At 44.6% G+C, this 115,343-nt stretch carries 93 protein-coding genes, 3 pseudogenes and 1 riboswitch (2 of these 97 only partly in view); of the genes and pseudogenes, 50 read left to right on the forward strand and 46 right to left on the reverse strand.

Translation table 11 applies throughout. The annotated features are described in order from the left end of the window. The 4 genes from glgB to VTAP4600_RS20220 form a co-directional block, all read left to right on the forward strand. Nucleotides 1-1,644 carry the 3' portion of a 1,4-alpha-glucan branching protein GlgB gene (gene glgB, locus VTAP4600_RS20205; protein ID WP_231897980.1) on the forward strand. 534 nt of this gene lie to the left of the window's left edge, so the window shows 1,644 of its 2,178 coding nt (coding positions 535-2,178); the start codon falls outside the window, past its left edge; it ends in the stop codon at nt 1,642-1,644. Between the two features lie 165 nt (nt 1,645-1,809). Next, nucleotides 1,810-5,658 (forward strand): DUF6701 domain-containing protein, encoded by a 3,849-nt coding sequence (locus VTAP4600_RS20210; RefSeq protein ID WP_102524577.1) that lies wholly within the window; start codon nt 1,810-1,812, stop codon nt 5,656-5,658. Nucleotides 5,659-5,813: 155 nt separating this feature from the next. Next, nucleotides 5,814-9,698, forward strand: a complete 3,885-nt coding sequence (locus VTAP4600_RS20215; protein ID WP_102524578.1) for a DUF6701 domain-containing protein — start codon at nt 5,814-5,816, stop codon at nt 9,696-9,698. A gap of 107 nt (nt 9,699-9,805) precedes the next feature. Next, entirely contained in the window at nt 9,806-10,234 is a 429-nt protein-coding gene (locus tag VTAP4600_RS20220) for a VOC family protein (RefSeq protein ID WP_102524579.1), read from the forward strand. Between the two features lie 121 nt (nt 10,235-10,355). Here VTAP4600_RS20220 and VTAP4600_RS20225 read toward each other — a convergent pair whose 3' ends face one another. Then, the gene (locus tag VTAP4600_RS20225; protein WP_102524580.1) at nt 10,356-11,099 is read right to left on the reverse strand and encodes a phosphatase PAP2 family protein; all 744 of its coding nucleotides are present in this window, start codon (nt 11,097-11,099) and stop codon (nt 10,356-10,358) included. A 542-nt stretch (nt 11,100-11,641) separates the two neighbouring features. Between VTAP4600_RS20225 and VTAP4600_RS20230 the strand changes: the two genes are divergently transcribed. Continuing rightward, complete coding sequence (locus VTAP4600_RS20230) at nt 11,642-12,406, forward strand: Mobile element protein (RefSeq protein ID WP_102524581.1); 765 nt, start codon at nt 11,642-11,644, stop codon at nt 12,404-12,406. A gap of 267 nt (nt 12,407-12,673) precedes the next feature. Here VTAP4600_RS20230 and VTAP4600_RS20235 read toward each other — a convergent pair whose 3' ends face one another. The 4 genes from VTAP4600_RS20235 to phnW form a co-directional block, all read right to left on the reverse strand. Then, nucleotides 12,674-13,378, reverse strand: coding sequence for a DUF445 domain-containing protein (locus VTAP4600_RS20235; RefSeq protein WP_102525460.1), 705 nt, complete (start codon nt 13,376-13,378; stop codon nt 12,674-12,676). 117 nt (nt 13,379-13,495) lie between these two features. Further along, a complete protein-coding gene (gene phnX, locus VTAP4600_RS20240) occupies nt 13,496-14,320 on the reverse strand; it encodes a phosphonoacetaldehyde hydrolase (protein WP_102524582.1) in 825 nt (274 codons plus the stop codon). After that, entirely contained in the window at nt 14,313-15,677 is a 1,365-nt protein-coding gene (locus tag VTAP4600_RS20245; protein WP_102524583.1) for an aspartate aminotransferase family protein, read from the reverse strand. Before VTAP4600_RS20245 ends, phnX begins: the two co-directional genes overlap by 8 nt. Further along, nucleotides 15,677-16,783: a 2-aminoethylphosphonate--pyruvate transaminase gene (phnW, locus tag VTAP4600_RS20250; protein WP_102524584.1), complete on the reverse strand. Its 1,107-nt coding sequence runs from the start codon at nt 16,781-16,783 to the stop codon at nt 15,677-15,679. Before phnW ends, VTAP4600_RS20245 begins: the two co-directional genes overlap by 1 nt. A 236-nt stretch (nt 16,784-17,019) precedes the next feature. Here phnW and VTAP4600_RS20255 point away from each other — a divergent pair, with 236 nt between their 5' ends. From VTAP4600_RS20255 to VTAP4600_RS20290, 8 genes are all read left to right on the forward strand, one after another. After that, nucleotides 17,020-18,030, forward strand: a complete 1,011-nt coding sequence (locus VTAP4600_RS20255) for a putative 2-aminoethylphosphonate ABC transporter substrate-binding protein (RefSeq protein ID WP_102525461.1) — start codon at nt 17,020-17,022, stop codon at nt 18,028-18,030. A 166-nt stretch (nt 18,031-18,196) separates the two neighbouring features. Next, complete coding sequence (locus tag VTAP4600_RS20260) at nt 18,197-19,288, forward strand: putative 2-aminoethylphosphonate ABC transporter ATP-binding protein (RefSeq protein WP_102524585.1); 1,092 nt, start codon at nt 18,197-18,199, stop codon at nt 19,286-19,288. A gap of 21 nt (nt 19,289-19,309) precedes the next feature. After that, the gene (locus VTAP4600_RS20265; RefSeq protein ID WP_415239703.1) at nt 19,310-21,013 is read left to right on the forward strand and encodes a putative 2-aminoethylphosphonate ABC transporter permease subunit; all 1,704 of its coding nucleotides are present in this window, start codon (nt 19,310-19,312) and stop codon (nt 21,011-21,013) included. Nucleotides 21,014-21,023: 10 nt separating this feature from the next. Continuing rightward, nucleotides 21,024-21,728, forward strand: coding sequence for a phosphonate utilization transcriptional regulator PhnR (gene phnR / locus VTAP4600_RS20270; RefSeq protein ID WP_102524587.1), 705 nt, complete (start codon nt 21,024-21,026; stop codon nt 21,726-21,728). Between the two features lie 74 nt (nt 21,729-21,802). Next, complete coding sequence (locus VTAP4600_RS20275; protein ID WP_102524588.1) at nt 21,803-22,705, forward strand: EamA family transporter; 903 nt, start codon at nt 21,803-21,805, stop codon at nt 22,703-22,705. A gap of 289 nt (nt 22,706-22,994) precedes the next feature. Continuing rightward, nucleotides 22,995-24,398: an FAD-dependent oxidoreductase gene (locus tag VTAP4600_RS20280; protein ID WP_102524589.1), complete on the forward strand. Its 1,404-nt coding sequence runs from the start codon at nt 22,995-22,997 to the stop codon at nt 24,396-24,398. A 299-nt stretch (nt 24,399-24,697) separates the two neighbouring features. Then, the gene (locus VTAP4600_RS20285; RefSeq protein WP_102524590.1) at nt 24,698-25,099 is read left to right on the forward strand and encodes a hypothetical protein; all 402 of its coding nucleotides are present in this window, start codon (nt 24,698-24,700) and stop codon (nt 25,097-25,099) included. A 217-nt stretch (nt 25,100-25,316) separates the two neighbouring features. Further along, the gene (locus VTAP4600_RS20290; protein ID WP_102524591.1) at nt 25,317-26,207 is read left to right on the forward strand and encodes a LysR substrate-binding domain-containing protein; all 891 of its coding nucleotides are present in this window, start codon (nt 25,317-25,319) and stop codon (nt 26,205-26,207) included. A gap of 100 nt (nt 26,208-26,307) precedes the next feature. Here VTAP4600_RS20290 and VTAP4600_RS20295 read toward each other — a convergent pair whose 3' ends face one another. From VTAP4600_RS20295 to tnpA, 8 genes are all read right to left on the reverse strand, one after another. Continuing rightward, nucleotides 26,308-27,222: a siderophore ABC transporter substrate-binding protein gene (locus tag VTAP4600_RS20295; protein WP_102524592.1), complete on the reverse strand. Its 915-nt coding sequence runs from the start codon at nt 27,220-27,222 to the stop codon at nt 26,308-26,310. Nucleotides 27,223-27,248: 26 nt separating this feature from the next. Continuing rightward, nucleotides 27,249-29,159, reverse strand: coding sequence for a TonB-dependent receptor domain-containing protein (locus tag VTAP4600_RS20300; protein ID WP_102524593.1), 1,911 nt, complete (start codon nt 29,157-29,159; stop codon nt 27,249-27,251). A 181-nt stretch (nt 29,160-29,340) separates the two neighbouring features. Beyond that, a complete protein-coding gene (locus VTAP4600_RS20305; RefSeq protein ID WP_102525462.1) occupies nt 29,341-30,690 on the reverse strand; it encodes a sensor histidine kinase in 1,350 nt (449 codons plus the stop codon). A 46-nt stretch (nt 30,691-30,736) separates the two neighbouring features. After that, nucleotides 30,737-31,495, reverse strand: coding sequence for a response regulator transcription factor (locus tag VTAP4600_RS20310; protein ID WP_102524594.1), 759 nt, complete (start codon nt 31,493-31,495; stop codon nt 30,737-30,739). A 66-nt stretch (nt 31,496-31,561) separates the two neighbouring features. Further along, nucleotides 31,562-32,368: a siderophore-interacting protein gene (locus VTAP4600_RS20315; RefSeq protein ID WP_102524595.1), complete on the reverse strand. Its 807-nt coding sequence runs from the start codon at nt 32,366-32,368 to the stop codon at nt 31,562-31,564. 24 nt (nt 32,369-32,392) lie between these two features. Then, a complete protein-coding gene (locus VTAP4600_RS20320; RefSeq protein WP_102524596.1) occupies nt 32,393-33,151 on the reverse strand; it encodes an iron ABC transporter ATP-binding protein in 759 nt (252 codons plus the stop codon). 5 nt (nt 33,152-33,156) lie between these two features. Continuing rightward, entirely contained in the window at nt 33,157-33,945 is a 789-nt protein-coding gene (locus tag VTAP4600_RS20325) for an iron chelate uptake ABC transporter family permease subunit (RefSeq protein ID WP_102524597.1), read from the reverse strand. Nucleotides 33,946-33,981: 36 nt separating this feature from the next. Next, entirely contained in the window at nt 33,982-34,446 is a 465-nt protein-coding gene (gene tnpA / locus VTAP4600_RS20330; RefSeq protein ID WP_102522283.1) for an IS200/IS605 family transposase, read from the reverse strand. 68 nt (nt 34,447-34,514) lie between these two features. Between tnpA and VTAP4600_RS20335 the strand changes: the two genes are divergently transcribed. Next, nucleotides 34,515-35,906, forward strand: coding sequence for an RNA-guided endonuclease InsQ/TnpB family protein (locus tag VTAP4600_RS20335; RefSeq protein WP_102522282.1), 1,392 nt, complete (start codon nt 34,515-34,517; stop codon nt 35,904-35,906). A gap of 9 nt (nt 35,907-35,915) precedes the next feature. Here VTAP4600_RS20335 and VTAP4600_RS20340 read toward each other — a convergent pair whose 3' ends face one another. Both VTAP4600_RS20340 and vctD read right to left on the reverse strand, forming a co-directional pair. Continuing rightward, nucleotides 35,916-36,125: a hypothetical protein gene (locus tag VTAP4600_RS20340; protein ID WP_415239700.1), complete on the reverse strand. Its 210-nt coding sequence runs from the start codon at nt 36,123-36,125 to the stop codon at nt 35,916-35,918. Beyond that, nucleotides 36,118-37,053, reverse strand: a complete 936-nt coding sequence (gene vctD / locus VTAP4600_RS20345) for an iron chelate uptake ABC transporter permease subunit VctD (RefSeq protein WP_102524598.1) — start codon at nt 37,051-37,053, stop codon at nt 36,118-36,120. Before vctD ends, VTAP4600_RS20340 begins: the two co-directional genes overlap by 8 nt. 192 nt (nt 37,054-37,245) lie before the next feature. On the opposite strand from vctD, the gene VTAP4600_RS20350 reads away from it, so the two are divergent. Then, nucleotides 37,246-38,430: an MFS transporter gene (locus tag VTAP4600_RS20350; protein WP_102524599.1), complete on the forward strand. Its 1,185-nt coding sequence runs from the start codon at nt 37,246-37,248 to the stop codon at nt 38,428-38,430. 50 nt (nt 38,431-38,480) lie between these two features. Here VTAP4600_RS20350 and VTAP4600_RS20355 read toward each other — a convergent pair whose 3' ends face one another. The 3 genes from VTAP4600_RS20355 to VTAP4600_RS20365 all read right to left on the reverse strand — a co-directional run bounded on the left by VTAP4600_RS20355 (nt 38,481) and on the right by VTAP4600_RS20365 (nt 43,276). Next, nucleotides 38,481-39,737, reverse strand: coding sequence for a cytochrome-c peroxidase (locus tag VTAP4600_RS20355; protein WP_102524600.1), 1,257 nt, complete (start codon nt 39,735-39,737; stop codon nt 38,481-38,483). Between the two features lie 149 nt (nt 39,738-39,886). Next, the gene (locus tag VTAP4600_RS20360) at nt 39,887-41,008 is read right to left on the reverse strand and encodes a YibE/F family protein (protein ID WP_102524601.1); all 1,122 of its coding nucleotides are present in this window, start codon (nt 41,006-41,008) and stop codon (nt 39,887-39,889) included. A gap of 45 nt (nt 41,009-41,053) precedes the next feature. Then, the gene (locus tag VTAP4600_RS20365) at nt 41,054-43,276 is read right to left on the reverse strand and encodes a bifunctional metallophosphatase/5'-nucleotidase (RefSeq protein ID WP_102524602.1); all 2,223 of its coding nucleotides are present in this window, start codon (nt 43,274-43,276) and stop codon (nt 41,054-41,056) included. 379 nt (nt 43,277-43,655) lie between these two features. Beyond that, nucleotides 43,656-43,755: riboswitch (purine riboswitch) on the forward strand. 111 nt (nt 43,756-43,866) lie between these two features. On the opposite strand from VTAP4600_RS20365, the gene VTAP4600_RS20370 reads away from it, so the two are divergent. Further along, the gene (locus VTAP4600_RS20370) at nt 43,867-44,871 is read left to right on the forward strand and encodes an adenosine deaminase (RefSeq protein ID WP_102524603.1); all 1,005 of its coding nucleotides are present in this window, start codon (nt 43,867-43,869) and stop codon (nt 44,869-44,871) included. 79 nt (nt 44,872-44,950) lie between these two features. Here the strand turns inward: VTAP4600_RS20370 and VTAP4600_RS20375 are convergent, their stop codons facing one another. The 7 genes from VTAP4600_RS20375 to VTAP4600_RS20405 all read right to left on the reverse strand — a co-directional run bounded on the left by VTAP4600_RS20375 (nt 44,951) and on the right by VTAP4600_RS20405 (nt 52,521). Continuing rightward, nucleotides 44,951-45,655 carry a glycerophosphodiester phosphodiesterase family protein gene (locus VTAP4600_RS20375; protein WP_102524604.1) on the reverse strand — a complete coding sequence of 235 codons (705 nt, stop codon included), beginning with the start codon at nt 45,653-45,655 and terminating at the stop codon, nt 44,951-44,953. Beyond that, nucleotides 45,646-46,443: a DeoR/GlpR family DNA-binding transcription regulator gene (locus VTAP4600_RS20380; RefSeq protein WP_102524605.1), complete on the reverse strand. Its 798-nt coding sequence runs from the start codon at nt 46,441-46,443 to the stop codon at nt 45,646-45,648. The genes VTAP4600_RS20375 and VTAP4600_RS20380 overlap by 10 nt, the downstream gene beginning before the upstream one ends. 13 nt (nt 46,444-46,456) lie before the next feature. Continuing rightward, nucleotides 46,457-47,644 carry a sn-glycerol-3-phosphate ABC transporter ATP-binding protein UgpC gene (gene ugpC, locus VTAP4600_RS20385; protein WP_415239704.1) on the reverse strand — a complete coding sequence of 396 codons (1,188 nt, stop codon included), beginning with the start codon at nt 47,642-47,644 and terminating at the stop codon, nt 46,457-46,459. Nucleotides 47,645-47,648: 4 nt separating this feature from the next. After that, nucleotides 47,649-48,491, reverse strand: coding sequence for a sn-glycerol-3-phosphate ABC transporter permease UgpE (ugpE, locus tag VTAP4600_RS20390; RefSeq protein WP_102524606.1), 843 nt, complete (start codon nt 48,489-48,491; stop codon nt 47,649-47,651). A 21-nt stretch (nt 48,492-48,512) separates the two neighbouring features. Further along, complete coding sequence (locus tag VTAP4600_RS20395) at nt 48,513-49,394, reverse strand: ABC transporter permease subunit (RefSeq protein WP_102524607.1); 882 nt, start codon at nt 49,392-49,394, stop codon at nt 48,513-48,515. Nucleotides 49,395-49,593: 199 nt separating this feature from the next. Next, nucleotides 49,594-50,886, reverse strand: coding sequence for an extracellular solute-binding protein (locus tag VTAP4600_RS20400; protein ID WP_102524608.1), 1,293 nt, complete (start codon nt 50,884-50,886; stop codon nt 49,594-49,596). 225 nt (nt 50,887-51,111) lie between these two features. After that, nucleotides 51,112-52,521 (reverse strand): aminotransferase-like domain-containing protein, encoded by a 1,410-nt coding sequence (locus VTAP4600_RS20405; RefSeq protein ID WP_102524609.1) that lies wholly within the window; start codon nt 52,519-52,521, stop codon nt 51,112-51,114. A gap of 122 nt (nt 52,522-52,643) precedes the next feature. On the opposite strand from VTAP4600_RS20405, the gene VTAP4600_RS20410 reads away from it, so the two are divergent. The 6 genes from VTAP4600_RS20410 to VTAP4600_RS20435 all read left to right on the forward strand — a co-directional run bounded on the left by VTAP4600_RS20410 (nt 52,644) and on the right by VTAP4600_RS20435 (nt 56,593). Next, entirely contained in the window at nt 52,644-53,546 is a 903-nt protein-coding gene (locus VTAP4600_RS20410; RefSeq protein ID WP_102524610.1) for an EamA family transporter, read from the forward strand. A gap of 142 nt (nt 53,547-53,688) precedes the next feature. Further along, complete coding sequence (locus tag VTAP4600_RS20415) at nt 53,689-54,537, forward strand: hypothetical protein (protein ID WP_102524611.1); 849 nt, start codon at nt 53,689-53,691, stop codon at nt 54,535-54,537. Nucleotides 54,538-54,698: 161 nt separating this feature from the next. Next, a complete protein-coding gene (locus VTAP4600_RS20420; protein WP_231897982.1) occupies nt 54,699-55,079 on the forward strand; it encodes a hypothetical protein in 381 nt (126 codons plus the stop codon). A gap of 63 nt (nt 55,080-55,142) precedes the next feature. Beyond that, complete coding sequence (locus VTAP4600_RS20425) at nt 55,143-55,466, forward strand: hypothetical protein (protein ID WP_102524612.1); 324 nt, start codon at nt 55,143-55,145, stop codon at nt 55,464-55,466. Nucleotides 55,467-55,521: 55 nt separating this feature from the next. After that, entirely contained in the window at nt 55,522-56,055 is a 534-nt protein-coding gene (locus VTAP4600_RS20430) for a hypothetical protein (RefSeq protein WP_102524613.1), read from the forward strand. Further along, nucleotides 56,048-56,593 (forward strand): hypothetical protein, encoded by a 546-nt coding sequence (locus tag VTAP4600_RS20435; RefSeq protein ID WP_231897983.1) that lies wholly within the window; start codon nt 56,048-56,050, stop codon nt 56,591-56,593. Before VTAP4600_RS20430 ends, VTAP4600_RS20435 begins: the two co-directional genes overlap by 8 nt. A 103-nt stretch (nt 56,594-56,696) precedes the next feature. Here VTAP4600_RS20435 and VTAP4600_RS20440 read toward each other — a convergent pair whose 3' ends face one another. Both VTAP4600_RS20440 and VTAP4600_RS20445 read right to left on the reverse strand, forming a co-directional pair. Then, nucleotides 56,697-58,610, reverse strand: coding sequence for a hypothetical protein (locus VTAP4600_RS20440; RefSeq protein WP_102524614.1), 1,914 nt, complete (start codon nt 58,608-58,610; stop codon nt 56,697-56,699). Between the two features lie 329 nt (nt 58,611-58,939). Next, a complete protein-coding gene (locus VTAP4600_RS20445) occupies nt 58,940-59,293 on the reverse strand; it encodes an ABC transporter substrate-binding protein (RefSeq protein WP_231897984.1) in 354 nt (117 codons plus the stop codon). Between the two features lie 363 nt (nt 59,294-59,656). Between VTAP4600_RS20445 and VTAP4600_RS20450 the strand changes: the two genes are divergently transcribed. Next, nucleotides 59,657-60,520 (forward strand): plasmid pRiA4b ORF-3 family protein, encoded by an 864-nt coding sequence (locus tag VTAP4600_RS20450; RefSeq protein WP_102524615.1) that lies wholly within the window; start codon nt 59,657-59,659, stop codon nt 60,518-60,520. Between the two features lie 81 nt (nt 60,521-60,601). Next, nucleotides 60,602-61,210, forward strand: a complete 609-nt coding sequence (locus VTAP4600_RS20455) for a GyrI-like domain-containing protein (protein WP_102524616.1) — start codon at nt 60,602-60,604, stop codon at nt 61,208-61,210. Nucleotides 61,211-61,244: 34 nt separating this feature from the next. Here VTAP4600_RS20455 and VTAP4600_RS20460 read toward each other — a convergent pair whose 3' ends face one another. From VTAP4600_RS20460 to VTAP4600_RS20505, 10 genes and pseudogenes are all read right to left on the reverse strand, one after another. Further along, on the reverse strand, nt 61,245-61,523 hold the full coding sequence (locus tag VTAP4600_RS20460) for a helix-turn-helix domain-containing protein (RefSeq protein WP_102524617.1): 279 nt from the start codon (nt 61,521-61,523) through the stop codon (nt 61,245-61,247). A 166-nt stretch (nt 61,524-61,689) separates the two neighbouring features. After that, nucleotides 61,690-63,654 (reverse strand): DUF2075 domain-containing protein, encoded by a 1,965-nt coding sequence (locus VTAP4600_RS20465; RefSeq protein ID WP_102524618.1) that lies wholly within the window; start codon nt 63,652-63,654, stop codon nt 61,690-61,692. Further along, nucleotides 63,647-63,880, reverse strand: a complete 234-nt coding sequence (locus VTAP4600_RS20470) for a helix-turn-helix domain-containing protein (RefSeq protein ID WP_102524619.1) — start codon at nt 63,878-63,880, stop codon at nt 63,647-63,649. Before VTAP4600_RS20470 ends, VTAP4600_RS20465 begins: the two co-directional genes overlap by 8 nt. Before the next feature lie 198 nt (nt 63,881-64,078). After that, nucleotides 64,079-65,356: a cytosine deaminase gene (locus tag VTAP4600_RS20475; protein ID WP_102524620.1), complete on the reverse strand. Its 1,278-nt coding sequence runs from the start codon at nt 65,354-65,356 to the stop codon at nt 64,079-64,081. Between the two features lie 9 nt (nt 65,357-65,365). After that, a complete protein-coding gene (codB, locus tag VTAP4600_RS20480; protein WP_102524621.1) occupies nt 65,366-66,604 on the reverse strand; it encodes a cytosine permease in 1,239 nt (412 codons plus the stop codon). A gap of 299 nt (nt 66,605-66,903) precedes the next feature. Further along, nucleotides 66,904-67,023 (reverse strand): annotated as a pseudogene (locus VTAP4600_RS26420) (cupin domain-containing protein); the annotation flags it as partial. Between the two features lie 154 nt (nt 67,024-67,177). Then, the gene (locus VTAP4600_RS20490) at nt 67,178-68,335 is read right to left on the reverse strand and encodes an acyl-CoA desaturase (RefSeq protein ID WP_102524623.1); all 1,158 of its coding nucleotides are present in this window, start codon (nt 68,333-68,335) and stop codon (nt 67,178-67,180) included. A gap of 213 nt (nt 68,336-68,548) precedes the next feature. Further along, complete coding sequence (uxuA, locus tag VTAP4600_RS20495; protein ID WP_102524624.1) at nt 68,549-69,730, reverse strand: mannonate dehydratase; 1,182 nt, start codon at nt 69,728-69,730, stop codon at nt 68,549-68,551. Between the two features lie 145 nt (nt 69,731-69,875). Further along, complete coding sequence (locus VTAP4600_RS20500) at nt 69,876-70,637, reverse strand: FCD domain-containing protein (protein WP_102524625.1); 762 nt, start codon at nt 70,635-70,637, stop codon at nt 69,876-69,878. Between the two features lie 139 nt (nt 70,638-70,776). Next, nucleotides 70,777-71,760 carry a TRAP transporter substrate-binding protein gene (locus VTAP4600_RS20505; protein ID WP_102524626.1) on the reverse strand — a complete coding sequence of 328 codons (984 nt, stop codon included), beginning with the start codon at nt 71,758-71,760 and terminating at the stop codon, nt 70,777-70,779. Nucleotides 71,761-72,048: 288 nt separating this feature from the next. On the opposite strand from VTAP4600_RS20505, the gene VTAP4600_RS20510 reads away from it, so the two are divergent. From VTAP4600_RS20510 to VTAP4600_RS20540, 7 genes are all read left to right on the forward strand, one after another. Next, nucleotides 72,049-72,567 carry a TRAP transporter small permease gene (locus tag VTAP4600_RS20510; protein ID WP_172443189.1) on the forward strand — a complete coding sequence of 173 codons (519 nt, stop codon included), beginning with the start codon at nt 72,049-72,051 and terminating at the stop codon, nt 72,565-72,567. Nucleotides 72,568-72,584: 17 nt separating this feature from the next. Then, nucleotides 72,585-73,892, forward strand: coding sequence for a TRAP transporter large permease (locus VTAP4600_RS20515; protein WP_102524628.1), 1,308 nt, complete (start codon nt 72,585-72,587; stop codon nt 73,890-73,892). A gap of 74 nt (nt 73,893-73,966) precedes the next feature. Then, nucleotides 73,967-75,430, forward strand: a complete 1,464-nt coding sequence (locus VTAP4600_RS20520) for a fructuronate reductase (protein ID WP_102524629.1) — start codon at nt 73,967-73,969, stop codon at nt 75,428-75,430. 70 nt (nt 75,431-75,500) lie between these two features. After that, entirely contained in the window at nt 75,501-76,919 is a 1,419-nt protein-coding gene (uxaC, locus tag VTAP4600_RS20525) for a glucuronate isomerase (RefSeq protein WP_102524630.1), read from the forward strand. A gap of 1 nt (nt 76,920) precedes the next feature. Continuing rightward, complete coding sequence (locus tag VTAP4600_RS20530) at nt 76,921-77,889, forward strand: sugar kinase (RefSeq protein WP_102524631.1); 969 nt, start codon at nt 76,921-76,923, stop codon at nt 77,887-77,889. After that, on the forward strand, nt 77,886-78,512 hold the full coding sequence (locus VTAP4600_RS20535; protein ID WP_102524632.1) for a bifunctional 4-hydroxy-2-oxoglutarate aldolase/2-dehydro-3-deoxy-phosphogluconate aldolase: 627 nt from the start codon (nt 77,886-77,888) through the stop codon (nt 78,510-78,512). The genes VTAP4600_RS20530 and VTAP4600_RS20535 overlap by 4 nt, the downstream gene beginning before the upstream one ends. 82 nt (nt 78,513-78,594) lie before the next feature. Further along, on the forward strand, nt 78,595-79,113 hold the full coding sequence (locus VTAP4600_RS20540; protein ID WP_102524633.1) for a YgjV family protein: 519 nt from the start codon (nt 78,595-78,597) through the stop codon (nt 79,111-79,113). A gap of 63 nt (nt 79,114-79,176) precedes the next feature. On the opposite strand, the gene VTAP4600_RS20545 is transcribed toward VTAP4600_RS20540, so the two are convergent. After that, a complete protein-coding gene (locus tag VTAP4600_RS20545; RefSeq protein ID WP_102524634.1) occupies nt 79,177-79,572 on the reverse strand; it encodes a hypothetical protein in 396 nt (131 codons plus the stop codon). Between the two features lie 391 nt (nt 79,573-79,963). Between VTAP4600_RS20545 and VTAP4600_RS20550 the strand changes: the two genes are divergently transcribed. The 3 genes from VTAP4600_RS20550 to VTAP4600_RS26430 all read left to right on the forward strand — a co-directional run bounded on the left by VTAP4600_RS20550 (nt 79,964) and on the right by VTAP4600_RS26430 (nt 83,126). Then, complete coding sequence (locus tag VTAP4600_RS20550) at nt 79,964-80,152, forward strand: hypothetical protein (RefSeq protein WP_102524635.1); 189 nt, start codon at nt 79,964-79,966, stop codon at nt 80,150-80,152. 12 nt (nt 80,153-80,164) lie between these two features. Next, nucleotides 80,165-81,100 carry an SLC5/6 family protein gene (locus VTAP4600_RS26425; protein WP_231897985.1) on the forward strand — a complete coding sequence of 312 codons (936 nt, stop codon included), beginning with the start codon at nt 80,165-80,167 and terminating at the stop codon, nt 81,098-81,100. A 1,648-nt stretch (nt 81,101-82,748) separates the two neighbouring features. Further along, complete coding sequence (locus tag VTAP4600_RS26430) at nt 82,749-83,126, forward strand: ATP-binding protein (RefSeq protein WP_231897997.1); 378 nt, start codon at nt 82,749-82,751, stop codon at nt 83,124-83,126. Nucleotides 83,127-83,134: 8 nt separating this feature from the next. Here VTAP4600_RS26430 and VTAP4600_RS20560 read toward each other — a convergent pair whose 3' ends face one another. After that, the gene (locus tag VTAP4600_RS20560) at nt 83,135-87,178 is read right to left on the reverse strand and encodes a response regulator (protein WP_102524637.1); all 4,044 of its coding nucleotides are present in this window, start codon (nt 87,176-87,178) and stop codon (nt 83,135-83,137) included. 127 nt (nt 87,179-87,305) lie between these two features. Here VTAP4600_RS20560 and VTAP4600_RS20565 point away from each other — a divergent pair, with 127 nt between their 5' ends. The 7 genes and pseudogenes from VTAP4600_RS20565 (at nt 87,306) to codB (VTAP4600_RS20595) (ending at nt 96,936) form a co-directional block, all read left to right on the forward strand. Then, on the forward strand, nt 87,306-88,436 hold the full coding sequence (locus tag VTAP4600_RS20565) for a hybrid sensor histidine kinase/response regulator (protein ID WP_102524638.1): 1,131 nt from the start codon (nt 87,306-87,308) through the stop codon (nt 88,434-88,436). Nucleotides 88,437-88,509: 73 nt separating this feature from the next. Further along, entirely contained in the window at nt 88,510-89,076 is a 567-nt protein-coding gene (locus VTAP4600_RS20570) for an RNA-binding S4 domain-containing protein (RefSeq protein ID WP_231897986.1), read from the forward strand. A gap of 283 nt (nt 89,077-89,359) precedes the next feature. After that, a pseudogene (locus tag VTAP4600_RS20575) lies at nt 89,360-90,721 on the forward strand (alpha-amylase family protein). 316 nt (nt 90,722-91,037) lie between these two features. Next, nucleotides 91,038-93,350 (forward strand): annotated as a pseudogene (locus VTAP4600_RS26015) (methyl-accepting chemotaxis protein). A gap of 233 nt (nt 93,351-93,583) precedes the next feature. Then, on the forward strand, nt 93,584-94,657 hold the full coding sequence (locus VTAP4600_RS20585) for a transporter substrate-binding domain-containing protein (RefSeq protein WP_172443191.1): 1,074 nt from the start codon (nt 93,584-93,586) through the stop codon (nt 94,655-94,657). 101 nt (nt 94,658-94,758) lie between these two features. Next, nucleotides 94,759-95,667, forward strand: coding sequence for a GGDEF domain-containing protein (locus VTAP4600_RS20590; protein ID WP_102524640.1), 909 nt, complete (start codon nt 94,759-94,761; stop codon nt 95,665-95,667). 45 nt (nt 95,668-95,712) lie between these two features. Then, nucleotides 95,713-96,936 (forward strand): cytosine permease, encoded by a 1,224-nt coding sequence (codB, locus tag VTAP4600_RS20595; RefSeq protein ID WP_102524641.1) that lies wholly within the window; start codon nt 95,713-95,715, stop codon nt 96,934-96,936. Between the two features lie 173 nt (nt 96,937-97,109). On the opposite strand, the gene VTAP4600_RS20600 is transcribed toward codB (VTAP4600_RS20595), so the two are convergent. After that, a complete protein-coding gene (locus tag VTAP4600_RS20600; protein WP_102524642.1) occupies nt 97,110-98,987 on the reverse strand; it encodes a methyl-accepting chemotaxis protein in 1,878 nt (625 codons plus the stop codon). 513 nt (nt 98,988-99,500) lie between these two features. On the opposite strand from VTAP4600_RS20600, the gene VTAP4600_RS20605 reads away from it, so the two are divergent. Continuing rightward, nucleotides 99,501-100,040: a GNAT family N-acetyltransferase gene (locus VTAP4600_RS20605; protein WP_102524643.1), complete on the forward strand. Its 540-nt coding sequence runs from the start codon at nt 99,501-99,503 to the stop codon at nt 100,038-100,040. Nucleotides 100,041-100,320: 280 nt separating this feature from the next. Continuing rightward, on the forward strand, nt 100,321-101,364 hold the full coding sequence (locus tag VTAP4600_RS20610; protein ID WP_102524644.1) for a GGDEF domain-containing protein: 1,044 nt from the start codon (nt 100,321-100,323) through the stop codon (nt 101,362-101,364). A gap of 18 nt (nt 101,365-101,382) precedes the next feature. Here VTAP4600_RS20610 and VTAP4600_RS20615 read toward each other — a convergent pair whose 3' ends face one another. Next, entirely contained in the window at nt 101,383-101,982 is a 600-nt protein-coding gene (locus VTAP4600_RS20615; protein WP_102524645.1) for a class I SAM-dependent methyltransferase, read from the reverse strand. A 173-nt stretch (nt 101,983-102,155) separates the two neighbouring features. Here VTAP4600_RS20615 and VTAP4600_RS20620 point away from each other — a divergent pair, with 173 nt between their 5' ends. After that, nucleotides 102,156-102,488, forward strand: a complete 333-nt coding sequence (locus VTAP4600_RS20620) for a nuclear transport factor 2 family protein (protein ID WP_102524646.1) — start codon at nt 102,156-102,158, stop codon at nt 102,486-102,488. Between the two features lie 110 nt (nt 102,489-102,598). Continuing rightward, nucleotides 102,599-103,828, forward strand: coding sequence for a peptidase T (pepT, locus tag VTAP4600_RS20625; protein ID WP_102524647.1), 1,230 nt, complete (start codon nt 102,599-102,601; stop codon nt 103,826-103,828). 87 nt (nt 103,829-103,915) lie between these two features. Here pepT and VTAP4600_RS20630 read toward each other — a convergent pair whose 3' ends face one another. Next, entirely contained in the window at nt 103,916-105,289 is a 1,374-nt protein-coding gene (locus VTAP4600_RS20630; RefSeq protein WP_102524648.1) for an MATE family efflux transporter, read from the reverse strand. A 90-nt stretch (nt 105,290-105,379) separates the two neighbouring features. Between VTAP4600_RS20630 and VTAP4600_RS20635 the strand changes: the two genes are divergently transcribed. Next, nucleotides 105,380-106,237, forward strand: coding sequence for a helix-turn-helix transcriptional regulator (locus VTAP4600_RS20635; protein ID WP_331813013.1), 858 nt, complete (start codon nt 105,380-105,382; stop codon nt 106,235-106,237). A 127-nt stretch (nt 106,238-106,364) separates the two neighbouring features. Here VTAP4600_RS20635 and VTAP4600_RS20640 read toward each other — a convergent pair whose 3' ends face one another. The 3 genes from VTAP4600_RS20640 to VTAP4600_RS20650 all read right to left on the reverse strand — a co-directional run bounded on the left by VTAP4600_RS20640 (nt 106,365) and on the right by VTAP4600_RS20650 (nt 111,706). Beyond that, entirely contained in the window at nt 106,365-109,523 is a 3,159-nt protein-coding gene (locus VTAP4600_RS20640) for an efflux RND transporter permease subunit (RefSeq protein WP_102524650.1), read from the reverse strand. After that, nucleotides 109,523-110,566, reverse strand: a complete 1,044-nt coding sequence (locus VTAP4600_RS20645) for an efflux RND transporter periplasmic adaptor subunit (protein WP_102524651.1) — start codon at nt 110,564-110,566, stop codon at nt 109,523-109,525. Before VTAP4600_RS20645 ends, VTAP4600_RS20640 begins: the two co-directional genes overlap by 1 nt. 261 nt (nt 110,567-110,827) lie before the next feature. Next, entirely contained in the window at nt 110,828-111,706 is an 879-nt protein-coding gene (locus VTAP4600_RS20650; RefSeq protein WP_102524652.1) for a LysR family transcriptional regulator, read from the reverse strand. A gap of 147 nt (nt 111,707-111,853) precedes the next feature. On the opposite strand from VTAP4600_RS20650, the gene VTAP4600_RS20655 reads away from it, so the two are divergent. From VTAP4600_RS20655 to aroG, 4 genes are all read left to right on the forward strand, one after another. Next, nucleotides 111,854-112,096: a hypothetical protein gene (locus VTAP4600_RS20655; protein WP_102524653.1), complete on the forward strand. Its 243-nt coding sequence runs from the start codon at nt 111,854-111,856 to the stop codon at nt 112,094-112,096. Between the two features lie 167 nt (nt 112,097-112,263). Continuing rightward, nucleotides 112,264-112,887, forward strand: coding sequence for a LysE family translocator (locus tag VTAP4600_RS20660; RefSeq protein WP_102524654.1), 624 nt, complete (start codon nt 112,264-112,266; stop codon nt 112,885-112,887). Between the two features lie 239 nt (nt 112,888-113,126). Further along, entirely contained in the window at nt 113,127-113,582 is a 456-nt protein-coding gene (locus VTAP4600_RS20665) for a GNAT family N-acetyltransferase (protein ID WP_102524655.1), read from the forward strand. Between the two features lie 319 nt (nt 113,583-113,901). Beyond that, complete coding sequence (aroG, locus tag VTAP4600_RS20670; protein WP_102524656.1) at nt 113,902-114,954, forward strand: 3-deoxy-7-phosphoheptulonate synthase AroG; 1,053 nt, start codon at nt 113,902-113,904, stop codon at nt 114,952-114,954. 205 nt (nt 114,955-115,159) lie between these two features. On the opposite strand, the gene VTAP4600_RS20675 is transcribed toward aroG, so the two are convergent. Then, nucleotides 115,160-115,343: the 3' end of a hypothetical protein gene (locus VTAP4600_RS20675; protein WP_102524657.1), read on the reverse strand. Its footprint extends 530 nt past the window's final position; 184 of the gene's 714 nt are visible here — the last part of the coding sequence; its start codon lies off the right edge, out of view; it ends in the stop codon at nt 115,160-115,162.

The raw sequence follows: 115,343 nt of genomic DNA on the forward strand, positions 1-115,343 counted from the left end.
CTTGCGGAAGGTGAATCGTACAAGTTTGAGCTTAAAGGGCCAAACGGTGAAGGCTTACCACATAAAGCCGATCCATGGGGTTTCCATGCAGAGCAATACCCATCTTTTTCCTCAGTAACTTACGATCATGCCCGTTATGATTGGCAAGATAGCCAATGGCAGAATCGCCCACTGAGTACCAAGACCAAAGAAGCCTTGTCTTTCTATGAACTGCATGCGGGTTCTTGGCGCCGTGATGAAAATGGCGACTTCCTAAATTACCGTGAATTGGCGGCTCAGCTGATCCCGTACTTGGTTGATCTCGGTTACACTCACATCGAGTTGATGCCAGTTTCCGAGCACCCATTCTACGGTTCTTGGGGCTACCAGCCTGTTGGTTTATTTGCGCCAACCAGCCGTTTTGGTTCACCTGATGACTTCAAGTATTTCGTTGATCAGTGTCACCAAGCGGGCCTTGGCGTAGTACTTGATTGGGTGCCTGCGCACTTCCCATCAGATGATCACGGCTTAGCTAACTTCGATGGTACGCCATTGTTCCATGATCCAGATCCACGCCGTGGCTGGCATCAAGATTGGAACTCATACATTTATGACATGGGCCGAGAGCACGTTCGCCGTTTCTTAGTCTCAAATGCTTTGTACTGGTTCGAGCAATTCCATATTGATGGTATTCGTGTGGATGCCGTTGCGTCTATGTTGTACCTCGATTATTCGCGTAGCCACGATCAATGGATTCCGAATGTCGATGGTGGCAATGAAAATCACGATGCGATTTGGACGCTAAAATGGATGAACGAAGAGGTGTATAAACACTTCCCGAACGCCATGACGATAGCAGAAGAATCGACGGCATTCCCTGGTGTTTCAGCCCCTACTTTCATGGGTGGTTTAGGCTTTGGCTTTAAGTGGAACATGGGCTGGATGCACGATAGCCTATCTTACATCCAAGAAGATCCCGTTCATCGTCAATATCACCATAATACGATTACTTTCCCATTGGTGTATGCGCACAGCGAAAACTACGTACTGTCGCTTTCTCATGATGAAGTGGTTTACGGCAAACGCTCTATTCATGAAAAGATGCCGGGTGATGAATGGCAACAAACGGCTAACCTTCGCGCTTACATGGGCTACATGTATGGGCAGCCGGGTAAGAAACTCAACTTCATGGGCGCAGAATTTGGCCAGACGGGTGAGTGGAACCATGATGACCAATTGCAGTGGTTCTTGACCGACTTTGACCGCCATAAAGGCCTTCAAACCCTGACTCGTGACCTTAACATGTTGTATCGCAATGAAGCCGCAATGCACGATCAAGACTGTGCACCTGCAGGTTTTGAGTGGCGCTTACAAGATGCAAGTGAAGCCAGTGTTCTGGCTCATGAGCGTATCAGTGAAGCCGGCGAGCGCGTGTTGGTTATTTCAAACTTCACGCCTGTTCCGCATGAAGCATTCCGTATGGGTGTTCCTAATGCTGGTCGCTATGAGTTGTTGCTTAATACCGATGCCGAAAATTATAACGGCAGTGGTTTTGAAGTGATAAGTACCGCTCAAACCGAAGCGATTGAGAGTGAAGGTTTAGCGCAGTCTCTGGCGTTAAAAATTCCGCCACTCGCGACGGTGTTTTATAAGTTAAAAGGCTAGTCTTCGCTTCATAGAATGACTAGGCTTATAACGTTGAAATAGAAATAAAACCCAGATTATTCTGGGTTTTTTTATAACTTTTGTTATCAATTAGAGGTTTATGTAACAAAATATGATTTAATCTAAGCTCAAGCAGCAAGTAATGGATTACGAGTTAGGCTACTTATGAAAGGTTTGTTTAGATTCATTGGTGTATTGTCGCTATTTTTTAGCATGTGTACATTTGCATTAGAATTGGAGTATGGGCGATATAATATCAACGCTCATCCACACGCAGACTGTATTGATACGGTGTGTGAAATTGTATTTGAAGAGAATTATGCCTCGACTCCCTTGGTGTTCTTCATGGATACCGTCAGTTTTCAAGACGAAACGGATTGCCCCTCGACCATTCGTATCTTAGACATTAACTCTACCCGAGTTCGCTTCCAACAAAAGTTCGCCCCAAGCTCCAGAGAGCCACCTGGAATGCAAAACTTACCCATGAAGGTGATCGATTACTTGGTGATCGAAAAGGGGGTTCATAATTTCTCAAGTGGTGTTCAGGTGTTGGCGGGAGACATCAGTACCAATAAGTTCCGAACCAAAATTGATATCGATATTAACCCTGGCGCGCCAGTCGTCCGTCCGCCCAATCGAAACCAGAGAGAAAGGGTGCAATATAGCCAATTTAATGGGCAAGGTTTCACGGGTTTTGGTTCCAAACCTGGGATTATCCATCAAGTACAAAGTGTAGCAAATGGCGAAAATTTCTGGTTAACCTCAACGGTATACGGAGTGAATAATAGCCGTTTTGATATTGCATTAGAACGCTCCGAGATCGATGGAAGAAAACCAAGAGATGAAAGAAGTTACCCCACTCAGAATGAGCGCATAGGCTATATTGCTGCGGTGGGTAGCGGAGAAAAAGACGACATTAAATTTAGTATTGAGACACAGCAAACGAAGAATTCATACAATACAGGGGACCCGGTTAGTACTGGCTGTGAAACTTACGCTGATTACGATAATGATTATGATGTCGTGCCGATTATTATCGCGTCCAAAAACACCCGTAGCGGTGGCGATGGCGGTTGGGTAAGGCGATGCCGCTTGGAAACCGCGAAATCAAGCTTTTTGGTTGACGAAGATCAGGACAACGATGCAGAGCGCATGCACATTGTGGAGACGCTGGGTTACATCATTTTTGAAGTCCCGTTTACGGTTAATCAGTGTACTCAATTTACAGGTGCCGCTCAGACTTGGGATACTGATGGTGAAATCGAGATAGAAAATAGCGCAAAAATTACAGGCTCAGTAGCGAATAACCGTTTAGGTTTTGCTGATGTTGACGCCCATAATAACAGTTGTGATACTGGCCAATGTGTCGCAGACCCAAGTTTAATGGTGCCGGATTATGGTTTCGCTTCTTTCACTCCGGGCCCTAATGACTATAGTAAGAGCTCTGGAAGTCATACGATCTCGCCGGGTCATTACGATAAAATTGAAATTTCAAACAGTGCCAAGGTAACGTTTGAACCCGGTGAATACTGGGCAGATGAAATCATTCTGAAAAATAACGCTGAGATCTTCATGCAAGGAGAAGTGACGCTTCATAGTAATGAGTTTAGCCAGCAAAACAGCTCCAAAGCTAACGAATTTGTCTTCAATGATCTTTTGACCCCTGGGATACCAAATAACTTAAAGATCATCGTTCATGGTGACGATGCTTTAGCGACATTTCAGAATAACGCCGTTATGCGTGGCTTTGTTATTTCAGAAGAAGATATCATTATGCAAAATAGTGCGAACCTGACAGGTGCTATTGCTTCGCTTGATGTTGAAATGAAAAATAACGCTAAATTACACGGTGATATCTCAAGTTGTAATGATGACGTAATACGGACCTTATCCATCAGCCCACCTTCGGGCACACAAGTTGTCAATCAAACCATTCCAATCACTTTTTCCATAGTCAATAGTCAAGGTGTTGTTGACAGTAATGCTTACGGTAACCTTAACCTTACTCAAACGGGTGGGACAAACGTCTGTTGGAAACCTTCAGAAAATGGTGCTTGTATTTCCGACCCATCGTCTGTTCCAATTTCTGCCGGAATGGGGACTTATTATTTGTTTGGTTCTGTACAAGCAACGGCAAACATTACAGCGACATGGGTTGAAAGGCCTGCGGTGAACGCCAGTGCTGGAGAATATAAATTTGAAATCAATGGGTTTGTTTTCGAACCAAGCCCACTCTTGATGATTGCAGGTCAAGAAACAACAGTGACGATAAAAGCGGTAGACAATGCTGGAATTGTCCTGCCATCTTATGAGGGCGCTAAAAGCCTGCAAGTATCAGCCACAGCAAAGGTTTTGCCTGCAACTGGAAATCTAAATGCTAGCCTTGTTTCTGGAAATGTAACGTTTACCGATGGTATCGCAACGGCGAAAGTAAAGTATTTTGATGCCGGAAAGGTGAGTGTAACGGTTGAAGAAACCGGCGGAGGGGTGACGGGTGATATGCAAGTACATTCTCGGCCACACACGTTTGCTATCTGTAACATCATGTCCAATGGGTTAAATAAGAGCTACAAAGGCACGGCGACGTCGGGAGATGGGTTTGCCAAAGCTGGGGAGACATTTAGCGTTACCGTTAAACCGCTTACTTGGCTTGGCGCGACGGCAGTGTCTACCGATAGCTCCTCAGATGGCAATAGTGATGCCATTACCGACTCCTTATGTTCTCATGCCACCACGCCTAATTATTATACTGTTGGGGGGCAATTTGCTCGAGTTCGCCTATCGCACGCCTTACATTCTCCAGCGGGAAAACAGCTCGGTGTCTTAAACCAAGTCAATGCGACCAACCAACTGTATAACTTCACTACAACAGGAGAGGCACAAAGCGGCTTGGTCATTTCAGGGCTCAGTTGGAATGAAGTTGGCAGTATATGGTTGCAAGCCGATTATGCCAATTATGTGTTAGGGGCGGTGAATCAAGGTGTTGCAGCGATTGGACGGTTTTATCCACACCATTTTGCCTTAAGTAGTGGTGTGGTGAATGAGGGGCAGAGTAATTTCACTTATATGAATCAAGGGTTTGGTACTCAGTTTCAAGTGTCGGCTCAGAGCCAAACGCAATTAACGGGTGGTGTGGCGAAAACGATCACAAAGAACTATGAATTTATGACCAATTATCAAATGGCCATTGAGTTAAAAGCGGTGGATGCCAGCAAACACTCTTCAGCCGTCAATGATCTTACTAGCCGAATTGATATGAGTGACATCTCAACGGTTGGTTGGAAGTCAGATTGGTCTGATGGCACGTTAGGGATCGCTTTGTCACTCCTTAAATTTGAGAGAGTTAAGACCTCTTCTATGCCAGTAAAAACCGTTCCAGATGGTCCGTATCGGGTGCTAATGGGGTTAGAAGTCAATTCCGGCGTGTTGGATTGCGATGAGAAAGGGTGTACTGCTTTCGATGAAACGGATGCGTATCGGAATGGTGGGAGTGGCGATAAACCAATAAAAGGTCTAACAGAAGAACTCGATATGCGCTACGGGCGCCTAGTTATGTCGGATGTTGGTGGAAATAGCGGCCGAGCGCTCACCGTGCCTTTAAAAGCTCAGCACTGGAACGGTAGCCGTTTTGTTACCAATACTCTTGATAACGGCAGTGCTTTTAACGGTGACAATTACTGTTTACAAAAAGTTTGGCCAAGTGCGGGCACGAGTGAGGCATCGCTTAACGGTAGCGGCAATGTGATAAATGGTCGCTCTAATCAATTGTCAGCGATACAAAGTACAGCGACCTCGGATGTGCGCGAACAAGTCAAACTCTGGTTACGCATCGGTACTGCTCCAACGGGTTTTGAAACTGGATTACAGTGTGAAGGCGTCGGTACTGGAAACCTTGATTACCTGCATTATAACTGGGATGGCCGTGGGGATGAAAACCCTAGAGCGACACTGACATTCGGGGTTTATCGTGGCAATGACAGAGTGATTTTTCGAGGTGAGCCGAGAGCATACTAATGACTCGTTTTTAAGTTGTATCAATAAGAGCAACGGACTTCAGATCTAGATTTCAAAGAGAGAACGTAAAAGTTAATTCTCTCTTTTCATGAACATACTCATAAATGGGCTAGTCTTATAAAAGGGATAGATAATTAGCCGCAGATTATAGTCTCATGAAACTAGCAACCAAGTTACTTAGCGCGTTATTGTTTCTAGTGAGCTTTTCAAGCTTAGCACTAGAGCTAGAGTATGGGCGCTACAATGTTAACTCCTTTCCACATGCTGATTGTATTTCTACGGTTTGCCAAATTGATTTTGAAGAAACATACGCGACAACGCCTGCTGTGTTTTTCATGGATACGGTCAGCTTTCAAAATGAGCAGGATGCGCCTTCAGCAATACGTATTTTAGATGTAACGACGAGTTACGTTAGGTTTGAGCAACAATACCCACCTGATTCCCGTGCGCCAAATAATATGGAACCGGTACCCATGACGGTAATCGATTACTTGGTTATTGAAAAAGGCGTACATGATTTCAATGGCGTTAAAGTACTGGTCGGTTCGGTGAATACGGCTCGTTATCGAACTCGGATCGGCAATTCTGATTCAAGTGGTAATCGCAATAATCGAGTTAGAGTGGATTATGCGACGGCCTCTTCGAATCAAATCACGTCATTTTCCAGTACTCCAGCGGTCTTGCATCAAGTTCAAACGGTCAATAACCCGGCTGATTTATGGCTTAGCACGGTTGTGCCGCGAGTGACGACCACTAACTTTGACGTTGCGTTAGAACGGCTAGAAATCGACGGAAGACAATCATTTGCTAATCGAGAATTCCCACAAATCGCTGAAGAAATCGCTTATCTCGCAGCAGTAGGAAGCGGCGAAAAAGATGAGTTCAAGTTCCAAATACGGAATCAGCAGACAACCAGTTCGTTGAACTCTAACCAACCTGTGACTCAGGGATGTGAAACCTTTGCAACTTATACTCAGCTTGATGTTGTCCCCGTGATCATTGGTAAGATGAACTCACGAGCGGGTAACAATGGTGGCTTTATACGTCGATGTCGATTAGAAACGGCGCGCTCTAGTTTTATGGTCGATGAAGATCAAGACTTTGACTCTGAGCGCCGTCATGTGGCCGAACGCATAGGTTTTATTCTTTTCGAAGTACCATTTGAAGTGAACCAATGTACTCAATTTACCGGGGCGGCTCAGACTTGGGATACTGACGGTGAAATGGTATTACAAGGAGATGCAACTATCACGGGGACAGTGCCAAACGGTCGTGTTGGTTTTGATATCCTGACCCAACCTAATTGGTTACCAACTTTCTGTGATGGTGTCACATGTGTTGCTGACCCTAGCCTGAAAGTTCCTTTATATGATTTTTCGGGGTTCACTTTTGGGGGCAGTTTCATAAATGCACAAAACGGGGATGTATTAGTACCTGGTCAATACAGTGAAATAAAGGTCACCGGAAATAAAACGGTAACCTTCTCTGCTGGCGATTATTTCATGGAAGACTTTATCGTCGGCGGAGGTGCTACCGTTTTAGTGAGTGGGGAAGTACGGATACACGCCAAAAAAATGGATATATCTGGAAATTCCAAAGTCAATTATAGCGAAAATGGGAATATTGCACTCCCAGATGCTCCCGATGTAACGACCACCCCTGAACAGCTTTACTTAATATCATATGGCATCGATTCGAATGTAGATTACCTCAATTTAAATAATAACAATTCGGTTGAGAATGGAGTGTATATAAGTGGTTCAGCCAAGGTTGGTGGTTTTGTTCTGTCGGAATCACTCACCGATATAAACGGCGGTTCAAGCATTGTTTATGGTGCGGTCGCTTCACTCTATTTAAAAATGTACGGCAGTGGAGAGCTGCATGGTGATATTTCTAGTTGTAATGACGCCACGCAACAGATGCAAATCAGCCCAACCTCGGGTTCTGAACTCATTGATAATGCTATCCCGATAACATTCTCCATTGTGAATAGTCAGGGTAATGTTGATACCAGCTTGTTTGGTAACTTTAATCTTACCCATGATGGCGGAGCAAATGTCTGTTGGAAGCCAAGCGCGGCCGGTGCGTGTTACACAGACTCAACCTCGTTGCCTTTTTCTGCTGGCATGGCCACTTATTATTTGTATTCTAGTGTCGAAGCCGAAGTGGATATCACGGCCACATGGGTTGAAAAGCCTGCAATTACTGCCAATGCCGGGCCTTATAAGTTCGAGAATAACGGCTATATCTTTGAACCAAGCCCCTTAGAAATGATTGCCGGTCAGAGTACGACTGCAACCATTAAAGCCGTAGACAATAATGGCGACGTTCTTACTTCTTATACCGGTGCTAAAACGCTACAACTCACCACGACGTCAAAAATCTTGCCTTCTTCTGGGTCAATGGATGCAACGCTTGAAACGCTCAACGTCACGTTTGTTGCGGGCGAATCTCAGGTTACAGTGAAATATCTCGATGCGGGAAAAGTTAGCCTTTCAATACAAGAAGCCAGTGATGGCTTTAAAGGCGATATGGTGGTGCATTCACGGCCACATACTTTTGCGATTTGCAATATTACCTCAACCGGGCTGAATCAAGGTTATGCAGGAACCGCAACGTCCGGTAATGGCTTTGCCAAAGCGGGTGAATCATTTAGTGTCACTATTAAGCCTGTAACCTGGCTTGGCTCGGCTATTTCTGGAGATAACTCTGGTGACGGTAATATTGACGAAATCGCTGACTTGCTGTGCTCAAAACCAACCACACCGAATTACTACACTTCGGGTGGGCAGTTTGCACGGGTTAAATTATCTCATGCATTACATACGCCTGCCGGAAAGCAGCTTGGTACATTGAATCACCTCAATACAAGTGATCAACATTATAATTTTACCAATACCAGCGAAGCGCAAAACGGCTTGACGGTTTCAGGATTAAGCTGGAATGAAGTGGGCAGTTTGTGGCTTCAGGCTGACTACGCCAATTATGCCTTGGGCGCTGTCGAGCAAGGTGTTGTGGTGATAGGGCGATTTTATCCTCATCATTTTGCCTTAAGCAGCGGTGTAGTAAATGAGGGGCAAAGTAATTTTACCTATATGAAGCAGGGGTTCGGTGCTCAGTTTGAAGTTGCAGCCCAAAGTGAAACCCAATTAGCGGGCGGCACCGTTAAGACGATTACTCAAAATTATGAGTTTGTATCCAACGTAATGGCGATAGAACTTAAAGCCGTGGATGCGAGTAAATCGTCGCCTTCTGTCAATGATCTTACTGGTCGAATCGATATGAGCACAATATCGGGCAGTGGTTGGGAGTCTGATTGGTCTGCTGGCACCTTGGGGATTCCTATCTCTATATTGAAATTTAATAGGGTAGAAGTGTCATCATCGCCATTAAAAACCATTCCAGATGGCCCATATCAGGTTCAAATGGGGTTAGAAGTGAGCGAAGGCTCAGTGAACTGTGTAACGCAAGGCTGTACCTACTTTGATAGTACCGATGAATACCGAAATGACGGGACGGGAGCAAAGGATCTTAAAGGAATAACCGAAGAATTAGATGTGCGTTATGGCCGTATGACCATGTCTGATATTGGCGGAAATAGCGGTGCAAACCTGATGATCCCGTTAAAAGCCGAATATTGGAATGGCAGTAATTTTGTTACCAACACATTGGATAGTGGTAGTGCGTTCAACAGCGATAACTTCTGTCGCCTAAGAATATGGCCAACGTCGGGATCAACCGCGGTGACGATGACAGGAGCGGGCAGTGTGCTGGTAGGTGATTCGGACGATTTGGTTGCTGTACAAAACCAAGCGACCAATGATGTACGAGAACAAGTGAAGCTCTGGCTGCGGATTGGCGCTGCCCCTGCAGGTTTTGAAAGCGGGCAAACGTGCGCAGGTGTGACGACTGGCGGTCTTGAGTACTTGCATTACAACTGGGACGGTCGTGGTGATGAAAACCCAAGAGCGACCGTAACGTTTGGGGTATATCGCGGCAACGATAGGGTTATATACCGTGGTGAACCAAGGATGAACTAGCGATCGGCAAACACGAAGAGGGTAGCAAAACGTTGATCCCAACAAGCATTGTTATCCATTAGCACCTAAACTGTGAAATCAATGATTCGAACTTAGATAGGGCACTTATGGAACCACGCGTAAGTATTATCACTTTAGGTGTGAGCGATTTAGAACGTTCATGCAATTTCTATCAAACACTTGGCTTTCCAACGACGAGTAAAGTGGATGCCGGAATCGTATTTTTTCAAACTAGGGGCGTATGTGTTGCGCTCTATCCGCTAGAGAAATTGGCTGAAGATGTGTCTCCCGACTTTGCGGGTAAATCGACGGGGTTTTCAGGCATAACCTTGGCTCATAATACTCGGGAGAAATCAGAAGTCGATGCAACCTTGGCGCTTGCGGAACGCAGCGGCGGGAAAATAGTAAAGCCTGCTCAAGACGTGTTTTGGGGAGGGTATAGTGGTTACTTTACCGACCCAGATGGGCATTTGTGGGAAGTGGCTTACGCCGAATTCTGGCAATTTAACGAAGATGGCAGTTTAGTGATTGAATAGTTGTGTAGCGACTTAAGGTTTTCACTTGAACTGGTTGCAATTTACACTGTAAACAGCGGCAGTCTTAGCTCAATGAAGCGATAGCCGCCGCTGTTTTCGATTCCAATTTGTGCTCTTTTGTCTATGCTCTGCTTTTCTTAAACGTAATTCGGCTGATCCAATTTGGTGCTGTGACATTGGGGACTAAGAGGTTTAGCGATGCTGCGCATACCAAAGATACCATCACATCCAAAGGCCAATGCATACCAAGCCACAACCTGCTGAATCCGACGCCAACTCCCCAAAAAACCAACAGCGCCATGAGCGTCTTTTGTTGCTGAGCCAGTAAAAAACCACCCCAAAACATCACACAAATTGCTACAAAAATAGTGTGGCCTGATGGCATCGAGTAATTGGTTTCCCCTTCCCAGTGCTTCAATCGCCACGGGCTGAATATGTCTTGAGCACTTTCAATGATTAATTCGCGTTGAATGGCATCCTGAGCGTAAAAGGTCTCGGGGGAGTCAACTAATTCCGACTGACTCAATTGCAAGGTATAAGGTCTTGGTACTTCAGTGATGTGCTTCATGCCTGTTTTAAGCACAAAACTCAGCACCAGTAACATGCCAAACTTGGCGTATACCTCAAATAATCTCGGTAGAGGTAAGCGAAAGATTAGCGGCAGTAAACACAAAAGCACCGTGGTGTATAAGAAGCCTTCCTGGCCTGCCGACATGGTCAGATCGTCCAATATAAAGCCCAAAGTGTTACTGAGTGCAGACGTTAAGTCAGGCGTAGGGATCACTAAGATCATTAAGCCGATTAAGGTCGTAAGAACGCCTATGGCCATGAATTCGAAACGTTTAGGGGATAAAGACCAGTTCACAATACTTCTTATCGCTTTTTTGAAAGCTGGCAATCATACCTTAAGGAGAAGATACAAAGTTAGCATTAGGTCAAACTCGCAAAAAATTTAGAGATTTAGAGATTTAGAAATTGAAAGAGGTAAAGGCTTATCGGGACAGGCACGTTAGGGAGAGTTCCTGAGTGCCTGTCCTTTGAAGCAGGGACATTAAAGGACAGGCATCTTAAGGACTGAGTAATTTATAAACCTCTCAATTTCATCTTTGTCTTGCTGGCGTCGAGGTTTCATACATCCGTCGTTCACCGTCAGATGTTCTGCACTACTATGGGCTTAATTCATCTTAGATAAGCATCCAAATCAACATGACCATACCTCGAAAACAACAAATATGCTTGGAAACGACCCGTTATTATCACTGCACGGTTCGATGCGTCAGGCGTGGGTTTCTGTGCGGGTTTGATCGAGTCACCAATACGAATTATGAGCACCGTAGAGTCTGGCTAGAGCAGAGACTACAACAGGTCGCGAGTGTCTATTGCATTAAATTATGCTCCTACGCCGTGATGGATAATCACTATCACACGGTTGTCTATATTGATAAAGAGCAGGCCCTAAAATTATCTGATGAAGAAGTGATAAGGCGCTGGAATATTTTGCACCACCTACCAGTATTGATGAAAAAACGTTTGGAAGGTGTAGAGCTAACCAAGGCTGAATTAGCGAGCGCGAGGCGAACGGTAGAGATTTGGAGAAAGCGCCTTTTCGGCCTAGATTGGTTTATGAAGGAAGTGAACCTTTATATGTCAAAAAGGGCAAATAAAGAAGACCAATGCACTGGTCACTTCTGGGAGAGCAGATTTAAAAGCCAAGCACTGTTAGACGAAAAAGGACTGCTGAGTGCTATGGTATATGATGAACTGAACCCCGTACGAAGCAAGTCATCTAGTACGCCTGAGCAATCTCCGCATATCTCTCTTAAGGAGCGGATCAAAGAGTTAAAAAATAATGGTCAACGCTTACCTTGTATGCACCCGTTTATGGATTCTGCTAAGCATTTAGATGCCGCACATGTGCCTTATAACTTACTAGATTATATCGAATTGGTAGATTGGACGGGCCGCCAGCTTCGCGCCGACAAAAGAGGATATATCGATGATCACCTACCTCCCATACTGAGCCGAATCAGCTTCACGAAACAAGATTGGCTTCGTATTATCACCCAGTTAGAGCGGCCTAGAGCGGTAATGATAGGCACAACTCAAATGATAAAATTGATAGCGAGAAACAAAGGTCAAACTCGAACATCTGGCTACGCACTGCCAGATTAACTCACGCCGACGTACACCGAGTAAGCAAGCTTCCCCTATACTGTATAGCCAGTAGAGTTTGTGTGCGTGCCGAACACACTTTAGAAGAGGGGGCTCGCAGAAGTTGACCATCAGAGCATGTGACGCCTACATTTCGAGGAGAGGTCTAATAGCTAAGGCGAATTATCGAGATAAGGTGGGGTTAGTGTTCATGGAAATCATTCAAAGGACAGGCATATTAGGTTGGCTTTTAAGATGCCTGTCCTTTGATGTTACTTATGAGTTGGGTTATGCGATGAACGACGAGATAACGCCGATGATGCCACCAAATATACCGCCCCAGACGACAAGCCAGCCTAGATGCGCCTTAATCATGTCTTGCACCATACTCTTAACGAGCTGAGGTGTAAGCTCGTTTAAGCGCTGGTCAATGATGTTTTCAATGTTGCTTTCAATTTCACCCAGCATTTCAGGCTGTTCAAGTTGTTCTTTTAGGGCGTCTTTAATTGCGTCGCTTTTGCTGATATCAATCACGGATTCTTTCATTTTTTCAATGAAAGGTGCCTTCAAGGGCTCCAGAGCTTCAGAACCACCAAACATCGCAAGCATGCTGCCAAATTGAGAGTTATTAATGACGTCCACTAATGAATCGTAAGTGGTTTCAAAATCAATCTTCTCGATGATGGGCTCAAGGTTCAGCGCTTTGCCGGCGTCCATTTCTTTACTTAAAAAACGGTCGATGTTCTCGTTGGTGAAAAACTGCTGCATCATCAGGGTCTTAATTGCAGCCTTGAACTCTTCAAAGCGAGCAGGAATGACGCCTGAACCATATAAGCCGGGAACCTTCTCAAACAACATATGAATCGCTAGCCAGTTGGTGATAGCGCCAGAAAAAGCGAACAGCCCTGCGTAAAGAGCCAGTTGATTGCCACTTACGTAGCCCGCGACAAGCAGAGACAGGGCAACGAGGTTGGTGATTAAGCTTTTGTTCATGATAGCCAAAGTGAGTGATAGAAATAATGGCTGGAATTGTAGGCAAAATAGGTGCAATTGCAAAGGGCTCCGTTAATGGGAGCCCTGATTAATGCCGGAATGAGGCTTAAGAGCAGGTTAAGGGCGCTCGCCCTGCAATAAACGTTTTTCGATATCAGCCATGACTTCTGGTAGATCAGAAATGGTGTCTATTAGGTAATGGGGGGTCGACTTGCTTAGTTTGGTGCGTGCTTTCTCACGAGCTAAACCAAGCGTTGCTTCATTGGCATCCAAGTATTCTTGATACGTGAGTCCCGCTTCATTACCTGAAAGCAATAAGCCGACTGTCCACATACCAGCATTGTGGCCTTCATCAATGCCAGGTGCGGCATCATCTACTTTGACACAAGCGCCGACGTTATTTGCTCCAAGCTCAATGACGTTCTTAAGCGCCATGTGTGGTGCTGGTCGGCCACCGTGTGGTAGGTCGTCCGTTGCGACAACGTAATCTGGCTTGTAACCGTAATCGGCTGCGACAGGAATGAGTACATTCATCACTTGGCGTGGGTAGCCAGAGCATGACCCAATCTTAATGCCTTTATCTTTTAGATTATTCACCACTTCCACTGCGTTCAAAATAGGCTCTGCGTGATCGGCCACTTTGGCTTTTTGCAAAGGCATGAAGGTTGCGTAGATGCGGTCGATGTCATTATTGTCCATCGAACGGCTGAACTGAGCTTGCCAGCGAGCATCGACAGAAGGCAGTTTGCCGACTGCTTGAATGTGATCCCATTTTCCAAGACCCATTGGGACACGAGCTTCTTCAAGGCTAATATCAAAATCAAATTCAGTTTTGAACGCTTCAACAAAAATAGACGTTGGCGCGAATGAACCGAAATCGACAATGGTTCCAGCCCAGTCAAAAATTACAGCTTGGATCGGGCTTTTAGATGAATCAGACATGTTTGAATTCCTTACATACGTTTTCAATCGCTTGCTCGAAAATAGCCAGCGCTTGTGTGAGTTGTTCTCGGGTGATGATTAATGGAGGGCTGAGTTGGATAACATTGCCCTGAGAAACTTTAAAGCTAAGTCCTTGATTAAGGCATTGATAGAGCACCGCTTCCGCTTCGTCAAAAGCCCGTTGTTTGCTGACTTGGTTTGTGACCAGTTCCACTCCCCAAAGTAGGCCAATGCCACGTACGTCACCAATGATTGGGTATTTTTCTTTCATAGCCAGCAAGGATGTTTTAACGAATTCGCTGTCTTGGCGTACTTTAGCGAGCAGATTTTCTTGTTCAATCACTTCCATGGTGGCCAGTGCGGCCGCGCAGCCGATAGGGCTTTTTTCATGGGTGTAATGACCCAACGATATTTGCGCTGCGGTGTTGTATTTGTCTTTGGTGACCATGGCAGCGATAGGCACTAAACCACCGCCAAACCCTTTACCAATACACAAGATATCTGGATCGATATCAAAGGCTTGGTGGGTAAACCATTCACCACTGCGACCCATGCCATTTGGAATGTCATCAATGATCAACATGACGTTGTGTTTGTCGCAAATTTCTCTAATGCGTTGCCAGTAGGCTTTGCTTGGCACCTGTACATCGGTATTGCGAACGGCTTCCGCAATGAAAACGCCGATGCCGCCTTCTTTTTCGATAACGTATTCAAGGTAATCGGCATAGTGAACGTCACTGCCATCTTGAGAAGGCAGTGCTCCTCGGTAGCTCACCGCGGGTGGAATTCGTTCAACGCCAGCCATGAGTGGCCCCATGCCTTCTCTGAAACAGGCTTCACCGCCAACAGAAATGGCATCCAGTGATGCGCCGTGAAATGAATCCCACAGGGAGACGACTTTATAATTACCCGTGATATGACGAGCCAGCTTTAACGCCATGCCAATTACCGAAGTCCCACCCGGAGCAAACAGCACACGATTAAGCTCACCACCGCAAATGTCGCTGAGCTTTTCAGCGCAAGCAATGGCGGTTTGGTTGGTAAAGCGTCTTGGTGAAAATGGCAAGTCGGCCATTTGCTGTTGCACGCGTTGTAACACGTGAGGGTGGCCATAACCGAGTTGGTGTACGTTATTGCCGTGAAAATCCATGTATTGCTTGCCTGCCGCATCTTGCAAATAAATACCTTCGGCCCCGGTTAACGCGTCGAGGCACGGCGTTGACATGGCTTGATGAAGGAACACCTTTGCATCGCGCTCTAGCAAGGTTTGGGTGGTTGGGTCTTGAATAGATTCGCTCCATTCTTGCCTCGCTGGCGTGGTGTTGATGTCACCTTCACTTTTAAAATGAGTGCTCATTATGCGCCTACCTGCCAGTACATAGCGTGTTGAATGGCTTCAATGAGGCGTTCAATATCAGTGGGATAGACTTCACCAATATTACCAATTCGGAAGCAATCGGCATTGGACACCTTGCCAGGGTAGATAACAAAGCCTTGCTCTTTTAAACGCTCATAAAAGACGTTGAATTGATAATCTGGGTGAGTCGGTGAATAGAAAGAAGTAATGATTGGTGAGTGTAATGACTCGTCCAGTAGTGGCGTAAAGCCTAGCGCCTTCATGCCGGCAACTAAGGTGGTTTGATTCGCCTTATATCGATTGGCGCGGGCTTCTATGCCACCTTCATGCTCTAACTCTAGAAGTGCTTGGTGAAACGCTCGTACCGTATGAGTCGGAGACGTAAAGCGCCACTTACCGTTGTTTTGCTCCATGCACTGCCATTGGTCAAACAAGTCTAGGCTTAGCGAGCGAGCAAGGCCTTGGCATTTTTCCAACTCAGATTGCTTAGCGATAACAAAGCCAAAACCAGGAACGCCTTGAATGCACTTGTTGGCTGAGCTAATCATAAAGTCGACGCCTAGCTCACCGATGTCCATTGGTATGCCGCCAAAGCTCGACATGGCATCTAAAATGACTTTTTTATCGTGCTTTTTCGCCATGGCTGCGATGGGCTCAATTGGGTTGAGCATGCCGGTGGTCGTTTCACAATGCACAATGGCAACGTGAGTGATGTCGGTATCCATGGCCAGTGTGGTTTCCATTTCGTTCAAGTCTGGCTGTGATGTCTCACCAGGGGAAACCACACGGCATGGAATGTTGAGTACGTCTGCAATTTGGGCAATGCGTGCGCCATAAGCGCCATTATCAACCACTAATAGTTTGCCATTGTTATCAATAACACTACCAATCGTGGCTTCAACTGACGCTGTGCCACTGCCTTGCATAAGTACGCTGGTATAGCCGTGTTGTTGCGTGGCTAGGGCAACTAATTTAGAGCGAATGACTTCAACAACGTCGATATTGTATTCATCATCCCAAGTACACCAGTCTTTGAGCATTGCGTTTCGCACCGTGCTTGATGTAGACAGAGGACCAGGTGTTAGCAGCAAATATTCGTTCTTCATTATCGGATCTCTTTATTTTGGACTATACCAATTTGATAGTAATACCTTAGCAAGGGATTCCGATTGAAAAAAGACGTTCCGATTCAATTTCACAAAACTTTCATATAGCAAATTGATTAAGCGTGTTCTTAATTAATCTGTCGTAAAACTGCCACATTCGTTTCATGTTTTCGTCATCTAAAGGCGGTAATTTGATTCTCGTCAACTGGTACATACCAAACAATCAACTGGAGATGATGATGAAAAACCGTTTGATGAAAGGCTCATTGGCCGCGATCGTTGCTTTACTCGCTACACAAGCTCATGCAGCACAAGAAGTAACGGTGTATACCGCATTTGAGACGGATATCCTTGCTAAATACAAAGCGGCATTTGAGAAAGAGAACCCAGATATTGAAATTAAATGGGTTCGTGATTCTACGGGCATCATGACTGCGAAATTGTTAGCTGAACAAAATAACCCTCGCGCCGAAGTCGTGTGGGGTTTGGCCGGGTCTTCGATGGCATTATTAAAAGACAAAGGCATCCTTAAACCTTATACACCTGCGGGTGTAGAAGCACTTCGCCCAAGCTTGAATGATCCACAAAGTGGGCAAGCATGGTATGGAAATGATGCGTTTTTCAATGCGGTTTGTTTCAACGACATTGTGGCAAAGCAGCTTAACTTGCCGAAACCAACATCATGGGAAGATCTGACTAAGCCAATCTATAAAGGTCATATTGCTATGCCAAACCCAGCGTCGTCGGGTACAGGCTACATGCAGGTATCGGCTTGGTTACAAAACATGGGTGAAGACCAAGCTTGGGATTACATGCGCAAGCTGGATAACAATATTGCTCATTACACTCACTCTGGCTCTAAACCATGTGTTCAAGCGGGTATGGGAGAGGTGGCGATTGGTATTTCAATGGCGACACGTGGCGCTAAGTTAAAAACGCAAGGTGCGCCATTGTCGGTGATTTTACCTAAAGGGATTGGCTGGGAATCTGAAGCGGTTGGCCTCGTTAAGCCAAGTGCCGCAGCGAAGCGCGTTGTCGATTGGTCGGTATCGAAAAATGCCAACCAACTTTACATTGAAAGCTACCCTGTGGTGGGTCATAAGGATGTGTCTAAAACCGTCGCCAATTACCCAGATGTTGATAAGTCGATGGCGAAAATGGACTTTGCTCGCATGGGCAGTGAGCGTGCTAACGTATTGAAAACATGGTCTGATAAGTTCGATTCAAAGTCAGAGCCTAAGTCTTAATCTCGATGAAAGTGCGAGCGCCATTAACACCATATTTGGTCAGTCACTATTGAATTAATAGGCAATAAAGGAAGGTTTCGGCCTTCCTTTTTTCATGGTTTGTCATGTACCTGACATAATTGATTACTAGTATTGGTGTATACCAATTAAAGAGTTTGACGAGACAATGAATCAACCTTATTTGAACATCAATAACCTAACCAAAAAATTTGGCCAGTTTAGTGCATTGAAAGAAATTTCTTTGGCCATTAAGCAAGGTGAATTTGTGAGTTTCCTCGGCCCGTCTGGATGCGGTAAAACGACACTATTACGTGCGATTGCAGGCCTAGACTTACCGACCACAGGTGAAATATTCCAATCAGGTCAAGATACGACGTTCTTGCCCCCGGAAAAACGCGATTTTGGTATCGTTTTCCAGTCCTACGCTCTATTCCCAAATTTAACCGTGGAAGAAAACATTGCCGTTGGGCTTAAAAATCAAGGTATGTCGAATCAACAAGCGTTAAGCAAAGTTGCCGAGTGGCTTGAAACTATCGGCTTGCCGACGTCGGGTCAAAAGTACCCCAATCAATTGTCGGGTGGACAACAGCAGCGCGTAGCATTGGCACGGGCGCTGGCTCTTTCTCCCGGTTTATTGTTGCTCGATGAACCTCTTTCTGCGTTAGACGCCAAAGTACGTACCCACTTACGAGACGAAATCTGTCAATTGCAACGCAAATTGGGCATTACCACCATCATGGTGACGCACGATCAGGAAGAAGCTTTGTCGATGGCCGATCGTATTGTGGTCATGAACCACGGAGTGATCGAGCAAGTAGGCACTCCCCAGGAGATTTACCAAAAGCCAGCCAGCCGATTCGTGGCGCAATTTGTTGGCAGCATGAACTTCATTCCAACGTCACTAGTGAATAGCAAACAAATGCGTATAGCCGAAAGCCTATTTGGTGCGATGCCCTTAGATAACTTTACCCCGAACACGGGAGAGCAGTTTGATTTGGCGGTTCGTCCCGAAAGCATAGACTTGTTCCCGCACGATCAATTGGGCATTCCAGCGAAGATACTGGGCATTGAATTTCAAGGAGCCTGTTATCGGATGGAGTGCCAACTGCAATTTGAGGCGATGGCACCGTCTATTTATGTTGATGTCGCAATAAATAGAGCTCAGCAGCTCAACTTTAAAGTGGGTGATATCTGTCGAATGCAAATTCAGCAAGAGCAAGTGCGAGGTTATGAAAAACCACGCCAGAGCGCCGCGTAGGAAATGCAAATGGAATCTGTTATGACTCAATCTCAGTCTCGTTCTTTATTGTCTGGTTGGCGACAGAAAGTCAGTAAAGATAGGGTGATATTACTGACTATCTTGGCTTCGCTGCTGATTTTTATGGGGCTTTTTATCGTGTTGCCGATATGGGCAATGCTAAAGAAAAGTGTGCAAAGTAGTGATGGCCAGTTTGTCGGCCTGCAAAACTTTGAACAATATTTTTCGTCAGACAGCTTATGGCACTCATTAGGCAATACGTTAACGCTGGGATTTGTGGTGACGAGTGTTGTTGGGGTGCTGGCGTTTGGTTTCGCTTTCGCCCTAACCAGAACCTGCATGCCGTTTAAAAGCGTTTTTAAAGTGTTGGGCAGCGCCCCTATTCTGGCTCCTTCGTTGTTACCCGCTATTAGCTTGATTTTTCTGTTTGGTAATCAAGGCATTGCAAAGGAATGGTTAGCTGGGGAATCTATCTATGGCGTTATTGGTATTTCGCTAGGTTTAATATTCTGGACATTCCCTCATGCATTGATGATCTTAACTACCTCGTTACGCACCTCAGATGCACGGCTTTATGAAGCCGCCAGAGCATTAAAAACATCGCCTTTTAAAACCTTTTTCATTGTGACGCTGCCCGCTGCCAAGTATGGATTGATCAGTACCTTGATTGTGGTGTTTACCTTGGTGGTGTGTGATTTTGGTGTGCCTAAGGTAATAGGCGGCAGTTACAATGTATTGGCGACCGATATCTTTAAGCAAGTGGTTGGGCAACAAAACTTCGCCATGGGTGCGGTAACCAGTATTCTATTACTGTTACCCGCTTTATTTGCTTTTGTTGTTGATCGCTGGGTACAAAAGAAACAAAAAAGTTTGTTTGATACTCGCTCTGTCCCTTATCAACCTGAACCAAGTCCAATACGCGATTGGTTGAGTTTTGCCTATTGTCTGGTGATCTGTACGGCGATCGTCGCTGTGCTTGCGATGGCGGTTTATGGCTCGCTTGTGACGTTTTGGCCATGGAATAAAGCGCTGACGTTCAGCAATTATAACTTTGCAGAAATAAGCACCTATGGTTGGAGCCCGTATTGGAACTCGCTGACGCTTGCTTCATGGACGGCATTAATCGGTACTTTTGTGATATTCATTGGCGCTTACGGAGTTGAGAAAGGCAATGCGTATTCGCCTTTGCGCCAGTTGATGCAAATGCTGAGTGTGGTCCCGATGGCAGTACCAGGTTTGGTGCTCGGCCTAGGCTATATTTTCTTTTTTAACGACGCGAGTAACCCGCTCAGCTTTTTATACGGAGGCATGGCGATACTCGTCATTAATACCGTGGTGCACTATTATACGGTCGGGCATATGACCGCGCTAACGGCATTAAAACAAATGCCTGTAGAAATAGAAGCGACCGCAGCTTCAGTGAACCTAGCGCAATACAAATTGTTTATGAAGGTGACGGTGCCTGTGTGCTTACCCGCCATTTTAGATATCGCAGGTTATCTGTTTATTAATGCACTTACGACGACTTCTGCGGTAGTATTCTTATACTCTACCGATACCATTCCCGCGTCGGTATCGGTTTTGAATATGGACGATGCAGGGCAAACTGGGTCGGCAGCCGCGATGGCGGTCATGATCATGATAACGGCCGCTGGTGCAAAACTAATCCACATGGTGGTCGGCGGATGGTTAGAAGCACGAACTCAGGCATGGCGTAAACGATAAAGGATGTAGTGTGCAGTACGTAAAAATTAAAGACGTTATTGTCGAGCAAATAGATTCAGGCATGTTGCAGCCAAGACAAAAACTGCCGTCGGAACGTAAATTAGCCGAAAGCTTTGATACTACGCGAGTAACGCTCCGTGAAGCTTTATCCTTGTTAGAGTCGGAAGGTAAGCTGTACCGCGAAGACCGCCGTGGTTGGTTTATCGCCCCAGAGCCGCTGCGTTATGATCCAACTCAAACCTTGAATTTTACAGGGATGGCGTTAGAACAAGGTAGAAAACCAAAAACAGAACTATTGGCAGCAAAAGCGATGCTTGCGAGTAAACAAGCATCTCAATTGCTGAATTTGGCGCCTTTTTCTGATGTTTACCGTGTAGATCGAGTGCGTTACCTTGAAGACCGACCAGTGGTATACGTTACCAATTTCATTCGCCCAGAGTTGTTTCCAAACTTGTTGGACTTCGACTTATCTTTATCCCTTACGGATATCTACCGTGAGCAGTTTGGGGTGGTGTATCAAAAAACACGCTACCGAATTGGCACGACATCCTTGCTCGGCGAAACCGCCGCTGCGTTACGAGCGACATCTGGGGCGCCTGCGATGGTGGTAGAACGAACCAATTTTAATCAATCGGGCGACTTAATTGATTGCGATATCGAATATTGGCGTCATGACGCGATCAGTATCGAATCCGTTGCAGAGCTCGCCTATTAGCCCTCTCTTTCAATGTTAACTTGGCTTCCTTAATTAGGAAGCCATTTTTATTTTCAGGATAATCAAGACCCCTCATGACTCTATTTGCATTTTTATTGGTGCTGTTTTCTGCCCTGCTGCACGCTGGCTGGAACTTGATTGGAAAATCTAATCAAGGTTCAGGTAGTGCATTCTTTCTCGCCTCTTCATTGGCTCCCGCTCTGATTTTAACCCCATTTATCGTTTGGTTTTTGGTGTCGGCAAGCAGTGTTGAGTGGCCGATAGAGTTTATGGTGTTCGTTTTGCTCAGCGGTGCATGCCAAGCGGTGTACTTGCTCGGGCTAGCGAATGCCTACCAGCAAGCTGATATTGGCGTAATTTACCCGATCGCCCGAGCCTTGCCTGTTCTGATGGTTGGCATTGGAACATACTGGTTAGGGCACAGCTTAGAGTTTCATCAGTGGGTAGGGTTTAGTCTACTGACTATCGGGTGCTTGTTGGTTCCCTTAATTAACTTTATGCAGCTTAACTGGTCGTCTTATCTGAATCTTGGCGTGTTGTGGGCGGTGGTTGCGGCAGTCGGGACAACGGGCTACTCCATCATTGATAAGCAAGCAATCGACCTCTTAAATACAACCGTGTCTAGCATTCATAGTTCAGCGAGCAGCGCCGTTTTCTATTTAGCCGTGCAGTTTTGGTCCATGGTGTTGTCTCTTGTCATTTGGTTGTTGCTTAAACGAGATAAAAAAGCCTTTTCACAAGCATGGCAGATAAGGAAAAAGGGCGCGATCGCTGGCGTGATGATGGGGGGAACCTATGCCTTAGTGCTGTATGCCATGAGCATGACGGACAATGTCTCTTTGGTGGTCGCGCTTAGGCAGGTCAGCATAGTGTTTGGCCTAGCGATGGGAGTCTTCATTTTGAAAGAGAAATGGTACGCCACACGAGGCGTTGGGGTTGGGCTGATTCTACTGGGGCTTATTACCGCTTTGGCGTAACGAGTCGCGCCGTTTTATCCGCTTATTAACAAGGACATGTTGTAATTATTCCTTAACAGGACAGGCACGCCAATTTAGGCGTGCTTTTTACGTTCTTAAATGGACAGACACTTAAATAGATTCTTGAAAGGACAGGCACCTAAATAGGTCGCTTATCTGGGTTGCATTTTTATGAATGAAGGTGGTCTTTCTACAATAGATTTTCTGGCAATGAGCGTTAGTTTTCCTAACTGGGAGAAAAGGAGTCAGGCATTTACTCTGATCGTAACTAAACGATAGGAACAACAGCATGCAACCTCATTATTCTTACTGGTTCAAAGACGCATTAGAAAAAGAAGGTGAATTAACACCGAATATTTTGACTCAGGATATCGAAACGGACATCGCCATTGTTGGTGGCGGGTACACAGGGTTATGGACGGCTATCTTGCTCAAGCAACAACAGCCAGAACTTAACGTTACCGTGATAGAAAAAGGCCTATGTGGCAGTGGTGCTTCTGGTGCGAATGGGGGTTGTATGCTGACTTGGGCGACCAAATACCCAACCTTAAAAAAGCTCTATGGTGAAAGTGAAGCCAAGTGGTTAGTCGAACAGTCTGAGTGCGTGATCAGTGATATTGAGCAGTTTTGCATTGAGCATGGCATTGATGCAGAGCTTTATCGCCACGGTACCTACTACACCGCAACCAATACCGCGCAACAAGGTGGAATGCAGCCGGTAGTAGAAGAGCTAAAACGCCTTGGCATTAACTCTTGGTCTCCGATTGAAGCAAAAGAGCTAAAAAATAAAGCCGGTTCTGACAAACATATAGAAGGCTACTACTCTGAACATGCCGCCAGCGTTCAGCCTGCTTTGTTAGCCCGAGGGTTACGTAGAGTCGCACTTGAGTTAGGTGTTGAAATCTATGAGCAAACGGAGATGACTCAGTTGAAGTTTGGCCAACCTGCAAAGATTGTTACACCGAATGGGGTGATCACCGCAGGTAAAGTGATATTGGCCTTGAACGCGTGGATGCTGAATCACTTTCGTCAATTTAAGCGAAGTATCGTTGTTGTGTCATCAGACATGGTCATCACCAAACCTATGCCTGAACGGATGAAAACAATGGGGCCTGCTCAAGGTGCCACTGTCGTTGATTCGCGGATCTTTGTGCATTACTACCGAGACACCCGTGACGGACGTTTGATGTTAGGTAAAGGGGGAAACCATTTCTCATTTGCGAACCGAGTGGATTCCATGTTTCACCGACCGACCAAATACCTGGGTTTGTTAAAACGTTCATTTCAGTCTTTGTTTCCGTTATTCCCCTGCGATGCGATAGATCATCACTGGACGGGAGGCTCTGACCGCTCTGTGACTGGCCTGCCGTTTTTTGGCCACCTCAAACACCAAGATAATGTCTTCTATGGTTTGGGGTACTCGGGAAATGGCGTCGCGCAGACTCGGATAGGAGGAAAAATACTGGCGTCGATGGCACTTGACCTAGACGATAAATGGGCAAAATGTGGCTTAACAACCGGGCCAAGAGGGCACTTTCCACCGGAGCCAATTCGTTGGCTTGGCGCGATGACGGTGCGAAATGCGGTAAGGCGTAAAGAAGCAGCCGAAGACCGCGAGCACACACCTTGGTTGTGGGACAAATGGCTGGCGAAACTCGCAGGGCCAGCGGGAAAAGCAGATAAATTGGATTAAGTGGCGCTTGAAAGGACAGGCATCATTTGTCTGTCATCAGGTTAATATCATTCAATGACCAACAATATAATGAGCAAGCTCACAAAAAACATCATTTTCAGTCTTGGCGTTATCACTTAAATAAGGTAAATACTGGGAATGATAAGCTGATATATACAGTAACAAGTTGATTTTATTGGTGCTATCACATCGGCACTAACAAACCTATACACTTAAAATATGCAATAGCGAAGATATTGAATTAGGCACACCCTCACCTTATCATTTGGTTTGATGTTAATCCTTTGTGAGGGTGTGTTGTGTTTTCTGTTGTATTTAATCGTAATTGTAAAAAAATGGGCTTTATTTTAACGCTTCTATCGCTTGCGGCATGGATGACCGAGTGGGTAGGTTTAGTGAATGTGTGCCCTTACTGTCAAGTTGAGCGAACAATCATTGGTATTTTGGGCATTATGATGATGCTGGAAATTCGTCCTTTTATAGCGAACTCGCTAACGGTGCTTTTCGGCTTTATCGGTATGCAAGTAGCAACGTCTCAGCTATTTATGCATTTTCATGAAAATAGCTACAGTGAAAAAACACCGATGGTTATTGCGGCCTTAATCATCATGACAGGGCAAATTGTTACTTTACTCTATCGCGCAAACAATGTTTCAAGCGAAAAACTGGCACTAAATGCGGATGTGGTAAAATCGAATTAAACAATTAATTCGTTAGAAAATGAATGCGTTAAATCATTGATGAGAGCCTCTTCCTTGTAGAGTAGGGAGAGGTTTTTTTGATTTTATTTCTTTTTTAATCGCTTGTTAACGTGCAGTTTATGCAGTGCTACTAGCGAGATCAAGGCTGCTTAACCGTCAAGTTGTAACAATGCTGCGCTAGGTTAGAGTAATCTAGCCAGTATTTATCTAAGTTATTATGCGTCATCTTCCTCCTTTAAATTCTCTTCGTGCTTTTGAAGCGGCCGCCCGTTTAAACAGCCTGACCTTAGCGGCCGAAGAGCTGAGCGTGACTCGCGCCGCTGTTAGCCAGCAAGTGAAGCAACTCGAGCATTTTTTGAGTGCTAAGTTGTTCGAGCGTGTGGGTGCCAAGCTGCGATTAACCGAAGAAGCTCAGTTTTATTTGCCACTTCTGACACACACATTTGATGCGCTAGCCAATGGCACCGATCACCTGTTTACGCGCCAAAACCGACAGACATTAACCTTGCGGGTGGCGAACAGTTTTGCACAGCAATGGTTGTTGCCAAGGTTAGACGACTTTCTGCGTAGGCAGCCTAATATTGATATTAAAATACACACCACTACCCACCCCTATCCGCAGCAAAACGATGGGGTTGATATCGAAATCATCAATGGCTACGGCCCATTTGAACAGGTCAACGCAAAGCCATTGTGGCAAGAAAATTGGTTGGCAGTAGCAAGCCCGAACTGGCTCCAAAAACAAGGCTGGCAGGATGCGTCACTTGAAGCGGTTGCGCAGAGCAAAAAACTTGCGATTTTTGGTTATCAAGAGAGCTGGCAAAGCTGGTTTGATGCGCAGGGGTATGCAAACAAAGTCTCATCACCTTACTTACAACTCGAGCATTCCATGTTGGCGATTGAAGCGGCTAAGCAAAGTTTGGGGCCGTTGTTGGTGCGTTCTTTGTTAGTGGAAAATGAACTAAAAGAAGGCGATTTGGTGCTGCTGCACTCTTACGCGATGCCAAGTAAAAGCCAGCACTACTTGATCACCAATCATCAGGCTCAATCGCATAACCAGCGTGAAAACGTAGCGGCATTCAGCCAATGGTTGCAATCTTGTATTTGAAGCAAGTAAGCGTCGAACGTTGTTTTAGGTGCTGATATAAAAAATCGGCCTTAGCGATTGAGCTAAGACCGATTATGCAGTCTACACAGGATCGTTGTACTTATAGCGCTAGCGATTGAGCCATGTTATCTACCATGAGCTCTGTCGCTTCAATACCACTTGCAGAAATGTACCAAGCGTATGGGTTGAGATAGGTCATGCGCTTGTCTTTGTATGCTTGAGTATTTTTAATCAGCTTGTTTTCAAACTGGCTTTTTTCGGTGCCTTTTCTGCTAATTGCGGTATCTCTGTCGAGTACGAACAAAAAGTCTGGCTTGGCTGTGGCAATGAACTCGTAACTCACCACGTCACCGTGGCTGGCTTTTTTAATGTCGGACACCGCTTCAGAGAAGCCAAACAAGGTGTGGATGCTACCAAAGCGTGATGAAGCACCGAACGCCGTTACTTTACCACCTGCGCTCATTACGGTGAGGGCGTTGTACTTTTTACTGGTGACGGCCTTATTAATTGCAGCAATTCGGTTACTTATCATGGTGATCTTGGCTTCGATTTCTGCCTCTTTTTCAAAAATCTGCCCCATCATGCGCCAAGCTTTTTGGGTAGAGCCCCAAAAATCTTCACTGTTCGCCATGAACAACACCGTTGGTGCGATTTTGGAGAGCTCTTTCATGGATTCTGAGCTGCGGTTGCTGACGATGATTAAGTCGGGCTTGAGGGTGTAAATGGTCTCAAAATCGGGTTCAAACAGCGATCCAACCGAGGTGTACTTGTCTGCTTGGTATTGTTCTAAGTACGTAGGCATGGGCTTCTTGACCACACCAATCGGTTCAACCTTGAGCGAGTTCAACACATCTAAGCTGTCCATTCCCAAAACGACAACGCGCTGTGGTTTGGTTTCGAGCGTGGTGCTGCCCATCGGATGCTCAACAGTGATGGTTTTAGCGGTTGCAACACTTGCGCAGAGCAAAGTCGCCGCTAAGAGAACGTGTTTGACCAGAGATTGAGACTTAATCATGGTGATTCCTTTATGTTAGTTTGATATTAGAATGCCCAACTGGCATTTAAGCGAACATCTCGCCCGGCTTGTGCATAACCGTAGTCATACCAAGAGGCGTGATCTTTGTAATAGTTGTCGAACAGGTTTTTAATGCTGAGAGTAAGCGCTAGATCGTCACCCGCCATCGGTAACCAGCGAGCATAGACATCGTGTACGTCGTAAGCGTCTTTCTCCGATTCGCCTGCAGCAACATGCGTTAGTTTTTCTACGAAGCGGCTGTTCCAGCCGAACGCTAAGCGGTCGTTATGTTGATAATTCACATCCAGAACCCATGTATCACCAATGGATGTGCCTAGATTGAAGTGATAATCCAACAACGGGCTGCCGTTGAGTTCAGGGCGAGACTGGTTGTAACTCAGGTGGGTCGACACGCGTTCAAACTCATAGCCTGCGTAACCGGTCACACCCTTAGTGCGAAGTTCCCCTAAATTAGCCATGACGGTTTTGCCGTTGATTTTGGTTTTGCCAACCACGTTTTCAATCTTGTTATCAAACAGCGTGATGCCCGCGCTGAACGACTGTTTTGCGTAGTTCACGCCGATTTCTTTATTGGTGGCTTCTTCGGCAACTCGGTTAGCATCGTTGACCGCCCAGCCGACTAAGAACATTTCTTTTGTTTGCTGGCCTCTAAACGCTTGAGCAATACTGGCATGTACCTTGATTTCAGGAAGAATGAAGTAACTGGCACTGACGTTCGGGCTAAAGCCACTGGAGCTGAACGAGGAATGGCCATCTTCATCCAGCTTGTACCAATCGTAACGAGCACCTGCTGAAAGCAATAACGCTTGGGTTACCTGCCAATCATCTTGAACAAATACGCCGTAAACGGTGCCATCTTCAGTGTGGTCCTTTCCGCCCGTTGCAAAGCGTAATTGGTCTTTTTTGTAGTCCACACCTGTGATTAGGGTATTGCTTGCAAAGTTTGCGGTGTTGAATACCTTGCCACCGTTCGTGGTGATTGTGCCGTTACTGGTGCCATAACTTGGGTTGTCGATGTGTGCCAGTTTGCTCGCCGTAGTGTAAAGCGTGGAATCCAAATTCAACTTACTGCTATGAGCCCATTTGTGGTTAGCCGTAATGGTTTGGCGATCGGTTTCTTGTTTAATCGGAACGTTTTTGTTCTTGAATTCGACGGGCTGCATGTGTGGCTTAATTAAACGAGTGCCGTCATCGTTGCGGTAGTCGTAGCTCAAAGACAGAGTTTGTGTGTCGGTCAGGTCGCCTGAAAGCTTCACTAATGCCACTTTCTGTTCATATGCGGTGTTTTTCTCTTCTTCCCCGTCACCGTTAACTAGGTTGTCGCCCTTCGTATAGCCAAATGAGGTCAGTACACCCCAGTTATCAGCCACACGGCCATAAAGGCTGGCAGAGGTTTTTTTGCCTTTGTTATTGGAGTAGTAACCCCCTTTTAACTGAGCGCCAAACTGTTGATCGGCGGCCAGTAAGTCGTCGGCATTTTTTGTGGTGAATTTGACCGATCCACCCAGAGCGCCGGGGCCATTGGTGGCACGTCCGGCACCAGCGTTGACTTCTACTTTTTCAAGCAGTTCTGGCTCAATAGACAAGCGACCTTGGTGGTGAAATAGGCTGCCAGATTGTTCTGCACCATCAATCGAGACATTGAGCATGGTATCTTCTAAACCACGCACATAAATTTTCTGTGATACCCCAGAGGAGCCACCTACGCTCACTTCCGATTGTTTGCGGAAGATGTCGTTCAAATCTTGGGCTTGCGATTTATCGAGTGCATCCGAGTCAATACTGATGTCAACAGGTTGCGCTTTGGTTGCCGTCACTTGAATGACTTCTACGTCATCACTGGCAAAAGAAGGCGCAGATGCGAGAAGGATAGAGGTGGCTATAAGGCTTAAATTGAACGTCGCTGTCGGTTTCACGGGAACCTCCGTTGTTAATGATAATTATTATCGATTAAATAAATGCGGATGCGATAATGCGTCGCAAGCGCCCCCGAGTAAACGACTTTTACAACTGTTACAATTCATTGATATATCATTGCAACTTGGCTCTTATGCTCATCATCGGCACCGTGAATTTACGGCGGATTTCCGACAAAAGTTAGCCACTTAATGGCAATGTTATGGTGATTTCTAGGCCACCGTCTTTATGGTTAGCGGCCTTTACAGTGCCCTGTACAGATTCGATATGGCGCTGAGTGAGTGCCAACCCGACGCCAAACCCGCTGCGCGTGTGATCTTTCTGTTTTACTTTAAAGAACGGAGTGAAGATTTTGTCCAGCGAACCGTTTGGAACCCCTGGCCCTGAGTCTAAGAAAGCTAGGGAAACATGAGTTTGGTTGCTCGAACTGGTAATAAGAAATGCTTGCCCAGATGGGGTATATCTCAAACCATTTCTAACGATATTCTCTATGGCTTGGCCCAGTGCTCGTTGATTGGAGTGCATTAATGGAATGTTGTCTGGTAGTTGATTGTTGATGACCACTTTTGGGTACTCAAATTGAGCATCGTCAACAATCACTTCAATGAGTTCACTAAGATCAAACGACTCTTGCCTTAGGTCGGGTTTTTCGTTTTCGAGCCAAGCCAACGTCAGTGTATCTTCGGCCATTTGTCGCATGAACTGTGTTTCCTGCGCGACGCGTTTGAGCATTTGAGGCGAGTCGATGCTTCGTTCTGCGCAATTAAGTGCCATTTCTATGCGTGTCAAAGGGGTGCGAATTTCATGGGACATGTCGGCAATCAAATTGCGCTGGTGGTCGATAAGCTCAGAAGTCCTCGCCGCCATTTTGTCGAAGGTTTTTGCCACCTGACTGAATTCGTCTTCGCCTAGTTTTACCCCGTCACCAATTCGAACGTTGTAATTGCCTTGGCTAAAGGCTTGTGTAGCCGCATGTAACCTTTGCAGCGGTTTCATCGCGTAACGATAAAGATAAATCGTAAGCGCTAACAAACTGGCGAAAGGAATGATGAAACGAAATACCCAGAAGGCGTGCGAGACGTAGGTGCCTGGGCGCATGCGATCAGGTAATAGAATTAAAAAATGTTCGTTACTGGGGGTGAGTGTGACTTCCATGATGGGGTTATTGGGAAAGTCGAGGTGGATTTTCCAGTCCACGTTTCTGCCAATGCGATAGCCATCGAGGAAACGTTGGTTAAGCGTATCTCCACCCAGTACGTCAATTTGGGAACGCACGACCGTTGTCCAAGTGTTTTCTTGTTCGCCTAGCGCTTTTAGCCAGCGATCAAGCTCCGTTGTGCCATTGATCTTATCAGCGTTTCGTAGCGCTTGCGCTTGGCTCCCCCAATCGAGGATCTCTTGGCGATGTGGTTGGCTTAAAAAGCTCATTGTCTCTTTAGTGTGGATGGCTGCGCTATGAAGCATTGAGAAGAAGAACACCATGCCTAACGCAAGCACCACAAAAAGGCGCCAGAATAGAATCTTCTTCATTGCCATACCCCGTTCAATGCGACGCTGGCTGTTATTAGAGGAGCCGTCATTTGAAGAGATACCCTTTACCGTACACGGTTTGAATACGTTCGGCATCCATACCATGGCTGACTAATTTCTTCCTAACACGGCTAAGGTGCATGTCTAGGCTACGATCATATTGGCTGTAATCACGCTCTAACACGGCTTGGTACAAATAGGCTTTGGAAAGTGAATGGCCTTTGTTTTGAACCAAAGTCCACAGCAGCTTAAATTGTACTGGTGTGAGTTGAATCGCAGGTTGTTGGTCAACACAGCGCACAACCACTTGGTGGGTACTGCGGTCCAGTTCAAGTTGTGCGTCGACAGATAAGTGGCTGCGGTTATATGGGCTAAATTGAGGCGCGGTGCGTCTGAGAATGGCTTCCACCCTAAGCTGAATTTCAGTAAAGCTGCAGGGTTTGGTCACGTAGTCATCAGCGCCACTTTTCAGCCCACGAATGCGGTGTTCTTCGGCACCAGATGCCGTGAGCATCATGACAGGGGTTGTGGACTTTTCTCGCACATATTGCAGCAAACCAAAGCCGTCTATTTCTGGTAGGTCGACGTCTAAGATGATTAAGTCGAACCACTCTTGTTTGAGACGTTGTAACGCGTGCTGCCCACATGACTCAGAGCAAACTTGATAATGTTGATCTTCCAGTAGTCGGCACAACTGTGCATTGAGCTCCAGATCGTCTTCTACCAGTAAGATCTGGAAAACATGACTGTCACTTTTGGTGGAGAAACTTGAAATAGAATCAATGTGATTATTGGATTCAAACATAACTTGGCTCGCTTGTTAGGTCCTTAATTGGGCGTACACGCAACGGTCTGCTGCAGTTATAAGCAGCTACTGCTGTTCTAAATCTTTGCGTTTATCAATTTTATGCTGATCTTCCGTTCGGCCTTGTTTCCAATAGCTGCTCAGGTATAAATTGTCTTTGTCGACGGATTTTTCATTGCGTAGATACTTCCTGAGTTGTCGCATCGAGCTAAACTCACAAGCAGCCCAAGCAAACACCACACCTGACGGCCAAGGCTGATTTTCAAATACTTCAACAAGAGGGCTCTTATCTTGATGGTCTGCACCAGAGGTGACCCAGATGAGCTCAATGCCATCAGGTTTGTTCAGAGGTTGTTGGTCGGCCTCACTGGTTACTTGGATCACGGCGAATCCGATGGCATCGCTGTGAAGTTGCTCAAGTACGGTAGAAAGTGCAGGCAATGCAGTCATGTCTGCGGCTAGACAAAACGCGTCGGCACTGGTCTCTACGGGTTTGATACTGCCAGGGCCACGAATTGAAATCTTTGAGCCAATGTTGGCGTTTTGAGCCCAGTAGGAAGCCAGCCCATTGCTGGGTTCGTTACCATGCAACACAAAATCGATGTCTATTTCTTTGGCTTGAATGTCAAAACGGCGAATAGAGTAGGTTCTCAGCCGAGGTTCTTGGCTGACATCCGCAGATTCAATGTAAGCGCTCCCTTCCTCTGTTAGCTCCAATTTGATGTACGCGCCAGCATAGTGATTGGCGTACTCTTCACCGTAGGCTTGAATTATCGCATCCAGTGCGGGGCCGTTAAGAGTGAGGCGCAGCATGTTTGGTGTTATTTGCTGCCTATGTTTAAGCGTTAACGTTTTAGGTTCAGTTTTGTTCATGGATTATCCTTAATGTTTGGCACGTTATTGGTAGTAGAGGCAGATACGTTGGCCGTCGATGACTTCAATTCGAAAATCGGTGTCATAGATGCTAGACAGCACCTCAGCGCGAATGACCTCTTCTACGGTGCCGTGTACTTTCACTACGCCCTTTTTCAGCGCAATGATGTTGTCTGAGTAACAAGAGGCAAAATTGATATCGTGGATGACGATGACAACGGCCTTGTTCAGTTCTTTAGCCAATACTCGAATATTCTTCATGATTTGAAGTGAGTGTTTAATATCTAGGTTGTTGAGAGGCTCATCGAGAAACACATAATCGGTGTCTTGGGCCACGACCATCGCAATGAACGCCAACTGACGTTGACCACCGCTGAGTTCATCTAAAAAACGATGCTGGATGTCTTGCAAATCTAGGTATGAAATGGCCTTGTCGATGATGACTTGGTCTTGCTTCGTTAAGTTGCCATTGCTGTGAGGAAAACGGCCGAAGGCAACCAGCTCTCGAATGGAGAAACGCATCGTCAAACTGTTGGATTGACGCAAAACCGCGAGCCTTTTAGCAAGTGCTTTGGTGTCCCATTCTGCCAGCTCTTTACTATCAATGACGACTTCACCGCTATCACGAGCTAAGAGGCGGCTGGCTAACGAAAGTAACGTGCTTTTACCGGCTCCATTTGGGCCAATGATGGCGGTAACTTCGCCTTTCACAAATGACGCGCTAGCTTGGTCTACAACGGTTTGTTTGCCAAAAGCTTTACTGACGTTTTGGATGGAAATCATAGTGGCTATACCTTTTGACGAACAAGTAAATAAAGGAAATACAAGCCGCCAACGAAGTTAATGATGACGCTAATGGTGGTTTCAAAGCTGAATACGTTTTCGACTACCCACTGACCGCCAAGTAACATCACAATGGAAATCAGAGCTGAGAAAATCATTAAGTCTTTGTGGCGATAAGAGCGCAGACTTTGACGCGTTAAGTTGGCAACCAATAAACCGAAGAACAAAATAGGTCCAACCAAAACGGTGGAAATGGAAATCAATACAGACACCAAAATCAGCACACGCTGCGTTACTTTTTTCACATTTACACCGAGGCTGATGGCGTTGTCTTTGTCGAGCCAAAATACGTCTAACTGGCGGCTCAGTTTAAATAGCAAAGCAATAACGACCAGTAACGGAGCTAAGCTGACATAAACCAAATCGCTGTTGATGTTGTTGAAGCTGGCAAACATGGATCCTTGTAAAAATGCGAAGTCGGTAGGGTCTAGCATGAGAATGAAGAAGTTAGAGAGATTGGAAATCAGCTGACCGACGATGATCCCGAGTAACATAAGAGTCAGAATATTAGGGTTTTCTTTTCGAAAATACAGGCCAAATAATATCAGCGACACGGCCACCATGACGCAAACCGAGACGGCGAAATTGATGGTTGGATTGAGCTGCGCGTTAGCAAGCCCACCAAGAACAAACACAAACAGCACTTGAATGAGCAAGTACATGTGATCGAATCCAAGTAGGCTCGGGGTTAAAATTCGGTTGTGGGTGATGGTTTGAACATTATGCTTGCGCAATCTCGCCCTTTTAAGGGCGAGTCAAGCAAGAGGTAACTAGTCTTTTCTCTGACTTAAAGCGCGTGACGTTTTTACGGCGCTTTCACTTGGTGGTGTACTTTGGTTTTCGATGTACTGTTTAACAACGTCCAAACTCGCACCACCACATGACACAACACAATAGCTAGGCGACCAAAAGTGATTACCCCAAAGCATTGTCTTTATGCGCTCCCAATACTCGCGCCTTAGCATGTATGACGATTTCCCTTTCAGCTTACCAACCAAGTTCGATACAGCTACCTTCGGGTGAATAGACACCATCAAGTGAACGTGATCATGTTCACCACCGAACTCTAATAGTTCACAATCCATTTGCTTACACGTTTCCTTCATTATTTCTTTGGTTCTATCCAACATCTCTTTGGTGAAAACACCTCTACGATATTTAGTAACAAAGACTAGGTGCGCATTATTCTTAAAAAGGCAGCTTCTGCCTGTTCTCCATTCGTACATATTAACCATAGACTTGATTGACAATTTACCATTAAGTGTAATAATATTCGCTGCGAATGACAACCAATGGAACTATCATGCTAACTGGCATCAAGCTACGCGCTAACCCTACACCAAATCAAAAACTGGTACTAAGCCAGTGGATGGGCTGTGCGCGTAGTATTTGGAATGCCAAAGTCGATGAAGAAAGGTATTACCGTACTTTTGCGCGTAAGTATTATCCAATTGGCACTTATGCCCCTATTGATCAGAAAGCATCGCAGTTCAAATCTAAAGAGCTATCACCTTGGCTCTATCAGTGTCCTAGCCAGATAATCCGCAACAGTGCTGTTAACTGGTATCAGACTTACCAAAAGTTCATGAAAGGCGCGTGTGGGAGACCTAAGCGCAAACCTAAGACTGATCGCGGAAGTATCTACCTTACTCGTGAAGTGTTCCGCTTCGACCGTTGCGAAGATGGCAATTTACGCCTATTTATCGGTACGAAGACCAATAATATTGGTTACTTATCTTTTAAGGCTCATAGTAAGTTCGAGATCCCAAACTCGCTTTATGTGCGCAAAGAGCGTGGTCAATATTATGTGTCTTTCTGCTATGGGAACGGCAAGGATGAGTCAGAGCTACCTAGCAATGCTGAACACTTAGCATTCCTGCAAGGCTCAACAAAAGAATATCTGGAAGAACACACCATTGGCGTAGACCGTGGTGTGGCTATCCCTGTACACGCTGGCTCTATGACGTTCGACTTTTCTGACGAAGAAGGCGATAACCAGAAAAAGAACATGACCAAAGCTGATCGCTACATTAAGCGATTACAACGCAAATTGGCGCGTCAAACTAAAGGCTCAAATCGCAGAAATAAAACCAAGTACCGCATTGCTACGCACCACGCTAAAAAGGCGAATATCCGTAACGATTTCGCCCACAAGACAAGCCGCGAGCTTGTCGATAGCAAAGCAAAGGTTATTGTGTTCGAGGCTTTACGAACCTCAAGTATGACGCGCAAGCCAAAGGCAAAGCAGGACGAACAAGGCCGATATGTGTCAAACAGAGCCAAGCAAAAGGCAGGGCTAAACAAGTCCATCTTAAACGTTGGTTGGCACATCATAGAAACGTACACCAAATACAAGGCTTACCAAGCAGGAAAAGCCGTATTCAAAGTAAATCCAGCCTACACCAGTCAGGAGTGCGCCAAGTGCGGTCACACTCACCCCGACAACCGAGACTCACAAGAACTATTTGTGTGCGGTAACTGTGGAAATTCTGACAATGCAGATAACAACGCATCACTGGTCATTAAGAAACGGGCAATTAATCTAATATTAGACACTGGAACGGTGTTGTCTGGCGATGGGGTTCTAAGAACCAAGTCAGATAGTGGACGTGGAGGCAATCGTAAGACTAGCCGAGCCAAAAGCTCGACTAGCGGTGTCCAACGAAGCGTCAAAAAAGAAAAGTTAGCGGCTTAGGTTGTTATCTTAGAAGCTCGCTGCTTTAGCTGCGAGTAGTTCACACACCAAGGATGACTGAGCGATGGCGACTGCAGCAATCACGATGGCCAGTACTTTTGGGAGCCGGCGTGACAAGAAGTATTGGTAGTTATCTGGAGTGAGCCCGATACCAATGAACAAAAATACCACCAGTAAGGCGGCGAGTAAGGTGGTGAAGATAAGCAAAGAATCACGCATGTCGACGCTCCTTTGCAATCAGAGCGATGAAAACGGCGCCACCAATCACGCTGATGATCATGGAAATAGGGACTTCGTATGGGAAGATGATCACTCGGCCGACTACGTCGCACAATAAAACCAAAATAGCGCCACACAGCGCAGTGTAAGGAATGTTTCTGCGGGCATTGTCGCCCATATACAAAGCAACCAAGTTGGGCACGATTAGGCCAAGAAACGGTAACTCGCCCACAATCATGACACCCGCAGCGGCAATGATGGAAACGAGGGTCACGCCAATGATCACGACTTGCTGGTAATTAAGCCCGATATTGATCGCAAATTCTTTGCCCATACCGACTGCAGATAAGCGGGTTGCATACCAATAGCTGAAAAGAGAGACCGGAATAAAAATATAGAGCAACTCGAAATTGCCCTGCAAGATGGTCGAGAAGTTTGCGACCGTCCAAGTGGCTAGGTTCTGTATGAAGTCATATTGATAGGCAAGAAAAACCGCCGCAGCGCTCACCACGTTGCCAAAAATGATGCCCACCAAAGGCACATAAATCGCATCTTTAAATTGCACCGTATGGATGAAACGCACAAACAGTAAGGTTCCGCCCATCGCACAGCCAAAAATGAGCAGTAGGTTATTGCCGTTACCAAAAAACACCAAGCTTAGAACATAGCCCAACATGGCGCATTCAATCGTGCCGGAAGTGGAAGGGGAGGCGAATCTATTTTGGCTTATTTGCTGCATGATGAGGCCAGCAATGCTCAGCCCTGCGCCAGATAAGCAAATGGCAATTAAGCGAGGCACTCGGCTTACCAGAAACAACTCCCACGCCTGCTGATCTCCAGCAAGTAGATCTTCTAGAGATAGGTCTGCCACGCCAACAAATAGCGACAAAACACTAAGGGTAAATAAGACTGCAACGAGCTTTTTCACGAAAGGTAACTCTACTAATAATCATTCGTATTTCCATTGGTGTGAAAAGGTATCGTATTCATGCAGTAAATGACAGAGAAAAATGCAGTTGAACTGCCTCATATGCACCGAGAAAGACAAGAGTGGCATGCCGATAGTAATTGAGTACTATTAGGCATATGCTTAATAGCGAAATTTATCGATGGAAATGGTATGGAAACCAAATCAAAACGCAGTTGGCAAACGCCTCATAACTTTTTACTTATTATCTCTATTGTTGTGCCAATTGCCTTTGCTAGTTGGCAAGTGTTGCTTAACAACTTCGTTATTGAAAAAGCGAATTTTACGGGTGCTGATATTGGCTTACTTCAAAGTGTACGAGAGATCCCCGGCTTTTTAGCGTTCACGGCCGTGTTCATATTACTGTTTATTCGTGAGCAGCGATTTATGATCGTTTCCTTGATCATGCTTTCGGTAGGAACGGCAATTACCGGTTTTTTTCCGTCTTTAACTGGCTTGCTTTGTACCACCTTGCTGATGTCGGTCGGGTTTCACTATTTTGAAACGCTGAAACAGTCCCTTTCATTGCAGTGGTTATCCAAAGATGAAGCGCCTGAATTCTTAGGTAAGATGATCTCAGTAGGTGCACTGGCATCCCTGTGTACTTACGGTGGTCTATGGGTAATGCTGACTTATTGGCAATTAGACTATATTTGGGTTTACCTGATTACAGGAGGTGCAGCCTTCGTGGTTATGGTTGCCATTGCGATTGCTTTTCCATTGTTTCCCAGCCATACACAGCAAAACAAATCATTAGTACTAAGAAAGCGTTACTGGTTGTATTACGCATTGACCTTTATGAGTGGTGCAAGACGGCAGATTTTTGTTGTGTTTGCGGGTTTTTTAATGGTCGAAAAATTTCACTATAGTGCGGCTGATATTTCATTGTTATTTCTTGTGAACTATGGATTTAACTGGTTGTTTGCTAAGAAAATTGGCCAACTGATTGGTAAGTTTGGTGAGAAAAAAGCACTGGTGTTTGAGTACATCGGTTTGATTTTTGTGTTTGCAGGTTATGCCGTGGTAGAAAGCGCGGAGTGGGCGGCCGCGTTATATGTGATTGACCATTTGTTCTTTGCGTTCGCATTGGCCATTAAAACCTATTTCCAGAAAATTGCCGATCCAGCAGATATGGCCTCTACTGCGGGTGTGTCGTTCACCATTAATCACATCGCAGCCGTGGTCATCCCTGTCGTGTTTGGTGTGATGTGGTTAGCGTCGCCTGCGAGTGTGTTTTTCGCTGGCTGCGGTATGGCGATAGTGTCTTTGATTCTGGCATTCAACGTGCCGTCTAAACCAAGCGATGGTAATGAAGTAAACCGTTTCGCTTGGCGTTAAGTTGATGAGAGAGGCTATGGCCGCTACATTCTTGACCTCTCATGGCGTATTTAAGGTTCTTGATTAAACGGGTTACTGTATTTCTCATCAGAAAGCATGTCGTGATCGGTCAGGGTGTTAAAGAAAGCAATGAGCGCCTCTTTTTCTGTTTGGCTAAAATTGAATCTAAAAGGTTGGCCATTCGAACGTGACAGCGCAGGAGACAATCTTTCGTGCGCTTGAATCCCATTACTGTAGTGATCAATGACTTGCTCTAACGTGGCGAAACGGCCGTCGTGCATATACGGTGCGCGCACCTGAATATTTCTTAGAGAAGGGGTTTTGAATTTACCAATGTCATTGCGATTGTTGGTGGTTTCAAAAATGCCTAAGTCATCGGTTGATACGGCATCTAGCCCATTGTTGGTGGATGTAGTACGGCCGATAGTCCCGTTGGGGATAGAACCGACAAACGCTTCAGTGACATGGCAACTGGCGCAATTTGCTTGTTCACCGTCAATGGTTCTTGCTGAGAAAAATAAGGTTTTCCCTTGGTTTTCTTGTGTGGTAAATCCTTCAAAATTAACTAATGCGGAAGGCTCATCACGGCGAGCAATATCGTATTTTGCCGTTGTGCTCACCATGGTTCGAATGAACTGTGCAAGTGCCCGGGCTATTCGGTCACTGGAGACAATGTCATCTCCAAAGGCGTTGATAAACAGTGCAGAATAGTAAGACTGGTTTCGAACGATCTCTTCTAGTTCTGCTAGCACCAAGCCCATTTCGATTGGGTCTTGGAATGGCATAAGCACTTGTTGCTCTAAGGTTGATGCTCGTTCGTCCCAGAAAAATTTACCGCTAAAGTAAAACCGAGCGTTGACTAGGCCCATGGAGTGCCTTCTCGTCGAACCGCCATTAAAGCCTACGCTGAGAGTTCGTGGATCGGAGAATCCGTTTTGGGGTAAGTGACAGGAAGCGCAAGCGATGCTCCCATTAGCACTTAAACGCTTATCATAAAATAACACACGGCCGAGAGTTGCTCCTGCATTGGTGATAGCGTTGTCGCTAGGAGTGTTATCAAATTCACTCGCTGCGTGTTGCGCTTGAAGCCGCGCCGGAAAATCATTCTGTGTAAGGTGGTTTGGCAGCGGGATGTTTTCGTAATCAAATGGGGTGCTAGGTAAGTTAACAATCGAATCTGAGGCAAGTGGTGTTGTCACGACAGTGCCTTCCTCGTTACTGCTTTCTCCGCCACTGCTTTCTCCTCCACATGAAGTGAGTAAAACAACGTTAACCGCGTACCCGAAAATTCGAATGCAATGTCTCATCGTTCGGCTCCTGCTCATTGAATTGTCCATTGAGTTTAGGAGCCGAAGTGTAAAGCAACGTAAATCAGAATAAATTAACGTAAAGGCTAAGGGTTGTGATTATCACGTCGGAAGCCCGAGCTTAGTGCCAACAGGGGGCGCTAAAACGTTTATTGACCTTCCTCATAAACCCACTTACATAACAGGACGGTCATTGGAATGGTTAAGGTTAAGCCGATGCTGCCGGCTAGCCCATGAATGATAGATAAGCCGATAGCGGGAATATTGATAAACTGCTCCAATGGCATTTGGAATCCCCAAATCATCATCATTGTGGTGAGTGAGCTACCAGCAAACGCCAAGATAAGCGTGTTGGTCATGGTGCCCAAAATATCACGGCCGATACGCATGGTTGCCAGCATTCTGTCTTTAACAGATTGATTAGGGTTGGCTTCAAGCAGCTCTTGATACGATGAGGCAATAGAGATAGCGACATCCATCACCGCCCCTAGTGCGGAAATCATGATGGCGACAAACAGTAGCCAGCGCACTTGCACTTGATGCTGGCCTCCTAAATAAAGTAGGTCTTCACCTTTATCAAGGTAGAGGCCATTGAGGTTCGCCATTTCACCAAAGAACTGAGCACATAATCCCGCAGCACATAGCCCTAGAATGGTACCGAGTATGGAAACGACAGACTTCTTATTCCAACCAGTGATGAGCAAAAAGCTAACCAAAACTTTTAAAGAGATCAGCAGCAATGACAGGATCACCGGATGCCAACCTGCAAATAAGCACGGGATCAATACTCCGATGATTAGCGCGCCAGTAAAGTAAAGAGAAATGAGGGAATTCACACCTTGCCAGCCGCCAAATGCAACCACTAAGGCTATGAGCAGCGCAACCATGGTGTAAATCGCGGGCGCTCTATCGTGGTTATAGACCCAATAAAGTACCTCTTCACCACGTTGGCGTACTAATAAAATGAACTTATCACCGGCTGATAGGTAAGTATTGTGCAACCGACTTAAGCTGTTTTCGACGGCGATGCTTTGGTTTGGAGAAGCGTCTAATGTGACCTGTAAAGACTGAGTGCCCGTCATGATGGAAGGCACTTTGGGATCCGCCAAAATGTTTTCAGCACTGATGGCCTGCACTTGAGCTAAAACGAACTGTTGTTGGTGAATATTGTTAGGGCGAAAGTCATTCGACCAAATGGGGGACAGAACGAATATCAGGCTCGAAGTGATAAACACCAAGCTGGGAAAGATAAATTTATTTATTTTCATCATAATATAAGGGCAGCGAATGCTGCCCTGAAGTTAGTTGTTTAACATCTAAAGTGCTTTATCTTGCTCGGCATATGAACAAGCGTCATAGCTTTGCTCTTTGTTGGCAAAATAGCTCTTTTCATCGGTGAAATTGACAGCACGATCAATGGATTCATCGCGGTTTTTACCACGTACAACACAAACCTGTTTGTTTTGCAGTTTATTCCAGAGTATTTGTCCTGCACCGTTTTCACGAGCCTTCAAAATTGCACCCTTGCTGCTCTCAATCCAATGGCCATTTTTATCTAATTTGCCCACTTGCTTGATAGACCAATTCGAGGAGTAAAACTCAGACGCGTTAAGCGTTTTATTGTTTGCGACGTAGTCCGTTAGCATGTCACGTACCGCATAGGTTTTTTCGTCGGTAGAGATCCAAAGTTTGTCTGAATTGGTTACCCAATTTTTAGCCAGTAGCGTTGAAGCATATCGGTAGTCGTTGACCGCCAATAGGTATGTTTTGCTCGCATCAAATGGTGCGCCAGAGATTTCACTAATGTCGATACGAGACCCCACCGCTTTTGCAATGTCGACGGTATATTTGACCGTGCCACCAAAATGGTCGTAGTTATAAGCACGGGCGTCGTTTCTAAACGAAAGAGTGAGATCGCCTGGTTTCCACTGGTTTAAATAAGAGTAAGACCATTCCATGTATTCTTTTAGCTTATCGCCTTGGATATTGACTGCGACCAGCTGATTGTCATACATGTATAGCTTAGAGCTGTCTTTATTTCGGTAGATTTCACCATCTCTTAGGTTGGAATTGTTTGCGAATAGCGCGGCGGCTGACACGTCAACCTTAAGGTTTAATTTTTGGTTTTTAGCATTAACCGCTTTTTGCTCTACATTTCGGATCTGAATTTGGTTGATCAGGTTTACGACGGGCATATCAGCGGTTTTTGCCATGTGAATGGTCGTATATAAGCGAGAGCCTTCGCTCGTTACTTCAACGTCCTCGGCTGTTGCATCATCCGCGCCCCCGTTGTTCGGACCTTTCTCTTCGCCATTGAAAGTAAAGTTACCTTGTACGGTGCCAATTTCACTTTCCGCGTGTTCACCAGATTGCTCATGTACCCATTGGAATTCATCTTGTAAGGCTTTGTTTTCAGAAACGTCACTGACTTTGTTGTTGGTCAGTATTGTGCCTTCAATCTGCCATTTACCATTAGCGTCTTTGCGCAGTTGAATCTCCGCTTTGGCGAGTGCCCAACCCCAGTTACCTGGTTCGATTACTTTCACACTTTCGCTACGGTTCAAGTAGGTATATTCTGGGTTTTCTTGGCGATTGGTATTTTCAGTTTCATTTTTGTTTTCAGCTGAAATGTTGTCGACACGATCGGAATAAACACGTTCGATGTGCTTAGAGTGCTCGTGACCATTGAAGATCACGTCGAATTTATCGCCTAGCAATTCAGCAATTTTATGTACGCCTTTGCCTCCACATTTACGACCATAATGAAGCGCGCCGATCACGACATCAGGTTTGTGTTGAGCAATGGCTAAGTCGACAGCATCGCGTACCGACTGAATTTCTTCTTTAAAATCAAGATTACGAAAGTTCTGTGGAGAAGAAGCTTGCCAGCTGGTTACCATGGAAGGGGTTAGGCCAATAATGGCGACCTTAGCACCGTTAACGTTAAAAATTTGAAAGCCACGTAAAAACGACACTTCGTCGCCATTGGTTTTACAAACATCAGAGTTTTTATCCCAGACAATGTTTGAAGAAATCACGGCGCCTTTAAACTGAGCGATGTTTCGGTCTAGAAATGAGCGTTCGAAATCAAATTCATGATTACCCGGAACCCACATGTCGTAGTTCAGACTGTTAAGAGTCTCAACGACAGGGTGCACAGGAAGATCGTTAAAAAGCTCAGCTGAATTGCCTTGTACGGTATCACCAAGGTCGACCAGTATTAGGTTTGGATCTTGTTTACGTTCTTTTTCTAAGATCGTCGCAATCTTAGTAAAACCTGCGTTCTTGTCGGTTTTATTGGTGGCGTAATCGTGTGCAAAAATGCGGCCATGCATATCACCGGTGGCGGCAATGTTAATGCGCAACGTTTGTTCCGCGTAGTTCGCATCGCCTTTGTAGATAACTTCCGGCGCATTGCTAAAGGTTTTACATTCTTTAACGGCGACATGGTTGTCGGATTTAACCTTGTCTGAGGTATTGCAGCCGAGCATTGCAAGGGCAACACTGCTTGCTAATAGGGCTTTAGTGATATTCTTCATGAGTACTTTCTAGTAGATGTGGTCGACAGGCATCGACAAAGTGACGGCGATTTTATTTAATCGTTTGCGCGCTGTATAGAGGGGAGATGGAAAGTGATTTGTTGTTAAATACACCCTATGAATACTGAAAAATCTTGTTAGATGGGTGAAGTGTATGTATTTAATATTACATTCAACAATTATGGTTTTTATATAACAGGTAGCGTGATTTAAATCACAAAAACTATTGCTGTCCGTCTTGGTTTTATTCATTAAAGTGTGATCTATATCTTGTTTTTATTCCTATTAGTCACTTTGATGATTAAAGGCAGATTCATATTACTTGATGGTGCTTTATTGAAGTCGATTCACGTTCCGCTGGTTTCTATTACTTTATGGCCTATAATGTAAACGTTTGCTTCGTATAACCCCAATGATATGGTTTGGGGGTCTCTACCAGTTCCCGCAAAGTGCTGATTACGAAGAGTTGAGAACCCGTGTGTTCTTACTCTTTGTATTGGCGTTCAAAAAGTGTGTTTTATCACCCTCTAGTAATGCCAGCTTGAAATACAAGAGTAATTGCACCTATATCATGGTTATAAAGGTGAATTATGAGAGCGTTTATTCAAGGCTTGCCAAAAGTAGAGCTGCATTTACATATAGAAGGGTCATTGGAACCTGAGTTGTTGTTTGAACTCGCGCAGCGTAACGACATCCCGTTACCGTATTCTTCCCCATCGGCGTTACGCCAAGCTTATCAATTTGATGATCTGCAATCTTTTCTCGATTTGTATTATCAAGGTGCGAATGCGCTGATCACCGAGCAAGATTTTTATGATCTTACTTGGGCGTATTTAGAAAGGTGCAAAGAAGACAACGTGATTCACACTGAAATCTTCTTTGATCCGCAAACTCATACAGAGCGAGGTATTGAGTTTGATACCGTGGTGAACGGTATTTATCGTGCGCTAGAGGATGGTAAGACAATACTGTCGATCACCTCTCGACTCATTATGTGCTTTTTACGACACCTGTCTGAAGAAGCGGCTTTTGAAACGTTGACCTGCGCTCTCGCTCATAAAGATAAAATAATCGGCGTGGGGTTAGATTCTTCCGAGCAAGGGCACCCGCCAGAAAAGTTTGCTCGCGTATTCTGCCGCGCTCAACAAGAAGGGTTTTTAACGGTGGCACATGCGGGTGAAGAGGGGCCAGCTCAAAACATTGTCGATGCAATGGATATGCTTGCAGTTAGCCGCGTTGATCATGGCGTACGCTGCGTTGAAGACCAACAACTACTGACGCGACTCATTGAGTCGAAAATGCCGTTAACCGTCTGTCCGCTTTCTAATATCAAACTAAAAGTGTTTGATGAGATGGCGCAACACAATGTGGTTGAACTTTTGAGAAAGGGGGTGGCAGTGACGATAAACTCCGATGATCCCGCCTATTTTGGAGGCTATATGACCGATAATTTCAACGCGGTTTATGATGCCCACGAGATGACAAAACAGGAACTGGCTCAGTTCACCATTCACGCGATTAATGCCAGCTTTATCGACGAATCACTTAAGCAAAAATATCGAAACTTGGTTGAGGGCTATGTGGGGTTGAGTTAGTACGCGAATGTAAGAAAATGAGTTTAACAAGACGCTCTTTGAGCGTCTTGGCATGCTAGTGTTACTTTCTGCTTGATGTTTATAAAAAACGCTGTGGATAATCAGTAAAAATCGCGTCGACATCATGGAGTAGTGCAAAACTGGTCGGTTCGTTAACCGTATAACACCACACTTGATAGCCTGAATCCTTTAATTTGGCGACGGTATCTTGGGTGGTGTTTTTGTAATAGAGATGGCAGCTAAACGCACTGACTTGCGCAAGCAGGGCGCAGTCTTCGTCACTGAGGTCATCGGAAATAACGCCAAGTCGGTAGCCGCCACATTTTTCGGAAAGCTGTTTGACCACATCGTGGCTAAAACTCGAAATCAAAATCAAATCACGATTGACGTTAGCGCGTTTTAGCTCTGCTGCAAGTAAGGTGACGACGTGCGCAGGATCGTGACGGTCAATTTTTACTTCAATATTGATGTGCAATGAATGTTGGCTAGCATGAGTTAACAATTCGGCTAACGTTAAAATCGGTTCGTGCGCAAAATCGGCTGCAAACCATCGACCGAAGTCTAAGGCTTCTAATTCAGCTAAGGTGTGTTCATCGACTCGGCCTTTGCCATTACTGCAACGCTCTAACGTATGGTCGTGGCAAACCACCAACACATCATCTTTGGTTGGCTGTACGTCTATCTCAATCCATTTTAACCCTAAGGATATGGCTTGGTTAATACTGGCTTTGGTGTTCTCTGGGTGCGTACCTGCAACCCCACGATGACCGACGATTAGAGGCATAGTGTTTCCTTATGCGAAGTTTCATGTTGGTTGGCATAAACCAACTCAACAAGGTTTGTTTGGCAAAGCTGTTTAATTTTGTCTGACGGTTTATCAATAAACATGCGTTGTATTTCTTCTAATTTACCACTCACAACGGGCCCGTACCGGCCGAGTTTGGTTTTATCCAATACTAGCCAAGTTTGCTGGCTTTGCTCAATGATGGCTCGTGTTAAATGGGACTCTTCCGGCGTAAAATCAAGTAGCTGCCCCGTTTCTCCCAGCCCTCCAACACCAAAGATGCCAATTTTTATATTGAATTGACGATAAAAAGCCGTGGCAGACTCACCAACAGTGTCTTCATCTGACGGCCTAACATCACCTCCGGCTAAGTGCACAGCGATGTTTGGGTTTCGGCTTAAGATCAACGCGGCATTGATGTTGTTGGTGACAACGGTGAGGCCCGGATGATCTAACAAGGCTTGTGCTACGTGTTTTGGTGTAGTGCCAATACCGAGGAAAATACTGGTGCCCTCAGGTAACTCTTGCACGACTCGTTGTGCGATGCATTGCTTCGCCGATAAGTTGAGTACCTCACGATTAGTGAACGACAAATTGTCGTTGGCGCTGGGCAAGGATATTCCACCGTGTACCCGCCTAACCATGCCCTTGTCGCTTAGATCATTCATGTCTTTGCGAATGGTTTGTACTGAAACCGAAAACTTCTCAGATAACAGCGAACTCGACAATACGCCGTGTGCTTGTTCTAGGTAGGTCAGTATGTCTTTTTGTCTTGAAGATAAACTCACAAGCTTGTCCTAGTTATGCTGTTGCCTGATTGTGCGCTTTTGCATGTTGATGACGCGTAGTTAAGCGCTTACCGTGTTGGTCGAAAATATGCAAATTGCTCTGGGCGATACTCAAGGTTAGTGGTTGCGCTTGGTTTAATTCGACCTCAGGCGTAACGGCGATAAACGCGCTGCCATCCACGTTGCCATGCACTAGCTGATTAGGGCCAAGTGGCTCGACCACACTGATGTCTAAACTCACTGTGAGGGTGGTTTCAAGTTTAACGACGGTTTGGGTTGCCGCGTCTGCAGTTGCAATCTCGGCGTGTTCTGGGCGAATACCCAAGGAAACATTACACGTATCTAGATGAGAGTAGTGTGGCAGGTGAAACAGTTGACCTGCGACCTCTAGATTGCCTTTGTCTAGCTTAGCTGGAATGAAGTTCATGGCTGGGCTACCAATAAAGCTAGCAACAAACGTACTGGCTGGTTGATGGTAAACTTCGGCCGGTGTGCCGACTTGCTCAATTTCACCTTGGTTAAGCACCACGATGCGATCCGCTAAGGTCATGGCCTCTACTTGGTCGTGGGTAACGTAAACACTGGTGACGCCAAGTTTGCGTTGCAGCTTTCTGATCTCTAGGCGCATGTGGGCTCTAAGCGACGCATCTAAGTTGGATAATGGTTCATCAAAGAGAAACAGTTGCGGATCTCGAACAATGGCTCTCCCCATCGCAACTCGCTGACGTTGGCCTCCCGACAGTTTCGATGGTTTTCGGTCAAGGTAGTCTTCAATTTTTAGCGTTTTCGCGACACTTTCGATCTTGGCTTTGATGTCTTGTTTGTTGACGTTACGATTTTTTAGGCCGTAAGCCAAATTGTCGTACACGCTCATATGTGGGTATAAGGCGTAGTTTTGAAACACCATCGCAATGTCTCGTAGCGCTGGCTTTTCTGTGTCTACGCGCCTGCCGCCTAGATGGATCTCTCCACCTGATATGCTTTCTAGCCCTGCTATCGATCGCAAAATGGAGGACTTTCCACAGCCAGATGGGCCGACAAGAACAATAAACTCACCCTTTTTGATGTTTAGGCTGACGCCTTTTACCGCTTGGTGGCCATTCTCATAAGTTTTTATGAGGCTACGAATATCCAACATGGTACGGTCCTTTTGGCTGCTTGCATTATTCATGTGGGTGACGTTGTTTTGCTTATCTTTGATGGCGTTATTTTTCACTTTCTACTAATCCTTTTACAAACCAACGTTGGAATACGACAACCACCAAAATAGGTGGAAACATAGCCAAAATCACCATGGCAAACGCATAGTCATAACGCGGTAAACTGGTTTCATTAATGTTGTTTAAAACTTGCTTAATGCCCATCACGATGGTGTTGTAGCTTTCATCGGTGGTCATCATGATTGGCCAGAGATATTGGTTCCACCCAACGACGAACATGATGATGAAAATAGCGGCAATCATGGTTTTAGAGAGTGGTAACAAGATGTCGATTAGGAAGCGAAATGGCCCTGCATTATCTAATTGTGCGGCTTCTAACAGTTCATCTGGAATGGTTTTAAAGAACTGCCTAAAGAAGAACGTCGCGGTCGCGGATGCAATTAACGGCAGAATTAACCCTGTGTAGCTATTAAGCATACCGAGGCTTGAAACCACCTCATAAGACGGGATGATTCGCACTTCTAACGGCAGCAATAAGGTGACAAAAATCAGCCAGAACCATGCGGTGGCGTAAGGGAGGCGAAAATAAACCAAGGCGTAAGCGGCCATCATAGAGATAACGATTTTTCCGAAGGCAAAACCAAGGCCCATGATCATAGAGTTGATGATCATCGTTTGAGCGTTAACATCGTCATTGAACCCTAAACTGGTGTTCCATGCTTCTTGGTAAATGGCGGAGAAATTGTCGCCAGGTAGCCATTGTAGACCTTCACTTACGATGGTATTTGGGTTGTGCGTTGAGCTGGCGAAAATCAGCCAGATGGGGATCAACATAAACAACGCACCAGTGATTAAAATTAAGTGGTCAGAGAGTCGGTTGCTCTTCATTATTATTTTGTCCTTTCGAAATTAATAGTGCACACGCTTTTCAACGACGCGGAACTGGATGAAAGTCAGGATTAACACCAAGAGCAGCAATACGACCGACTGAGCCGAACTGCCGCCTAAATCGGCCCCTACGAATCCATCGCGATACACCTTGTAAACGAGCGAGGTGGTTGAACCGCCGGGCCCGCCGTTGGTCATTGTGTCTATCACACCGAACGTCTCGAAAAATGCGTACGTTAAGTTGATGACTAATAGAAAGAATCCTGTTGGTGCCAGTAGCGGAAAAGTGATGGTCCAAAAGCGCTTATTATCGCTGACACAATCGAGCATCGCGGCTTCTTTGACGGCATAAGAGATCGACTGAAGCCCAGCAAGGAAATAGATAAAATTCACCGATACTTGCTTCCAAACCGACACCAAAACAAGGGCCAAAGTGGCATCTACCGGATCGGTTTGAAAACTAAAGTCCCAACCCACGTAGGCGAAAAAATCGGTTAGCACACCAATGTGTGGGTTGAACAAGAAGCTGCCAATGATGCCTGCAATCGCTGGCGCTACGGCATAAACCCACGTTAGCGTGACTTTGTACGGCCCTTTACCGTGAATGATGTTGTCGGCTTTCACGGCCAATAACAGGGCAAGCGCGAGCGAGAGAAAAGAAACCACAAATGCGAACATTAACGTGAAGCCAATGGACTCAATGTATTCACTGGATTCGAATAACATTTGGTAATTTTCAAACCAAACAAACGTAGACGATATGCCCCATGGATCTTCCAACATAAACGACAAGTACACTGCTTTAGCGGCGGGGTAAATGAAAAATATGGCGATAATAATGATCTGCGGCGCTAAGAAAAAATAAGGTAATGGAGAGTGAAAAAATTGCTGACGACGTTCCACGAGATTCATCCAATAGTGGTAAATAAAAGCGCAAATTGATGCTGGATTTCATTGCAGGACATCGCGATAACAGCACTGTGATAAACAAAGTGGGTACACGAAAGGGAAATCATCAATGTTGCAAGAGCCGAAATAAACGCCAACCGATTACCGAAAAGTGAGGTATCAGCCGGCGCATATTCAGTGACAAAAGTAAGCGTTAGTTCACTGTGCGTGCGAAGCGTTTCAGTAACTTAGTACTTTCGTCTTCGACTTTGTCTAAGCCGTTTTCTACACTCGTGCGGCCTGCAAAGATGTTGTCGAATTCACGGTGCATCACTTCACGGATTTGAGGGTAGTAACCTAAGCGGTAGCCTTTCGTCCATTCACCTGATTTCAAGCTAAGTTGTTTTACACCCACTTCTGCATCGGGTTGCTCTTTGTAGTAGCCAGACTGTTTCGCTAGGTCATATGCGGCATTGGTTACAGGTACATACCCCGTTGTTTTGTGCCAGTAAACTTGTGTTTCTGGTTGGGTTAGGTATTCGAAGAAGGCTGCAACGCCGTTATCTTGTGCCTTATCATGGCCGCCAAGTGCAAACAAAGCTGCGCCACCGATGAACGTGAGGCCCGCATCAGGATTCACTGATTCCCAGTACGGGAGGTAAGTCGTACCAAGTTCGAACTTAACGCGATTACGTAAGCCACCGAAAGAGCCTGACGAACCCATCCACATTGCGACTTTTTCACGCTCAAATGGCGTTTGGTTCGCGTCCCAATCGCTGCCGTAGTATTTGTAGTAACCTAAATCTGACCATTCTTTTAGTTTGCTTACGTGCATCATCATGTCTTTGGTATTGAACATGATCTTAGTCGATAGGCCATCGTAGCCATTGTTTTGGTCAGCCACGGGTAAGTTATGACGAGACTTAAAGTTCTCAAACATAATCCAAGGAGTCAGAGATTGAGAGAAGGTCATGTAACCTTGCGCTTTTAGCTTTTTCGCCGCCGCTTCAAGCTCTTCATAGGTTTTTGGCGCACTTACACCCACTTTCGCTAAAATGTCTTTGTTGTAGTAAAGAACCGGAGTTGAGCTATTAAATGGCATACCGACCATTTTGCCGTCGCTGTCAGCATAGAAATTACGAACGCCAGCTAAGTAATCTTGAGAGTCGAATGAATAACCGGCATCAACAAGAATATCTTGAACGGGGGTTGCGACGCCTGGTGCATTCATGATCGTTGCAGCGCCTGCGTCAAACACTTGAAGAATGTTCGGTGCTTCACCACCGCGATACGCGGCAATGCCTGCGGTTAAAGTTTCAGTGTAAGAGCCTTTATAAACAGGCGTGAGTTTGTATTCGGTTTGAGAGGCGTTAAAGTCCTTGGCGATTTTGTTAACCGTTTCTCCAAGTTGACCGCCCATTGCGTGCCACCATGTAACTTCTGTTGCTGCGAAAGTAGTGCCTGAAACAGTTGCAGAAAGTAACCCTGCTAGCCATAGCTTTTTCATCATCGTTTCCTTTTGGATGAATTTTCACGGAATTTACTGATTGTTGGTTTCGAACGAGACTTCGTTTGTTTCGTTTGATGCTATGTTGGCGAAGATTTGTGTCAGTGGGGTTACTTGTAAATGTCAGAAAGATGAAAGATTTATGGCTAAGGCGTGACTCATTATTTTTTATAATGAGTCACGCCTTGTTTGGTAGAAAGAGATTATCTGGAATGCAGCAGGAGATTATTTTGAATCTAGCAATGAAACTAACGTGTCGATGTCTTTGCAGGCTTCGCTTGGCGTATGGTCTGGGTTGTACAGAGGGTATCCGATGTTGATTCGCACGCAATCTTGGTAAAGGGGCAGGGAACTAAAAATATCACCATTACGGATGTCGAGACCATGAAGGTTGGCCTGCTCAAGCAATTGAACGCTGTCTAGGTTTGGGATCTGTAGCCAAAGAACTAAGCCTCCAGCGGGATCGCTAATACGGCTACCTTGGGGCAACTGCTGCTGAAGATACTCAATGTACTGGCGCTTTTGTGCGAGCAATTCAAATCGCTTTTTTCTTAAGTGCTTGGTGTATTGCCCACTATCGATGTAATCGGCGGTTGCGAGTTGCATCGGTGCTGAAACACCATAGCTTCCCGCGGCAAACATTTTGAGATATTGATCTTTATAGCGACCAGGTAAGCACCAACCTAAACGGTACGATGCGCTCAGCGTTTTAGAAATCGAACCACACCATAAGACATATCCAGATTCGTCATAAAACTTCGCGGGTAATGGCACGGTATTCCCATGGGGTAATTCAATGTATACATCATCTTCAATAATGGGAGTTTCATAACGTCGTGCCATATCGGCCAAACGCATTTTTTGCTCTGGCGACATGGTGATGCCCTGCGGATTCATATGGGTGGTGCAAAACAAGCCTGCCTTAATGGTGCCATTTTTCATATGCAGTTCAAGTTGATCTAAGTCGATACCCGATGAAATGGATGGGATCTCGACGATCTTACGAGACATAGCAGCCAGTAGATCCAGTAAACCGCTGAAACACGGTGAGCAAATCGCAATGGCGTCTCCCGTCGTTGAGCAGATTTCGATAGCGGTTTTGATGGCACCCATACAGCCATTGGTGATCACCAAATCTTGAGCACCGAAGTGAAAATCGTATTGAGAGAAATGCCGTACCAATGTATCTCTCAGCAGTGGCTCACCTTGAGGGGTAGGGTATTCATTAAAGCGATTGTGCATGCGTTTGTTTGCGCGACGAAAGCACTGCTCCATGGCTTTCATTAATTCTGGGTCGGGTTGAATGCGAGAAACCCCTAAAGGGCCTGAACGGGTTTGATTCGATCCAAACAATTGATGAACAGTATGCTGGCGAGGCTCAGACAGTTGGCTTTCGAATGACACCAAAGTAGGTTGCTGGTGGGCGTTTAACTTATTTGAGACAAAGTACCCAGATTGCGGCTTAGCGATTATCCAGCCTAACGACTCTAAGTGCTGATAGCAATTTAAGGTGGTCGACATGCTAACGGAGTGCAGTTTTGAAAACTTCCTTAATGATGGCATCTTGGTGGCCGCCATCATATTTCCTAATTGGATCTCATTGATGTACTTCTCAGCCAAATCCATATACCGCATACGCTTCTCCTTACTCCGACCTTTTAAACTGTACCCTTTTTTTATTCTAAAATTGTATCTGCACTCATTGCGGAATACTACTCATAATTTAGCCAGTTTTAGAATGATGAAAGGAGAGAGCAATGAGTAACAAGGATTTAGCATTAGGGTTGTTCGTCATGTTTATATGGGGGATTAACTTTGCGGTGATCAAGCTTGGTGTCAGTGAAGTTAACCCTTTAGTGGTTACGGCGATGCGCTTTACCTTAGCAGCCATTCCATTGGTCTTCTTTGTGAAGAAACCGGATGTACCTTGGCGATATCTGATCAGTTATGGCGTGGTCTTTGGCCTTGGTGTATGGGGCATGGCATCGTGGTCTGTCACAGAAGGCCTCACCGTTGGCATGGCGGCGGTTTTACTACAAGTGAACGTACTTTTCGGCCTGACCATTGGCGCACTGGTGTTTAAGGAATCAATAACGCCCGTTAAATTAGCCGGTTTCGTATTGGCGTTGATGGGGCTGGTTACCGCAGTGATAGCAACGAATGGAACCGCGACACTTTCTGGTGTGATGCTTATTCTGACGGCCGCATTGTCTTGGAGTGTGGTGAGTACGATAGTGAAAAAATCGGGCACGACTCAAGTCTTTGCATTTAGCTTGTGGGGCATGTTGTTTGCCCCTGTGCCTTTACTCGGTTTGGCGGTATTTCTTCATGGCCCAGCAGTGCTCACGGACTCGATAGAAGCATGGAATTGGCAAGTATCGTTTTCGGTGATATTTCAAGCCTACCCAACCACACTGTTTGGCTATTGGGTATGGAATAAATTACTTGTGAAATACCCAATGAGCACAGCCACCCCTCTTACTTTATTGGTGCCGGTGTTTGGTTTAATTGGTGGCTACGTCGTGTTTGAAGAAACCATGAGCCTGATGCAAACGCTGGCGTCATTGCTGATTCTAGCCGGGATTTTAGTCATCGTGTTTGCACCGAAGCTGACGGCATTAAGAGACAAAAAGCAGGGGGTAGCCAGCTCCATGAGCTAACGATGAGTAATCGATCAATTTGTCAGTTTCATAGACGAGAGAAGTGCCGCGCAGTTACAAAAGCTTGTGCAGCAAGCCCGGTGGTTGTTCCCTAGAATGGCAGAAGTTATTTTAGGGAACGGCCATTTTTAGGGAAAAGACAGTGCAAAATTCTAGATTTCAATGTTTGAGTCAAAGGAAAAAATCCCAGCGCGACGCTTGCTTAAAAAGCGCGGATGTACAAGAAGTTGATATGTACGTATTGGAAGCGAAAGGATTCTCTGCACTATGGGTCGCAACCCAGAAAAAGCAAGGGTTGAGTGAGTCACAAATTGATGCCAAGGCAGTGGTATTAGGGCTTACAGGTTTCATCGCCTCTAATGGCAGTGCAATGCATGATTTCAAAGATTTCTATTTATTAGCCGAAGACTTGAAAAAAGGCGGTTCGATTTTAAGTAAATATGAGGTCGTTCAAAATGGCAGTAAAAGTTACATCAAATTTAAAGGCAACCATAAACTGAGAAGCCTAGTAAAAGGCACTCGTTATTTGTCGAATAATGCGCAGGTCATTGCATTAGGCATAGGTAAAGCAGGAATGAGAGCTTCAGCTAAAGGAGGGGTTATAATTACGGCTATTTTTTCGGTGGTTTTTAGAACTTTGGAGTCCGCGTTAACTCAAAATTATTCGGTAACAAATTGGGTAGTCAATGTTAGCTCCGATATAGTTAAGGCTGCAATAGCTGGTGCAATTGGGTATATGGCTGGAACCTTTGCTAGTCTTACCGGCGTTATTCTAATCCCTATTTTTGTGGGGATTATCGTTGCTGTCTGGGTTGCAAATAAGTTAGATACGTACGAAGGGCGATATTTAATAAAAGAAAAAGTCATGGAGAGAATTAACCATGTAATCGAGAGGTCCGTTATTAATGATGTTGATACGATGAATTATCGAATCAATATTTCTAAATCAATGCAAAGTATGAAAAAAAATCCTGTCGGGATGTCTTTTTGATGGGGAAAATACATACTAGGGTATCTATAGCGTGTGCTATTCTTTTCTCTATTTCGGGGATGATCTCGTCTATATTCCGATTACATGAATATTATAATTCTGAAAGTTTAAGAATTCAGATAGAATTAGGGTATTCAATAATATATGTAGATCCTACGTACGTGATTGAGTATGTGGCGTTTTTTATATGTGTTCCATTTTATTGGTATTTCTTCAAATTCTATTTTCATGGGAAAGAAAGTGCTAATCGGGCATTGAAGTTTGTAATATTAGGACTTTCAATTTGTCTAATTCTTATTTTGCCAGTACAGATTTTTGAGTACAAACGGCAAATGAGTATTGCTAGTGATCACGGCTTTGTTGACTGTCCTCCGTTTACGCTGCTTTCTAGCACTTACATCGTTGAGGCCATGGTTAAAGATCCGAAATACTGTACAGATGACGAAATTACTAGTATCGCTATGTATGGTTATTTCCGGGAACTGCCCATCGTGAATGCGTATGTGGATGAGGTGCATGGGAAAAAATCTGTGGTTAACTAAGTTGATTATCGGTTATGTGAATAGGCTCCTCTATTGAGCTTATTCAAAGGGAAATTCTGAATTTTGATTGATGTCATTGTATTTGTCGCTCTTACTGGCTTCTATTTATTCTCAGATGGAAGCGAAACGTCTGCAAAAGAAGCGGGCATGGCTATTGGTGTTTATGGTGTATATCTAATCATTTATCGGTTAGTTGGTCCATTTCCAGAAGTAACATCAATGCATATGGGGCAACTGTACGGCTTCTTACCCATGTTATCGTTCGGAGCGATACTGTTTCCTCACTTTAATACGAAATCGCCTGAGGTTATAACGAGAGCGATTGGTTGGATAGGGTTGATTACCGTATTCATAATCATGAGTAGTTTTAAGCTGTTTTTATGGTAGTGGGGACAGGGCTATACATCAATTGGTTAATAGTTTATTCGGAGCCTGTTTTTAGATGAAAAAGTACATATCACTAGCGTTGGTTATAATCATATCTTTTGCAGTGTGCTGGTTTTTTATTATCGAATTAATTGATTATTACGAAACTAAAAATTTAATCAGACAAATAGATAATGATTACGCGATAGTTTATATTGATCCAACTTACCTGATCATTTATGCCACCTTTTTATTTATTCCTCCTTACGTTTGGTTTGTATTTAAACTTCATATTTTCGGAAAGGATAGCTTAGGTATTTCAGTCAAGCTCGTAGCAGCTTCGACATTGATTGCATTAGCTTTAGCTGTTCCAGGTCAAATCTTCGAACACCAAAGACAAAAGAGTATCGCTCGTGATCATGGTTTTGTAGATTGCCCTCCGTTCACGTTGCTTTCTAGTACTCACATCGTTGAAGCCATGGTGAAAGATCCGCAATATTGTACTGATGACGAAATCACCAGTATCGCTATGTACGGTTATTTTCGGGAGTTGCCTGCGGTGAATGCGTATGTAGATGAAGTGTTCGGTAAGGAAGTGCTAAGTGATTAAAAAAGTCATGCATGTTCTACACGTCTTATTGGTTATGATTATATGCGTTGGTTTGAGCTATTTTGCTGCTTTTAGGCTTAATGAATACCTTACGTTGGAGACGATGCAAATCCAATTGGCCGCCAATTATCAGATAGTTTATGTTGATCCAACCTATATGATAGGAATATGCGGCCTAATTACGATGCCATTTTTGCTTTTGTTTATTATTTGGACTCACATACTTGGCAAAGATGGCTCTGGTCGTATGGGGAAGCTTTTAGCTATTTTATTGGCTATTGGTTTAATTTTTGCCATTCCCGGCCAAATCTTCGAACATCAAAGGCAAAAGAGCATCGCTCGCGATCATGGCTTTGTAGACTGCCCTCCGTTCACTCTGTTATCAAGCACTCATATCGTAGAAGCGATGGTTAAAGACCCGAAGTACTGCACAGATGACGAAATTACTAGTATCGCTATGTATGGTTACTTCCGGGAGTTACCCGTAGTGAAGGCATATGTGGATGAAGTATTTGGGAATAACAGTGATAGCATCTAAGCCCTTGAACATAAGCCTTTGCAGCAAAAATATCGCTGCAGAGGCTTAGTTTTCAAGTAATAGCCAACTAGAGATAAGTTGACCTAACGCTAATTACGCGATGTTAAGCCGCCAATTCGGTCTCTGGTCGCGGTGGCAGCACCAACAGACCTTTGAGTTTTCTTTTCAGCCTTTTTCCTCGTGATTGCGATTTTTTCGCCTGTTTATCTGCTTTGTTTTGCGATTGCAATGCTTGTGCACCGTGAACGATACCTAGCTCTGCGTTGGTCATTTCATCTTCGTCGTAAAGGTATTCGTCATCGGCAACGCCTACCGAGGTGAGATACTGCTGAATGCCCGCATCATCAGGTTTGTTGATGGCATCGTGCAGTATGGTTCCTCCTGCAGCCATGCTGGTGTGAGCATCCGCTGGCAGGCGCCAAAGCATTTCTGCCAACGCGTTGTAGTCGCATTTGATCTGGTTAAGATAAGTAACCAATTTTTCATCGCAACGAGTCAGCACCACGTTATTGATTTTGAAGTCCATTTTAGCGTTGGTGCGGTCTTGATACGCTTGAGTGGTAAAGTGGTGTGCTAGGTGATCCCATAAAATGACCTTAAACAACATCGGATTGACCGTTGTGTTGAAGTCGACGTCTGCCCCAATCCCGGCTGTTGCGCCTGCGGCCATGCGGAATTTAATGTCACCAGAACGGCGAACAATGGATTCCACAGTGCCATTAACGCCAACACCCGCAGATACCGCGCCACTGACTTGAGCCGAAACCGCATTAATGCCACGAGCCATAAACGTTACAGTACTAGAGCCTTTGGCTTTAGCACCAATAAAGGCACTTCCGCTAATTGAGCCTACAAAAACTTCATCGGCTCCCATTATGTTACTGGTATTGATTCCGCCTTTTACTTGCCCTTTAACCTCGGCACCAACAAATAGCTCCGCCTCATTTTTCATCGACATTATCTGTCCGATGGTAAGCTGGTGGGTGACGGTGACTTTTAGCCCTGCTTCAATGGCAAGGAAAGCATCAATGCCGATATCCACGCCCGGAATCAGTTGGATGGGTACAAAGCCATTTCTGTTTTCAAGTTCAGGGTCGGTGAAGTTGGTTTGCTTTAGTCTGGCATTGACCCCTGGCATTGAGACATTGCCGATCTCGGCTTTACCTGGTGTGCCTTTCTTGTACGTTGCCCCACCACCCGTTCCCAAATTAATGTGTGCTTTGTCTTGGTAAGCAACCTTAGCACCGATGCTCATTGAAGCTTCAAGCTCATTTCGCATGGCGCCGAAGTCCCAGGTCTTTTCAAATTTTATCTTTGCTTCGGCAAACAATTCTCCACTGACATCGAGAACGGCAGAGCCATCTTTGATGCTCCCCTTTGCTTCGGCCGTCGAAGACTTGCCTTTACCACGGCTCATTTGTAGCAGCTGTTGTTTTCTGTAGTAATCGTTGAGGATCAGCCAAATGTTCTCGTCAAAGTGTTCATGAGTGTCGTACGCTTTTTTTAGTGATTCGATTTGCCCGTCTAAGATTTGTGCTTGCAGTCGACCGAGTTCACCGCTATTAGCAATGCCACCTTGAAGGTGTTGTAACAAGGTTCTTTTTTGCTCTAAAAAACTAGAAAAGGTTCGATTGATGTGTTTAGAGCGTATCGCTTCATTAGGGGTTTTGCTTGGATGCACAATTTTCACGACACTCGCAAAATTGCGACTGACTTGACCTACCAGAACGACCCACAATGGCTCGTCCGTGATGTCGGCGACACCATAGCCGTAGCTTTTACTTGATTTTTGGTAGTGCTTATAGCGCATCGCCTCAAGTTCCGAGTAAATCGTATCGATGCCTTTTTGAATATAGGGAATTGCTCGGCTGGCCTGTTTTTTACCAAATGCACTTTGGAGTTTGTTAAGCCAGTTACCAATGTTGGTACTGCATACAGAGGGTGGGAGAAAATCGCCATTAGATTTTTGGATCATCGAATGGTCAAAGGCCAAACAGTCGCTGTTGGGTGCTGTCATTTTCTTTCCTTATACAATGGCTAAGTAGATGCTTAGTTATCGCCAAGCTTGCTTATCATCTTTAATGTGCCAATCGCGAGTTTAACTCTAAACTTGTGCCAGAATAGGCAATAAATGATGTAGACAATAACCGTGTTGAAGTATTTATGTAGAGTAAAGCTTGAAGACAACATTCTATAATTCAGATGTACGTTATTGAGAGTAAAGGACGAAAAGTGGCTTTGTCTGTCGGTGTTTTGTTTAAGTTTGTCGTTAATTGTCGTATGGATAAGCGGCTGATTGCACTAGAGGGGGGGAGGTTACCGCCTCTAGTACAAGTGATAAGTGTTTTAGTCAGGGCAAAACTGCTTGTTGAGTTGTGTTGCAACCTTGATGCTGTCTAACCCAAGGCCACCAAGTAAGGCGCCACTTGGAACGACCAACATATAGGCCTTTCTGCCTGCAGGCGTCGATCGTAAAATGGGCAGTTTATCTAAAATCATCTGTTTATCTTGGTACATATCCCATGCTCGCTGGCTAATTAGAATATAGTCAGGCTGCACCTCTACCATTGATTCCATACTCGTCGATTTATAACCTGAAAAATAAGACTGAGCCGGATTATGCCCCCCAGCTAAAGTGATGATGCTGTCTATGGCCGTCTTCGCGCCGCCAACACGTGTTATGCCTGATTTATTTAGCATAAAGAAAATGGCATTGGGTTTAGTTTTACACTGTTTTGTCTTGAGCGAGGCTAAGTCGGCATTCACCTTTTTTTTAGTGTTTTTGCTTCATTAGTCGCGCCTACTATCTTGGCTAAAGTATCAATTCTTGACAGCAAATGCAGAAGCGTTTAAAGGACAGGCGCGTTAACCTATTTATGTGAAACTCATCGCGATGCATAAGGTGACGTTAAGCACATTGTCCGTTATTGAAATTGCGCAAAGAGGCTCTAAATAATGAACCTCCTAATCTAATATGGTGTGTCTGGGGCAAAAATTTAACAGAAAATATGCGAGAATGGGTCGTATAATAGGTTGATATATACGAATAAAAGGGAATAAAAAATGAACGTCATACCTTTTCAGCCACTGCAGGCTTACCAGTTAAAAGTCGCGCTAAATGGTATTAAACCAATGATCTGGCGCCGTATCCTTGTTTCTAACGACATCAATCTCGGCGAGTTACATGATTATATTCAACGTGCAATGGGATGGGACGAAGAGCATCTGCACAGTTTCTCAAGTGCAGACGAGCGTATATTCATCCCTATTCTGGATCAAGAGGATCTGAGCAGTCGCGCCGAAGATGAGTCACAGACGGCTTTGGTTGAAGTAATGGCGAAAAAAGGTGATAAGCTGCAATATACTTATGACTTTGGAGATAATTGGGAGCATACGATTACCCTTGAGAAAGTGCGTCCTGTTGCCGATTTAGTGGAAAGCGACTTTTGCTTAGCCGGTAAGCGCGCTTGTCCACCGGAAAACTGTGGTGGGCTTTCTGGCTATAAAAATTTACTTAGAATTATCGTGACTCCGAGCCACGAAGATCATTTAGAAGTTATCGATTGGCTAGGTGAATATTATGACCCTGAGTATTTCGATGCGGAAGATGTGAACATGATGTTGGAGCATGAATCGTTCGATGACGAAAACTTTGCCGATATGGATGAATTTGCCTCTCAAATGGAGGTTCAAACGGTATTGCAAAATCAAGCAATGGACATTGTGTTACGATCTTTGCTTGCTACATTGCAACAAAGTCAGCCAGAGCTCTATGAGTCGGTTAAATCGTTAAGCCAGCTTCAAGCTACTTCTTTATTGGAGAGTACAATATCTGCAAATATCCCAGAAGCAGAAGAAATGAGCGCAGCTTTGGTCGAAGTAGTCGATGATTATTTTGCATTTGATCAAGATGATATTTTTAGGTAATTAAACCCGTGCGGTAAAAAGTATCGGTGTTGACTTAGCGGTTAGTTGTATCGGTGATATTTCAATGAACGAGGCTTCTTCATGTCTAAAATTGATTTTAAGAAACAGCTAAAACATTTATACAGACCTTCCTCAAAGAAGGTTGAGGTTTTAGACGTTTTAGAGATGCACTATCTAATGATAGATGGCCTAGGCGAGCCGGGTTCTGAATCGTTTGGTGTGGCTATCGAAGCGCTTTATTCGGTTTCCTACACACTAAAATTCATGATTAAAAAAAACAAAATGGCGATCGATTACGGCGTGTTGCCGCTAGAAGGGCTTTGGTGGGCCGACGACATGGAAGACTTCATTGCTGATAATAAAGCAAATTGGAAGTGGACCTTGATGATAATGCAACCAAGTTATGTTACTGAAGCATTGGTTGCCGAAGCGATTGAGCTGGTGCGCACTAAGAAGAAACTCACCGCCGTCGATAAGCTACGTTTTGAAGCCTTTACCGAAGGCCCATGCGCACAAACCATGCACATTGGCCCATTTTCGGAAGAAGGACCAACGGTTGAGCGAGTGCATCGTTTCATCGAAAGTAATGGGAACCAATTAGCAGGTAAGCACCACGAGATCTACCTTTCGGATTTTCGCCGTACAAAGCCTGAAAACCTAAAGACGATTATCAGGCAGCCGTATTCTTGATTGCTCACTTCATGCGAACATAGCATGGTGCAGCTTAATAGCCTAGCGCTGCTCTAATGTGAGCGATATTCTCGTTGACCCATGTTTTATTAAACGGCCCCCAAGAGACAATCTGGTAGTGGCCGTTTTTTAGTGCACCAGTGAATTGGCAATCAATATCTAATTCTTCAAGCGCTGCGATGGTGTCTTGAGCCGTTCTACGAGGAATGGTGATTTCGTCTTGAATTTTGGGTAGAGTATTAAAGCCGTTGTCTATTAAGTGTGCGATGAAAATACGTCTATAGAATGATGTTTTCGTTTTGCTCAGTGACATGTATTGCTCCAAAAAAGAAAAGAGCCTTCAAAGTGCTCCTAAAGACCATATTATCCCAATCGCAGGGCAGAAAGCCTCTATATACTAGCGTTACTGCTTTGAAATGGGAAATATGGTAAGCAAGTTACCGTTTCCTATATGATCAGCTTACCTTCTCGCACAGCCGCTAAATTAATTCTGAAAAACCACAGTCCAAAAGATATTGGTATGTATGGTCGTAGAAACTTGGTGGGCGAGTATCGTCGCTATCACAACCATGCGGAACGAATAGAACCATACCCTGTCGAGCACGCGTTAATAGAACACGATAGGCATTTTCAAGGTAACGCAGTTCCTCTTCTTTGTGTCGCTTCTGCCAATTAGTGCCTTTGAACTTCCAGTGTTGGAAATTGATACCATTGTGTCGGTAGTCACCATCCCAGCCGACTAAACACCAATCTAACTCTAAACCTTGCACATCAAATTCAGTTGCAACGTCTTCAAGAAAATGACTAGAGCGAATATCACTTTGTGGGCTGAGATACCAATACTCTGGATTGAATCGATTTTTAACGAAAATCCCTTCAGCTTTCAAACGAATTCCGTTAGAAGAAGCGAGTACGCCACGGCTTTCCGTTGCACGAGATTGTTGTTTTAGCCAGTTTTTTGCTTGTTCTAAATTGCGGGTAATCTTAAGTGGATAAACACCATCTAGAGTTTGCGCGATGCGGCTGGCTTTTTCTCGATTATTGGCAATCACATGATGGACAAAACTTGAGAGTTTTTCTGCTCGAAACGAGCGCATTGATGTGGCTAAATGCAAGCTTGGTAAGATAGTACTGTGCTGTAAGCTGCTTGCTGTAACACCATCGGAAACGTAGTCACCAGTGAGCAGTTGATCAGAACAATATACGTGCCAGTCATCAAACCGATCCGACAGCGCATCTAACCACCCAGCTAAACCCGCCTCGCCAGTATTTATTTCTTGCCCGCCTCCGATTAAGGAAATAATCACAGCCCAGTCTTCATGTCTGTCCATGACTTCGATAAGAAATTCAGGCTCTGACTGGTTGAAGTCGGGTTTGTTTCTTTTTGTTTGCATGAATTTAGACGCTTGTTCAGCGTTCCATGCACGTTGGGCCTCATCAAATATAGCTACTTTTTCTGGCGGGATTGATCCATCTAAACATTCATCTCTGAAGCGGTGAATGTTTTGAATAAATGAGCTTGTTTCTCTTCGAGCATGGGCTTTAGTGACTTTTTCGCGAGAGGATTTATCGATCGCCAGAGCTTCCTGAAGGACTGTAACTAGCGGGCCATTTCCGCTTAAAAAGACAGAATATTCATTGTCTTTTGGGTTGGAGTGAGTATTAGCAATATTAAGTCCAACCAGCGTTTTTCCGGCTCCGGGCACACCTGTGACAAAGCAAATCGTTTTTTTCTTTTGTGTCCTAGATTCGTGAATGAGCTCGAGCAGTTGAGCGCTAGTGATCCCTAAATTTTGTGTATCAGCCTCATTTCGGGCTATGTCATTTACATCGTGATCAGCGTATAAGGCTTGGGCTGCTTCAACGATAGTAGGGGTAGGCATATAGCCCGAATTAGCCCAGCCATCCGCATCGAAACTCGATTGTTGGTATTTAACACTCAAATGAGTGATCACGTTTTTCAAGCTCTCAGCATTAGTGAGGACTGGCGTTGCGACATTATCGGATGCTAGAGAAAGAGCGTGGTCAGATCCAGTAACCGTCGCTTTTGTTGCAACAAGAATGGGAACAATCAGTTTGTCGTGGCTACCTTTATGAAAATTCTTCATATCTAAAGCGTAACCATGTGTTTGTTGGCTATCGGCAGAATGAAATTTGCTTTCACCAGCCTTAAATTCGATTACAAATACAATGCCTGAGTGAACCAATATAACGTCGGCACGTTTGCCCATTCTTGGGATTAGAAACTCAAAATAGATTTTACTGTTAGAGCTTTTTAAATCGGATAGGGCTTCTTGAAGAATCTGGACTTGAGTCGTCCATGCAGACGTTTGCTGGAATTTGAGGTCTTGCGTGTGGTGTTGGGTTGTTGTGCCAACGATTGATGGAATTGACTGCTTAAGGAATGAATCTAATGAAGCGTGATAGAAAGCTCGATTACTCATTGAATTCTCCAACTGTGAATTGGAGTAATGTCTGGGCTTCAACCTGTAAGCCATTTGCTAGCTTAATGATGTTGACTAAGCTAACGTTGCGAATGCCGCGTTCAATACCACTAATATAAGTTCTGTCCAAACTACATAGCGCTGCGAGTTCTTCTTGGCTGATGTTCTTTTTAAGGCGGAGCTGCTTAATATGCAGTCCAAAGGGAATTAAAATATGCTCGTTCACAACTATCTAATAAGTCTCAACAAATGATGACTTATCGTGTTGCTATGTGACTTATAAGTCCACGGACTATAAGTCACATATAGTGTGGTTTGATACCTTACCTTAAGGTCTAAGCATAAAAAAAGCTGGCACCTAAGTACCAGCTTTTTTAGTCTTTTCTAGCCTATAGCCTATAGCCTATAGCCTCTAGCCTCTAACCTATCTCCTAAAATCCACTTCCTCAGTCTCACCCAAACAAATCTGCGTTTGTGCAGGCTTGGTTTCGGCAATGACTTTACCGTGGCGGATAGAGTAGCGCACTGGCGTTTGGCGACGAACGGCATCGAAACCATTTTCAGCCGGCAGAATGATTAAGCTGCCCGGTTTGCCTTCTTCAATACCGTAACGGTCTTGAATGTTCAGTGTACGAGCAGAGTTAGTGCTGATTAGGTCAAGCGATTGGTTGATTTGGTCGTAACCCATGACTTGGCATACATGTAGCCCCATGTGCAGCACTTGAAGCATGTTAGCGGTACCTAGTGGATACCATGGGTCAAACACATCGTCGTGACCAAAGCAGACGTTAATGTCGGCGGCTAGCATCTCTTTTACGCGTGTTACACCACGGCGTTTTGGGTAGTCGTCGAAACGGCCCTGTAGGTGGATGTTGACTAATGGGTTGGCAACAAAGCTAATGCCAGACATTTTTAATAAACGGAACAAGCGCGAAGCGTAGGCGCCATTGTAAGAGTGCATCGCTGTTGTGTGACTGGCTGTTACCCTGTCACCCATATTGAACTTGTGCGCCAGCGCGGCAAGGGTTTCGACAAAGCGCGATTGTTCATCATCAATCTCGTCACAGTGTACGTCTATCAAGCGGTCGTATTTTTGCGCCAGTTCGAACACATAATGCAAAGACTCAATGCCGTATTCACGGGTGAATTCGAAGTGAGGGATGGCACCAATGACGTCAGCGCCGAGCTGCACGGCTTCTTCCAACAGTTCTTTGCCATTTGGGTAAGACAAGATGCCTTCTTGTGGGAACGCGACGATTTGAATATCGACCCACTCCTTCATTTCTTCGCGCACTTCAATCATGGCTTTTAGCGCGACAAGCGTCGGATCGGAGACATCTACGTGAGTACGCACATGCTGAATACCGTTAGCAATTTGCCATTTAAGGGTTTGCATGGCACGCGTTTTTACGTCTTCTATTGAAAGGGTTTGTTTGCGCTCTGACCAACGCTCGATGCCTTCAAATAATGTACCTGAGATGTTCCAGCTTGGTTCACCTGCCGTTTGAGTCGTGTCTAGGTGCACGTGAGGCTCACAAAACGGCGCAATCGCTAGGCCGCCTTCTGCGTCAAGTACGTCGCCATCATGCTTGAGTGATGTGGCATTATCACAGATGGTTTCGAATTGGCCGTCTTTTACCAAAATTTGGAATACACCATCTTGGTGTTGAAGCTTGGCGTTTTTTATCAGTAATGAGGTCATTTTTGTTCCTTACGCGGTTTGCGCAGTGGCCGTTTTCTTATTCAAGATAGGATTAAGCACAAGATAGCTGATTGCACCGCCAAGTACAGCATTTAGTGGCACAACGCCCGGTAAAAAATGGCCTGCAGCAACGCCGATGGCGACGGCGAAAATGCCCGCCCAGTTGACGGTTTTAAATTCGTAGCTCTCGAACTTCTGGTAGCGCTTACGGTTGACTAGGAAGTCGGCGATGATCACGCCACCAATCGGTGGAATCGCAACAGACAAGAAGGTTAACCAGCCAACAAAGTTGTTATATAGCCAAAGCGCACACAAGGTGCCCACGACGCCATTTGCCATCGAGATGTATTTGCTCGGTAGCCCTGTGATATTAGAGAAACCAAGACCAGAAGCGTATAAAGCGTTGTCGTTGGTGGTCCAAATATTTAAGCCAAGTACGATAATGGCAGGAATAAGCAAGCCTTGGGCAATCATGACTTCAGATATGTCGGACTGACCGGTTACCGAGGCACCCGCAGCGCCAAAGATGAACATCAATGAGTTACCAATGAAAAAGGCAATCATAGTAATAAGTACCGCACCTGCTGGTTTCTTGCCGAAACGGACAAAATCTGCTGTTAAGGTGCCTGCGCTGACAAAAGAACCGACTACCATGGCAACGGCAATTGAAAAATCAATCGGCTCTGCGGGTTGGACTTTTTGCAGTTCGGCAACGCCGCCAATGCTATCGACCGCGGTGAATACTGAGTAGCCTCCTAAGATAGCAATCGCAGGAACCGCTATGGCAGAAAGTACCATGAGAGCTGAAATACCAAAGTAGACGGTGGCCGTCATTAATAAGCCAGATACGATGATTAGGGTGTTGGTATCAATACCGGTCGCTTTATGGACAGGGATAGCAAACATCGCCACACCCACGCCAAACCAACCAACTTGCGTACCGCCTAGTAGTAATGACGGTAGCCAAGAGCCTTTAGAACCAAAAGAGAAACGAGCAAGAAGGTGAGTAGAAAGACCAGTTGAAGCGCCAATGTAGCCAAGACATGAGGTGTAGATACCGAGAAGTAAGTTACCGATGAGAACGGCGAGGAAGAAATCGTTGAAGCTAAGACCGGTGCCAAGTGAGCCGCCTGTCCACATACTGGCTGAGAAAAAGGTCAATCCGAGCATCACCATTGTTAGGGATGCAATGCCTTTTCTGGCCGATTGTGGAACGGGCCCTAAACTGTAATTGTTGTCCGATGCCATGTGTGCCTCCGCTGATTATTCCAAATTGTTATGCCATTTAACATGTCACGTTATATGCCATTTTGTATTGCCGTTTTTTAGGCAAACGTCGCGCATAATAGTGCCAAAAATAGTGGTGTCAACATTAAATTTAAGTTGCAAGCGTTTGCTAAAAATAATTTATATTTAACTGGTTGTTTTTTAAATTATAAAATTGAAATTGTGGTGATGTTGTTTTTTTAGTCTGACTTTGGTGTTGCTTGGTTTCATAGCGTGTGGATTCACTTCTTTAGGCGTTGCCTGCTAAAGATAGATAACCAAGGGGAATGCACGTGTTCGTCTTGAAAGGTGCCAGATAGACTCAATACTTCTTCTCCACCAAGGTGAGAGTGAGGTTGAAATACTTTATCTTTTGGCGATTTCAGCAAGGTGACATGTTCTGTTTTCCTTGTTCCATGAGTACTAATACTGATCAGGCAATGGTTGCTCATTGAACAGAAAGCTCCAAATACTCAAAAGACGGCGTTATCGGCCGTCTTTTGAGTCAATGACTGAGGAGCGGTTAGTAGTTACTAGCCGATGCGTGGTTAGCCACTATTGAGGTTTGGCTTCAGGAACGGCCATAGCACTGACATTGGCAATGGTTTGGTTCCATTGACGCTTTTGATTTTCTAAATTGGCTTTCATTTGTTGGTAACGAATTTTAAGAATCGAATATTCATATTTCTTTACCAAGTCTTCTTTTTTGCTTTCCAATAGTTGCTTTTTCAGCTCGTAGTATTCTGTCATATGACCGGTGAGCACTTCGAATTCATTTTGCAATTTATCCGAGATCTGGTTGCGATTCGGTAAGTGATGAATTCGAGCCTGAGCGATTTGTAGCGTCATCTTGGCACGCGCTTTCTCTATTCGAAGTGGCGGTGATTTACGCAACTTACTCGCAAGACCAAGCCATTCGCAAGATTTGATTAGCCATTTCGTTGGATCATACTGCCACCAATAAATGCCGTTACGGTAGTCATTCTCAAAGATGTGGTGGTAGTTATGGTAACCCTCTCCAAACGTCAGTACCGCAAGAATGCCGTTGTCACGAGCGGTGTTTTTATCTGTGTATGGTTGGCTTCCCCAGATGTGAGCGAGTGAGTTAATAAAGAAGGTGGTGTGGTGGTTGAGTACCAAACGCACGGCGCCGACGATCAAGAGCATACCGATGATGTCTTGGTAAATCAGTCCTAATAATACAGGGATACCTAGGTTGGTCAGCAGAGCAAGCAATGCGTAATGCTTATGTTGCCACATGACGATTTTGTCTTTTTGTAAGTCACGGCAGTTGCTGTAATCCGAGTAAACCGCCAGGTTATAGTGACGAAGCATCCAACCAATATGGGAATACCAAAAACCACGTTTAGCGGAATAAGGGTCTTTGTCATTGTCGTCAACAAACTTATGGTGGACACGGTGATCAGACGACCAATGCAATACACTATTTTGCAGGGCGAACGCGCCGCCAATGGCAAAGATGAAGCGTAAGCTAGCGTGAGCTTGAAAGGCCTTGTGAGACCAAAGGCGGTGATAACCTGCGGTAATCGAAAGGTTACAAAAAGAGAAACACACCGCGAGCCAGATCCAGTGCTCAGCCCCATATCCGTGATAGACGCCATACAAAGGCGCAGCCACTAGGGCGAGTAACATACTGGATGAAAATATGAAGATATTTAGCCAGAGTAATGGCGGCTTTTTTTCCGTTGTCATGCAAATTGATCCTTTGAGCGTACACTTGTTCGCTAGATTATCAGCGCACACGTGTAAGTCAAATGTCAAAATGTAAATTGTTGCGTCGAGTTGTATAAAAGATCGGCATGTGAGAAGGCGGCAGGTATTTCGCGTGAAACAGACACAAAAAAGGCCTCTTAAAGGAGGCCCAAAACCAAGGGAATGGTTGTTAGTGGTGTATCCGGTGTGTCGTTATGAGAAGAAGCTGCGTTTGAGCGCCATCTCGAGTCCACGCACCTCAGCTAAGCCTTTCAGGCGGCCAATTGCAGAATAACCCGGGTTTGTTTTTTTGTTTAAATCGTCCAACATTTGGTGGCCATGATCCGGTCGCATTGGAATGAGAGCGGCTTTGCCTCCTTTTTCACGTCGGTTCTCTTCTTCAAGAAGTGCCATTACCACGTTGTACATATCCACATCACCATCAAGGTGGGCGGCTTCATGGAAGCTAAGTTGATTTTCTTCACGTTGTGTCGAGCGTAAATGAGTAAAGTAGATGCGCTCGCCATGTTGTTTAATCATATTGACTAAGTCGTTGTCACCACGGACACCATAAGAACCGGTACACATGGTTAATCCGTTCATCTTGCTTGGTACTTCATTGGTTAACCACTCTACGTCTTCAATGGTTGAGACAATGCGTGGTAGGCCTAGAATTGGGCGCGGTGGATCGTCTGGGTGAACGGCCATTTTTAGCCCGTGAGGTTCACAAACGGTCATGATTTCCTTGAGGAAGTACGCCATATTTTCACGCAGCTTGTCTTTGGAAATACCGTCGTAGCGATCCAACTGTGCTTGGAACTCTTCTAGGGTGTAACCCTCTTCAGCGCCGGGTAAGCCTGCGATGATATTGCTTGTTAGTTTATCAATGTCTGCTTGAGTCATTGATTCAAAGTAATCTTGTGCGCGCCGTTGTTCTTGCTCGTCGTAGGTGTCTGTTGCTCCGGGACGTTTCAAGATGAAAAGTTCGAATGCTGCGAAAGCGTCTTGGTCAAAACGTAATGCTCGTGAACCGTCTGGCATTTGATATTCCAGATCGGTTCTTGTCCAATCGAGAACGGGCATAAAGTTATAACAAACGGTGTCTATGCCACACTCTGCGAGGTTACGCAGTGTTTGTTTATAGTGTTCAATCCAAATTTGGTAATGGCCTGTTTGGGTTTTGATTTCTTCGTGAACAGGCACGCTTTCTACGACTGACCAAGTCAGCCCCTTACTTTCTATTAATGCTTTACGAGTTAGAATTTCTTCTTTCGTCCACACTTCACCATTAGGAATATGATGCAGTGCGTTTACGACTCCGGTTGCTCCAGCCTGACGTACGTCATCTAAAGAAACGGGATCATTCGGGCCATACCAACGCCAAGTTTGTTCCATGACAATCACCTTTTTTGGGCACACTTAACCCGTCGAGTTGAATCGAATTAAGTATTTAACGACATTTACTACCGTTGAAAGAAAACGGTAAAGTTAGGTGCGGTAAGCGTTAGGCGGAATAAGCGAGCGATAAAGCTCGCCTGCATTATGCCTTTAGTAACGATACCACGGGGTTAGAGCCAAATAGGTATCCGTCGAAATCAGGATCGTCCACATTTGATAGCTCTAAGAGGCGTTGTTTGACATTTTCAAGGTGTTGCCACATAGCGTTTTTGGCAGCAATTGGGTCTTTGCGTTGCATTGCAGCTAGGATTATTGCGTGGTCATCTAACCATTCTTCGCGGTAATTCTGGCTGCTAATACGAGTGTGGAGTTTTTTCCACATCGGACTTTGCTCGCGTCGTGCCCATGATTGTTTCAGCATATCTACCAATACCGAGTTTTGCGTTGCTTCTGCAATATAGAGGTGAAATTGTTCATCCCCTAAGCAGTTACTTTCGCCGTTGGCTAACTCTCGACGTTCTAGCTCTAGCGCAGAGCGCATTTTGGCTATATCACCAGGAGTGACTTGAATGGCCGCAAATTCAGCGATGTTACTCTCAAGTAATTGCCTTGCTTGCAGCATTTCAAATGGGCCAGCGTCATCACTGACGATGTTTTCTCGGTTATTTGGGCTTCCAGGAATATTGAGAACATAGACTCCTGAACCTTTTTTTACTTCGACCAGATTCTCAAGCTCGAGCATGATAATGGCTTCACGTACGACGGTTCTGCTGACGTCGAGTCGTTCTGCAATATCGCGCTCTGGAGGCAGCCTGTCACCGACTTGGTAACGACCATCACTGAGTTCTGCTCTTAGTATTAACCCTAATTCTTGATAAGGTCTTTTCGGTTCAAATTGAATCATTATATTAGTCACTATATCCCGTCGAACACATTACGCCATCATAATAACCAATACGGATATTGGTCAACCTCTGTATGATAAAGTGAAACAACACCTTGATCTATTCTTTATTCGCCTTTGTTGCATTTAAAGCAATTGCTTACTGAACTGCTTTGATGCGCTCTACCAGAGAGTTTAATTCTGGGTTGCTTGTTTTTAGTTCAGCGTAGATTGGCTGTACGGCCGCTACGAAGGAAGCTTTATCCGGTTGAACGAATGTCACGCCCATTTTTTCCGCTTTTGCACGTTCTTTGGTTTCTGATTCTGCCCAAAGTTTTTTCATTAGTTCAGAAGATTTCAAGGCCGCCGTCTTAAGTGCTTTTTGTTGATCTTCGGTCAATTTATCAAGGGACTTTGTTGAGACAACTAATACATCTGGAACCATAGTGTGCTGGTCTAAGCTGAAGTATTTAGACACTTCACTGTGACGGCTCAAGCTAAACGAAGGGATGTTATTTTCAGCGGCATCGACAACACCTTGTTGTAATGCGGTGTATAGCTCACCGTATGCAAGAGGGGTTGGGTTACCACCGAGCGCTTTAACCATGTTGATGGCCGACGGACTCGGTTGAACACGAATTTTCATGCCTTTTAGATCAGCCGGCGTATTGATTGGCTTAGATGTATAGAAGCTACGTGCGCCCGCATCATAGTAAGTTAGGCCAACAAAGCCACTTTTCGCAGAAGAAGCCAAGATTTCCTCACCAATTTCACCTTGCTGAACATCATAGTAGTGCTGCTGATCTCGGAAAAGGTAAGGAAGGTTGAAGGCCGAGTAATCTGCCGCGAATGCTTCTAATTCTGCTGCGTTCGATTTCACCATATCCAATGCACCGTTTTGCATTAGCTCCATTGACTCACGTTGAGTACCCAGCTGAGCATCAGGGTAGATACGAATTTTCACTTCACCATTAGTGAGTTGCTTTACTTCTTTCGCCATGTAGTCCATTGCTTTATGAACGGCATGGTCACGTGGGTGGTTGTGGCTCAGCTTTAGTGTTGTTGCTGCAAATGCAGAAGCCGAAGCGCCTACTGTTAGAGCTGCACCAATTAATGTGGTTAGTACACTTTTACGCGTCATCATTATCGTATCTCCGTGAGATTGGTTATCCGTTTTTATGTAGGGGTACATTTGAGTACGGATTCATTATTGAAGATGAAAGTCGCTCAGTCAAAGACCAATTCGTAATTGGTTGACCGAAGTCACGGATTTGAGGGAATTATTGGTCAGCCAATCTATGTGTGATGTGCCTCACATGACATTTGTGTGGTTTATTTATAATCTATGGGTGAATTAGACATCTTGTGCTGGCATCATTTTTAAATTTGGTTGACCACAGAAAGGTGTATTAGATGAAATCAAGGAATTAGCATGAGTAAATGGGTTCGTTATGTAAATAAGGCGCTGGCGGGGTTCACTGTCTCGCTATCCAGCTTTTTGGTTTTGTGTGTAATTTGGCAAGTGGTATCACGTTATGTCATAGGAAAACCTAGCACGGTAACGGATGAACTCGCTCGTTATTTGTTTATGTGGGTAGCGCTGGTTGGGGCTGCTTATACAACAGGCGTAAAGCGTCACTTAGCAATAGATTTACTCACGATGAAGCTTACGGGTAAACGCAAATTAGTGAATGAAATTATCATTCAGGTCGCCATTACCGCATTTGCGAGCATTGTTCTGGTGTATGGCGGAACAAGCTTAGCCATGAAAACACTGGCGACTGGGCAGGTAACACCTGCATTAGGGTTAGAAATGGGCTACGTGTACTTATGTTTGCCAATCAGCGGGTTGTTGATGATTTTCTACTCAGTCATCTTTGGAACTGAGAAAGTCCAAGCGTTATTTGGCCATGAAAAAGTGACTCAAGAACAACCCGAATCAATCAATTAATATAAAGGAACACGACTATGGATTGGCAAGTCATTTTGACCTTATTTGGTAGCTTCGCAGTGTTACTCTGCTTAGGTATCCCTGTCTCATTTGCTATCGGATTATCATCATTAGCAACAATCATGATGAGTTTACCTCTTGAGCCAGCTATTGCGGTTGTTGCTCAACGTATGGCCGCTGGCCTTGATAATTTCGCACTGCTCGCGATCCCGTTCTTTATCTTAGCGGGAAACATTATGAACCAAGGCGGCATCGCGGTTCGGTTGATCAATTTCGCTAAGGTGCTTGGTGGTCGTTTACCGGGGTCTCTTGCCCATGTAAATGTCATGGCAAATATGCTGTTTGGTTCTATTTCTGGTTCGGCGGTTGCGTCTGCGGCGGCTGTGGGCGGCACCATGTCTCCACTTCAGAAAAAAGACGGCTATGATGAAAATTTTTCTGCGGCGGTTAACATTACTTCGTGCCCTACGGGTTTGTTAATTCCACCCAGTAATACTTTGATTGTATTTTCATTGGTATCCGGTGGGACATCCATCGCGGCGTTATTCTTAGCCGGTTATATTCCCGGAATTATCATGGGCTTGAGTTTGATGCTGGTTGCGGGCTTTATCGCTAAACGCCGCGGCTACCCGGTTGCTGAAAAACCGACCCTGGCAGAAGTTTGGGACACCACCGTTAAGGCGATTCCATCATTGTTGCTGGTCACGGTCATTATGGGCGGCATCATTGGCGGTATCTTTACAGCAACAGAAGCCTCCGCGATTGCGGTCGTTTATACCTTTACCTTAGCGGTATTGGTCTACCGCGAAGTAAAACTGCGTGATTTACCGGGCATTATTTTAGAGTCTGCGGTGACCACTTCTATTGTGTTGTTGCTAGTGGGTGCATCGATGGGCATGTCATGGGCGATGGCAAATGCCGATGTTCCTTACATGATTGCTGACGCTCTACTAGCGGTCTCTGAAAACCCTCTGATGATCCTACTTATTATCAATATTATTTTGTTGATTGTCGGGATCTTCATGGACATGACGCCTGCGATTCTTATTTTCACCCCTATTTTTCTGCCGATAGCGTTGGACTTGGGTATCGACCCGGTTCACTTCGGCATCATGATGACGTTTAACTTGGCGATTGGCATCTGTACGCCACCAGTGGGGAGCGCATTGTTCATTGGGTGTTCTGTGGCGAACATTTCAATTGATAAGGTAATAAAACCATTGTTGCCTTTCTATGCTGCGCTGATTGTTGCATTAGCGGCCGTTACCTTCATTCCTGAATTGAGCCTCTTCCTTCCTGGCTTAGTCCTTGATTACGGCATGTAAGTAGCGAGCCCCTCTCTTAAGACGATTACATAACACCCCATGGCACCGATTGGCTATGGGGTAGGGAACTAAAAATGACAACGATTGCAAACATCACGAAACACGATCATATCCAATGGCCAAACTACCCACGTGACCAGCTAAAAAGCCGCATCGTTCACCTAGGCTTTGGTGCATTTCACCGCGCTCACCAAGGCTTATATACCTGTGAAACGGCTCAAAAATCGGGCAGCGACTGGGGTATTTGCGAAATCAACTTATTTGGTGGTGAAGAGTTGGTTAACCAACTTCGAGCGCAAGACCATTTGTATACGGTAGTAGAAAAAGGCGCCGATAAAAATACGCTAAAAGTCAGCGGTGCGGTGACCGAATCCTTACACCCTCAATTGGATGGTAGAGCCGCAGTGCTCGACAAAATGGCCGAAGAACAGGTCGCGATTGTTTCCATGACCATTACCGAAAAAGGCTACTGCGCAGATCCGGCAACAGGCCGTTTAGATAAAAATAATGGTCTTATCCTACGTGATTTAAAACATCGCCATGAACCAGACTCTGCGATTGCCTACATTGTGGAGGCACTGCGTATTCGCCGTGAGCGTGGCATTCAGCCATTTACCGTCATGTCTTGCGATAACGTTCAAGAAAATGGCCATGTTGCACGAGCATCGGTTCTTGATTTCGCTATGTTGGTTGATGAAGAACTTGCAGGCTGGATTGAAGCGAACGTGACGTTTCCTTGCACCATGGTTGACCGAATTGTCCCTGCGGCGACGGACGAAACCTTGAGTGAAATTGCCCAATTAATGGGGGTCAGCGACCCATGTGGTATTGCTTGTGAACCTTTCCGTCAATGGGTCATCGAAGATAAGTTCGTAAATGGCCGCCCTAATTGGGATGTGGCTGGTGCCGAATTTGTTGATGACGTTGTGCCATATGAAGAAATGAAGTTACGCATGCTTAATGGCAGTCATTCATTTTTGGCTTACCTTGGCTACCTTGGCGGTTACCCGCACATCTCAGATACGATGACCAATACGGCCTATCGCAGTGCGGCTTTTGACATGATGATGAACGCTCAGGCTCCAAGCTTAGATATGCCTGAAGGCACCGATCTGGAAAAATACGCCCGCTTGTTGATTGACCGTTTTACTAACCCATCACTGAAGCACCAAACGTGGCAAATTGCGATGGACGGCAGCCAAAAAATCCCTCAACGCATGGGTGGTTCGTTGCGTTTCCATTTAGAGAAAGACACGGATTATCGTTGGATTGCGATGGGTATTGCCGGGTGGATGCGTTATGTCGGCGCTGAAGATGAAAAAGGCGCACAGATTGATGTGCGTGACCCTATGGCACAGCAGCTAAAAGAAATCCACAACCAAAGCAGCAGTGACGAAGCCGTGGTCAGGGGGTTACTCGGAGTTGAAGCGATTTTCTCTACTGACCTCATCAAGAACGATGCGTTTGTCGTTGAAGTGACTAAAGCGTATCAGCTGATTGCGAACAAGGGTGCCCGAGCTGCGGTCGCGTCTCTGTAAGCGGTAACTTCTCCTCCACAAAAAAATTCGTTGGTAGAGCCTAGCGGTTCTGCCAATAAGGAAGTAAACAATGAAACAGTTTATGTGTGAAGATTTCCTATTAGGCAATGATACGGCGCGTCGTCTTTATCATGATTATGCTGCTGATATGCCGATTTTCGATTACCACTGTCATCTAAACCCACAGGAAGTGGCTGATGATCGTCAGTTTGGCAATATGGCACAAATATGGTTAGAGGGTGACCACTACAAATGGCGCGGTATGCGTGCGGCCGGTGTTCCAGAAGCACTCATCACAGGTAAAGAAGCCAGCGACTATGACAAGTTCATCGCGTGGGCGAATACCGTACCTAAAACCCTTGGTAATCCTCTATACCATTGGAGCCATTTAGAATTGCGTCGCCCATTTGGCATTACAGGCAAACTGCTTGGCCCCGATACGGCGGATGAAATTTGGGGCCAATGCAATGAAATGCTGCAAAGTTCGGAGTTCTCGGCGCGTGGCATCATGAAGCAAATGAACGTGGTGATGGCAGGGACAACCGATGATCCGATCCATAGCCTAGAACACCATAAGAAAATAGCGGAAGATTCAAGCTTTGATATTGATGTGTTACCGAGCTGGCGCCCCGATAGAGCTTTTAAAATTGAACTGGACGGTTTCGGCGAATACATGCAATTGCTCAGTGAAACGGCGGACATAGAGATTATTCGTTTTGCTGACTTACTTACGGCATTAGAGCGTAGGTTAGATCATTTTGACGCGCACGGTTGCCGCGCAGCAGATCACGGAATTGAAGTCGTCCGTTTTGGTAAAGTACCGAGTGAAACCGAGCTCGACGCTATGTTAGCTCGTCGCTTGAAAGGTCAGGCACTGCAAGATAACGAAGTTGATCAGTTCAGCACGGCCGTACAAGTTTGGCTTGGCCAGCAGTACTGCAAGCGTCATTGGGTGATGCAGTTACACATTGGTGCACAGCGTAATAACAATTCCCGCATGTTTGATTTACTTGGCCCTGATAGTGGTTTTGATTCCATCGCCGATCAGCCATTTGCCTTGCAATTAGCCTGTTTGCTCGATGCTATCGATCAAGGTGATCAACTACCAAAAACGATCCTGTACTGTTTGAACCCACGAGATAACGAAATGATCGCAACCATGGTAGGCAACTTCCAAGGGGGAGGCGTGGCAGGTAAAATTCAGTTTGGCTCTGGTTGGTGGTTTAATGATCAAAAAGATGGCATGCAGCGTCAACTAGAACAGCTTTCTCAACTCGGATTACTGAGCCAGTTCGTCGGCATGTTAACGGATTCACGTAGCTTTTTATCTTACACTCGTCATGAATATTTCCGTCGTATTCTGTGTGATATGTTGGGGCGCTGGGTTGAAAATGGCGAAGTGCCAAACGACATTGGCATGCTAGGTGGGTTAGTGAAAGACATTTGCAGCAATAACGCCCAAGCTTATTTCGCGAAGCCAGGAGCCTAGTATGAAAAAAATTGCGCTTATCGGTGAGTGCATGATTGAGCTAAACGGAGAGCCGTTTAGCCAAATGCTGCAAACATACGGCGGAGACAGTTTGAATACGGCGGTGTACTTATCTCGCATCGCTAATCAAAGCATTCAGGTTCATTACGTCACCGCGATGGGGAGTGACCCCTTAAGCGTTGGTATGATCAATCGCTGGGAAAACGAAGGCGTCAATACCGAGTTAGTGCTGACAGACAACAACCGTCAGCCTGGTCTGTATTTAATTCAATTAGACGAGAACGGCGAGCGTACTTTTCTTTATTGGCGTAATCAATCGGCAGCGCGTTATTTGCTGCGTCACCCGTTATTTGATCAAGTTGAGCGTGAAATTCTGCAAATGGATATGATTTACCTCAGTGGCATAAGCTTGGCTATTTTGCCGCAGGTAGACCGAGAAATATTGATAGAGATGCTACAGGCGGCGTCTGAAAAAGGCGTACAGATTGCCTTTGATTCTAACTACCGTCCTACCTTATGGGATACGGAAGAACAAGCTAGGCAGTGCTATAGCGAAGTCCTGTCGGTGACCGATTTGGCGCTAGTCACGAACGACGATGAACGCTTGCTGTGGGGGGACAACAGTGACGAACAAACCCTCGCTAGGTTACATTCTGCTGGCGTGAAACGAGCGGTGCTTAAGCGCGGAAAAGACGCGTGTATCTTCCGTGATTTCGATGCTAACCAGCAAGAGATCGTTGCGCCCCATAAAATTGAGCATGTTGTTGATACGACATCGGCTGGTGATTCCTTTAATGCGGGCTTTTTGGCTGCATGGCTAGCTGAACGTGCAGCCAAAGAATGCGCAGAACTAGGGCACCAAATGGCGGGCACGGTAATACAGCATAAAGGAGCGATTATTGCGAAAGAAGCGATGGCTCATATTCAAAGTATCAAACCAGAAATTAAGACGAAGGAAGTAAGTGAATGAACAGTACATTGGATCAATTAGCGGCCGTTAAAATTATTCCCGTAATTGCGCTCGATCGCGCGGAAGATATTATTCCACTTGGCAGAGCGTTGGCTGAAAATGGCCTACCCGCGGCGGAAATCACCTTTCGCTCTGATGCGGCCGCCGAAGCGATTCGCTTACTAAGAGAAGATCAACCGAACATGCTGATCGGTGCAGGAACCGTACTTAACCGCGCTCAAGCGATAGCCGCAAAAGAAGCGGGTGCAACGTTTGTCGTTTCGCCGGGTTTTAACCCAAATACCGTCAAAGCTTGCCAAGAGATCGGCATTGATATTGTTCCGGGGGTGAATAACCCAACTGCGGTAGAAGCGGCTCTAGAAATGGGGTTAACAACACTGAAGTTCTTCCCCGCAGAAGCGTCTGGTGGCATTAACATGCTTAAAGCGTTGCTGGCGCCATACGGTGACATTCAAATTATGCCAACGGGCGGCGTAAACGTAAATAATGTCCAAGATTACCTCGGATTAGATCGTGTTTTTGCTTGCGGTGGTACTTGGATGGTCGACAAAACCATGATCAATGAAGGCCGTTGGGATGAAATTGGTCGTCTGGCTCGTGAAGCGGCTGAATTAGTGAAATAGTCTTAACAGACACCCCGATATACCAAGGTATTGTCGTATTATTTGGCCTCCAGTTGGGGGCCATTTTTGTAAGGTAAATTCAATGATAGAAATGAATGTGGCACAAGGTGTCGGGTTGTTCGCATTTTTGATTGGAGCAACGGCATTTTTGCAAAAAGATGGCCGTAAATTTCGCCTGCATTTAATGGTGTTCCAACTCGTATTGTGCAGTCATTTCGTTTTGATGGGCGCGATGGTTGCGGCAATTGGCTGCGGGATTAGTGCACTAAGAAGTTATGCTTCCACCAAAACCAAATCATTGTGGGTAATGAGTGGTTTCATTGCGATGTTGTGGCTGATGGGCGTACCGCAACTCAATCATTACTATGAATTACTGACATTGTTTGGCACATCAGTGGCAACTTACGGATTATTTCGAGCTCAAGGGGTTTCAATGAGGCTGCTGGTGTTGTTTAACTCTTGCTGTTGGTTAACCAACAATTTGCTACTGGGCTCTGTCGGAGGAACGTTAATGGAAACAACGTTTATTCTGGTTAATGGATACACCATCGCTCGGGTTGTCATCGAGCAACGAGCAGAGAATAAGCTGCTGATGAAATAGCGAAAAGTATGATTAGCCTATTGAATACCGTAAAAACAGAAATAGGCTAATGATGTTAATTGTTTAATGGGTCGAGGTTTTTTCAATGGCAATTAAGTCCCCATAGCACTGACGCATATTGGGAATGAATGCCAGCTTGTCTGCCGACATTTTCTTTCCGTTTGGTAGCTCTATATGATTAACGGCCCAGATAACACAACCATCCGCTAAATTAAGCAAACATCTTACCTGAGAAAACAGTCCATTCTTGTCAAATGCAGATGAAATTGGAAATGCCATACCGTGCCAAGAGGCCATGACCTGTGCTTGGCTAGTGCCAAGATCTAACGTTAATATTTCAGGTTCGACATCTTTAACGACCTTCATGCAAAGGCGAGCTTTATCTTTGTGAGTTTCAATCCATAGGCGGTGCGGGATACTTTTATCCTCCCAGCTCAGGACATTTGCGTATTGATTCATGATTATTATCCTTATTCAGAAATCAAGTAGGGGCTGCTGAGCAAGGCTGTTATCCATGATATTGGTAACCAACTTAATCACGTAGGAAATGGCATGCCTGATGTGTGCTAGCCCTTTTATTTCAGTATTTTGGCGATCTTTCTACCTAGATAGAGTACAACCAATACTATTATTGGTCGACCAATTTTGAGTTTGTTAGAGACCTAGATCAACCAATATGATAAGTGTGTGAATCGCCGTCACAGTTTGATTTGTTTGCTGTAAATATATATTCCAAGTGGTTATTGAAAGCGGTGAATATATAACTTTTAGGTGTCGATTGAGGAAGAAACTCTCTCAAGAAGAAAATTTAAATGTGCTACCTTTAAAGGTAATAAGGTAGGAGGTCGTGATGAATTTCGTGAGCTTTCGTGAGTCGCTAAATCATATTGAAATCAAAATTGGCTTGGTATTGATTGACGTGGTTGCGATGTCATATTTAGTTTATAACCAAGCGAATATGACGCTTAGCGAACTGTTTTATAAGATGATCGTCATTTGGTTAATTAACTTAATTTTCCTTCGCATTATCAATAAGTGATTAGGAATGACAATGACGAGCTATTTAATTGTCGGGTTGCTTGGTTATCTCTTGTTATTGTTAGCGATTGCGACTTTTGGTCAGAAGCAAGAAACATGGCTGAATAGGATTGCTCAGGGGCCGTGGGTGTATACTCTATCCCTCGCTGTGTATTGTACCTCATGGACATTCTTTGGCATTGTAGGTTCAGCGACAAGGGCTGGCTCACTCTACTTAGCAATATATTGGGGACCAATGCTTGGGATGATATTTGGTTCGGTTTTGCTGAATCGAATATTTGCCATCAAGCGCACTTATCATATAACCAGTATTGCTGATTTTATTTCAACTCGTTATTACCGCTCTGCTTCGATTGCGGCGTTGGTTACTTTATTTATTGCTTTAGGTGTAGCTCCTTATATCGCACTTCAACTCAAAGCGATAAGCATAGGCTTTAGAGTTTTGAGTAATACGGCCAGCGCAGAGGTAGGCTTTTGGGGAGTTGAAGAGTTCAGTGCGATATTTTTAGTCGCATTTACAATTTTGTTTGGATTGAGGCGGCTAGATATCTCAGATCATCACCCAGGGGTTATACTGGCGATGGCATTTGAAGGGCTGGTCAAAATCGTTGCTTTTGTCGCGTTGGGTCTGTTTGTTACTTTTGGCCTATTTGACGGCTTAGGTGATTTGTTTTCGCAAGCTGAAAGCCTTCGAAATTCTAGCGATCTGTTTGATGGGTTCAATCGAACGGTACCTATGAGCACCTGGATTTGCTACCTCTTTTTGTCGATGAATGCCTTTTTTTTTCCTGCCCCGACAGTTTCAAGTTATGGTTGTGGAAAATACAAACCCAGAGCACCTAAAAACGGCCCAATGGGCACTTCCTACCTATCTATTTTTGATCACGCTGTTTGTAATTCCTGTTGTGCTTGGTGCGTTGTTGCTAGGTTTTCCTGCCGGAAATGCTGATAGTTTCGTTTTGTTGTTGCCCCAGCAGTATGCGAGTACTTGGTTGACTTTCTTTATTTATATCGGAGGTTTTTCGGCATCGATGGGCATGGTCGTTATGAGTACTATCGCCATCTCAGTCATGGTCTCAAACCATTTAGTTTTACCCGTTATTGAACGCTTTTCGGTGCTCGTTGTTTTTCGCCGTCATTTATTGCCTTTACGATGGGCGGTCGTGGCCATCGTTGTGAGCATTGGCTATCTGTTTAATCGATATGTTGGGAATAGTGAGTTTCTTGCCAGCATGGGTATTTTGTCTTTCGCTGCCGTTTTACAGTTTACTCCTGCTGCAGTTGGTGGCTTGATTTGGAGTAAAGCAAGTCGAATTGGAGCGCTTTTTGGTATTTGTAGCGGTTTTGCATTCTGGATGTATTGCTTGTTTTTACCAGCCTTAGTTGACTCAGGAATATTATCGTTATCTGAATGGTTAGCCTATGGTCCTTGGGAATTAGATATTCTCGCACCAAGAGCTTTGATGGGAATGGAAGGTATTGATCCTATTAGCCATGGCGTTTTCTGGAGTTGTTCAATAAATGTTGCCATGTTTTGCTTGGGGTCTATTTTATTTCCTGGTGGTAAAGAGGAGCAACAATATTACAAAGAGCTACAGAGTTGTTTTAGCTCGGATGACGTACCGAGATTAGAATTGGATCTACAAGCTTATATCGATCTAAATCAACGCTGCCAAATGGTTCGGAGTGCACTAGAGGCGTATTTGGCTCATCAAAAAGTAGATCAAATTGTTAAAAAGAGCTTGTTAGATGTGAGTTTACTTAATCAACAACAATGTACTTTACTCGAACTCAATACATTGCGGAAGAATATCGAAAGAAACCTCGCCGGCTCTATAGGGACAACAGCAGCGCATGGAATATTAGAGCGTTGTGAGTTCATTAGTGCCGAGGAGCAGGCCGAATTGAGGGAGCACTATAGCGAGTTACTTAATCAACTCAGTATTTCTCCGTATGAACTACAAGCCAAGCTTAATTACTATCAAGAACGAGAACTGATGATAGAGCAGCACTCTCTTAAGCAATCTGAAAACATTGAGTTGTTGGAGCGGCAAGTTGAACGAACCAAGAGTGCTGAAAAGAAATTGCAGGAATTCAATCAACAGCTTGAGCATATAGTAGAAGAACGTACTGTGAGCTTACAAGATGCAAATCAGTCATTAAAAATTACGTTGGAAGACTTAAAGCACACTCAAGATCAGCTGATTGAGTCTGAGAAAATGGCGTCTTTAGGTGCCTTGGTAAAGGGGATCGCTCATGAAATTAATACCCCCGTAGGTGTGAGTATTACCGGGGTGTCGAGTGTCCAAGATAAAACAGCCAACGTTTTGGCAATGCTCGAAAGTAATAAGCTACAAAAGCAGAGTTTGGAGCAGTACCTGAGTCTAACTCAACATAGTTTGGACTTAGTTATGAATAACTTGATGAGCGCTGCTGAATTAGTTGGAACCTTTAAAAAAGTGGCGGTAGATAACGAGGCAGAACAGGCAAGTGAGTTTGAGCTGGGAGATTATGTTAAGGAAGTGCTCAGTTCGTTAGCTTCAGATTTAAATCAAGCGGATATTGTTACCAAAGTGGATTGTGTAACACGAATTCCTATGAACGCTTCAGCCAGTATTTTTTATCAAATCATTACTAACTTAACCCATAATTCGATCAAACACGGCTTTGTGCTGCCTAACAAGCAAGGAGAAAGGCAAATACGTATCATGTTGTCTCAAGATGAAAACAACGTGATGATGGAATTTAAGGACACGGGCGTCGGTGTAGATGAAGCATTGATTGGGCAAATTTTTGACCCATTTGTCACCAGTAACCGAGGCCAAGGTGGAACAGGCTTAGGGGCGCATATAGTCTATAACTTGGTGACATCGGCACTAAAAGGGAGTATTGCTGCAAACAATATCAAAGGAGGCGGGCTTGCGATCACGATCAGCATCCCTAATTCCCAAGTTTCTCCCCTTGACTCTGTTTAGGTGAAATCTCACAAACTCCTCTTCACTTTATTAAGTAAGTCCGCAGCTTGTTCAAATTGAAATTCGTTTAAGAAGCCACTCATCTTAGAGAGTAACTCAGGGTCTGATACTTGGTATTGTTGGAGTTGCTCTATCAGTTCGATGGATTGTGTGTCGGCATCTAGCAGTGCTGTATTAAGTTGTTCGATCAACTGGTGAAATTGTGCGTCTATGCGGCGGGTTCCCTGCGTCTTTTTCTTCGTTGAGGAGTAGGCGCTATCTGCAACCTGAGGGCTGAATTCGGCTTGCTGGGCGTTTTCAAGTTGTGTACTGGTTGCGAGTAGTTGTTTGTCTGCTCTTATTACATATTGTCTTAGGTCTTCAATCTGAGAGGCCTGTAATGGGGTACCTTGTTTGAAGGCTTTTTCCCATGTACGAATGTTCTGGTAAACATAGTTGACGGATAATGTGCCGGAAGAACCTTTTAGGCTGTGCAGCTTTCTGGCTATGAAGTCGTCGTTTTGTTCTTTGATTGCTTTATCCATCGCGGCTAATTCGATGGGCATAGATTTAAAGAATGACTCTAATGTGGTGCGATAGCTATCGACATCGCCTAGCAGAGTTTTTATCCCTTGCTCTGTGTTTACGCCTTCTAGCTCAAACGTCTCCAAGCTAAGTTGCTCGCTGCACGGAACTGGGGTAATGCCAGCACGGCTAGGTTTGCTTGATTGTCCGCTGAGAGAGGTTAGCAGCGAGATTTTTTGAATCAGATTGGGTACGTTAATTGGTTTTGCTATGTGCTCATCCATGCCGGCTTCAATGCAACGCTGAACGTCTACCTGCATGGCGTTAGCTGTCATGGCTAAAATAGGCAGTTGCTCACTGTTAAGGTGTTTTCGGATCTCCTTAGTGGCGGAGATACCGTCCATGACGGGCATTTGCATATCCATCAGTGCAAGGTCGAATACTTGATGCTCAAGCTTTTCCAACGCCTCGAGACCATGCTCGGCAATGGTGATGGTTGCGCCTTGGCTTTCCAATATCGTACACGCGATCTCTTGGTTCGTTTTGTTGTCCTCGACCAATAAAATGTCGATATTATCTAGTCGCTCCAGAGGCGGTATTTCGACATTGCTGTGAGCCAAATTGACTGGCTGCCATTCGTTACCCAAGCACGCAATAATCGCGTTAAATAGTGAGTATGGCGTAATCGGTTTGAATAAGTTTGCATCCAACTGGTGCGCGTTATCATCGCTGAGTTGGAGCTGTCCAGATTGTGAATGGAGCAAAATTACTTTCGACTCTTCCGACAATTTGTGATGTTGAATATGTTCTAGTGTGTCTAGCCCATCCATGCTTGGCATTTGCCAATCCATTAAGATTAGGTCAAAAACTTGTTGGTGTTTATTCAGCTGTTCTATTGCCTCACGGCCACTGCCAGCGGGGGTGACGGCGAAGCCAAGCCCGGAAAGTATCCCGCTTAATACGTGGCGAGATGTTTTGTTGTCATCGACAAGCATGACCGATTTGTTCAGTGCAAGTGCCGAGACCATTTGATACTCACTGCTGATTTGGTTTTCATAAGGCAGCGTTAATTCAAAATTAAACTTGGATCCTGTTCCATAGTGGCTTTCGACTTGAATTTCCCCCTCCATTAAGGAAACCAGTTGTTTGGAAATACTCAGGCCAAGCCCGGTACCGCCAAATTTTCGAGTGGTCGAGGTGTCGGCTTGAGAGAAGGCCTTAAATAGGTTGCTAACCTGTTCGTGGGTCATTCCGATGCCAGTGTCTACTACTGAAAAGTCGAGCTTAATGGTGTCGTGGGAGCGGGTGGTTTCAATAATATTGACGACGATTTCGCCTTGTTCAGTGAACTTAATCGCGTTGTTCACTAGGTTGATGAGAACTTGGCCGATGCGAAGTGGATCTCCGATAAGAAGATTGGGCAATGTCGGGGAGACATTAAAGATCAGCTCAACAGGTTTATGCTCAGCTTTTGTCGGTAAGACGTTGATCAGGTTGTCGAGTACTTGATGAAGAGAGAATGGCGTCGACTCAATCTTGAGCTTGCCAGCTTCAACTTTGGAAAAGTCCAGAATGTCGTTGATGATACCTAGCAACTGGTTACTAGCTGAGTCTATTTTGTCTATGTAGTTACGTTGTTTGTTGTTTAATTCGGTATTTAGAACCATGTGGGTCATGCCCATGATGGCATTCATCGGAGTGCGAATTTCATGACTCATATTGGCCAAAAAATCCCCTTTAATTTGGTTAAGGTTATCGGCTGACTCTTTGGCTTTGATTAATTCACGTTCAAGTTGTTTGTGTTCAGTTACGTCAAGAAATGAGCCAACGACGCCCATAATACTGTTGTTTTGGTCGTAGAACGGTGCCTCGTACACCACAAGTTCACGGATCTGTTGGTTACCGTTGGCGACCGTGATTTCAAATTGAATTCTTTTGGTTCCTTGCAGTAACTCCAGCTCATATCGCTTTAGCTGATAAACGACGTCGTCTTTAAAAATGTCTTCTATATTGGCGCCGAGCACATTTTGTTCTGTTACTCCTAAGAAGTCACAAAACTGTTCGTTTACTCCTAAGTACTCTCCTAAGCGATTTCGGTAGTAAGTCGGGTTGGGGATCGAGTCTATGATGTGTTGATTAAGCTCAAGCTGACGTGCGACTTCTTGTTCAATTTCGTGCTGTTTTTCTGCGTTTAGGCTGAGTTGAAATGCGACAGAGAAGGCTTCAACCAAGTCGGTCAACACGCGATACTCATTTGTGGATAAAGCGGTGCTTGTGCCAAATTGTAAAACGCCTAACGGAGAATCGTTAGCGAGAATTGGGATGAAATACAATTCAGCGAGGCCCAGTTGCACATTGCCCATTGCGAGGTTGAGCGGTTGGCCATCGCTCGATTTAACCGACTTGGCTTCTTTATGTTGTAAGCACAGAGTCACTAAAGACATATGATTTGGGTTGGGATCATGCCAATTACCAACAGAATCGATGACTTCGAGTTGCTCATTGCGCAATTGATAAAAGGTGATGAGAGGGAAACCAAAATAGTGGCTTAAGAAGGATTTTGATTCTGATATCACATCATTTGTATGCGTTTTCCCTCGGAGGAGTTCATTAAAGCTCTGCACGGTGTGGCCAAGCTTTAATTCATTACGTAGGTTAAGGAGCAGGGAGTTAATAGCACCAGAAAACTGGCCTAATTCTCCTTTGATGTCTTCATCAAGTTCGAAGTTGTAGTCTTGGTTAGCGACATTGGAGACCACCTGATTTTGCATCTTTTCAATTGGAGAAATGTAAAAGCGTCTGAGTAACCAAAACGAGACACTTAACAACACGACTAAGGTAAAAATACCAATGAGCATAAATCGAGACATGATAGCGACGATGGATGAAGCGGTGTCCTGTGAGGCTTTAATGCGATCGACACCATTTTGATAAGCGGTCTCGATGTTGGTCATGATCTTTGCTTTTTCGATAAGGTATTCAGAGGAATACAAAAGTAACAGTGCTTTTTGTCGGTTTTCTGTTCCTGCTGTATTGGCGAGCGTAAAAGCTTGTTGTTCGATATTGACCAACCGCTCCGATGCCGCGAAAGCGTTACTCAAGGCGGCGACTTCATGAGTCGACATACCGGCAAGCGACAGCCTTTCAAAGAAGGTGGAACCATTATGATGAGGGGAGTCGACTTGGTTAATGGTTGCGAGGGTATCCCAGTAGTCGAAGTCGTGATCTTTTGGTGGTGGGGCAATGCCTTGTCTTACTGCAAGGACATGGTCGAATAATTGTTGCCACTTTTTGTCTCCAGTGACGGCGTATGCTCGAGCGAATTTAGTCAGGTTATCTGAGCTTTGTTGAAGTTCGCTGCCTAATAACGTGATTTCGGATAATTGCAGTAACGATTTCTCCTCATTTTTAAAGGAGCTCAATGCGTGGTTCACGATAAAGATAACACCAATGTTCACCAGTATCATAATTGAAAATAGTAAGGTAAATAGGGACTTCATATTCATTGAGACAATCACGCTTAGAAAAAATACGACTGCCTTGAGCATAGCTAATTCCTCACATTTATTAGCTAAATAACCGTATTAATTTTGAGAATAATTAGAGGTTAAGATATGTATCACGTTTGCTTGTCTATACTTTTGTCAATGAATCTCTTTTGGTTGCCTTTTTATTATGTATGAGCTTTTGATCATTGATGATGTGGCAGAGAATTTGCGAGTGTTGCAGTCTATTTTACAACGCAAAGACTTCCGTATCAGAGCGGCAACCAGCGCTCAAGTTGCGTTAAAGTTGATTGCTAAAAAAGTGCCTGACTTGATCATCTCAGATGTTCAAATGCCGAATATCACGGGCATAGATCTGTGCCACCAACTCGCTAAAGATGAACACTACAAATCTATTCCAATAATATTGGTTAGTGCATTCGATGATGAGCAAAGCGTCGAACTTGCAATGGCAACTCACAGTAAAGATTTTTTTCTTAAGCCGTATAACCCCCAAGAAGTGCTGACTCGAGTTCGAGTTCAGTTAATGAGGGTGGAACAGCAAAAACGAATACTTCACCAAGAGGTTAACTCAGCTGTAAACCAGCTGGTGGATGGTGTGGCAAATGAAATCAGTACGCCACTGGGCACTAGTATCTTAACTTCAACTCATATGAAAGAGACCATTCTCCATTTCGAACAGCTTTATCAAAAACAACAAGTCACCAATTCTAAACTGAAAGATTTCATTCTCTTTTGTCATGACAGTGTTGATTTGAATTTGAGTAACTTAAATCGCGTAGCAGACATGATGGAGATGTTTAGAGCGATCTCTGCATCTGACCGAGAGCGGTTTCTGGAAGATGTAAACCTGATATCAGCGATAGAAAAAGTAATTGCACACTATCACGCTAAACTCTCTTATATGGGAGTAGTCGTTAAATTGGATGGAGTACCCACGACGATTCACACTGATGGGTATCTGCTACAAATCGTACTAGGGAACCTCATTGGTAACGCGCTCTCTCATGCTTATGACGGCGAAGTCGCGAAACCCATTGAAATTCAGTGGCAGCAAAAAGGGGATTTTATCTGGATATGCTTTTGTGATAATGGCTGCGGTGTTGACGACACACAGTTAGACCAAGTGCTGAAACCTTTTTATACCACTAAAAGGGGTCGCGCGGGCCATGTTGGTTTAAGTGCAACGGTGGCCGCCAATATCATCGTGGGGCCGTTGCACGGAGAAATTGACTTAGTCAGTGATGAGCGAGGTTTAGTATGGCAGTTCAGTTTTCCAATTCAGTTAAACGATTTGTAGTTGGTGAGTGAGTTATTCTAGTGTCACCGTAAAAGTTAGGTAGAATAGCGAAAAATTAAATTGAGTAGTTACCATGTCAGAGCAAGAAATGATGCACGATAATCCTGCAGATGAAATTGAGTCAGAAGAATACGAAGTGGAAGCGTTGGCGGTTGAGGTCTCAACTCAGCCAATAGAGCTGTATAAAGTATTGAAGATTGCCAACGCCGTTAGCGGTGGTGGTGAGGCCAAGTTCGCTATCGCAGAAGGTTACGTGGCGGTCAATGGAGAACTAGAGCAGCGCAAACGTTGTAAACTCTACGATGGTGATGTCGTTGAATTTAACCAAGAATTCTACGTGGTGATTTATCAGCCAGAATCTGAATCGTCATTTGAAATGTCAGATGCTGCCACTGAGTATGAAGTGGGTGATGATAGCTCTGTGTTTGAACCAGTAAATGCACAGAATGAACACGGCAACGACATCGGTAGTAAGGCAAATAAGTCTCGGTCTTCAAGCGGTAAAGCGGCAAAGAACAAAAAATTGGACGATAAAAAAGCGAACGCAAAGAAAAAATCAGCGAAGAAATCTAAAAATAATGAAAAGAAAGAACCCATCGTCCGTGACCAGAATACTGGCCGGGGGGGGATTTCGTTCTAGTTTACTTTTTAAAATAGGATGACTTTAAATTATTGATAACTTGAATATTATGTTGTTCTTGTTGTATCAAACTACTTCAAACATGGGCTAGATTCTACCTAACAGCGTCGAACTAGCCATGCTTTATCTCATCTACGCCCTGTTATTCATACGTGCAATACATCACTGTGGGGGGAGTTACTCACCTTCGGGCTATTTATAATGTAGTCAATGCTTCGTCGCTATTGAGAGCACTCGCTCACCAAACACGTTGCAACTTATCATTTGAATTTGGATACAAGATATGAATTTGCATAAGTCAGACTGTCACGAAAACAGTAATGTTATTTTACATGCATTTGATTGGGCCTACTCTCAAGTAGCTGAAAGAGCCGAGACAATCCGTCGCTTAGGTTACAAAACAGTGTTGGTTTCCCCACCAATGAAATCGTTCACCTCTTCAAATGGCACCCAGTGGTGGCAACGTTATCAGCCACAAGATTATCGAGTGATTGACAATCAGCTTGGTAATACGAAAGATTTTGTCCATATGGTGGATACGCTCAAACAACATGGACTTTGGGTTTATGTTGATGTTGTATTTAATCATATGGCGAACGAATCAAGTACTCGCTTAGACCTGCAGTACCCAAGCCAGAAAGATATGCTCAATTACTAAAATAATGCCGAAGAATACGCAGAGCTTACTTTGTTTGGTGATTTATCAAGCCCTTTATTTGATGAAAAAGATTTCGTTGAAGCGTTCGGTATTACAGATTGGAAAGATAAATGGGAAGTTCAAAACGGTCGTATTAGTGCTGGTGATCATGATCCAGGGTTGCCAACCTTACGAGACAGTGAGCATGTAGTTCTTCAACAAAAGAGTTACCTAAAGGCTTTGAAAGAGCTAGGTGTACGTGGGTTTAGGATCGATGCTGCGAAACACATGACGCTGGAGCACCTGGCAAAAGTATGGGTACCTGAGATCACACAGGGAATGCATATTTTTGGAGAAATCATTACTGATGGAGGGGCAACTAAAGAAGAATATGAACTCTTTTTACAGCCTTACCTTGAGCAGACCAGACTCGCCGCTTATGATTTTCCGTTATTTAGCACCATATTCAACGCATTTAGCAAAACGGGTTCATTAGAATATCTCGTTGACCCATTTTCGCTCGGACAAGCGCTATCAAACCCAAGAGCCATTACCTTTACAACCACTCATGATATTCCTAATAACGACGTATTTGTAGAGCATGTGATGGATGAGGACATGGAATGGCTGGCGCTTGCCTATGTCATTGGGCGTGATGGTGGTGTGCCGTTGATTTATGCTGATCTGGATACCAGTGGTATCACGAATAAGGCCGGCGAACCAAGGTGGCAAGACATGTGGTGTCACCCAAAAATGGCACATTTGCTTCAGTTCCATAACGCAGTACATGGCGAGCCGATGACGATAGTTGAAAGTAGTAAAGATCATTTAGTTATCGGACGTGGAAGTAAAGGGACTGTCATCATTAATAAAGGGAAAAAGAAAAGCAGCTTTACGCTCAATCGTCCAAGTGGAACTGAGCTAGTCACATCAGTTTCGATCATAGAGGACGCCAACAAGATTGATGTTGTTGTGGCGAGCGCCTCTTTTGCACTGATCCTGCATTAATTATCTAGATAATCATTAAACGTCTATTAATCATCAACTCACCCATCTTTATGCTACTTAGACCATACGTCTGACGTCATTAACAGGCTATGGTCTAATTAATTGTCATTTATAAATAGAGCGTAATGCCTTAATAACGTTACAAAAAATATTATTTTATAAAAATACGATCAAAATCACAGTACACAAGCCAACAATTCTGTACCAGACTCTCTCTATAATGAACAAAAAACAGCCTAAAGCCACTCCATTTATATTCGGAAGAGCTAATAAATAAAGGTTGAATGCGCAGAGTGGAATGAGTGAGGGGAATGGGATGAAAATAGCGACGAAAATTATTGCGGCTTGCGCATTGCTGTGCGCATTAGGGGTGATAGTCAGTGGGGCATTTGTTGCGTGGCGGGCCTCCAATTTATCCGAACAAGCTTTATATGAACGAGCGTCTAGCCAGCTTATCTCGATACGAGAGATGAAAAAGGCTGAAATTGTGCGTTATTTTGGTGCCATAGAAGACCAAATAAGAACGCTCGCGGCCACTCCTTCCACTCAAGATGCTCTTCATCAATTCACCGAAAGTTATGCCAATTACCCTTTGAACATGGTGTCAGATTCGGACGTAGGTAAGCTTAAGACCTATTATTCAAGTCAATTTGGGCAAACCTATCGCAGCAGTAATTCTGGCTCTTCAGCAGATGAACTATCTCGTTTTAACCGCTTAGATGACATCGGCCGAGCCATTCAGGCTCGCTATATAGGCGTGAATCCTAACGGATTAGGGAATAAGCATAAGCTTGATAGTGATCAGTTGGGCAATGATTACGATCGTGCTCATAACGTGTATCACCCATCGCTTCGTGAATTCTTAGAATCTTTTGGTTATTACGACATCTTCATGGTCGATAATGATGGCAATGTTGTGTATTCCGTTTTTAAAGAGCTCGATTTTGCCACCAACTTGAATTCGGGTGCTTACAGTAATAGTGGGCTTGGCAAGGCATTTCAAGGATCCAGTCAACAATCTAAAGGACATGTATCTTTAATCGATTTTGAACCGTATTTTCCTTCTTATGAAGCCGCTGCCTCTTTCATGTCGACCCCTGTCTACCAAGGAAGCCAGCGGATCGGAGTGTTGATTTTCCAAATGCCGATTGATGCCATTAACGCCATCATGACCAATAATAAGAAGTGGAAAGAAGCAGGTTTAGGCAGCAGCGGTGAAACTTACCTTGTTGGTCAAGATACCTTATTACGTAGTCAGTCTCGTTTTTTACTGCAAGATAAAGCGGCCTATTTGAAGGCGTTACAAGAGGCCGGTGTGAGTAAGGTGACCATAGATCAAATCGACAGTAAAGACAGCGCTATTGGTCGTCAGCCTATTGATACAACAGGTAGCCGAGCGGCATTAAATGGCCAAACCGGAATCGATGTAATCCAAGATTATCGAGGGGTCGCAGTGTTGTCAGCGTTTGCTCCCATTAAGATTGCGGGATTAAGCTGGGGTTTATTGAGTGAAATTGATAAAGATGAAGCATTAGAAGACGTAGCAAGCTTAAATCAGGCCGTTTTCATGAGTGTGGCGTTAAGTAGCGTACTTTTAGTTTCGTTAGCAGGTTTTGCCGCTTACTTTGTTGGAGCAAGTATTGCGAGGCCAATCAAACTCGCCACAAGCAAAGTCGGTTTAATCAGCTAAAACAACGATTTAACGGCACGACTTGAAGTGGTAGGTAAAGACGAAATGGCGGAGTTATCCACGTCGCTAAATGAATTGTTCTCAAAACTGCAGTTGATCATCGGTGATTTTGCCAAAGCTACCAATTCGCTGAATCAAAACAGCAATCAAATAGCATCTAGCATGAGCGATACTAGAAGTGCGATCACGGAGCAGCACAGTATGTCGGATGCGGCAGCAACCGCGGTGAATGAAATGAGTGCATCGGTGTCTGAGGTTGCGCAGTTTGCAAGTAAAGCGGCCGACTATGTGAGTGAAGCGAATGAAACTGGTGAAAAAAGTCGAACTGCCGCACGCGAGTTGGCCGGAGAAATGTCTCACTTGACTGACCAAATGGGAAGTGCAAATGAAGCGATAGAAAGGTTGTTGGTAGAAAGTAACTCGATCGGAGAAGTTCTGGATGTGATTCAGTCTATTGCTGAGCAAACCAATCTGCTGGCGCTCAATGCTGCCATTGAAGCTGCCAGAGCGGGTGAGCAAGGGCGAGGCTTTGCTGTGGTTGCAGATGAGGTTCGTTCATTGGCTGGCAGAACTCAGTCTTCAACAGAGGAGATCAGAGCGAAAATTGAAGGGCTTCAAAGAGAAACCAAAGCGGTTGTTGAAGGCATTGGCAATGCCAATCAATCGGTTGAAAAGGGCACAGTAAGCTGTAAATTGAACTTGGAAATGTTGGATCAAATCACATCCATGTTGGTTGAATTGAACGACATGAACACCCAAATAGCAACGGCGGCAACGGAGCAATCAGCGGTTACTGATGACATTAGTTCAAGCATAACCACGATTGCTGATGCATCTATGCAAGTGAATACACAAACCAACGAGATAGATAGCATTGTACTGAGTTTGTCGGGACAAGCTGGTGAACTTAACAGCAAAGTTGCTCAGTTCAAATATTAGTTATGTAGATGAATGAGAATCAACGCTAATGGTTTTCAGATCTATCAATTTGTTCTACCATTCAAATAGTGGAATTGATGTCACATTTTAGGCCGTGCTATGAAAGTATTTCTTGTTAGCACGGTCTTGTTTTCTTTTTGGTGTAGTGAAGGCAACGTTTGATAAAGCCCGTCCAATTATTGTATTTCCAATGTTTTCTTATTCTGGTATTAGCCCCCTTTTGTGTACGTGGCGTGGAACTGACTAACGAGGAGCAAGCCTTTGTTGACGTTAACCCTATTTGGCGCGTGCACGTAGATAATGCATGGCCCCCTTATAGTTATAAAGAGTTCGGTCAAACCAAAGGTTATACGGTTGAATTGCTGCTTTTGATTGCTCAAAAAGTAGGGGTTAAAATTGAATTTGTAGAAGGCGGTCCATGGCGTACATCGGCTAAACTGCTTACTCAAGGTAAAGTCGACCTATCAACGTATCTTGCCAATACCCAGCAAACTCAATCGTTCGCACAATTCAACCAACTCCCGCTTGTTACTATGGAAAGCGGTATGGTTACGGGATCATCAACTCTTGATGGACTTGGTTTTGATTCCAGTGACGGTATTTTTGCTGTTGTCACCGGTTCCCATGAAGCGGAAATCTTGGCTAAGTATTACCCAGCAAAGCGGCTCATGTTAGTTGAAGACACTTTGCATATGTTAGATGCCGTCGTCAGTGGCGAGGCGATAGCTGGGGTGGGAAATCAAAGGGTCATCCAGTATTTTGTCAATAACCTTATTTCTACGCGATTAAAAGTGACCACTCTCGGAGACAAAGCGCATCTAGGTGCAACATATTGGCACCTAGCAGCAAAAAAAGATTGGCCACTTTTAACGGGTATTTTCGACAAAGCACTCAAGGATGTACCCAATCAGCGCTTGTTGGAACTTCAACAAAAATGGCTTGAATTAGCGAATTCGCCGAATGTAGACGTTTTGGATTTAAACGCACAAGAGCGTCTGTATCTGAATAATAAGCGAGTGCTTCGTTATTGTTCTCACCCAGATTTAATGCCAGTCGAAGGGCAAGAGAACAAAGCTTCTATTGGTATAACGGGCGATTACCTAACTTACTTTGCTCAGAGCTTAGGGGTGAAGTTGCAGCTTGTAACGGCTCAATCTTGGGCAGAGGCGCAATTTAAATTTAAAATGGGTGACTGTGATTTTTTGTCTTTATCGGCGCCAAGAAAATTTCGTTTAAGCTATGCTGAGTACACTAAGCCTTATTTGTCATTGTTATTCACCAAAAAACGCCTTATGCCGCCAATTTAGAATCACTCGGCGGGCGCAGTATTGGGTTTACTTTTGGTAATCCTTTAGGTGAGTCACTTAAATCACGTTATCCATCGATTAATTTTGTTGAGGTGGCTTCTGTGACTGAAGGGTTAGAGAAAGTGCGAGACAGTTATCTATTTGGTTATGTTGGAGCACTTCCAATTTTGACCTATGAATTGCAGCATAACTTTCCGAATTTACTGGTGGGGACTCAGTTATCTGACAACTTCCTACTCGGTGCGGCGGTGAGAAAAGATGAACCTTTATTAGCCTCTATTTTCAATAAAGCCATCGACAAAATGGACGTAAAATTACATACCTCGATCATGTCAGCTTGGGCCCCTGTTAGCTATCGACCGGTTATTGATCATCGTTTGGTGTGGGCCGTGTTGGTGGTTGCGTTAATCATTGTGAGTTCAATTGGTTACAGCTACTACATATTGAAAAAGAAATTCGCGAAGCTAAAGTCGCTCTCGACCATGGATAGGCTTACAGGGCTGTACAATCGACACACTATAGACATGGTATTGGCCGAGCAAGTTTCGCAATACCGATTTAGCAAAAAACCGTTTAGCATCATCTTGGGTGATGTTGACCACTTTAAATTGTTTAATGACCGTTATGGACATATTTTAGGCGACCAAGTACTTAAAGAGGTGGCGTTTGCCTTTAGTTGTCACGCGAGCACTTTAGACCTAGTTGGTCGATGGGGTGGAGAAGAGTTCATTATCATTTGCCCGGGTAAAACCGAGTCTCATGCCACTGAGTTGGCTGAATCTTTGAGGAAGAAGCTGGCTACCATCGAACATAAAGATGTGGGGAGTGTGACCTGTAGTTTCGGCGTGGCAGAGTATCAACCTAAGCACACGACGATTGACGTGATGCAATGTGCTGATCGTTCGTTGTATTTTTCCAAGCGAAAGGGACGAAATGCGGTGACGAGTTTCACTGAGTACGCTCGGGAAGAGTCAAACATTGAAGTAAACCCTAAAGAGCCAAGTGTGTGATGGTCGTTCTTGTGAAAACAGAGCTATCTTTGGTGAGGGTTCGATATGATACTTGATGAGAACTACAGTTTAAGGCCAGTCCCCCATTACGCCCGAAGAAAGAGTATTTCGTTAGCTTTTGTATTAATGGGATTGACGCTATTTTCTGCCAGTATGGTGACCGGTGGAGAGGTCTTTAACGGGTTAGAGAGCCGTGATTTTCTTTATGTTGTATTAACCGGAAACTTGATTCTCGGCATTTATACGTCAATCTTGGGCTACATTGGCTGCACAACGGGCTTGTCTACTCACCTATTAACCCATTTTTCGTTCGGTTCTAAAGGCTCCTGGCTGCCTTCTGTGTTGTTGGGAGGGACGCAAGTAGGGTGGTTTGGCGTTGGCGTCGCCATGTTTGCCATTCCTGTCAATAGCACCATAGGGGTTGATATTGAGTGGGTGATATTACTGTCTGGATTTTTGATGGTGATAACGGCCTATTTCGGCATTAGCTCCCTGATATTTCTTTCTACGATTGCGGTTCCTGCCATTTTATTAATTGGTGGGTATTCTGTGTTTGTAGAAGCAAAAAGTATCCGCTGGGATGACATTACGCTGACGACTAAACCAACCTTAGACTATTCCAATGCTCTTGCTATGGTGATTGGTACTTTTATCAGTGCGGGGACATTAACGGCGGACTTCACTCGTTTTTGCCGAGGTAAAAAACGAGTTATTGTGATTACTATGTTGGCCTTTTTTGTGGGTAACTCCCTCATGTTTGCTTTTGGTGCCGTGGGTGTAATCTCGGTCGGGTATGCCGATGTATTTGACGTGCTGCTCGCTCAAGGTTTGATGATCCCGGCTATTGTGTTACTTGGATTGAATATTTGGACAACCAATGATAATGCACTGTACGTTTCCGGGTTAGGATTCGCTAACGTAACAGGGCGATCCAGTCAGTATATTTCTATGATTAACGGTATCGTTGGGACGTTATTTGCACTATGGATGTATAACCACTTTATTGAGTGGTTAAATTTTCTTTCTTTGGCCATTCCTCCGATCGGTGCGGTTATTATTGCGGATTATATGCAAAATCGTCAGCGTTATCATGACTACAGTGAGTTAGAATTCCAGTCGGTTAATTGGCCGGGGATTTATGCTGTTGTGATGGGGATTTTAGCGGGGGTCTTCCTGCCGGGTATCGTACCGCTTAACGCTGTAATCGGTTCCCTGGTGGCTTATCTTTTACTTAATCGGCCGCTTAATCGAACAAAACGACATGAGTAATATTATGTGAGTGATATGAAAAATCCCAGCGGTATAACCCGGCTGGGATTTTTTGTGTTAAGGCGCTTTATGCCATTTTACTTTAGAAGTTAAAGCTCTAATAAAAAAGAAGTTAACGCTCTAATAAAAATCGCATTAACATAAAGAGGGCTCGCCTCCACCTTCACTTATTGCTACACAATAAACTTGCTCATCACGCTTTCTTGATCTCGAACGTGTTGTAGCTGGAGTGTCATTGCGTCGTTAGCTGAGTCAGCTGAGTCTGCAACTTGTACTGATAAATCCTTAATATTGATGGTGTTGTTGTTAATCTCTTCCGCTACCAAGCTTTGCTCTTCTGCGGCAGAAGCTATCTGAATGTTCATATCACTGATCTGTTGAATGGCTTCACGGATACGTTCAATCGCTTGATTGGCTTCTTCTGCTTGGGTGACGGTTTCATCGGCGGTTTCTTTACTTTGCCCCATGGCACTGGCAACCGCAGAGGCACCTGATTGCAACTGTTCTATCATGTTGCGGATTTCAGTCGTCGATTCTTGAGTACGTTGTGCAAGAGTACGAACTTCATCGGCTACGACAGCAAAGCCTCGACCAGATTCACCGGCACGGGCTGCCTCGATGGCGGCATTAAGTGCAAGGAGGTTCGTTTGGTCTGCAATATCATTAATTACTTTCAAGATGGTTTCGATGTTGGCCGTCGCAGTTTCTAACTGTTTCACTTCTTCTACGGCTTGATCGATGCGCTCTGAAAGTGCGCTGATGGCTTGAGTCGTATGATTAAATACTCTGCTGCCATCTTCCGTTGCGGTATCCGCATCTTTTGCAGCACTTGCTGCGCCTTGTGCGTTACCTGCAACATCCGACGAGGTGGTCGCCATTTCATGCATCGCGGTGGCGAGCTGTTCAAGCTCTTGCATTTGTGTCGCCATTGCGCTGGCAGAGTGTTTCGCGCCGTCTGCAGTTTTCTCTGTTACCGACATAATTTCTTGGCTGAGCTCTTTCGTTCGGCTAATACGTTCCTGCAGAGTTTCTGCAAAGGTATTAAATCCTTGAGCCAACTCGGCAAACTCTGGATCGGTATTAGTATCCAATCGTTTAGTGAGATCTCCTTGACCAGAAGCCACATCTTGAATCGCTTGATTGAGGCTTTGGAGTGGCGCCATTAGGGTGCGAATCAAGAGTTGAAGTGCGAAAACAGAGACAATCAGCGCAATCAGTGCGTACACGATGGAGCTGTTTCGTAAATCATCCACTGCGGCATAAGCGATGGTTTCATCAAGCATCACACCTACATACCAATCTTCGCCAGGTATTTTAGAGAAGTCGGTCGCGAAGACTTGATCATTGATGTCCACTTCTTGAGTCGTTTCTTTAATGCTGACGTTTGGTAAGAACTCCGTCATAGGCTTGCCGTTCATTTTCGCATCAGGGTGCGCAATGATGGTGCCGTCACCAGCAACAATGAAGAGGTAACCTGCATCAAATAAGTTAACTTTGTTTACGATGGTGGCAAGGCCTGCAAGGCTTACATCGTAGAAGATGGCACCGGTAAATTTGCCGTTATCTTTTACCGGTTCCGCAATAGAAACCAAAATCTCATTGGTCGCTGAGTCGGCGTAAGGCGCAGTAATTATTAATTTCCCTGCATTTTTGGCATCTTTATACCATGGGCGTACCCTTGGATCCCATGTTGGGCCTGGATTCCAGCTTGGGTCGTTACTCACATGAGAGCCATCACTTTCTATACCCAATCCTGCAAGCAAGAAAGAATCTTTGACGATTTTCTGACTAATAATATCTTCAATATTGTCTGTATTGCCATCAACATAGGCGTCTTCGATTAGGCTTGTCGCATAGGCTGCGATGTCTTTTTTACCTTTTAAGTCAGCAGATACGGTATTTCGAACCCCATCTACGATTTCACTAACACTAGAACTCACTTGCCTTTCAAGTTCACTCTTCATCGCAAAATACTGCTGAGTGGTTAGAAGAGTTAATATTAGCAACAATAGCAAGGAGGATGCGGCAACTATCTTATGGCGAAATCTCATGGTCTTCCTTTAACCTCTTGTTAGAAGTTTTAATAATTGATATGTCAAAAATTATGGTTCAATTTAAGACATTTTTCCTGTAATTAAAGCCGTGATTTTAGTCTTATTGTTTTAACCACTTTATAAGCAGTATAGATGGGGTATCGGTTGTTGATAACGATACTTGAGTTTTTTGTTAGTAAATTGTGATGGTTAAATCGATTTTACATCATCTTGCGCAATCGATTTCTTACCTCAGAGGCAAGCTGAGCCGTAGGGGCGAAACGAGTCAATAATCAAGTTGAAGCTTTATTTGGTGACGAAACGGAGTACATTGTCACGTTGATGGCTGAGCTTTAGATTATTAGTAGACATGTAAATAGTCGAATATGTTACTTGGCGCGCGGAAATAGTGTATTTATTCAGTTGTATGCCGCTTTGTCTGGTTGTTTTTCGTTAAAAAGGTGAATAATTCGGTGATTTTTGCTTTACTGTAGTTATGTTATATATTCGTCATCGCTCAAGGAGGAGAGAGTGGAATTAAGACAAGCGGAATATCAGGATTACGCTAAGATCGCTCAGTTGCACGCAAAGAGTTGGCAAGAGCACTATCGTGGCATTGTGACCGACGCGTACCTAGATAAATTTGCAGCCGATGATCGGCTGGTTATTTGGCAGACGCGCCTTACGAACCCTTCTTTTAATCAAAGTGTATTGTTGTTGGAAGAAGGAGACACCTTGTGTGGATTTATCTGTGTGTACGGTAACCATAATATTGATAATGGAACCATTATTGATAATTTACACGTAGACTCAGCGTATCAAGGCCATGGATTGGGCACGAAATTGATGCTTGAAGCCGCTAAATGGACTCAGAAATATTTCGCTGATTCAGGCTTATATTTAGAAGTTCTGGATGAAAACGTAGCAGCTAAGCAGTTTTACTTAGCTCTTGGCGGTAAGGTTTCTCATAAGAGTCACTGGAATTCACCATGCGGAAGCAACGTTGAAGAGTGCATCATTGTTTGGCCATCGCCTCAAGTTTTGTTAGAAAAAGCGCAGGTTTTTGTGTAGGTGAGGTCGAATTGTCGTTTAAGAAATAGCGCCTTATATGGCGCTATTTTTTTCTAAAAACACCAGATATAGTATTTTAAAAGGCCAGTATTGACACATTTAGTAATATGTATTTACTAAATTGGCTCAGGTTTGTGTGTTTTAGGCTCAAAAATATAAGTGATTATTGAGAAATAAAACCTAGATCAGATAAATCGCAACATTTATTAGTTAAATGTTGTCCGAATGTGAAATCTGTTCCAAAATGCTACTGGATGCACAAGCATAGAGTGGAAGCGTAATGCAACAGATGGATTTGGATGTCGAATGGCTGACTCGTTCACAGCTGTTTCGAACTAAGATGCTCAAAGGTATGAGCTTGGTTACGCTGTTTTCTGGCCTAGTTTATGGGTCGGTTAATTTATTGTTGCTTGATCAAAAAATGCTCGGTGTGTTCGAGTTATGCTTTTCTATTTATTCGGCTTATCTATTTTGCTATGCCGATACGCTACGTCATCGCCCCTTTCACCCTATGCTGTATGTTTCGACTATTTCTGCGATTATTTTCTTTGCCGTCGCAACGACTCCGACATCAGTAACGGTGTTTGTCTGGATGTTTCTTAGCCCTATTATCGCTTACTTGTTGCTTGGGAAAACAAACGGTTTCCGCTTAAATCTATTTTTGATCCCGGGCGGTATCGCTAATTATACGTGGCAAATTCTACAGCCAGATTCAATATTGGCGATTAACTCAGCAATTAACGTTGCAGTATGTTTATTTGCCTTATGGGCTGTTTCTCATGTTTACGAAAGAAATAGAGAGCGAACAGAGCAACAGCTAACATCACTAGCGACGCTCGATCCTCTTACTCAAATTGATAATAGGCTCAGTCTTGCTCTCGGCTTTGAGAAGATGGTTACTATGCATCGACGTAAAAGTGATGTGTTCAGCTTATTGGTGATAGATCTCGATTACTTTAAAGCAATAAACGATGAGTTTGGGCATGACACGGGAGACCAAGTGCTCGTAAAGGTTGCGCGCCTATTAGCTAACAGTGCTCGCCTGTCAGACTCTGTATATCGTGTTGGAGGGGAAGAGTTCTGCGTGTTACTCCCATATACCGATAGAAGAAAAGGTAGGGCAATGGCTGAGCATCTAAGAAAAGCCATCTCGAGAAGTTGCTTTGATATTGATGGCCATTGCATCAATGTATCCGCCAGTATTGGTATCTCTGAGTATGGTGAAGATGGAATGGCTCTAGATGATATGTTTAAAACTGCCGATGGTTTGCTTTATAAAGCGAAAGACCTTGGCCGCAACCAAGTAGCCTACGCGGTAAGTTGAGTGTTGGATGCTCTATTGTTATTTCTTCATGACGACGGTGAAGTCGTCTTTCGCATAGCCATTAACGATGAAGCAATCCGCTGAGAGCGTACGACAAAATGCAAGTATCTCATCTGGATTATAGCTATTGAGTAATGTGTCTGCCGGAAAGTTATCTGAATTCAGCAGATTAAAGATCACCACCTCATTGGCATTATCATGCATTCCTCTAATAACGTTATACAGATATTTTGGATCGCTACTGTGGTAGTTCAGAGATCCGCAAGCAATTACTGCATCATGCTTACTTAGCTTGCAACGAGCAAAATCGGCATGCAAAAAAGTAGCTTTAGGGATATCTCTTAGTTTGGCGGAGGCAATAAACGCTTTTTGCTGATCAATCCCAGTATAATTTTTTAGTGCAAAGTACTGATCTAAGTACAGCTTTAAATCGCCAAATCCACATCCTAAATCTAAGACTGTCTTCTTGTTAAAATCATGCTGTTGTGCGATGGCATTAAAACGCGTCTGTTGAGATGCCGAGTCCTTCCAACCTAATATTTTCGGTCCGTCAAATGGCCATTTCTTCTGACGGTCGTTGTGGTAAAAGTAGACGTTTAAGCGATCAAAAAAATTCACATTAGCTCCGGACACATAGCGGTAAATTCAGGGGCTAGATAATGGCCCTTTTTATGGTTGAACGCTTATTGTAGCAAACGTCGGGGCTAACGGAATGAGAAGGTTGAATCCTGAAATCTGAGTTACCTCCTATACTTATTTCATCTTACTCGGATTCCGTTGGGAGTAAATGTATGAGCGAGGCATTGAGGGAAGCGTGTTTGGCTTTTTCTAAAGGCGAGGTGGACGAGCTGTTGCCGTACCTGTCCGAGCAAGTGGAATGGCGAAATGTAGGAAAAGAAGTGATTCATGGTATCGACTCCGTTAGAGCTATTTGCTATCAACTTGGGTTTGAGCCAGTGTCGTTGCAGGTTTCGAGTTATTTTTCAGGCGATGGGCATATGTTGATTCAAGGACATGGCGATGCCGAGCGAGCATTTAACTTTTGTGATGTATTTCAGCTTGAAAATGGTCAAGTTACGGTGATTACTTCGTATTTGGTTATACAGGAAGAGAATAAAACCTGACCTATCGCAATGTGTAGAGGATTAATCTAACTATGATGATTGTAACGATTCGTTACGGATCATTTGCTCGTATTCGGAGCTGAGACTAGCCCACATAAAAAGAGATAGTTATGGATAATCTAGTAGAACGATTTTTACGCTATGTAACTTTTGATACCAAGTCTGACCCTAAAAATATTCACTGCCCGAGCAGTGCTGGCCAAATGGTTTTCGCTCAGAGCTTAAAGCAAGAAATGGTTGAACTTGGTCTTGTTGAAGTGAGCTTGGATCAGAATGGCTATCTGATGGGGCGCTTGCCTAGTAATGTGGATTATCCCGTCCCTGCTATTGGCTTTATTGCTCATATGGATACCGCTCCCGATGCGTCTGGTAAAAACGTAAAACCGCAGATTATTGAAGATTATCAAGGTGGTGATATTGCCCTTGGTAAAGGCGATGAAGTGCTCTCTCCGATCCAGTTCCCCGACCTTCATGGTCTACATGGTCAAAACCTTATTACTACGGATGGTACGACATTATTGGGTGCTGATAACAAAGCCGGCATTGCTGAAATATTGACGGCTGTTGCACACTTACAAGCAAACCCAGATATTGAACATGGCGATATTTGTATTGGTTTCACTCCGGATGAGGAAATTGGCCGAGGTGCTAACCTATTTGATGTGGATAAGTTTGGCGCTAAGTGGGCGTACACCGTTGACGGTGGGCCATTAGGTGAGCTGGAATATGAAAACTTTAACGCCATCGGCGCTGATGTGATTTGTCATGGTGTGAATGTTCACCCGGGTACAGCAAAAGGTAAAATGGTCAATTCCATGAACATTGCCGCCCAGTTCCAAGCAATGATGCCTGCCGACGAAACACCAGAAACAACGTCGGGTTACGAAGGCTTTTATCATTTGAAATCTATGGAGCCAAGTGTTGCTAAAACAGAACTCGGTTACATTATCCGTGATTTTGATGCCGCTGAAACGGATCGCCGTAAAGTGTTTATGCAGCAAAAAGTGGATGAGTTAAACAGCAAGTTAACCAAAGGTCATGTTGAGTTGGTTTTAACGGATTGCTATCGCAACATGAAAGAAATGGTTGAGCCTCACCCTCATATTATCGACATTGCTAAACAGAGCATGATTGAGTGCGATGTAGAGCCGTTGATCAAACCGATTCGCGGCGGCACCGATGGCGCAAGGCTATCGTTTATGGGATTGCCTTGCCCGAATATCTTTACTGGCGGTTATAATTTCCACGGTATTCATGAGTTCATCTCAATTGAACAAATGGAGCAGTCGGTATTGGTGATCGCTAAGATTGCTCAAAATACGGTGAAATACCATCGTTAGATGAGGTAGAAGGCATTAGGCAGAAGGCAGAAGGCAGAAGGTTGAATTATCTTCCGCCTTTGGCCTTTAGCCTTCCGCCTCGAGCCTCTAAGCCGTTTGCAGCGTTAGGTTAGCCACCCAGCGCTTTTCACGGTAGCGACGGAAGCACAGGTAGAATCGAACAAACTCTTCACTCACAATCGCTAAGTAGACCCAGTTAAAGCTCCACTCACCTAAGAAGGCACCGAACAGCGTCAATGGAATACCAAAAGACCACATCGCAATCAAATCCATTTTGATGAAGAACATGTGCTCTCCTCCGGCTCTCAATACGCCGTTGATGATGGTCATGTTAAGCATTCGAATCCAGATACCAAACGCCATTACTCCTAGTGCAGGTAACGCCATCGCCGCAAGCTCAGGTGAGTCCAAATTCAAAACGCTAATTACCCAGTCGCGACTTAAATATAACGCTAAGCCCAGTGAGAGGCCCAATGCTAGCACCCACTTAATGATGGTAATAGAAATCGCTTGAGCATCTTCAAATTCATCACGTCCAAGAGATTGCCCAACTAACACTGAGCAGGCAACCGCAATCCCAAAAAATAAAGCATAGCAAAGGGATTCGAATGGCCCAATCATGCTGTAAACCGCTAATTCGGTCGTCCCCATGTGGCCAATGATCATTTGATAGGTAAGTGTACCTGCCGCCCATAAAACAGCGCTGCACGAGCTTGGAATCGCGAGCTTCTTGAACGACATCCATAGAGTGTGGTGCTTTTTAATATAGTGGCTAGTGATAAGCCAATTTTTGCTCCACACCAACACTGCCCACATCATGAAGACTTGCAGCGCTCGAGCGATGGTCGTAGCTAATGCCGCACCGGCGACGCCCATCGCTGGAATGCCGTAACCGCCGCGTATAAGCAAAAAGTTTAAAGCAATGTTAATCGCGACGGTGATAGCACCAATGATCAAAGGCAGCATGGCATTACCACTTGAACGTAATGCGGATTCAACAGTAATCACTAAGTGCGTGAGTAGAAGAACAGGAAAGCTATAGATTAGGTAATCAACGCCTAAGCTGATTACTTGATCATCACTGGTTTGCAGTAACATGATCTGCCCTGCAAATAGGGTCAGTACTGCGGTGACAGGGAGAATAAGCGCTGTGCCAAACTTAAGCGCTTGTACCGTTACCGTTTTAGCGTGTACTTTGTCTTCTTTGCTCCAGTATTGTGATACAAGTACGCCGGTTGCAGCGGCCATACCTGCCATAATCATGGTCGCAACGAATTGCCATTTTGAGGCGATGCCAACGGCCGCAGTCGCGTGTTGGCCAAATTCACTTACCATTAAGACGTCTGCTAATGCCAAGATAGAAACCAGTGCACTTTGGATGGCAACTGGGAACGCGAGCTTAAGTACTCGAGGCAATAGAGCGTGCGGGCGAACGGTAGGTGTTAAAGAATGTGTTTTCATATTATGCCCTCCTGATTTAGGCGCAAAATATAACTAAGTACGAGCATAAACAAAATGTTTAAAAAACCAGAAAACCTGTGCGAATTTGACATGTCTAAATTTCAACCAAAAAATCATTGGCAAGATGAAATACATTTGGGTGACGATTGTCGAGAACGATTTCTCACGCAGTCCGACTTTCCAGAGTTCGTTGACAACAGTGTTTTTATGGCAGGCTTAACCGTACTTCAAGACGAATACCATGTAGAACGTTCTGATCCGAGTATTCATACTTTGCTGTTTACTCTTGAGGGGCGAGGAGTGCTCATCACGGTCGATGATGTAAGGGTTATAGAGCCAAATACGGTAACGTTACTTCCAGCACATCAGCCGTTCCGATTTGAAATATTGTCGGCGGATGATGGTTGGAAAATGTCTTGGATGTTGTTAGATAATGTGGCTAAGTGGCTTCCCCTTATCTCTCAGGGGCAGAGAATAGAAAACACCCCATCATGCGAGCAGCTCTGGTCATTTTTGAGCTTACTTCATAATGAAATTGATGGGCGAGTCAGTTATAGAAAGCTGTTTGTAAGTGAACTGTCTCGTTTGTTGATTGGTTCTGCTCATCAAGATGCACCATCCAATACTATTATTCGAGTTCAGAGTGTTTTCAACGACGTAGAGTCGCAATTGCATCACCCATGGAGTGTAAAAGCGATCGCAGAACAAAGCTTCATTGGTGTCGAGCAGTTGAATCGGATCTGTAAGCAACTTTATGGCTGTACTACGCAGCAGCGGCTGATTGCATTGCGAATGGAGAAAGCGACCGATTTACTGCATTACAAAGATTGGTCTATCGGCATGATTGCACAACGTTTGGGCTATCCAGACCCGTTTAATTTTACTCATCGATTTCGCCAGTATCATGGTTGTTCGCCGAGGGATTATCGACGTAAGTTGGATTTGTAGGGGGGAAGGCACAAGGCTAAGGCAGAAGCGGGTGGTGAGAGAAAGAAGGTGAGGTGCTGGTGGATATGGAACAAAAAAAGCTCTGCGCAATGGCAGAGCTTTGGGATTTTAGAGGGGGTAATGGGTGTTAGGCTTCTGCTTTTACCAATGTTGCGTTAACGTCTTCTGTGTGAGGAAGCGTTTTAGGTGGTCCCATTACCTTCTCTCGTAGAGATTGCAGCAGGATGTAGATCACCGGAACTACAAGCATACCGAGGAAAGTTGCAGAGACCATGCCACCACATGCAGCCCAGCCAATCGCTTGTTGAGCGGCGTAACCTGCACCGTTAGAGAACATCAATGGGAACAAGCCGAATACGAAGCTCAGTGCCGTCATCATTACCGCACGGAAACGCATACGTGTTGCGGTTACCGCCGCATCAATGATTGGTATACCTTGTTCTTCACGCAGCTTCTTAGCAAATTCAACGATAAGAATGGCGTTACGTGCCGACATGCCGACCAGTAGCACCATGGCTATCTGTACGTAAAGGTTCACATCCGTACCCATTAGGAACACAGTTAATAGCGTACCAACCAATGCGGTAGGAACCGAAAGAATGATACAAAGTGCCACAACCCAAGATTCATACTGAGCAACAAGCAGTAGGTAAGTGAACAAGATTGCCATAGCAAACGCAATCAGTGCAGAGTTACCCGCAGACAGCTCTTGTTTAGTCAAACCTGCCCACTCGATTTCGTAACCGCTTGGTAGTGATGCAGCCGCTTCTTCGATGGCTTTGATGGCGTCACCAGAAGAATAACCCGGTGCCGGGTAGCCATTGATGTTTACCGCTTGAGACAGGTTAAATTGCTGAATAACTTGAGGGCCAAACACAACTTTTGGGGTAACAATACTAGAGATGTTGATCAACTCACCGTGGCTGTTACGCACGGTTAAGAAGTTCAAGTCATCAATGTTCTTACGAGTCAGTTGCTCTGCTTGAACATAGACGTAGTAGTTACGACCGCTTAGGTTAAATTCACCACCGTAAGCACCACCAAATTGCGCTTGAATCGTGTTGAACACTTGATCCATTTGCAGGCCCATCATCTTGATTTTTTCACGATCAATTTCAAGTTTGATGTTTGGCGTGTTTGCCGTAAAGGTTGTGTACGCGCCGACAACACGTGGGTCAGCATTGATTTTTTCAATGAATGCGTAAGACGCTTCAGCCAGCTCTACTGGGTCGCGAGCTTCTAAGTCTTTAAACATCAAGTCAAAACCCGCCACTAAGCCTAGCTCTGGAATTGCTGGTGGCGGGAATGCCATACCAAACACTTGATCTTCTGCATCGATCACAGCCTGAGATTGACCCAGAACTGTCCATAGGCTCAATTCTTCAATCCCTTGACGGTCTGCGTACTCATCAAGCGTGATCAGCATCAGACCCGCGTTAGGACCCGTTGAGTTGGTGATCAGGTTAAAGCCCGCTACCGATACAACGGATTTAACCCCTTTGATTTCTTGCAGTTTGTTGGACACATCTTCAAGAACCGCATCAGTACGATGTAAAGCAGAACCGTCTGGCAGCATAACAACCGCAAACAGTGTGCCTTTATCTTCGTCAGGCAAGAAGCCAGTCGATGTGTTGCTACCAAGGAATGCAATGCTACCAAATACGCCAGCAACCAAAGCAACCCCTAAGATGGCACGGCTACCGAAGAAGCGAACCGATTTTCCGAAACCATCACGAGTGGTATTCACGCCTTTATCGAACACACGGAAAAGCCAGATTTTCTTGCTTTCGCCGCGTTTCATTAGCATGACACACATAACAGGCGTTAGAACCAACGCAACGATTGTTGAAACCACAACGGCAGCAGAAATCGCGATACCAAACTGACCGTAAAGGATACCCGTCATACCCGGCATGAATAGCGTTGGTGCGAATACAGAAAGCAGTACCAGCATTGATGCGATGATCGGGCCAGTTACTTCTTGCATTGAGTTAATAACAGATTGTTTGATGCTAAGTGTTTTGTCTTCTTCACACAGCCTTTCAACGTTTTCGATAACGATGATGGCGGCATCAACCACGATACCAATGGCCAAAATCAAACCAAACATACTGATGATGTTGATGGTCATACCCGCAGAAAGCATGATAGCGAACGTTGCGATCAAGGACACAGGGATAGCGGTGATGGTGATCAGCGTGATACGCCAGCTTTGCAAGAAGAGAACGGTGATGAGCGTGACCAGTACCACTGCATCGACAAGTGTGCTGAAGATGTCATCAATTGCTGCTTCAACGAAAACCGTGCCATCGTAAGGAATGTCTACAGCCATGCCTTGTGGGAGTGGCGTTGAATCAATGTATGCTTTTGCGGCTTTACCCACGTCCATTGCGTTAGACGTTGGAGAACGGTACATGAACACAGTGGTTGCAGCTTGGTTGTTGTGGTAAGAGTTCGCCATGTACTGGATAGACCCCAGTTCTACGCGTGCGATGTCTTTTACTTTCACAAGACCCATGCTATCAGCACGGATAATCACTTCTTCAAAGTCGCTTGGCTTTTGCAGTGCACTGTCTACTTGGAAAGTGTATTCCCAAGAGTTTTCGCCTTCGTTAGGTGATACACCAGCACGACCGGCAGCAAGAATTTGGTTTTGCTCTAAAAGTGCGCCTTGTACTTCTTCCGTTGTGATACCCAGTGCGGCCATTTTAGATGGATCCATCCAAATACGCATTGAGTAGTTTTTCTCGCCGATAACCATCACGCGAGATACACCAGAAATACGCTGCAGGCCTTCTTTTAGGTTGGCAGACGTCCAGTTAGAGAGTTCGATGTCGTCCATGCGGCCGCTGTCGTCACGAACCGTAAACGCCATCAACATACCTGATGATACTTTCTCTACCGTTACACCATAGCGACGAGCGCCTTCAGGTAAACGTGAGATGGACTTGTTTACACGGTTTTGAACAAGCGTTACGGCACGGTCGGCGTCAAGGCCAATTTCAAATTGGACTTCAAGACCGTATGAACCATCGTTACCAATGTTCGACTTCATGTACGTCATGCCTTCAACACCGTTGACTTCCTTTTCAATAATAGAAGCAACAGATTTTTGCATTACGTCGGTAGAGCCACCGTCCATGTTGATGTAAACCATGACCGTTGGAGGGGCGACATTTGGATACTGACCAACAGGAAGTACCTGCATGGCTATAGCACCCAAGATAGTCATCAACAAGGCAATAACAATAGCTAAGTTGGGGCGATTAATAAAAAATAGACTCATTATGAACGATCCGCCGCTGGTTTCACGTCTACTTCAAGACCTGGGTAAAGTTTCATTGTGCCGCTGATGATCACTTGGTCGTTAACTTCTAAGCCGCGTACCAATTCATCTTTTTTGTGCTGACCAATTGATTGAACGCGTTTTTGTGCAACAACCCCCTCTTCAACGGTCAATACGTAGCGACCTTGGCGATCGGTTAATACTGCTGACTGAGGAATCACGATGTTGCCGTGACCATTGATGTTTTTAAGGGTCACTTTGCCAAACTGGCCATCAAGCAAAGCGCCTGAGTTTTCGAAGCGGTAGCGAACGCGTAGTGTGCTCTTTGTTGGGTCGATAGCACCATCAATGGCAAACAGTTTGCCAGATTCTTGGTAATGAGCAGAAGCAACGGCCAGTTCCGCCGATAGATCTTCTATGTGAGTAATGAAGTGGTCGTTACTTGGAAGTTCTACAATCGCATCGATGTTGTTGTCATTGATGATGTCACAAACTGGGCTGCCCGCCTGAACGTGTTGACCTTGGTCTAAATACAGGTCAATAACCTTGCCTGTCGATTTCGCACGAATATTGGTGCGTTCTAGCGCTAGAGCCGCTCGTTCTGCATGCACTTTAGCAAGCTTCATGGTTGCTTTTGCCTGGTGGAAAATGGTTAAGACTGAATCGTGTTTAGATTGCGACATGCCGCCTTTTTTGATTAGGGTTTCAGCTCCTTTTCGATCGTTGTCTGCTTGATTGTATGCCGCTTTGGCTAAATCTAAATTGGCGAGAGCTTCTTGCAAGTTCAATTGATAATCGCGGTCGTCCAACTTAATGAGAACCTCACCCTTTTGCACATGTTGACCATTGCGGACCATCTTATGAGTGATAGCGCCAGAAGTTTGAGATATGACTGCAATGTGTTGAGATGCAATTAAAGAGGTGCTGTAAGTTTTACTTTGAAATACGGGTTGGTACTGGGCGTTTATTACAGAAACTTCGGTTGCAGCCATACTTAGGGCAGGGACTGCGCAAAGCAGAGCAATGAGATGAGTTTTTGCCATGTGAACTCCAAAGTGTTAGATAATGTTAGTGATACGGAACATGGCTTCAGTATTTCATTATGTGTCAGTAAATTAATTGCGCAGGGTCAATAAATACCTCTATGGTTTAATGTAAAACATAGCGTTATTTTATTGGTGTTCATAAGTTGTTGTATGATAAGGTATTTTGAGTTCTGGTGTTTTTTGATGAATTATATAAAATCTGAGATAGATCACATTTAGATACTTTTTTATACATCTGGTCACAATCTATCACGTTAATTATGAAGATGTTATAGCAGTCGTGGCTAAACAAACCTGAACGAGCCATTTCATTTTCGGGCTGTCTTTTTGGCTGCGTCTATAGCTCATTATTTGATTAAATTCGAAGTCAAAGTTATCTGGTAGAGGGATGGTCCGAGCGCCTTCCGGTATTTGTTCAGCAACGGTGAATGAAAAGTGATTACTTGCACGAATGAGTTGATGGCAGGCGTGAATTGATTCGATGCGTACTGCGCGCTCAAAGTGATAGCCGAAGTTTTTAAGTTTCTCGACTAAGTGCAATCGCTTGTCATTCCAACCTGGTGTAAGTAGGCCGGCAAGCGGATACGCTTGCAATTCGTCCAGTGTTTTAGCTGGATGGTCTTGCCGAACAAAAGCGGCAACTTTTCCTGATATTAAAGGTTGCTGACAAATCGACTGAGGGAGACTGTCGGTAAAAATATGAATTGCCATATCACCGTCTCCGTTTAGTAGATTGTCTAGCTTTTTATTACTCCAGTGCTCAAGTGTCACCATACTGTGGGGGGCTTGGTCTTTGATAGCCAAATAAAGGGCTGCGCCATAGGTTTCCATAAAGTAGCTTTGTAAGTAGATTTTTATTGGTTCTCGATGGGTTCTGGGGTCAAAACTATCTTTCTGAATACTGTTAATACAGGTTAATACTGAGCGAAAATAGTGGATGTTGTTCTGAAGAAAATAGGTAGGCTCGAACACGTTTCCAGCCTGTACAAATAAAGGATCATCGAGTTCCTGTTTCAACTTTGCTAGCGTCTTACTGATGGCACTCGATGTTTTGCCCTGCGAATCAGCGACGGATTTAACGCTACCCAGATCATACATTTTGACCAATACATCTATGTTACTAATATCGATATTCATAAAAGGGCTCGTAAAGTTTGGGGGTAATTAGCAACTGACCCGTTGCCTGTAAGTAAGTTCCTTTCCAAGATGGAAATTCTGCATTTCCTCGTTAATGAGCGCATTTCATTTTAGAGTGACTCCATCGAAACGAAATGAGGCATTACCATGAAAAAACTAATTATCGCTTTATCCATCATTTTCTCGACAACGGCTGCCGCAGGAACTTGTGGTCCAAGTGTGAGTGCGGATGCGCCGTGTTCTACAATGACCGACAATCAAATTCAAAGCGAACGTATCGTTCACCCAGCTTCTATGAATCAAGATGATGACACGACATCTGTACGTTTTACTATGGCTAATTCAGCGCTGACTCATGAAAAAATGATGGAACCAAACGAAAATCGCTAATCGCACATTCAGCCACCTCAGGGATGAGGGGTGTATTTTTATTTTGATTTATACGAAACATGTGCCACTAATAACCAGTATTTGTCTATTTTTCAGTTTATTCTTATTGCGCTGATTCTCTATAATGGTTTAAAATCCGCCGTCCTTTTCTAACCTCAGAATACATCATGATTGATCTCTCAATCCTTCCTGTCTATCTCACGGCAGTGGTTGCTTTATTATTACTCCCTGGCCCTGACATGCTGTTAATTGCTAGTTCAAGTATAAGCTATGGCCGTAAGGTTGGACTTTTTGCCAGTTTAGGTAATGCCACCTCTGGTATCATCTTGACACTATTGGCTGCTCTGGGTGTTTCAGCGCTTATTGCTATGAGCCCTATTGCGTTAAAAGTACTGCATATTTTAGGTGGTGCTTATTTGTTAAAAATGGGTTGGGATTGCCTGCGTTCACAAGCCGCAGAAGCGCCAGATGTTGGGAACGAAAAACAGATGGCTGGCGCATTTTATCAACGCGCTCTCGTTAGTAATTTATTAAACCCTAAAGCCCTTGTTTTCTTTGTCATGTTCTTACCTCAGTTTGTTTCTGGCAATATTTCAGCAAGTTCTGGTGAGCAAATGTTAGCGCTGGGCTTATTACTTAATGTGCTGGGCTTAACGTTTAATCTACTCTTGGTAGCTTTAGTCGGGACATTGGGGAAAGGTTTGCTCGAGAATGCTAAATTCAGACAGTACCAACATAAAGTCATGGGCGGTGTTTTTGTCTTGCTGGCTTTGTGGATGTTAAGCGCTTAGCACCTAGGTTCACTCTATTACGTAACGACGCCTTCTACTTAGAAGGCGTTTTTTTTTGGTTTTAGACCTCTGAGTTTGAAGCAGACCAGTGACCGACTTAGATTGAAAACCAGAGCTTTAGTAAAAAAATAGAGTGTTTTTTGAGCGCATTGAGAGAGGGGTGTTATATTTAATAGGATACCAATAAATATAAATACCCATTTTCATTATTTATGCTCAAGACGATGTAGGAACCAATCATGAATATTGTACAGCTAACATGGGAGCAAACTGTTCCAGTTAGGCAGGAAGTATTGTGGCCTGGCATGCCTGAAGATTTTTGTTATGTAGTCGGAGATGAACAAGCACAGCACTATGGTGTGGAAATTGACGGAGAGTTAGTCACGGTAGCATCGGTTTTTATTGATGAGGATGACGAGACGGCAAGAATTCGTAAATTTGCCACGATTGTAGATCATCGGCATGAAGGCTTGGGCAGTGCGCTCTTGGAGCATATTTTGACTGACGTCCAACGGTTTAATGTTCATTATTTCTGGTGTATTTCCCGCGAGTCTACTGTCGACTTTTATAAGCGTTTCGGTTTAAAAATTGAAGACGAACGTTTTTCTAAGTGCGGTATTCATTTTTATCGAATGAGTTGCCAGTTAGGTGGAAAAGAACCGTATTCTTCAAATGGTGTAACGCTTCATTCCTGAAACTGCTTCCACAACTCCTGCTACTAGACCCTTTTTTAGAAGCACTGGCTTGTCGGTGCTTTATTGATCTCGCTTTACTCTTCATTAATCCATATAACTATCATCAATTTATATTGGTGTTTTTTTAACCCAATTTTTTAATTTCTTCCAACTTTAGTGCTTGAACGGGCATGTTAAGTGATAAAAACTCTAATTTGGTTAAAATAAATGATTGAAGTTCTATTTTTTAGCAGTTAGGTTAAAGGGAAGGATAAAAAACACCATCGCATATATAAGCAATAAAAGGTGTTTACGCTAAATTAAACAGGATGATGTAAGTATGTACCAAACCGACGACGTTCGTATCAACAAAGTTAAAGAGCTTCTACCACCAGTAGCGGTATTAGAAAAGTATGCAACAACTGAAGTTGCCGCTTCTACTACGTTTGAAGCTCGTCAGGCCATTCACAATATCTTAGAAGATAAAGATGACCGCCTATTGGTTATCGTTGGCCCATGTTCAATTCACGATACTGAGGCTGCACTGGAATACGGTAAAAAGCTCAAAGTGTTACGTGATGAATTGGGTGATAAGTTAGAAATCGTCATGCGTGTTTATTTTGAGAAGCCGCGCACAACTGTTGGTTGGAAAGGGCTGATCAACGACCCTTATTTAAATGATACTTACAAGCTAAACGATGGTCTGCGTATTGGTCGTAAGTTGTTGTTAGACTTGACAGATATGGGCATGCCAACGGCAAGTGAATTTTTAGATATGATCACGCCTCAGTATGTGGGTGATTTGATTAGCTGGGGTGCTATCGGTGCACGTACGACTGAATCTCAAGTTCACCGTGAACTGTCTTCTGGTCTGTCTTGCCCTGTTGGTTTTAAAAATGGTACAGACGGTAACATTAAGATAGCGTCAGATGCTATTCGTAGTGCTGGTGCTTCCCACCACTTTTTGTCGGTTACTAAGTACGGTCACTCTGCAATCATAGAGACCGCTGGCAACCCAGACTGCCACATTATTTTACGTGGTGGTAAAGAGCCAAACTACAGTGCTGAACACGTTGCTTCTATTAAAGATGAACTACAAGCGTCGGGCTTGCCACAAAAAGTGATGATTGATTTTAGCCATGCAAATAGCTCTAAACAATACAAGCGTCAAATGGTGGTAGCGGAAGACGTTTCTGCACAATTAGCCGCTGGTGAGCAAGCCATTTTTGGCGTGATGATTGAATCACACATTGTTGAAGGTCGTCAGGATTTGGTTGATGGCAATGCGCCAACTTATGGTCAGTCTATTACCGATGCGTGTATTGGTTGGGATGATACTGAAGTGGTATTGCGTCAACTTGCAAGTGCGGTTGAAGCACGCCGCAACGCGTAATTAGCGAAGATATTGTCGCATACGGAGCATCAGGACTCTGATGAATGTGTTAAATGAAGAGTAGCGTATTCGCTGCTCTTTTTTTATGTCTATTGATCTGCGGCTGTCACTGTTACTGAGCGACTAGAGCTTACGGTTTTTTCTTTTATTCGACAAAAAGCCAGCGCATTAGCACTGGCTTGCATTCGCAGAGTGTTCTTAAGACTTAGAAGTAGTAAGAAACACCCGCTTTGATTTGGTTGTCGTCTGACTTCTGACCCATAACGTGAGTTGAAGTGTGAGCGACTTTGATGTCACCCCACCACAGACCATTATTAGAAAGAGGTTGGCCGTATGAAAGCTCAAACTTCTTAATCGTCATTTTGTCGTTAACGTTAGTGTATTGAGGT

It is taken from the genome of Vibrio tapetis subsp. tapetis, from assembly GCF_900233005.1.
GTDB lineage: Bacteria > Pseudomonadota > Gammaproteobacteria > Enterobacterales > Vibrionaceae > Vibrio > Vibrio tapetis.

Bases quoted from the DNA above. Each gene is read 5' to 3' on its own strand.
- VTAP4600_RS20210 (WP_102524577.1), top strand. From the start codon at position 1,810: ATGAAAGGTTTGTTTAGATTCATTGGTGTATTGTCGCTATTTTTTAGC.
- VTAP4600_RS20215 (WP_102524578.1), top strand. From the start codon at position 5,814: ATGAAACTAGCAACCAAGTTACTTAGCGCGTTATTGTTTCTAGTGAGC.
- VTAP4600_RS20220 (WP_102524579.1), top strand. From the start codon at position 9,806: ATGGAACCACGCGTAAGTATTATCACTTTAGGTGTGAGCGATTTAGAA.
- VTAP4600_RS20230 (WP_102524581.1), top strand. From the start codon at position 11,642: ATGGATAATCACTATCACACGGTTGTCTATATTGATAAAGAGCAGGCC.
- VTAP4600_RS20235 (WP_102525460.1), bottom strand. From the start codon at position 13,378: ATGAACAAAAGCTTAATCACCAACCTCGTTGCCCTGTCTCTGCTTGTC.
- phnX (WP_102524582.1), bottom strand. From the start codon at position 14,320: ATGTCTGATTCATCTAAAAGCCCGATCCAAGCTGTAATTTTTGACTGG.
- VTAP4600_RS20245 (WP_102524583.1), bottom strand. From the start codon at position 15,677: ATGAGCACTCATTTTAAAAGTGAAGGTGACATCAACACCACGCCAGCG.
- phnW (WP_102524584.1), bottom strand. From the start codon at position 16,783: ATGAAGAACGAATATTTGCTGCTAACACCTGGTCCTCTGTCTACATCA.
- VTAP4600_RS20255 (WP_102525461.1), top strand. From the start codon at position 17,020: ATGATGAAAAACCGTTTGATGAAAGGCTCATTGGCCGCGATCGTTGCT.
- VTAP4600_RS20260 (WP_102524585.1), top strand. From the start codon at position 18,197: ATGAATCAACCTTATTTGAACATCAATAACCTAACCAAAAAATTTGGC.
- VTAP4600_RS20265 (WP_415239703.1), top strand. From the start codon at position 19,310: ATGACTCAATCTCAGTCTCGTTCTTTATTGTCTGGTTGGCGACAGAAA.
- VTAP4600_RS20275 (WP_102524588.1), top strand. From the start codon at position 21,803: ATGACTCTATTTGCATTTTTATTGGTGCTGTTTTCTGCCCTGCTGCAC.
- VTAP4600_RS20280 (WP_102524589.1), top strand. From the start codon at position 22,995: ATGCAACCTCATTATTCTTACTGGTTCAAAGACGCATTAGAAAAAGAA.
- VTAP4600_RS20290 (WP_102524591.1), top strand. From the start codon at position 25,317: ATGCGTCATCTTCCTCCTTTAAATTCTCTTCGTGCTTTTGAAGCGGCC.
- VTAP4600_RS20295 (WP_102524592.1), bottom strand. From the start codon at position 27,222: ATGATTAAGTCTCAATCTCTGGTCAAACACGTTCTCTTAGCGGCGACT.
- VTAP4600_RS20305 (WP_102525462.1), bottom strand. From the start codon at position 30,690: ATGAAGAAGATTCTATTCTGGCGCCTTTTTGTGGTGCTTGCGTTAGGC.
- VTAP4600_RS20310 (WP_102524594.1), bottom strand. From the start codon at position 31,495: ATGTTTGAATCCAATAATCACATTGATTCTATTTCAAGTTTCTCCACC.
- VTAP4600_RS20315 (WP_102524595.1), bottom strand. From the start codon at position 32,368: ATGAACAAAACTGAACCTAAAACGTTAACGCTTAAACATAGGCAGCAA.
- VTAP4600_RS20320 (WP_102524596.1), bottom strand. From the start codon at position 33,151: ATGATTTCCATCCAAAACGTCAGTAAAGCTTTTGGCAAACAAACCGTT.
- tnpA (WP_102522283.1), bottom strand. From the start codon at position 34,446: ATGGTTAATATGTACGAATGGAGAACAGGCAGAAGCTGCCTTTTTAAG.
- VTAP4600_RS20335 (WP_102522282.1), top strand. From the start codon at position 34,515: ATGCTAACTGGCATCAAGCTACGCGCTAACCCTACACCAAATCAAAAA.
- VTAP4600_RS20340 (WP_415239700.1), bottom strand. From the start codon at position 36,125: ATGCGTGATTCTTTGCTTATCTTCACCACCTTACTCGCCGCCTTACTG.
- VTAP4600_RS20350 (WP_102524599.1), top strand. From the start codon at position 37,246: ATGGAAACCAAATCAAAACGCAGTTGGCAAACGCCTCATAACTTTTTA.
- VTAP4600_RS20355 (WP_102524600.1), bottom strand. From the start codon at position 39,737: ATGAGACATTGCATTCGAATTTTCGGGTACGCGGTTAACGTTGTTTTA.
- VTAP4600_RS20360 (WP_102524601.1), bottom strand. From the start codon at position 41,008: ATGATGAAAATAAATAAATTTATCTTTCCCAGCTTGGTGTTTATCACT.
- VTAP4600_RS20365 (WP_102524602.1), bottom strand. From the start codon at position 43,276: ATGAAGAATATCACTAAAGCCCTATTAGCAAGCAGTGTTGCCCTTGCA.
- VTAP4600_RS20370 (WP_102524603.1), top strand. From the start codon at position 43,867: ATGAGAGCGTTTATTCAAGGCTTGCCAAAAGTAGAGCTGCATTTACAT.
- VTAP4600_RS20375 (WP_102524604.1), bottom strand. From the start codon at position 45,655: ATGCCTCTAATCGTCGGTCATCGTGGGGTTGCAGGTACGCACCCAGAG.
- ugpE (WP_102524606.1), bottom strand. From the start codon at position 48,491: ATGAAGAGCAACCGACTCTCTGACCACTTAATTTTAATCACTGGTGCG.
- VTAP4600_RS20400 (WP_102524608.1), bottom strand. From the start codon at position 50,886: ATGAAAAAGCTATGGCTAGCAGGGTTACTTTCTGCAACTGTTTCAGGC.
- VTAP4600_RS20405 (WP_102524609.1), bottom strand. From the start codon at position 52,521: ATGCGGTATATGGATTTGGCTGAGAAGTACATCAATGAGATCCAATTA.
- VTAP4600_RS20410 (WP_102524610.1), top strand. From the start codon at position 52,644: ATGAGTAACAAGGATTTAGCATTAGGGTTGTTCGTCATGTTTATATGG.
- VTAP4600_RS20430 (WP_102524613.1), top strand. From the start codon at position 55,522: ATGAAAAAGTACATATCACTAGCGTTGGTTATAATCATATCTTTTGCA.
- VTAP4600_RS20440 (WP_102524614.1), bottom strand. From the start codon at position 58,610: ATGACAGCACCCAACAGCGACTGTTTGGCCTTTGACCATTCGATGATC.
- VTAP4600_RS20445 (WP_231897984.1), bottom strand. From the start codon at position 59,293: ATGCTAAATAAATCAGGCATAACACGTGTTGGCGGCGCGAAGACGGCC.
- VTAP4600_RS20450 (WP_102524615.1), top strand. From the start codon at position 59,657: ATGAACGTCATACCTTTTCAGCCACTGCAGGCTTACCAGTTAAAAGTC.
- VTAP4600_RS20455 (WP_102524616.1), top strand. From the start codon at position 60,602: ATGTCTAAAATTGATTTTAAGAAACAGCTAAAACATTTATACAGACCT.
- VTAP4600_RS20460 (WP_102524617.1), bottom strand. From the start codon at position 61,523: ATGTCACTGAGCAAAACGAAAACATCATTCTATAGACGTATTTTCATC.
- VTAP4600_RS20465 (WP_102524618.1), bottom strand. From the start codon at position 63,654: ATGAGTAATCGAGCTTTCTATCACGCTTCATTAGATTCATTCCTTAAG.
- VTAP4600_RS20475 (WP_102524620.1), bottom strand. From the start codon at position 65,356: ATGACCTCATTACTGATAAAAAACGCCAAGCTTCAACACCAAGATGGT.
- codB (WP_102524621.1), bottom strand. From the start codon at position 66,604: ATGGCATCGGACAACAATTACAGTTTAGGGCCCGTTCCACAATCGGCC.
- VTAP4600_RS20490 (WP_102524623.1), bottom strand. From the start codon at position 68,335: ATGACAACGGAAAAAAAGCCGCCATTACTCTGGCTAAATATCTTCATA.
- uxuA (WP_102524624.1), bottom strand. From the start codon at position 69,730: ATGGAACAAACTTGGCGTTGGTATGGCCCGAATGATCCCGTTTCTTTA.
- VTAP4600_RS20500 (WP_102524625.1), bottom strand. From the start codon at position 70,637: ATGATTCAATTTGAACCGAAAAGACCTTATCAAGAATTAGGGTTAATA.
- VTAP4600_RS20505 (WP_102524626.1), bottom strand. From the start codon at position 71,760: ATGATGACGCGTAAAAGTGTACTAACCACATTAATTGGTGCAGCTCTA.
- VTAP4600_RS20510 (WP_172443189.1), top strand. From the start codon at position 72,049: ATGAGTAAATGGGTTCGTTATGTAAATAAGGCGCTGGCGGGGTTCACT.
- VTAP4600_RS20515 (WP_102524628.1), top strand. From the start codon at position 72,585: ATGGATTGGCAAGTCATTTTGACCTTATTTGGTAGCTTCGCAGTGTTA.
- VTAP4600_RS20520 (WP_102524629.1), top strand. From the start codon at position 73,967: ATGACAACGATTGCAAACATCACGAAACACGATCATATCCAATGGCCA.
- uxaC (WP_102524630.1), top strand. From the start codon at position 75,501: ATGAAACAGTTTATGTGTGAAGATTTCCTATTAGGCAATGATACGGCG.
- VTAP4600_RS20530 (WP_102524631.1), top strand. From the start codon at position 76,921: ATGAAAAAAATTGCGCTTATCGGTGAGTGCATGATTGAGCTAAACGGA.
- VTAP4600_RS20535 (WP_102524632.1), top strand. From the start codon at position 77,886: ATGAACAGTACATTGGATCAATTAGCGGCCGTTAAAATTATTCCCGTA.
- VTAP4600_RS20540 (WP_102524633.1), top strand. From the start codon at position 78,595: ATGATAGAAATGAATGTGGCACAAGGTGTCGGGTTGTTCGCATTTTTG.
- VTAP4600_RS20545 (WP_102524634.1), bottom strand. From the start codon at position 79,572: ATGAATCAATACGCAAATGTCCTGAGCTGGGAGGATAAAAGTATCCCG.
- VTAP4600_RS20550 (WP_102524635.1), top strand. From the start codon at position 79,964: ATGAATTTCGTGAGCTTTCGTGAGTCGCTAAATCATATTGAAATCAAA.
- VTAP4600_RS26425 (WP_231897985.1), top strand. From the start codon at position 80,165: ATGACGAGCTATTTAATTGTCGGGTTGCTTGGTTATCTCTTGTTATTG.
- VTAP4600_RS26430 (WP_231897997.1), top strand. From the start codon at position 82,749: ATGAACGCTTCAGCCAGTATTTTTTATCAAATCATTACTAACTTAACC.
- VTAP4600_RS20560 (WP_102524637.1), bottom strand. From the start codon at position 87,178: ATGCTCAAGGCAGTCGTATTTTTTCTAAGCGTGATTGTCTCAATGAAT.
- VTAP4600_RS20565 (WP_102524638.1), top strand. From the start codon at position 87,306: ATGTATGAGCTTTTGATCATTGATGATGTGGCAGAGAATTTGCGAGTG.
- VTAP4600_RS20570 (WP_231897986.1), top strand. From the start codon at position 88,510: ATGTCAGAGCAAGAAATGATGCACGATAATCCTGCAGATGAAATTGAG.
- codB (WP_102524641.1), top strand. From the start codon at position 95,713: ATGATACTTGATGAGAACTACAGTTTAAGGCCAGTCCCCCATTACGCC.
- VTAP4600_RS20600 (WP_102524642.1), bottom strand. From the start codon at position 98,987: ATGAGATTTCGCCATAAGATAGTTGCCGCATCCTCCTTGCTATTGTTG.
- VTAP4600_RS20610 (WP_102524644.1), top strand. From the start codon at position 100,321: ATGCAACAGATGGATTTGGATGTCGAATGGCTGACTCGTTCACAGCTG.
- VTAP4600_RS20620 (WP_102524646.1), top strand. From the start codon at position 102,156: ATGAGCGAGGCATTGAGGGAAGCGTGTTTGGCTTTTTCTAAAGGCGAG.
- pepT (WP_102524647.1), top strand. From the start codon at position 102,599: ATGGATAATCTAGTAGAACGATTTTTACGCTATGTAACTTTTGATACC.
- VTAP4600_RS20630 (WP_102524648.1), bottom strand. From the start codon at position 105,289: ATGAAAACACATTCTTTAACACCTACCGTTCGCCCGCACGCTCTATTG.
- VTAP4600_RS20635 (WP_331813013.1), top strand. From the start codon at position 105,380: ATGTCTAAATTTCAACCAAAAAATCATTGGCAAGATGAAATACATTTG.
- VTAP4600_RS20640 (WP_102524650.1), bottom strand. From the start codon at position 109,523: ATGAGTCTATTTTTTATTAATCGCCCCAACTTAGCTATTGTTATTGCC.
- VTAP4600_RS20645 (WP_102524651.1), bottom strand. From the start codon at position 110,566: ATGGCAAAAACTCATCTCATTGCTCTGCTTTGCGCAGTCCCTGCCCTA.
- VTAP4600_RS20650 (WP_102524652.1), bottom strand. From the start codon at position 111,706: ATGAATATCGATATTAGTAACATAGATGTATTGGTCAAAATGTATGAT.
- VTAP4600_RS20655 (WP_102524653.1), top strand. From the start codon at position 111,854: ATGAAAAAACTAATTATCGCTTTATCCATCATTTTCTCGACAACGGCT.
- VTAP4600_RS20660 (WP_102524654.1), top strand. From the start codon at position 112,264: ATGATTGATCTCTCAATCCTTCCTGTCTATCTCACGGCAGTGGTTGCT.
- VTAP4600_RS20665 (WP_102524655.1), top strand. From the start codon at position 113,127: ATGAATATTGTACAGCTAACATGGGAGCAAACTGTTCCAGTTAGGCAG.
- aroG (WP_102524656.1), top strand. From the start codon at position 113,902: ATGTACCAAACCGACGACGTTCGTATCAACAAAGTTAAAGAGCTTCTA.